This is a genomic window from Paracoccus chinensis (assembly GCF_900102885.1).
In the GTDB taxonomy this organism is placed as follows: Bacteria; Pseudomonadota; Alphaproteobacteria; order Rhodobacterales; family Rhodobacteraceae; genus Paracoccus; species Paracoccus chinensis.
Window position 1 is genome coordinate 1 of the sequence record NZ_FNGE01000008.1, and the last position, 110,462, is coordinate 110,462.

Here is a 110,462-nt window from a genome sequence, read left to right on the forward strand (position 1 = left end):
GACATCGGACTATCTCGGCTTCGATCTGGTCATGGCCGACAACCTGCCGGAGCCTTCCATCCTTGCTGGCCGATCGCGGCTACGATTCTGATGATGTTCGCAGGACCATGGAGGCGCGCGATGTGCTGCCGGTGATCCCCATGCGGAAAACCCGCAAGCTGAGGGTAGCCGTGGATCGCACCCTCTACCGGCTGCGCAACCTCGTTGAGCGCTGCTTCAACAAGCTGAAAAAACGCCCGCCGCATCGCCACCCGGCTCATGACAAGACCGCCGAAAGCTTCCTGGGCTTCATCGACATCACGTCGATCCGCCTCTGGCTGCGCCATTTGTCAACATGACCTAGGTCCTGCCTGACGGCCTGAGGGTCCGCAGGTATTGGCGCAGGAAGGCGAGCTTCAGCATGGCGCCGAAGTTGACGGCGAGCTTCTCATGCCGGGTCGCGATTGAGCGGCAGCCTTTGAGCTATCCGACGCGGCGCTCGATCGCATTGCGCCTGCGGTAGAGATCAGGATCGAACCGTCGCGGGCAGCCCTTGCCCATGCTGCCACGCTGGCGGGCTGAGATAACCGGCCGGATCCGGCGTCGGCGCAGGTAGGCGAAGACGGGCCGGTAGCTGTAGGCCTTGTCGCCCGCGAGATACTTGGGACGGGTGCGGGGGCGCCCTCGCAGGTCCGGGAGGCGGACGGCTTTCAGGGTTCGCTTAAGGCGGACATCTCGTGCCGCTGCCCCGGCGTGAGTGTGTAGGCGAGCGGCAGGCCGAACCCGCCGGTCACCAGGTGGATCTTGGTGCCGATGCCCCCTCGCGACAGACCGAGGGCATGGTGCTCCGGCTCCTCGGAATCCCCCTTTTAACCGCTCCTGCGGCCGGTCGGGTAGGAAGCACCCTGCCCGGACGGCATGTCCGTTTTTTTGCGCGCTGCCGATACTCTCGTCGAACGCAGCGAAGGTCAGCTTTCCGCCCTTTGCTGTCCGTCCTGCGTGGCATGTAGGGGGCCTACAGACGAACTGACAGGTTGAGCATGGCTGTTCAGTTGGTCAAACAAGACTGGGCCGAGTGAGGGGCTCGCCGCGTCATCTACCTTGGATCCTCGACGAAAGTTCGACTTCTGTTCCGTCTTCCTAGCTGCCGCTGATGTCGAACGAAGCAGGATTCTTCCTGAGTCTTCCAAACAGTTTCAACCACTTGCTAAGCTGTTCACCGAAGCTGCACAGGCAACAGGTCTAGAGAATATGTGCCAAGAGAGAACAGATCTCGCCTCTGCCGGGGCTGGGCTGGTGAACAGCTTCCCCGTCACATCGCCAGAGAATAACAAGAAAATCTAACCGAGGGGAGACTGAGAGAACGCTTTCGCGAAGGCAAGTGGCGGAGGCGGTGGGATTCGAACCCACGGTGGGCTGCCCCACGTCGGTTTTCAAGACCGGTGCATTAAACCACTCTGCCACGCCTCCCGCAGGGGGCCATAACGTCCAGAGCCTCCGGGATCAAGCTGGCGCTTGGCGAGGCGCAGAGACGCATATCACTCCCATGCGGGTTGATAGACGGGTTATGCGGGATCGCCTCCGATGAGGGCACGAGCATTGCAGACCAGACCAGACCATCAAGCCCCGGAACACTACGCCGGTCGTCAGGCAGAACGGCGCTGTCGCTGACAGCGTCTTCGAGTTGCAGCGCGGCACGCTCTGAGACAACCGTCACGGGACCGCGCCTCTTGTTCCTCTGGAACTACATGGAGCGGAAACAGACGACAGGGGGCGCGAACCGCGCGACCAAAAGGGCGTTGCGGCGCGTCATTGCGCTGCCGCCAAAGAACCCGGTGAGCCGTGCAAACCTCGCCCTCTATCACCATGAACAGGATTACCAGGACGAGGCGAAGCCGCTGATTGATCCCACACCTGCGCGGGGTGCGATCTTGGCGTGGCGTTGTTCCCTCTCTGGAACTGGAAGCCGCAAACGCTGGCCTCGCTGGCGATCGGCGCATACCAAGCCGGCCGCGCCATCGCTGCCGTGCAGTCCGCCAAGCGCCGCACCCTGCGATCATAGCGGCGACTTCGCCAACCCCGAGGCGGATCGGCCATGGTCCGCACGACCGAGGGTAAGATCAACGCTCCGGGGTTGAGTTTGGTTCGCACAAGGACCAAGGCAGTGCCGGGCAATCACAGGAACCGGGCAGGAGACCGATGGATCGCGTCCAGAAGATCGCCGCAGGCAGCATTGCCGTGGGCCTGTTGGTCCTCGGCCTCAAGTTCCTGGCCTGGCGGCTGACCGGCTCGATCGCGCTTTATTCGGACGCGCTGGAAAGCATTGTGAACGTCGTCACGGCGGTGGTCGCGCTGCTGGCGGTCCGCACCAGCGCCAAGCCCGCAGACGCCTCGCACCCCTACGGGCACGGCAAGGTCGAGTATTTCTCGGCCGTGATCGTGGGGGTGCTGATCGTCGTGGCCGCGCTTCTGATCCTGAACGAGGCCTGGCACGGCGTCCGCGACCCCAGGCCCCTGGACGCCTCGCCCGAAGGGCTGCTGGTGAACGGCTTGGCCAGCATCGTGAACGGTGCTTGGTGCTGGGTGCTGATCCACCGGGGCCGCCGGTTGCGGTCCCCTGCCCTTGTGGCGGACGGCCGTCACCTACTGACGGATGTCGTCTCGTCGGTCAGCGTTCTGCTGGGCGTTCTTCTGGCAACCGCGACAGGCTGGAACAGCCTCGACCCCGCGCTTGCCGCGCTCGTCGCGCTCAACGTCCTGTGGTCGGGCTGGCAGCTGATGCGGGACTCGGTCGGCGGGCTCATGGATTCCGCCGTGCCCGACGCCCTGCTGGGCCGCATCCGGACCCTGATCTCGGCCAACGCCGAGGGCGCGATCGAGGCTCATGACCTGCGCACCCGCCACGCCGGCCCGATGACCTTTGTCGAGTTCCATCTGGTGGTTCCGGGCGACATGACCGTCTCGACCGCGCATGACATCTGCGACCGGCTGGAGCGCTGCATTCGCAAGGAGGTGGAGCCCGCCCATATCACCATCCATGTCGAGCCCGAGGAAAAGGCCAAGCACTCGGGGATCATCGTTCTGTAAGGGCGGCGGCCGTGACGGTGCCTCTTGTTCTCAGGACTTCGGGTGCCAGCAAGTGGCCCGCGTCGGCAAGCGAATCCTTAGGTCCCGCCCCAGCGGTGCAAGGCTAGGGACGCTCCAGCCCTTAAGTGGCCAGCGCAAGGCCATCCACGACCGCGGTGAAGGCTTCCGAGCGGTGGAGGGCCGCAGCCGGGCATTGCGCCTGCGCGACCTCGGCCACCATCCGCATCAGACTGGAGCCGCCGACCAGGATCACGCTGCCGATCTGCCCGGCAGGCACCTGAGCGAGGGCCAGCGTCTCGGTGATCGCAAAGGACAGGTCGTCCCGGCAGCCCTGCAGCGCCGCCTGCAGCGAGGCGGCGGACAGGGGCGCGGACAGCCCCGGCTCGATGAAGCCCATGCCGATCCGGGCATCGCCGCCGCTGTTGGCGGCGATCTTGCCGTGCTCGACCGCGAAGGCCAGTTCATGGCCCAGTTCGTGTTCCAGCACTTCGACCAGCCGTGCCAGCCGCTCGGGCTCGACGGCCAGACGTACAAGCTGCGTCGCCTGGCGGCGCGTCGCGGCCGTGTAAAGGAACGGGATCCGGGCCCAGGTCGCCAGATCGACATAGATCGCATTGGGCACGGGCAGCCGCCCCGGCCCGGTTTCGCGGCGCAACTCGCCCCCGTGGCCTAGCAGGGGCATGGCATGGGCCATGGACAGCACATGGTCGAAGTCCGTCCCGCCCAGCCGGATGCCGTGGTTGGCGAGGATGCGCACCCTGCCCTCCTCGGCGCGGAACACCGAGAAGTCCGAGGTGCCCCCGCCGATGTCCACGACCAGCCCGGTCATGCCCGCCGCGCCGAGGTGATGGCAGGCCAGCACGGCAGCCTCGGGTTCGGGCAGGAAGTGCACCTCCTCGAAGCCGGCGGCCAGGTAGCAGTCGCGCAGGTCAGCCTCGGCCCGGGCATCTCGCACGGGGTCAGGATGGAAATGGACCGGCCGACCGGAAAGGGCGCGGGTGTGGCGGCGACCGGTCGCGGCTTCGGCCCGCTTGCGCAGCACAGACAGGAAGGCCGCGATGATCTGCGCCAGCGTCCGGCGCTGGCCGCCGACAAGCTGGGTTTCATGCAGCAGCGACGTGCCGAGCGCGCTTTTCAGCGCCCGCATGTAGCGGCCTTCCTCACCGCCGATCAGCGCCTCGCCCGCGGCCTCGCCGATCCGCATGGCGCCACCCCGCGGGGGAAAGAAGACGGCAGTTGGCAGGGTGTCCGCCCCGGCCTCGATCGGGATGCGGCGCGGACGGCCCGCGTCCAGCACCGCCGCGGCAGAGTTCGAGGTGCCGAAGTCGATGGCGAGGATGTCGGAGGGCATGGCGGGCGTCCTGCTGCGGAAAGCCGCCGGGCCTAGCGGGTTCTTGCAGGACGGGCAAGCCCGCAGGGGCCGCACGCGGGAAAGGGCTGCAGGGCCTCCCTTGACTTCGCTGCAGAAACGCCCATGTTGCCCCTGTCGTCACCCGCTGCCGCGTGAGCAGCCGCAGGACCTTTGTCCTTGCTAGGGCCGACGCCTCAGACTGGTTCCCCATGTCACGCAGGGTTGCCGGCGGGTTTCGTATCTGACCCGCGCCCCTCGCCTGCCGCCGGCATCCTGCCGGGGCCTTTCGCGCGTCCCGATACGGGGGACGGCGACCAAGGACATGAGATGACCGAAGACACCACGACGCGCGCTCCGCGCGCCCGCACCAGCCAGCCGCGCCGCGACGGCGAGTTCCAGAAGCCCCGTTCGGCCGGCTTCGATGCTCGCCGCGGTCCCGGCCGCGCCAAGAAGGCCCGCGCCGAAGCCGAACCCTTCATCCGCCGCGCGATCCCCGAGATCGACACCCCCTTCACCCGCATGGGCATCGACCCGCGCGTGGCGATCAACCTGACCGAGCTTGGGCTGAACGAACCCACCCCGATCCAGGCCGAGGCGATCCCCGCGCTGGTCGCAGGCCGTGATCTGCTGGGCCTCGCGCAGACCGGCACCGGCAAGACGGCGGCCTTCAGCCTGCCCATGCTGACCCGCCTCGTCGTCAAGGGCGAGCGCGCCGAGCCGTTCAGCTGCAAGGCGCTGATCCTGGCCCCCACGCGCGAACTCGCGACCCAGATCGCCCAGAACGTCGAGGGTTTCGCCCGCGGCACCGGCATCCGCAGCTTCCGCGTGGTCGGTGGCGCCTCGATCAACGTGCAGGTGGACCGCCTGTCGCGCGGCGTGGACGTGCTGATCGCGACGCCCGGCCGCCTGATCGACCTGATCGAGCGCAAGGCCGTCCGCTTCGACCAGACCCGCTATCTGGTGCTGGACGAGGCCGACCAGATGCTGGACATCGGCTTCATCCACGCGCTGCGCCGCATTGCCCGGCTGCTGCCGCGCGACCGCCAGACGATGCTCTTCTCGGCCACCATGCCGAAGCTGATGGAGGAGCTGGCCGAAAGCTACCTGACCGATCCGGTCCGCGTCGCGGTGAACCCGCCCGGCAAGGCCGCCGACAAGATCGAGCAGGGCGTGCATTTCGTGAACCAGGGCGACAAGGCCACGCTGCTGGCCGAGTACCTGTCCAGGCACCCGGGCGAGCTGGCCATCGTTTTCGGCCGCACCAAGCATGGCTCGGAAAAGCTGGCCACGCTGCTGCAGAAATGGGGCCACAAGGTCGCTGCCATCCACGGCAACAAGTCCCAGGGCCAGCGTGAGCGTGCCCTTGCCTCGTTCCGAGCGGGCGAGACGCAGGTGCTGGTGGCGACGGACGTGGCCGCGCGAGGGCTCGACATCCCCGAGGTCGCGCATGTCTACAACTACGACCTGCCGAACGTGCCGGAAAACTACGTCCACCGCATCGGCCGCACCGCCCGCGCGGGTCGTGACGGCCGCGCCGTGGCCTTCTGCGCCCCCGCCGAGGCGGGCGAGCTGCGGGCCATCGAGAAGGCCATGAAAGCCGCGATCCCCGTGATCGGCGGCGAGCCGCCCGCGGGTCCCGTGCCCGCCGCCCGCCCGCAGGGCCGCCCGGCCAGCGCCACCAAGCGCCCGCCGCGCCGCCCCTCGCGCGCGCCCCGCGCCCAGCAGCGGCAGGGCTGACCGTTCAGGCACCCGGCATGCCCGGGTGCCTTTCCTTGAAAAGCGTGCCGCAGGGAATCGAACGTTTCCTGCGGCACTCGTATTTCTTCTTCGTGCAAATATCCCGCGGGGGTTCCGGGGGCGCGAAGCCCCCGGTCCGACGTCACAACCCTGCGCCCCCTTGCATCCCCAAGCCCCGCTTGGCACTCGCCCCCGCATGGCCAAGCTCTATTTCCATTATTCCACCATGAACGCGGGCAAGAGCACGCTGCTCCTGCAGGCTTCCTACAACTACCGCGAACGCGGGATGACCACGCTGCTGCTGATCGCAGCACTGGACACCCGCGCCGGTCCGGGCCGGATCGGCAGCCGCATCGGTATCGCCGAGGATGCGCTGGCCTTCGCCCCCGACACCGACCTGTTCGAACTGATCCAGCGCGAAGGCGCGGGCACCGCCTGTGTCTTCGTGGACGAGGCGCAATTCCTGACCCCTGCCCAGGTCTGGCAACTCGCGCGCGTGGCCGACGACCTGGACCTGCCGGTCATGGCCTATGGCCTGCGTACCGATTTCAGGGGAGAGCTGTTCCCCGGCTCGGCCACGCTGCTGGCGCTGGCCGACGACCTGCGCGAGGTCCGCACCATCTGCCATTGCGGGCGCAAGGCGACCATGGTCGTCCGGCTCGGCCCCGACGGCACGCCCGTTCACGAGGGCGCCCAGATCCAGCTTGGCGGCAACGAAAGCTATGTCTCCCTCTGCCGCCGCCACTGGCGCGCGGCGATGAAAGGCTGACGTTCAGCGAATCTTTACCCGCTGATGCGAGGCTGCCGGGGCCGGGTCACGTTGCGGGTCGGGGCCGGGTCGGGTAACGCTGGTGCCAAACCACGGAAAGGAACATTCATGCGCGCGCTTCTGTCCCGTGTGCTTGCCGGCGCCGTCGTGGCCGCCCTTTTCAGCCCCCTTGCGGCCTTCGCCCAGTCCTTTGACACGACTGCCCGGGCCGCCTGGGTTTATGACGTTGCGACCGGCAGCGTGCTCATGGAAAAGAACGCGCATGAGCCGATGCCGCCCGCCTCCATGTCCAAGCTGATGACCCTCTACATGCTGTTCGAGGCGCTCGATCAGGGCCAGGTGACGCTTGAAACGACGTTCCCCGTTTCGAGCAAGGCCAAGCAGATGGGCGGCTCGACGATGTTCCTGGACGAACTCGACCGCCCTACGGTCGAAGAGCTGATCAAGGGCATCATCGTGCTGTCGGGCAACGACGCCTGCGTGGTCGTGGCCGAGGGGCTGGCCGGGACCGAGGAGGCCTTTGCCCGCAAGATGACCGCCCGGGCACATGAGCTCGGGCTGGAGGACACCCAGTTGGTCAACTCGTCGGGCTGGCCCGCGCCGGGACACGTCATGTCGGCCAGCGACCTCGGCAAGCTCGCGCAGCACCTGGTTGAGGATTTTCCTGAACATTACAAGTACTTCGCCCTCGACACCTTCGATTTCGACGGCCGGGCGCCCGCCAACACGCGCAACCGCAACCCGATCCTGGGTCTGGGCGTCGGGGCGGACGGGCTCAAGACCGGGCACACGCAGGAAGCGGGCTACGGCCTTGTCGGATCGGCGGTGCAGGACGGGCGGCGGGTGATCTTTGTCGTCAACGGCCTGCCGTCTGAGCGCGCGCGGTCCGAGGAATCCGAGCGCATCGTCAACTGGGCCTTCCGCCAGTTCACCATGAAGACCGTGATCCCCAAAGGGGAAACCGTCGCCTGGGCCCCCGTCTGGCTGGGCCAGTCCCGTCGCGTCGCCCTGACCACGCCCGAGGGCGTGAACGTCCTGATCCCCGCCGGTGCGGCCTCGGGCGTGACCGCCGAGGCCGTGTTCAACGGCCCCCTCGAGGCCCCCTTCGACGCCGGCCACCGCGTGGGCGATCTCGTCGTCTCGGTCCCCGGCTCGGTTGAATCGCGCCTGCCGCTGGTGACCGCGAACGGGGTGACGCGCGCCGGCTTTGTCGGCCGGCTGCAGAATGCCGCGATGCGCCTCGGCCAGCGCGCCGTCGCGGCCGTTGGCGGCTGAAGACGGCCACGCGAGTGTTCATCAGCTTCGAGGGGATCGACGGGTCGGGCAAGTCCACCCAGGCGCGCCTGTTGGCCGAAAGCCTGCGGGCGGAAGGCCGTGAGGTCGTGCTGACGCGCGAACCGGGCGGCTCGCCGGGCGCGGAACAGATCCGCCGCCTTCTGGTCGAGGGCCGCGCCGATCGCTGGTCCCCGGAAACCGAGCTTCTGCTGTTCACCGCCGCGCGCCGCGACCACCTGGAACGCACGATCCGACCCGCTCTGGATCGCGGCGCCTGGGTCGTGACCGACCGCTTCGCGGATTCGACCCGGGTGTATCAGGGCGTCGCCCGGGCCGAGCTGGCCGAGGCTGTCGAGGACCTGCACCGGCTGATGATCGGCACCGAGCCCGACCGGACCTTCGTCATCGACCTCGACCCGGCTCAGGCGCTGGCACGGGCGACCGGGCGCGCGTCCCCTGCCATTGGCGCCCCAACGACCTCGCACACCATTCCGCCGGAAAACGGGAATGCTGCACAGAGCCACAGGGAAGCCGTCACCCCTGCCCAGAAAGATGGGCGGCGTGGCCCTTCGACTGGCACCGATAAGGACATTTCCGCCGAGGACCGCTTCGAAGCCATGGGTCTCGGCTTCCAGCAGCGCCTGCGCGACGGCTTCCGCGCCCTGGCCCTCGCCCACCTGGACCGCGTCCGGCTGATCGACGGCAGCGGCCCGGCCGAGGCCGTCGCCGCCCGCGTCAGGGCCGCACTTTGAGCGACGATCCCGAAAGCCCGATCGAATCCGACCGCGTTCCCGGCGCCCCGCATCCGCGCGAAACGCGTCGGCTGGTCGGGCAGGATGCCGCCGTGGCCGCCTTCACCCGGGCCGCCGCTGCGGGCCGCTTGCATCACGGCTGGCTCATCACCGGCCCGCGGGGCACCGGCAAGGCGACGCTCGCCTGGGCCATCGCACGCTGGCTGCTGGCCGAGGCCAGCACCCCCGACCTGTCGGTCCCCGAGGATCATCCGGTCGCCCGCCGCCTGCGCGCCCTGTCCGAGCCGCGCCTCCACCTGGTCCGCCGCTCCCTCGACGACAAGGGCCGCCTGCGGTCGGAGATCGTGGTCGAGGACATCCGCAAGCTGCTCTCCTTCTTCCACATGAGCGCGGCCGAAGGTGGGCGCCGTGTCGCCATCATTGACGCCGCCGACGACATGAACATCGCCGCGGCCAATGCCGTGCTGAAGATGCTGGAGGAGCCGCCCGAGGGCGCGGTCCTTCTGCTGGTCGCGCATCAGCCCGCCCGGCTGCTGCCGACGATCCGCTCGCGCTGCCGCGAACTGCGGCTGATGCCCTTGTCGCCCGAGGATATGGCCGCCGCCCTTGCCCCCTTGGACGTGCCGGGCGACCCGGCGCGGCTGGCGGCGCTGGCGGGCGGCTCGGTTGGCGAGGCGCTGCGGCTGGCGGGACAGGACGGGCTCGACCACTACGCCGATCTCGTCCGGCTGTTCGCCACCTTGCCCGCGATGGACCGCCAGGCCGCTGCCGGTTTCGCGCAGGAGGCGGCAGGCCGTCCGGGCGCCGAGGGCGATCCCTTCGACCTGACCATGACGCTGCTCGACTGCTTCCTGTCGCGGGCCGCCCGCGCCGGGCTGATGGGGCCGCCCCTGCCCGAGGCCGCCGAGGGCGAAGGCGCGCTGCTGGCCCGCCTGTCGCCCGACGACCGTGCTGCGCGCCACTGGGCCGCGGCGCAGGCGGACCTGTCCGCGCGGGCCCGTGCGGGCCGGGCGGTCAACCTTGACCCTGCGGCGCTGGTGATGGATATGCTCCTGACCCTGGCGCATGGCCCCGGCGGGACCGACGCGGCGGGCCGAGGATGACATGATGACCCAAGCCCCCGAGACCCCGCCACAGCTGGTGGACAGCCACTGCCACCTGGACTTTCCCGACTTCGACGGCCAGCAGGCCGAGCTGGTCGCCCGCGCCCGGGCGGCGGGCGTGACCCGCATGGTCACGATCTGCACCCGGCTGCGGCTGGAGCCCCAGGTCCGCGCCATTGCCGACGCGCATGAGGGCGTCTTCTACGCCGCCGGAACCCACCCGATGCAGGCCGCCGAGGAGCCCTTGGCGACGGTCGAGGAACTGGTCGCCCTGTCCGCGCATCCGAAGTTCGTGGGCATCGGCGAGACGGGCCTCGACTATCACTACACCGCCGACAGTGCCGCCCTTCAGGCCGAAAGCCTTGCCATCCACATCGAGGCGGCGCGCCGCACCGGCCTGCCGCTGATCATCCATTCGCGCGATGCCGACGAGGACATGGCGGCGATCCTGACGCGCGAACACGCGGCGGGGCCGTTTTCCTGCGTGATGCACTGCTACACCTCAGGGCTGCAGCTGGCGCGCACGGCGCTAGACCTCGGCTTCTACCTCTCCATGTCGGGGATCGCCGCCTTCCCCCGATCGACCGAGATCCGCGAGATCTTCGCCGCAGCGCCGTGCGACCGGGTGCTTGTGGAAACCGACGCGCCCTTCCTCGCGCCCCCGCCCCATCGCGGCAAGCGCAACGAGCCCGCCTACGTCGCCCATACGGCAAAGGTCGGGGCCGAGCTTTACGGCAAGACCCTGGCCGAGTTCGCGGCGCTGACCAGCGCGAACTTCGACCGGCTGTTTCCGAAGGCCGCCGCATGATGCGGGCCACGATCCTGGGTTGCGGGTCGTCGGGCGGCGTCCCGCGCCTTGGCGGCCACTGGGGCGAGTGCAACCCGGAAAACCCCAGGAACCGCCGCCGCCGCTGCTCGCTGCTGCTGGAACGGACGAGCGCGCAGGGCACGACGCGGGTGCTGATCGACACGGGGCCGGACCTCGTGCCGCAGCTGCTGGACGCGGGCGTGGGTCTGCTGGACGGGGTGGTCTGGACGCATCCGCACGCCGATCACATCCATGGCCTCGACGACCTGCGCCAGATCGTCCACAACCGCCGATCGATCCTGCCGGGCTGGGCCGACCGGCCCACGGCGGCGGCGCTGCACAAACGCTTCGGCTATGCCTTCGAGACGCCGGACGGCTCGCCCTATCCTCCGATCCTGGAACTGCACCTGATCGGCGGCCCCTTTACCGTCCCCGGCAAGGGCGGCCCGATCCACATGACTCCCTTCACGGTCGACCACGGCATCCCTGCCCTGGGCTTCCGCATCGCCGAGGAAGCGGATGGCCCTGCGATGGTCTACCTGCCCGATGTGCTGGCGATCCCCGAGGACGCCTGGCCCGCGATCATGGAGCCCGAGATCTTCATCTGCGACGCGCTGCGACGCACACCCCATCCAAGCCACGCGCACCTCGCGCTGGCGCTGGAATGGATCGAGCGTTCGCGCGCCCGGCGCGGCGTCCTGACCAACATGCACATCGACCTCGATTATGACGCCGTCATGGCCGAGACGCCGGACCACGTCATCCCCGCTTATGACGGGATGACGATCGAGCTGTGAGCGCCCTTTTCGACGTCATCCTGCCGGTCTTCCTCGTGATCGGCTTCGGCTATCTGGTGGCTTGGCGGGGATGGTTCGGCCCTGCCGCGGTGGACGGTCTGCAACGCTATGCCCAGAACTTCGCGGTGCCGGTGCTGCTGTTCAGTTCCATGGCGGCGCTGGATCTGTCGGCCGAGTTCGACCTTTGGCTGCTGTTGTCCTTCTACGCGGGGGCGCTGACCTCGTTCCTGGTCGGCTGGATCATCGCGCGCCGGGTGATCGGCCGGACGCCCGAGGACGCCGTGGCCATCGGCTTCGCCTGCCTCTTCTCGAACTCGCTGCTGCTGGGCATCCCGATCATGGAGCGGGCCTATGGACCGCAGTCGCTCGCCGGCAATTTCACCATCATCGCGCTGCATTCGCCCCTGCTTTACACCTTGGGCCTCACGGTGATGGAGTTCACGCGCGCCCATGGCACCGGCGTCTCGCCGGGTCGAGTGGCGCTGCGGGCGCTGAACGGGGTGCTGCGGACGCCGCTCGTGATCGGCATCCTCTGCGGGCTGGCGATGAACCTGCTGAAGACGGCCGGGCTGGTCATGCCGGAAGGCTTCTGGGCTGCGGTCGAGATGATCGCGCGCTCGGCCCTGCCGGCGGCGCTGTTCGGCTTGGGCGGCGTGCTGCTGCGCTATCGCCCGCAGGGAGATGCGGCGTCGATCGCGCTGATCTGCGGCTGCTCGCTGATCCTGCATCCCAGCCTGACCTGGGGGCTGGGGACGGCCTTCGGCCTGGATACGGGCGCTCTGCGCTCGGCGGTGGTGACGTCGGCGATGGCGCCGGGGGTGAACGCCTATCTCTTCGCCAACCTCTACCAGTCGGCCATCCGCAGTGCGGCCTCGGCAGTGCTGATCGCGACGGCCCTGTCGATCCTGACGATCTGGGGCTGGCTGGCGATCCTGCCCTAGACCTGCACCTCGTAATAACCCAAGGCCGGGCCGATCTCGGCTTCCTCATAGTGGAAATGCGAGCGCACGGCGCGGTCCAGCGCCGCGAAGCCCTGCGCGCAGGCCTCGAACCGCGCGGGCGCCGGGTCCAGCGCAAGCTCGTCCGCCGCCTGGGCCAGCACCTCGATCAGGTGCTCGAGACCACGATGCTCCTGACGCAGCCGGGCCAGGACGGCGTTCAGGCCCTCGTTCCCCTGCACCTCGAGCTGCGGATAAAGGTGGAAATCCTCGATCTGATGGTGCGTCGTGATCGCCTGGCAGGAGGCCCCGCAGGCCGTGCCGAACAGCCGCAGGTTCTGCGCCATCGGCATCCCGCGCACGGCGGGCGCAAGCTCGCCCGGCTGTCTCAACCCCGCGCGGATGTCGCCCATCAGGGCGCCCACGGCGGACAGGTCGCGCAGGTACCAGCGGTGGATGGCCGCCAGTCCGCGCCCGTTCAGCTCCTGGAACGGCGACAGGGTGAAGGCGGGCGCCCGGGGGCGCGCTGCCTCGTCCTCGATCTCCTCGGGGGTCATGCCGGGGTCAGGCCGCGCAGCCGTTCGCCCCGGCGACGCAGCAGTTCCACGGTGGCCAGCAGCGCGATCGAGAAGATCACCAGCAGCGTGGCGACGGCGAGGATGGCGGGGCTGATCTGCTCGCGGATGCCGTTCCACATCTGGCGCGGGATGGTCTGCTGATCGGGGCCTGCGATGAACAGGGCCGCCACCACCTCGTCGAAGGAGGTGACAAAGGCGAACAGCGCGCCCGAAATCACACCCGGCAGGATCAGCGGCATTGTGACCTTGAAGAAGGTCGTGCGCGGGTTCGCCCCCAGCGAGGCCGCCGCCCGGTTCAGCGACTGGTCGAAGCCGATCAGCGTCGCCGTCACCGTGATGATGACGAAGGGGATCCCCAGCGTCGCATGGGCCAGGATCACGCCCAGGTAGGTGTTCGCCAGGCAGCCCGAGTTCGACAGAACCGGCGCCAGCAGCCGTCCGAAGGTCGAGGTCGTGTCCACGCAGGCCGAGGAATAGAAGAAGAACATCCCCGTCGCCGTGATGATGATCGGCACGATCATGGGCGAGATCAGGATCGCCATGATGATCCGGCGGAACGGCATTTCCGGTCGTGACAGCCCCAGCGCCGCCAGCGTGCCCAGCACCGTCGCCAGGATCGTCGAGAAGATGCCGATGATGATCGAGTTCTTGGCCGCGCCGATCCAGCGCGCATTGTTCCAGGCATCCGCCCACCAGCTGCCGGTGCGGGGCGCGTCGGGGTTCGCCATGCCGAAGGTCAGCAGCGTGTCGTACCAGCGCAGCGAATAGCCCTCGGGGTCGAAGGAGCGCATCTTCTCGGTAAAGGTGAAATAGGGCTCGGCGTTGAAGCTGAGCGGGATCACCACCACGATCGGCGCGATCAGGAAGAAGAAGATCGCCACGCAGATCGCGATATAGGCCCAGTGCCAGATCCGCTCCAGCGGCGAGGCGTAGGTCGGCAGCGCCATTCGGTCACCCCAGCTTGAGATTGTCGATCCCGACCAGCCGGTCGTAGATCCAGTAAAGGACAAGGACGCTCGCCAGCAGGATCGCGGCCAGGGCGGCGGCCATGGACCAGTTCAGCGTCTCGGTCATGTGCATGGCGATCATGTTGGAAATCAGCTGCCCCGACGAGCCGCCGACCAGCGCCGGCGTGATGTAGTAACCGACCGCCAGGATGAAGACGAGCAGCGCCCCTGCCCCAAGCCCCGGCAGCGTCTGCGGGAAGTAGACGCGGCGGAAGGCGGTCCAGCTGGACGCGCCGAGGCTGCGGGCCGCGCGCACATAGCTGGGATTGATCGTCCGCATCACCGAATAAAGCGGCAGGATCATGAAGGGCAGCAGGATATGCGTCATGGCGATGATCGTGCCGACCTGGTTGTAGATCAGCTTCAGCCGCCCGTCCTGCCCGACCACGCCAAGCCAGACCAGGATGTCGTTCACCACCCCCTGCTGCTGCAACAGGACCATCCAGGCGGTCGTGCGCACCAGAAGCGAGGTCCAGAAGGGCAGCAGCACCAGGATCATCAGCAGGTTCGACTTGCGCATCGGCAGGGTCGCCAGCAGATGCGCGATGGGGAAGCCCAGCAGGAAGGTCAGCCCGGTGATCACCAGCGACAGCCAGAAGGTGCGCTGGAACAGCATCACATAGACCTGCTGCCGCTCGGGCACCTGCACGATGCTGTTCTGGTCGTCCCGCGTGCGGTCCACGGCGGCCAGGTAGAAGTTCGCCGTGTAGGCGGTCGAGGCCGAACGCATCGCGCGCCACAGCGTCGGGTCACCCCAGTCCTCGTCGGCCTCGATCAGCGCCTCGCGGAAGGGCGGCTCGAACCCTGCGCGCGCCTTGCGGCCGGTCGAGGTGAACAGCGACCGCGTGCCCGGCACGTCATAGTTCATCCGGGTGCCAACGATGCCGATGGTGCGGATGTCGGCCGCGGTCTTCAGGTCTGCGGCCAGCGCGGCAAAGGCGGCCTCGTCCGGCTGGGTGCCGGACGGGTTCTCGGCGAACCAGGCCGAGATCTGCGGCATGTTGGCCGCGAAACCGTCGTTGTAGATCGAGCGGTGCAGCATCTGCCCGATCGGGATCACGAAGGTGACGACCACGAACAGCAGAAGCGGGGCCACCAGCAGGAAGGCCCGCCTGCGCGCCCGCGCCGAAGCGCGGGCCAGCGCGCGGGCAAGCGGCTGCCCGTCGGCGGTGGTCAGCCGCGGGCTCGCGCCGGAGGCTCCGGCAACCACGGCGGCATGGGGATCGAGAGCACTGGCCATGTCGGTCCTTTGGTCGTTGCGGCCTTGGGGGCCGTCTGTCACTCGCCGCCCAGCCACGCGGTGAAGCGGGCGCGCAGCTCGGTCTCGTGGTCGGCCCAGAAGGCCGGGTCCACGAACAGGGCATTGGTCATGTTCCGGGCCGCGGTCGGCAGGTGCGGGCCCATCGGGGTCGTGCCGTCGCCCGCGAAATTGCCGACCATCTCCTGCGCCGAGCGGCGCGGAGGGCCATAGGGCAGGATCTCGGCGGCATCGGCCAGCACCTCGGGCGAGGTCGAGAAGGCGACGAAGTCCCGCGCCGCATCGTGGTTCGGCGCGCCCTTCGGGATCACCCAGCCCTCGACCTCCATCATCTGCGCGTCCCACAGGATCGCCAGCGGCAGACCGTCCACCTGAGCGGCCTTGAAGACGCGGCCGTTGTAGGCATGGGTCATCGCGACCTCGCCATCGGCCAGCAGCTGGATCGGCTGGGCACCGGCCTCCCACCAGACGATCTGTTCGCTGATGCTGTCGAGCTTCGCCAGTGCGCGTTCCACGCCCTCGGGTGTCGCGAGGACGTCATAGACCTGGTCCAGAGGCACGCCATCTCCGACCAGCGCCAGTTCCATCGTGAACTGGGGCGTGCGGCCGAGGCCGCGGCGGCCGGGGAAGCGTTCGAGATCGAAGAAATCTGCGGCCGAGGTCGGCGCCTGAGCCACCTTCTCGGTGTCATAGGCGATCACGGTCGAGTAGATGTCGGTCGCGACGAAGCAGTCGGTCAGCGTGTGCGGCAGGAAATCCTGCGCGACCGCCCCGCCTCCGGGCGGCGGCACGAGGCTTGCCGGGTCGATCGGCAGGGCATCGCCTTCCTCGCACAGGCGCATCCCCGCGCCCTGCCCGACGCTGGCCAGGTCGGCGGTGACGTTGCCCGCCTCGACCTGCGTCTTGACCATGCCCGCCGGGTCGTCCGTATCGACGAAGCGCACGGGAATCCCGGCCTGTTCCGAGAACGGCCGCGCCATCGCCTGCTCCTGCATGGCCGCGAAGTCCCCGCCCCATGACAGGATCGTCAGCGGGCCCTGCTGCGCAAGCGCAGGCGTGGCAAGCAGCGTGGTGGCAAGGGTCAGCGTTCTGCGCATCGGTCCATCGCATCGAGGTGGCCGGGGCGCGGTATGGCGCCCCGGCGCAAGGGGTCAGCTTGCCAGCCAGGCGTTGAAGCGCTCGGTCAGCTCGGTCCCGTGGTCGGCCCAGAAGGCGGCGTCGTTGACCAGCGCCTTTTCCGCATTCTCGGGCGTGGTCGGCAGGTAGGGTGCCATCTGGGTGGTGCCGTCCTTGTAGGTCCCGACACTCGCCGCCGCCGATTTCCGCGGCGGGCCATAGGCGATGTATTTCGACAGATCCGCCTGCCGCGCCGGGTCCGAGGCGAAGGCGATGAACTGCATCGACTTCTCGACATCGGGCGCACCCTTGGGAATGACCCAGTAGTCCATGTCGAGGTTCGCGCCGTCCCAGACGAAGCCGAAGGGCTTGCCCTCGTCCACGATGGCGTCGAAGATCCGGCCGTTATAGGCCAGTGTCATCGACACTTCCTTGTCGGCCAGAAGCTGCGGCGCCTGCGCACCCGCCTCCCACCAGACCACCTGGTCCTTGATCGTGTCCAGCTTGGCGAACGCGCGCTCCACCCCCTCGTCGGTCGACAGGACGTCATAAACCTCGTCAGGGGCCACGCCGTCGCCCAGCAGCGCGAATTCCAGCGCGTATTTCGGGCGCTTGATGATGCCGCGCTTGCCGGGGAACTTGGCGGTGTCGAAGAAGTCGGCCACCGTCGCAGGCGCGCCGTTCGGGAAGGCCGAGGTGTCATAGGCGATCACCGTCGACCACACCATGATCGCGGTCGCGCAGTCATGCAGCGCCTGGTCTAGGTAGTCGTCGGCAGCCGGGGTCCCGTCCGCAGCGGCGGGCAGCGCCGCGGGGTCGATCGGCTCGATCAAGCCCTCGTCGCACAGGCGGATCACGTCGGACTGCTCGACGTCGTAAACGTCGCTGGTGACGTTGCCGGCCTCGACCTCGGCCTTCAGCTTGGCCGGGGGGTCCGAGTTGTCCACCATGTTGGCCTGGATGCCAGTGGCTTCCGTGAACGGCCGGGCATAGGCCTCGTTCACCGCCGCGGCAAAGGCGCCGCCATAGGTGGTGATGTTGATCGAGTCCTGCGCCTGCGCCGCGCCCGCGGCGATCAGCGCCAGCGCCGTGCCCGCGATCAGTCGTCTTGTCATGGTTCGCTCTTTCGCAACCTTTGAGAATGGCGGCGCCGCGCAAGGACGGCGCCGCCGAAACGTCAGCCCGCCAGCCAGGCGTTGAAACGCTCGCTCAGCTCGCCGTCATGATCGACCCAGAAGTCGAGGTTCGAGGCGATGCCCTGCTCGATGTTGCCCGGCGAGGTCGGCAGGTGCGGGCTCATCGGCACGTCCTTGCCCGCGACATTGCCGACCAGCGCGGCCGAGGATTTGCGCGGCGGGCCGTAGCTGATGTGCTCGGCGGCCTTGGCAAGCTGCTCGGGGCGGGTCGAGAACTCGATGTATTTCAGCGCGTTTTCCATGTTGGGCGCGCCCTTGGGGATGACCCAGCCTTCCATCTCGTAGATCTGGCCGTTCCAGATGATGTTGAACGGCTTGTTCTCGCCGATGGCGGCGTTGAAGATCCGGCCGTTGAAGGCATAGGCCATCGTGACCTCGCCATCCGCCAGAAGCTGAGGCGGCTGGGCACCCGCTTCCCACCAGATCACGTCGTTCTTGATCGTGTCGAGCTTGGCAAAGGCGCGGTCCACACCCTCGGGCGTCGACAGCACGTCATAGACCTCGGCCGGGGCCACGCCATCGGCCATCAGCGCCAGTTCCAGGTTGAACTTGGCGCCCTTGCGCATGGTGCGCTTGCCGGGGAACTTGGCGGTGTCGAAGAAGTCGGCGGGGCTTGCGGGCTTTGCCTCGGGGAACTTGCTGTCGTCATAGGCCAGGACCATCGAATAAACGTCGGTCGCCACGAAGCAGTCGGTGATCGCGCCCTCGATGAAGTCATCCGCCGCCGCAGTGCCATCGGCCGCCGCGCTCAGGACGGAAGGGTCGATCTGCTCAAGCGCGCCCTCGTCGCAGAGCCGCACCGCGTCCGCGTATTCGACCGAGGCCACGTCGGCGGTGACGTTGCCCGCCTCGACCATTGCCTTGATCGGCGTCGCCGGGTTGTCGGCGTCGGCCACGGTGATGCGGATGCCCGTCTCGGCCTCGAAGGGCGCGTTATAGGCGATGGCATGGGACTGGCCGTAGGCCCCGCCCCAGTCCAGCACGTTCAGAACGCCCCCGCTTTGCGCCGAGGCCGCCGTCGCCAGAGCGGCGAATGCAGTCGTGGCGATAAGTGGTTTTTTCATTATTTGGCCTCCCTTTGTTGTTGGTTGTTCAGACCGGATCGAGCGCCCGCGCATCCTGCGGGTTCCAGCCGATCCTGATGTGCTGTCCGGGTTCCAGCCGGGTCTGACCCAGCGTGTTGCGGAACTTCATGACGAAGTCGTCGCTGCCCGCGACCTTCATCCGCGCCCGCAGGATGTCGCCCATGTAGATGACATCGCGCACCTCGGCGTCGATGGTGTGGGTGCCGGTCGGCATCAGGTCGGGCTTGAACTCGACCCGTTCGGGGCGGATTGAGACAAGCGTCTGCTGCCCCACCTCGCGGATGTTGACGGCGGTGGCGTCGATCAGTTCGCCATTCGCCAGCCGGACCTCGGCGCGGGTGCCGTCCAGCTTCTCGATCCTGCCGGGCAGCTTGTTGTTTTCGCCGATGAAGCCTGCGACGAAGCTGTTTTCCGGCTTTTCATACAGGACCGCGGGCGGCGCGAGCTGCTGGATGCGCCCGTCGTTGAAGACGGCGATGCGGTCCGACATGGTGAGCGCCTCGCCCTGGTCATGGGTCACGTAAACGACCGTGATTCCAAGGTTGTCGTGCAACGACTTGATCTCGTACTGCATGTGCTCGCGCAGCTGCTTGTCCAGCGCGCCCAGCGGCTCGTCCATCAGCACCAGCTGCGGGTTGAAGACCAGCGCGCGGGCCAGCGCGATCCGCTGCTGCTGGCCGCCCGAAAGCTGTGCGGGCCGCCGGTTGCGGAAGCGGCCCATCTGCACCATGTCCAGTGCCCGCATGATGCGGGATTCGCGCTCGGCCTTGCTCATGCCGCGCACTTCAAGCGGGAAGGCCAGGTTCTCGCCCACGGTCATGTGCGGGAACAGCGCATAGTTCTGGAACACCATGCCGATGCCGCGCTTGTGCGGCGGCACGTCGTTGATGTTGCGCCCGGCCAGCCGGATCTCGCCATGGGTGGCGGTCTCGAAACCCGCCAGCATCATCAGGCAGGTGGTCTTGCCCGAACCCGAGGGCCCCAGCATCGTCAGGAACTCGCCCTTGCCAATCGAGAGGTTCAGATCCTTCACGACAAGAGTCTGACCATCATAGCTTTTCTGCACGTGGTCGAAGACGACGAATCCGTCGTTGCCGGTCGGGGTCAAGGCATCTGCTCCCTGTCTTCCTGTTCTTTGTTGCGTCACTCTATCCAGCGGAAACGCAAACCTGCAACGTCATATTGCGGCAGGTTCCCGGCGGCCGGCGAGGCTGGGCAAGAATCGGGCGGATGGGTCGGCAGGCTGCCGGAATGGCGCGCAGGGCCTGCGTCCATAAAAGAAAAAGGCGCCCCGAGGGGCGCCCTTGTCATTGGTGCGGTCGAAAAGACTCGAACTTTCACTCCGGTTAAGGAACAGCGACCTCAACGCTGCGCGTCTACCAATTCCGCCACGACCGCATTCCGTGGTGCGCGTGACATAGCCGTGCCCGCGACGTTTGAAAAGGGGTCATTCGGCGGCGATCACCCTGCCCGGCACATAATTCAGCACGGGGGCGAGCCAGCGCTCGGCCTCGGCCACGGTCATGCCCTTGCGGGCCGCGTAATCCGCGACCTGATCGGCCTCGACCTTGGCCACGCCGAAGTAATAGGCCTCGGGATGCGCAAGGTAGAGACCCGAGACTGACGATCCCGGCCACATTGCCATCGACTCGGTCAGTTCGACCCCCGTGGTGGCAGTGGCGTCCAGCAGGTCGAACAGCGTGCGCTTCTCGGTATGGTCGGGCTGTGCGGGATAGCCGGGCGCGGGGCGGATGCCGCGATAGGGTTCCGCGATCAGTTCCTCGGGCGAGAAACCCTCGTCCGGCGCATAGCCCCAGAAGTCGCGGCGCACCCGTTCGTGGACCATCTCGGCCAAGGCCTCGGCAAAGCGGTCGGCCAGCGCCTGCAGCAGGATGGCCGAGAAATCGTCATGCGCGTCCTTGAAGGTCTGCACGCGAGCGGACTCGTCCCCCGCCGTCACCACGAAGCCGCCGATCCAGTCGGGCTGGCCCTCGGGCGCCACGAAATCGGCCAGCGCCACGTTCGGGCGCCCGTCCCGCTTTGTCACCTGCTGGCGCAGCGTGTGGAAGGTCGCAAGCTGTGCCGCCCGGCCCTCGTCCGTGAACAGGCGGATGTCGTCGCCGCTGCGGTTCGCCGGCCAGAAGCCGACGACCGCCCTAGGCGACAGCCAGCCTTCCTCGATGATCTGCTTCAGCATCGCCTGAGCGTCGGCGAACAGGGCCCGAGCCGCCTCTCCCTGCGCGGGGTCGTCCAGCAGCTTCGGGTAAACGCCCTTCATCTCCCATGTCTGGAAGAAGGGCGTCCAGTCGATGTAGCGCGCGATCTCGGCCAAATCCCAGTCGGCCAGAACCTTCGTGCCGGTGAACTGCGGGCGTGGCGCCTGATAGGCCGACCAATCCAGCTTGACCGCATTGGCGCGCGCATCCTCGATCGACAGCCGGGCGCGGTCGGAATCGCCGCGATTGTAGCGGGCGGCGACCTCCTGATACTCGCGGCGGACCTCGTCGATATAGGTGACCTTGTCGTCGGACAGCAGGTTCGACACCACGCCGACCGCGCGGCTCGCGTCGGTGACATAGACCGTCTGGCCCTTGTGATATCGCGGGTTGATCTTGACCGCCGTATGCACTCGGCTGGTCGTCGCGCCGCCGATCATCAGGGGGATGTCGAAGCCTTCGCGCTCCATCTCGGACGCCACGTGGACCATCTCGTCCAAGCTGGGCGTGATGAGGCCGGACAGCCCGATGATGTCCACCTTCTCGGCCTTGGCGGTTTCGAGGATCTTCTGCGCCGGGACCATCACGCCGAGGTCGATGATCTCGTAGTTGTTGCAGGCGAGAACCACGCCGACGATGTTCTTGCCGATGTCATGGACGTCGCCCTTCACGGTCGCCATCAACACCTTGCCGGCAGAACTTGACGCGCCTTCGGACTTCTCGGCCTCCATCCAGGGCAGCAGGTGCGCCACGGCCTGCTTCATCACCCGGGCGGATTTCACCACCTGCGGCAGGAACATCTTGCCCGCGCCGAACAGGTCGCCGACGACGTTCATCCCAGCCATCAGCGGACCCTCGATGACATGCAGCGGACGGGCAGCGGCGAGCCGCGCCTCTTCGGTGTCCTGTTCGATGAACTCGGTGATGCCATTGACCAGCGCATGCTCCAGCCGCTTGTCCACCGGCCATTCGCGCCAGGACAGGTCCTTCTCGCGCGCCTTGGCCCCGCCCTCGCCCTTGTAGCGCTGGGCCAGGTCCAGCAGGCGCTCGGTCGCATTCGGGCGGCGGTTCAGGACCACGTCCTCGCAGGCCTCGCGCAGTTCCGGATCGATCTGGTCATAGACGGCAAGCTGGCCCGCGTTTACGATCCCCATGTCCATGCCGGCCTGGATCGCGTGATACAGGAAGACGGCGTGCATCGCCTCGCGCACCGGCTCGTTGCCGCGGAAGCTGAACGACAGGTTCGATACCCCGCCCGAGACATGGACATGCGGCAGTTGCTGCCGGATGCGGCGCGTGGCGTTGATGAAATCGACGCCGTAGTTGTCATGCTCTTCGATCCCCGTTGCCACGGCGAAGATGTTGGGGTCGAAGATGATGTCCTCGGGCGGGAAGCCGACCTCGTTCACTAGCAGGTCATAGGCGCGGCTGCAGATCTCGACCTTGCGGTTCTCGGTGTCGGCCTGCCCCGTCTCGTCGAAGGCCATGACGACCACCGCCGCGCCATAGCGGCGGCAAAGGCGGGCGTGGTGCAGGAAGGCTTCCTCGCCTTCCTTGAGGCTGATCGAGTTCACGATCGCCTTGCCTTGGGTGCATTTCAGCCCGGCCTCGATCACTTCCCACTTGGACGAGTCGATCATCAGCGGCACGCGGGCGATGTCGGGCTCGGCCGCGATGAGGTTCAGGAAGGCGGTCATGGCGGCGGCGGAATCGATCAGCCCCTCGTCCATGTTCACGTCGATGATCTGGGCGCCGTTCTCGACCTGGTCGCGCGCGACCTCGAGTGCAGCCGGATAGTCGCCCGCCGTGATCAGCTTGCGGAAACGGGCCGAGCCGGTGACGTTCGTCCGCTCGCCGACGTTCACGAAGGGGATCTCGTCCGTCTTCACGAAGGGCTCCAGCCCCGACAGCCGCAGCTGCGGCGTGATCTTGGGGATAGCGCGCGGGGCCTTGCACGCGACCGCCTCGGCGATCGCGGCGATATGCTCGGGCGTGGACCCGCAGCAGCCGCCGACGATATTGACCAGCCCCTCGTCCGCAAAGCCGCCGATCTGGGCGGCCATCAGGGCGGGCGTCTCGTCATAGGCGCCCATCTCGTTGGGCAGGCCCGCGTTGGGATAGGCGCAGATCAGCGTGTCCGCGACCTCGGACAGTTCCGCCAGGTGCGGGCGCATCGCATCCGCGCCCAGCGCACAGTTCAGCCCCACGGTCAGCGGCCGGGCATGGCGGATCGAGTGCCAGAAGGCGGTCGGCGTCTGCCCCGACAGCGTGCGACCCGACAGGTCCGTGATGGTGCCAGAGATCATCACGGGCAGGATCAGGCCGGTTTCCTCGAAAACCTCCTCGGCGGCGAAGATCGCGGCCTTGGCGTTCAGCGTGTCGAAGATCGTCTCGATCAGGATCAGGTCGGCGCCGCCCGCGATCAGCCCCCGGATCTGTTCGGCATAAGCCACGCGCAACTGGTCGAAGCTGACCGCGCGGAAGCCCGGGTTGTTGACGTCGGGGCTGAGCGAGGCCGTCCGGTTCGTCGGCCCCAGCGCCCCCGCGACCCACCGGGGGCGCCCGTCCTGTGCCGTCGCCCGATCCAGCGCCCGCCGCACCAGCCTGGCGCCGTCGCGGTTCAGGTCAAAGACGCGGCCCTCCATCCCGTAATCGGCCTGCGCGATGGTGGTCGAGGAAAAGGTGTTCGTCTCGACAATATCGGCGCCCGCCAGCGCATAGCGCAGGTGGATTTCCTCGATCGCCTCGGGCTGGGTGAGATTCAGAAGGTCGTTGTTGCCCTTCTGCGGATGGTCCGAGTGGATATGGCAGCCGCAGCCCGAGCCATGGCCGGTGAAGTCATCCTCGGACAGCCCAAGCTGCTGGATCTGCGTTCCCATCGCCCCGTCGAGGACCAGGATGCGCTGCCGGGCAGCGGCGCGGATGGCGTCGAAGACAGGGGAAAGCTTGAGCATGGCAGACCTCGGGCAATTATCCGGCTGCTATACCCCAAGGAACAAGGAAAGGAAAATTCATGTCATGCAGGCAGGACATGAATCCTGCTCATCATTGTCGCACGGAAGGCAGCAGGTCGAAGTCCGTATAGACGAAGCCGCTACGCTCCACTGTCTCCCCTTGGCGCAGGTTCAGCGGCGCGGCGAAGCCGGGGCCATTCGCCACCACCGTGTGGAACTCGCCACGCTCTCCGCAAGGATCAACGCCGGGCGGCAGCTGGTCGAGGAAGGCCCAGTCGTAACGGCTTCCGCACAGCTCTCGCGGCACAAGCCGGGGGTCCAGCGTCGCTATCCGCGCGTCGAGGCCGAGGTCCAGCATCTCCTGCGCCAGCAGCCGGGTGTCCGCGCCCCAAAGGGGGAAATGCCCGGACAGGCCCTGTGCCGCCAGATTTCCCTCGCGATACTGGCGGATGTCCTCAAGGAACAGGTCGCCGAAGATCCAGTCGCGGACACCCTGCTCCTTCAGCCGCAGCGACGCCGCGCCAATCCGCGCCTCGTAGTCCGCGTTCGAGCAGGGGGCGGGCAGATCGACCTCGATCAGCGGCAGGCCAAGCGCCCTTGCCTGCGCCCGCGCGACCGCGCGGCGCGTGCCGTGGATGGCGACGCGGCTTGCCGTCTCGTTGAAGGTCGACAGCAGCGCCACGACATCCAGCGCGCCCTCCTGCCGCGCGCGATGCAGCGCAAGGGTGCAGTCCTTGCCCGAACTCCAGGACATCACCGCCGGCCGGGTCATGCCAGCGCCGCGCAGATGGCGTCCAGCCCCTCGGTCAGTGCGGCGGGGCCGGGCTGCAGGATCAGCGAGGACTTGATCTCGACGATCCGGCCATTCCGCACGGCCGGAAGGGCGTCCCAGCCGGGCCGCGCCGCGATCTTCTCGGGGCGCACCTTCTTGCCGCACCAGGACGCAAGAATCACGTCCGGCGCCGCCGCGATCACCTGATCCGAGGTGAGTATCCGGTCTCGCGCCGACTTCATACCGGCGAGTTCGGGAAAGGCCTCGCGTCCGCCCGCGACCTCGATCAGCTCGGACACCCACTGAAGGCCCGAGATCATCGGCTCGTCCCATTCCTCGAAATAGACCTTGGGGCGCGGCCCGGTCGCGCGCGCGGCAATGCCGGCCAGCCGCGCCTCGTAGCCCGCCGCCAGCGCCTCGGCGCGCTCGGCCGCGCCCACGGTGGCGCCCAGATGGCGGATCATCGCCAGAATGCCCGCGATGTCGCGCTGGTTATAGGCCATGACGGTCACGCCCAGACGGATCAGTTCGGCCACGATAGGCGCCTGAAGGTCCGAGAAGGTCAGCACCAGATCCGGTTCCAGCGCGAGGATCTTCGGAATGTCAGCCGAGGTGAAGGCCGCAACCCGGGGCTTCTCGCGCCGCACCTGCGGCGGGCGCACGGCATAGCCCGAGACGCCAACGATCCGCTGGTCTTCGCCCAGAAGATAGAGCGTTTCGACCGTTTCCTCGGTCAGGCAGACGATGCGTTCAGGGGGAAAGCGGCGCATGGTCAATGCCTTTCAGGAGGAGAGTGAGGTTGCGCCTTGGCCTGGCGCATTGCGGGCCTCAGCGGTTCACCGCCATGTCGTCGCGGTGGACCAGCGCGGCGCGGACCTGCTCGCCCAGGATCGCCGCGATCTCGTCGCTGCGCTTGCCCGCGATCCGCACCGCGTCGGTGGAATCGTAGCGCACGAGACCCTGCGCCAGCGCCGCGCCGGACGGCCCCCGGATCACCACGGGATCGCCTCGGTGGAAGACTCCCGTGACCTGCCGCACGCCCGCAGGCAGCAGCGACCGCCCGTCGGCCAACGCGCGGGCCGCCCCCTCGTCCACGACCAGCTCGCCCCTTGGCTTCATCGCCGCGATCCAGCGCTTGCGCGAGGCCTGCGGGTCGCCCTCGGGCAGGAACCACGTCACGCGCGCGCCCTCGGCCACCGCCGACAGGGGCCGCATCACGGACCCTTCGGCAATCGCCATCGCGCAGCCGCCGGAAACGGCCGTGCGGGCAGCCATCAGCTTGGTCTTCATGCCGCCCTTGGACAGCCCCGAGACGGGATCGCCGCCCATCGCCTCGATCTCGGGCGTCAGCGCCTCGACCACCGGCAGGTGCCGGGCCGAGGGGTCGGTCTTGGGGTTGGCCGTGTAAAGCCCGTCCACGTCCGACAGCAGAGCCAACTGGTCCGCCCCGCAGGTCACGGCGATCTGCGCGGCCAGCCGGTCGTTGTCGCCATAGCGGATCTCGTCCGTCGCGACCGTGTCGTTCTCGTTGACGATCGGCACGACGCCCAAGGAAAGCAGCGTCTCCATCGTCGCGCGGCTGTTGAGATAACGGCGGCGGTTCTCGGTATCCTCCAGCGTCACGAGGATCTGCGCCGTGGTCACGCCATGCGGCGCCAACATCTCCTCATAGGCGCGGGCCAGGCGAATCTGGCCCACGGCGGCGGCGGCCTGCGACTGTTCCAGCGTCAGCGCGCCCGAGGGCAGGCCCAGCACCCGCCGGCCCAGCGCGATGGAGCCAGAGGACACCAGAACCACATCCGCCCCGCGCCCGCGCCACAGCGCCACGTCATCGCAGAGCCCCCGCAGCCAGTCGGCGCGCAGCCCCTCCTTGCTGACCAGCAGCGCGCTGCCGATCTTGACCACCAGCCGTCGCGCGCCGGCGATGTCCGGCGTCACGGCTGCCATGTGGAAGTCTTTTCCACCTTCGGCTTCCGCGTCGGCTCGATCTTCTGCCACAGCGCCCGCAGAACCTCGGTCAGCCCTTCGCGCGAAACGCCGGACATGGACAGGACCGGCCCGCCGACCTCCTCCTGCAAGGCAGCCAGACGCTCGGCGCGGGTGTCCTCGTCCAGGGCGTCGATCTTGTTCAGGACCGTGATGCGCGGCTTCTCGGCCAGCACGGGGGAATAGGCCTCAAGCTCGGTCAGGATGGTGCGGGCGTCCGCCGCCACGTCCTCGGAGGTGCCATCCACCAGGTGCAGCAGCACGTTCGAGCGTTCGACATGGCCCAGGAACTGGTCGCCCAGGCCCTTGCCCTCGCTCGCGCCCTCGATCAGCCCCGGAATGTCGGCCATCACGAACTCATGCCCGTCGATGCCGACAACGCCGAGGTTCGGGACCAGCGTGGTGAAGGGGTAATCCGCGATCTTGGGCCGGGCGTTCGACACGGCCGCCAGGAAGGTGGACTTGCCCGCATTCGGCAGACCGACCAGCCCCACGTCGGCGATCAGCTTCAGCCGCAGCCACAGGGTCCGCTCGATCCCCGGCTGGCCGGGATTGGCGTGACGCGGCGCGCGGTTGGTCGAGGTCTTGAAATGCAGGTTCCCGAAGCCGCCGTTGCCGCCACGGGCCAGCAGCACACGCTGCCCCGGCTCGGTCAGGTCGGCGATCACCGTCTCCTGGTCCTCGTCCAGGATCTCGGTCCCGACCGGCACGCGCAGGACGATGTCATCGCCGCTCGCGCCCGTGCGCTGCGCGCCCATGCCGTGCTGGCCGGACTTGGCGAAGAAATGCTGCTGGTAGCGGAAGTCGATCAGGGTGTTCAGCCCCTCGACCGCCTCGGCCCAGACATCGCCGCCCCGCCCGCCGTCACCGCCATCGGGGCCGCCGTATTCGATGAACTTCTCGCGCCGGAAGGACACGGCACCGGCCCCGCCGCCGCCCGAGCGGATATAGACCTTGGCAAGATCGAGAAACTTCATGGGCGTGGTCTCCGGCTGTTGCGCATGGGGATACGCGCCCCGTCCTCGCCACGCAAGGCAAAGGCCGCCGGGCTTCTTCTTCGCCAAGTATCCCGGGGTGAGGGCCGCAGGCCCGAGGGGCAGCGCCCCTCTCTTACAATCGTCGCGGCGCACACCCAAATCGACGGCATGACCCAGCCCATCGCCTTCGACAATTCCTATGCCCGCCTCGGCCCCGGCTTCTACACCCGGACGCCGCCCACCCCGGTCGCCCAGCCGGGCCTGATCGCCGTCAACGACGGCCTGGCCCAGCGGCTCGGGATAGACCCCGACTGGCTGCGCAGCCCCGAGGGGCTGGCGATGATCTCCGGGAACAAGCCCCCGGAAGGGGCCGAGCCTATCGCCCAGGCCTATGCAGGCCACCAGTTCGGCGGTCTTTCGCTCCAACTGGGCGACGGCCGCGCCGTGCTGCTGGGCGAGGTCGTGGCCCCCGACGGCGCGCGCTTCGACATCCAGCTCAAGGGATCGGGGCCCACGCCCTTCTCGCGCCGGGGCGACGGACGCGCCTGGCTGGGTCCGGTCCTGCGCGAATATGCCGTCAGCGAGTTCATGCACGCGGTGGGCGTCCCCACCACGCGGGCGCTGGCCGCCGCCACGACCGGCGAGGTCGTCTGGCGCGAATCTCCCCTGCCCGGCGCCGTCCTGACCCGCGTGGCTTCCAGCCACATCCGCGTCGGCACCTTCGAGTTCTTCGCCATCCGGGGCGACGTGGACCGCCTGCGGGCGCTGGCCGACCACGTCATCGCACGCCACTATCCCGACGCCACCTCCCCGATGGAACTGCTGGCCGGCGTCGTCGCGCGTCAGGCGGAAACCATCGCGCAATGGATGGCGCTGGGCTTCATCCACGGCGTGATGAACACCGACAACATGGCCGTCTCGGGCGAGACCATCGACTACGGCCCCTGCGCCTTCATGGACGCCTATCACCCGGACACGGTCTTCTCCTCGATCGACCGGCACGGGCGTTATGCCTGGTCGCAGCAGCCGCAGGTCGCCGTCTGGAACCTCGCGCAGCTCGCCTCGTGCCTCTTGCCGCTGATGCCTGATCCCGAGGGCGCGGTGCCCGAGGCCACCCGGATCGTCCATGGCTTTCCCGCGATCTACCAGGCCGCCTGGCTCAAGCGCTTCGGCGCCAAGCTGGGATTGCCCGAGGCAGGCGCCGGGGACCAACCGCTGATCGAGCGCCTGCTAACCATGATGGCCCAGCAGGAGGCAGATTTCACCCGGACCTTCCGTGGGCTCGTCACCGGAGAGGCCACAGCCGAGTTCGCCGACCCCGCGCCCTTCATGGAGTGGCAGCGGGACTGGCAGGCGCGCGGCCCCGACCTTGCGCTGGCGGCACGGGCGAACCCCGCGCGCATCCCGCGCAACCACCGCATCCAGCAGGCCATCGACGCGGGCGTGCAGGGCGATTTCGCGCCCTTCCAGCGGCTGGTCGAGGCGGTCACGCATCCCTTCGAGGACCGCGCCGACTGGGCGGACCTCGCGGCCTCGCCCGAGCAGGGCGAGGAAGTGCGCGTGACCTATTGCGGCACCTGACGGGCTGTTCGACAAGGCGGCACCCGCCCCCGCTCGGATCCCATGATGCGCCTGCGCCTCGCCAGCTATAACCTCCACAAGTGCCGCGGCACCTTCGGCCCCTACGCCCCCGAACAGAACCTCGCGGTCATCGCGGGCCTGGGCGCCGACATCGTGGCCCTGCAGGAGGTGGACTTCCGCATGGGCCTGCGTCCCGAGGCCCTGCCCCGCGACATGATCGAGGCGGCGACGGGACTGGTGCCGGTGGACCACCGCCGCACCTCGGGCCAGTCTCTGGGCTGGCACGGGCAGACCATCCTGCTGCGCCCGGACCTGGCCGCCATGGCCCGGTCGCTGCCCCTGGCGCTTCCGGGGGTGGAGCCGCGCGGCGCGGTCATGATGCATCTGCCGGGCCTGACGGTGATCGCCGTCCACCTCGGCCTGATGCGCTCGTCCCGCCGCGCGCAACTGGCGCGCCTTGCCGCCAAGGCGGGGCGCCGGGGCGGCGACGCGGTCGTGCTGACGGGCGATTTCAACGAATGGCGGGGCGAGCACGGGCTCGAGGCGCTGACCGACCTCGACGTGATCGCGCCGGGCCGAAGCTGGCCCGCGCTTTCGCCCCGGCTGCGCTATGACCGCATCGCCGTCACGCCCTCGATCAAGGTGCTGGATTGCGGCGTCTTCGACAGGCCGCTGGCGCGCAAGGCCTCGGACCACCTGCCGATCTGGGCCGACCTGCTGATCCGCGACACCGAATAGGGTCTGGTTGCGCAAACAGCGCGGCTGCGGCTTCCGCCGCGCGGATGCAGCCGCTAGAAGGCGGCCGAACCCTTCCATCACGAGGTCCGGCCCCATGACCGCCATCATCGACATCTTCGCGCGCGAAATCCTCGACAGCCGCGGCAACCCGACCGTCGAGGTCGATGTCACGCTCGAAGACGGCACGATGGGCCGCGCGGCGGTGCCCTCGGGGGCGTCCACCGGCGCGCACGAGGCGGTGGAAAAGCGCGACGGCGACAAGTCGCGCTATTTGGGCAAAGGCGTGCTGGAGGCCGTGGCCTCGGTCAACGGAGAGCTGTCCGAGGCCCTGATCGGCGAGGACGCGACCGAGCAGCGCGCCATCGACATGATGATGATCGAGTTGGACGGCACCTCCAACAAGGGCCGCCTGGGCGCGAACGCGATCCTGGGCGTGTCGCTGGCGGTGGCAAAGGCCGCGGCCGAGGCGACCTCGCAGCCGCTTTACCGCTATGTCGGCGGGACGGGCGCGCGCATCCTGCCTGTGCCGATGATGAACATCATCAACGGGGGCGAGCACGCCGACAACCCGATCGACATCCAAGAATTCATGATCATGCCGGTTTCGGCGGAGAATATCCGCGAAGCCGTCCGCATGGGCTCGGAAGTCTTCCACACGCTGAAGAAGGAACTGTCGGCCGCTGGTCTGGCCACCGGCGTGGGTGACGAGGGCGGCTTCGCACCGAACCTGTCGTCCACCCGCGACGCCCTCGACTTCGTCCTGCGCTCGATCGAGAAGGCCGGCTACAAGCCCGGCGACGACATCATGCTGGCGCTCGACTGCGCCTCGACCGAATACTTCAAGAACGGCCGTTACGAGATGGTCGGAGAAGGCAAGTCCTTCACCTCGGCCGAGAACGTGGACTACCTCGCAGCCCTCTGCGCCGACTATCCGATCCTGTCGATCGAGGACGGCTGTGCCGAGGACGACTGGGACGGGTGGCGCCTGCTGACGGAAAAGCTGGGCGCCTCGGTCCAGTTGGTCGGCGACGACCTCTTCGTGACGAACCCCGCGCGGCTGGCGGAAGGGATTGCCCAAGGCTGCGGCAACTCGCTGCTGGTGAAGGTGAACCAGATCGGCACGCTGTCGGAAACGCTGGACGCGGTGATGATGGCCGACCGCGCGGGCTACACCTCGGTCATGTCGCACCGCTCGGGCGAGACCGAGGACGCGACCATCGCCGACCTCGCCGTCGCCACCAACTGCGGCCAGATCAAGACCGGCAGCCTCGCACGCTCGGACCGGCTGGCGAAGTACAACCAGCTGATCCGCATCGAGGAGATGCTGGGCGCGACCGCCGAATACGCCGGCCGCTCGATCCTGCGCGGCTAAGGCCGTCCCTGCTCCGGGGGGCATCGTCCCCCGGAGCTTCCGGCCCTGCAGAAGGGCCGACCTGCCGCCCCACATTTGCAAGCCCAAAGTGGTGGCAGAGCCCGTGCGAAGCGCCTATCTTCCATGAAACGGAAGCAGGACAGGTTGATCGGCATGGCGCATCCGCAAGAGGCAAGGACCGCAGACCCCGAGCGGATGCTGGGCTTGGCAATGCGCCGCGGCGCGATGGGCCGCTGCCCGAACTGCGGCGAGGCGCGGCTGTTCACCGGATACCTCAAGGTCAAGGACCACTGCCCGAACTGCGGCGAGGCGCTGCATCACCAGCGCGCCGACGACGGCCCGGCCTATGTCACGATCCTTATCGTCTCGCATGTCGCCGCCGCCGTGATGCTGTCGGTCTATACGATCTATCGCCCCTCCTCCGAGGTGATGATCGCGATCTTCCTGGGGGGCTCGCTGCTGGCCTCGCTGATCCTGCTGCCGATCATCAAGGGCGCCTTCGTCGGGCTGCAATGGGCCAAGCGGATGCACGGCTTCGGCCACGGGGGCGAGGATCGCCCGAACGAGCCGTGACCACAGGCCCAGCGCCCGTGCCGGTCGACCGCCCCGTCCCTTCCGCCGATCGTATCCGCCATGCGGCAACGGTGATCCTGATCGACCGCGACCGGGCGGATGGCCCCTCGGTCCTGATGGGGATGCGCGGCGCGGGCGCGGCCTTCATGCCGTCGAAATACGTCTTTCCCGGCGGCGCCGTGGATGCCGAGGATGACGCGCCCTGCCCCGAGGCCCTGTCGGACGCCTGCCGCGCCCGGCTGTCCGCCGAGCCGCTGGCGGGCGCAACCGTCAGCCCCGATGCCCTTGCCCGCGCGGCCCTGCGCGAGATGGTCGAGGAAACCGGACTGACGCTGGCCCCCTCGGCCGACGACCCGCTGCTGTTCGTCTTCCGCGCGATCACGCCCCCGGGCCGACCGCGCCGTTTCGACGCGCGCTTCTTCCTGATCGACGCGCGCAACATCGTGGGCGACCGCGACGATTTCTCCGGCGCCTGCGACGAGCTGAGCCACCTGCACTGGGTGCCGCTGTCCGAGGCCCGCGCCCTGGACCTGCCCTTCATCACCGAGGTGGTGCTGGCCGAGATCGAGGCGCTGGTCCGCGCCGCCGGGTACGGCCCGCTGCACGCGCCCGAAACGGTGCCCTTCTTCGACAACCGGGGACCGGAGCCCCGCTTCGTTCAGCTTTCCTGATCGCGCATCAGCGCGTCAAGCCGCGCGCGTTCCTCGGCGGTCAGCGCCTCGGGCGCGGGCGCGGATTCGGGGCGGCGGCCGCGCAGGAACAGGAAGGCGGCCAGCGCCGCGACCAGCGCCATCAGCGGACCGGCCCAGTAGAGGATGAGGTTCCCGCCCTCGGCCCTCGGCTCGAACAGCACGAACTCGCCAAAGCGCTCGGTCACGGCATCGATCACCTGCGCATCGCTGTCGCCCGCGACCAGCCGCTCGCGCACGTAAAGGCGCAGATCGCGGCTGATGGGCGCGTTCGATTCGTCGATGTTCTCGCCCTGGCAGACGGGGCAGCGCAGCATCTGCCCGATCTCGCGCGCGCGGTGTTCCAGCGCAGGATCGGCCAGCACCTCGTCGGGCTGGACGGCCCAGGCGGCCTGTGCCGCCACCAGCGCCAGCATCGCGGCGGTTGCGCGCAGCCCCCTCATTCCGCGGCCACTGCGCGGGGTGCCGCTTTGCGCGCCGTCGCCGCCACCCGCCAGCGCCGGTCGGTCAGGCTGATGACGCCACCCAAGGCCATCAGACCGCAGCCCATCCAGATCCAGAAGGCGAAAGGCTTGATGTAGCTGCGGACGGCCCATCCCCCGCCCTGCTGCGGGTCGCCGATGACCAGGTAGATGTCGCCCCAGAACGAGGTGCGGATCGCGGCCTCGGTCGTGGGCATGGCCTGCACGGGATAGACCCGCTTTTCGGGATGCAGGACGGCGACTTCGCGCCCGTTCCGCTCGACCCGCATCGCGGCGGTGGTCGAGACATAGTTCGGCCCCTGCACCTCGGCCACATCCTGAAGCGTGATCCGGTAGCCCGCGACTTCGAAGGTTTCGCCCTCGCGGGCAACGCGGATGTCCTCGACCGACCAGGCCATCAGCAGGCTGATGCCGACAAAGGTGACGCCCAGACCCGCATGGGCCACGACCCGGCCCCAGTCGGCGCGCGGCAGCCGCGACAGGCGCCCGAACTGGCCCGCCGCCCGCTGCCAGATGTCCACCGCCGACCCGGCAATCAGCCAGGCACCCAGGGCGGCGCCCACGACCGCAAGACCCGAGCGTCCGGTCGAGACGGCATAGACCAGCGCCGCCACCGCGACCGTCAGGATCACGGCAGGCACCAGTGTCTTTGCCGCGCGGCCCAGATTGCCGCGCTTCCACGGCAGGATCGACCCGATCGGCAGCGCGATGGCCAGCACGATCATGAAGGGGGTGAAGGCCTTTTCGAAGAAGGGCGTGCCCACCGACAGGCGGCGGTCCCACAGCAGCTCGGCCACCAAGGGCCAGATCGTGCCGATGAAGACGACGAACCCCGCGACAGCCAGCAGCAGGTTGTTCAGCAACAGTGCCCCTTCGCGCGACACCGGTGAAAAGACGGCGCGCGAGGTCATGGCCCCGGCCCGTGCCGCGTAAAGCGTCAGCGCGCCGCCGATGAAGAAGGCCGTGATGCCGAGGATGAAGATCCCGCGGGCCGGGTCGCTGGCGAAGCTGTGGACCGAGGTGATCACGCCCGAGCGCACGATGAAGGTGCCGACCAGCGAGAAACCGAAGGCCAGGATCGCCAGAAGGATTGTCCAGCTTTTCAGCGTTTCGCGCTTTTCGACCACGATGGCGGAATGCAGCAACGCGGCGGCGATCAGCCAGGGCATGAACGAAGCGTTTTCCACCGGGTCCCAGAACCAGAAGCCGCCCCAGCCGAGCTCGTAGTAAGCCCACCACGACCCCAGCGCGATGCCGATGGTCAGGAACATCCAGGCAGCCAGCGTCCAGGGCCGCACCCAGCGCGCCCAGGCGGCATCCACGCGCCCCTCGATCAGGGCGGCGACGGCGAAGGAGAAGGACATCGAAAGGCCGACATAGCCGAGGTAGAGGAACGGCGGGTGGAAGGCCAACCCCGGGTCCTGCAGCAACGGATTCAGGTCGCGGCCGTCGAAGGCGGGCGGGCTCATCCGGGTGAAGGGGTTCGAGGTAAAGATGATGAAGGCCAGGAAGGCCACTCCGATCGCGCCCTGCACCGCCAGCACGCGGGCGCGCAGGCCCGGCGGCAGATGCTCGCCGAAGCTGGCGGCGGCCGCACCGAACAGCGCCAAGATCAGCACCCACATGAGCATCGAGCCCTCGTGGTTCCCCCAGACGCCCGTGACCTTGTAAAGCATGGGCTTGGCCGAGTGGCTGTTCTCATAGACCAGCGCCACGCTGAAATCCGAGGTGATGAAAGCCACCGTCAGCGCCGCAAAGGAAATGCCCAGCAGCCCGAACTGCGCCATTGCGGCGGGGCGGGCGCTTTCCATCCAGGCAGGCCAGCCGCGCGAGGCGCCGACCATCGGCACGACCGCCTGGAACAGCGCAATGCCAAAGGCGAGGATCAGCGCGTAATGTCCAAGCTCGGCAATCATGGAAAAACCCCCGGGGATATGGCCCGGGGGCAAGGTAAGCCTTCACGCGCCCCGCGACCAGACCCCGCGCCGCGCCGGGTTGTCACAGGGGTGTTAGGGCAAAGGCCTCAGCCCAGCGTCTGCGCCCAGTCCCTCAGCGCCGGGTTGTCAGCGAAATCATCGGCGGGGCGGCGGACGGGACTTGCCACGTCGGAGGGTGTCGCCTGCCCGGGCAGCCCGGGCAGCCCGGCATCGCCCACCGGCACCTGAGGCGCGCGCCAGCCGTCCTCGCCCACCACGGTCGCCTGGACCTTGGCGCGCGGCCAGACGCGGCGGCGGAAATAATGCGCCTCGCGCGCGCCGAAATAGAAGCTGACGATGGCCCCCATGAGCCACCAGAGGGGTTCGGGGACCAGCGCCAACCCCTCCATCCGCATCGAAAAGCCGGGCGGATCGATCATCGCATAGGCAAACAGCCCGATGGTCCCCAGCGTCAGCAGCGGACGCGGCAGGCGGTTCAGCCCGTTCATCAGGCTGTCCCACCAGGTATGCGGCGCGTGGGTGAACTCGGCCTGCGCCTGGGTGATGGCGCGGGCATAGGCCTCCTCGTCCAGTTCCATCCGGCGGGTGGCGTTGGGGGTGAAGATCTCGGCCACGTTGCCCGCGGCCTCGGCGGCGGCGGCGATCCCGCCCGAGCGGGTCAGGAAACGGTCGATCATGCCCATCGGGAGGTCCTTTCGCGGTGCTGCGCCTCGGTCAGGTGATAACGGGGCGAGATGAACTCCTCGGCCCGGGTGATCCAGCCACCCTTGCCGCCGTCCTGACGGCGCGCGAACTTGCGGCTGGCGGGGCGTGCGTCGGCCAATGCGTAATAGTAGTTGCGCCGGGCGATCCCGTAGGCGTCCGCCAGATGCGCGGGCGCGGCGGCAGTGGCGGCCTGGGCGGCGGCCTCGGTTTTCGGCCCCACCACGCCGTCGTCGGTGCAGGCAAAGCCCATGCGGGACACCAAGCGTTGCAGGATCTTCACCGCGTTGGCGCCCGCATTCACCTGCATGTCGAAGACGCTGGCCTGCACCGCCTGCGGCAGGCGGTCCAGGCGCGGACGGCGGAAGTAGTGATCCACATAGATGCGCGCGGCCTGCACAGGATCCAGCCGCCGCACGTCCGCCGCGTTCACCCGGCCGTTGCCATCGAGATCCAGCCCCAGGCCGCGCATCGTGCCGAGAGTGACCCCGTGGTTCGTGGCCCCGCCGGGGTCATCGGGGTCGTCCACGAACCCCCCTTCGCGCGCCACGATGGCAGCGGCGATCTGCTCGACTGTCTGCATCCCTGCCCCCAAGGTTGAGGCAGGCAGGGTCGCGCGGGGATGTTAACCTTGCGTTAACCCTCCGCGCGTTGCGGTCAGGAGGTCGGGCCCTTGTAGACGCCCTGCTCCTTCAGCGAATCCGAGACCTCGCGCGGCATGTAGTTCTCGTCGTGCTTGGCCAAAATCTCGTCCGCAACGAAGACGCCATCGACCATTGTCCCGGTGCCGATCATGCCCGCGTTCTCGGCAAACAGGTCCGGCAGCACCCCGCGGAAGGTCACGGGGACGACCTCTCCGCCGTCGGTGACCGAGAAACTCACCGTCTCGCCTTCGCCCCGCACCAGCGAGCCCTCCTCGACCAGCCCGCCAAGGCGGAAGACTTCGCCCGCGGGCGGCGGCGCTTCGGCCAGCTGCGTGGGTGAACGGTAGAGGTTGATCCCGTCGCGAAAACCGTAGCCGATCAGCACGGCCGCCACCACCAGCGCGACAGCGGCCGCGATCAGGACCTGGATGCGGCGTTTCTTCTTGAGCGATTTCATCGGATTGCCCTTGCTTTCTCAGGCCGCTTCAAAGCGGATCGGATGGCGCAGGAACTGCGTGGCCTTTGAGGTGACCCGCTCGGGGTCGCCGGTAGTCAGGAAACGCGATTGCGTGCCCGAGCCCAGGAACTCGGGCCGGCGCCGCAGGTAGTCTTCGAGGCTTTCGGCCACCAGCCCTGCCTGCGAATAGACGGCGACGCCCGACCCCAGCGCCTCGCGGAAGGCCTTTTCCATCAGCGGGTAATGGGTGCAGCCCAGGATCGCGGCCTCGGGATGCGGCATCCGACGCTTGAGGGCCTCGACATGGGACCGCACCAGCGCCTCGGCCAGCATCTCGTCCCCGTCCTCGATGGCGTCCACGACCCCACCGCAGGGCTGCGCCTCGACATCGACGCCGATGGCGCGGAAGGCCAGTTCCCGCTGAAAGGCGCGGCTGGCGACAGTGGCGGGGGTGGCGAACAGGGCCACGTGCTTTATGGCAACCTCGCGCGGGGGGCTGTTGTCGCCCCAGTGGCGCTCGGTCAGCGCCTCGATCAGCGGGACGAAGACGCCAAGGACGCGCTTGTTCTGGGGCAGCCAGGTTTCCTGCATCCGTTTCAGGGCGGCGGCGCTGGCCGTGTTGCAGGCGAGGATCACGAGATCGCAGCCTTCCTGCCACAGCCGCTCGACGCCCTTGCAGGTCAGGTCGAAGATGTCGTCATGGGTGCGGACGCCGTAGGGCGTATGGGCGTTGTCGCCCAGATAGACCAGCGGCAGGTCGGGCATCCGATTGGCGATGGCCTGGTGCACGGTCAACCCGCCCAGACCCGAATCGAAGACGCCGACAGCCATCCGAACCCTCCGTGAAGCTGGACCCCATCTAAGGGCGCAAGCGGGGGGAATCCATGACTCAAGTCAGATTGATACGCTGGGACCGGGGCTCTGCCCCGGACCCCGGGATACTTAAGCGAAGAAGAAACACGCGCCGTCTTGAGGGCTGCGTGCTTCCTTCTGGCTTAAATACCCTGCTAGAGGCAGGGGGAGACACGAGGTTCGGGCTTCACTCCGCCGCGATGCGCATCTCGGGCTGCGAGGGCCAGCCGCCTGCGCGGAAAGCGGCCAGCAGCTCGTCCCGCCGCGCCTGGGCTTTTTCGGCCGCCTCGTCCTTGATGAAGCCGTAGCCGCGGATCTGCTGTGGCAGGGCGGCAAGCTCGCGGGCGATGTCCATCGTCGCGGGCGTCACCTTGGGCAGCACCTCGGCCATGTCCTGCTCGTACTGCCGCGCCAGCGCACGCTCGCGGCGGCGTTCGCCCTGCCAGCCGAAGAGGTCCAGCGGCGTACCGCGCAGGCCCCGCATGGCGGACAGCGTGCGGAAGACCGGAAGCATCCACGCCCCGAACTCGCGCTTCTTCGGGCGGCCTTCCGCATCCTTGCCGCCCAGGAAGGGGGGCGCCATGTGGAACGTCAGCTTCGTGTCGCCCTCGAAGGTACGGGCGACGCCTTCGGTCGTGGTCAGGTGCAGCCGGGCAACCTCGTATTCGTCCTTTACCGCCAGCAGCCGATACCAGCTCTCGGCCACCGTTTCGCGCAGCTCGGCAGGCGCCAGGTCCACCAGCTTGAGGAAGCGGCGCTTGAGCTTGGGTCCCTGATAGCCGATCAGCCTGTCGGCGCGATAACCGACGGAATCGAAGCGTTCCACCTTGGCAGGCGCGGGGGCTGCCTGTTCAGGATAAAGGATCGCCCAGCGGCCGATCTGGAAGGCACGCTTGTTTTCCTCGGCCTTGGCGCCGTTCAGTTCGATGGCGCGCAGGATCGCCTCTTCGGAGAGCGGGATAAGCCCCTGCTGCCAGGCCGCGCCGGTGATCAGCATGTTCGAATAGATCGAGTCGCCTAGATAGCGCTCGGCCAGCTTCGAGGCGTCGAGGAAGCTGACGCGATCACCCAGACGCGCCTCAAGCGACATCTTCAGCCGGTCGGCCGGCACGCGGAAGTCGCGGACGCGGGTGAATTCGCCGGTGATGATCTCGTGCTCGTTGACGACGGCGCCGGTGCGGCCGCCGGTCATCAGGCCGATGGTCTTGGCGCCCGCCGTTACCACCAGATCGCCGCCGATGATGGCGTCGGCCTCACCCACGGCGACGCGGATGGCGCTGATGTCGGCGGGGTCGTTGGCCAGCCGCAGGTGGATATGGACCGCGCCACCCTTCTGGGCAAGGCCGGCCATCTCCATCATCCCCGCGCCCTTGCCGTCGAGCTGCGCGGCCTGTGCCAGCACCGCGCCGATGGTCACGACGCCGGTGCCGCCGACGCCTGTGATCACAAGGTTATGGGTGCCGTCGATCGCGGGCAGCGCAGGCGCGGGCAGGTCAGGCAGGTGCAGCGCCTCCGCGGCAGGCTTGCGCAGCTTGCCGCCCTGGACGCTGACGAAGCTAGGGCAGAAGCCTTTGACGCAGGAATAGTCCTTGTTGCAGGACGACTGGTCGATGGCGCGCTTGCGGCCAAGCTTGGTGTCGAAGGGCACGACCGAGACGCAGTTCGATTGGACCGAGCAGTCGCCGCAGGCCTCGCAGACCTCGGGGTTGATCCAGACGCGGCGGTCCGGGTCGGGAAACTTGCCCTTCTTGCGGCGGCGGCGCTTTTCGGCGGCGCAGGTCTGGACATAGACGATGGCCGTGACGCCGGGCACCTCGGCCAGTTCGCGCTGCACGGCCATGAGGTTCGCGCGCTCCTCGAAGCGCAGGCCCGCCGGGAACTGCTTGCGGTCGATCTCCTCCTTCTCGTCATGGACCAGCACCACCGGCACGTCGATCGCCTGCAGCTCGCGCACGATCTGAGGCGCGGTCAGTTCGCCCTCGTTCGGCTGGCCGCCGGTCATGGCAACAGCGTCGTTGAACAGGATCTTGTAGGTGATGTTGGTGCCCGCCGCCTTGGCCGCGCGGATCGCCAGAGAGCCCGAGTGATTGTAGGTTCCGTCGCCAAGGTTCTGGAAGACATGAGGCCGCTTGGAAAACGGCGCTTCGCCGATCCAGTTCGCGCCCTCGCCGCCCATCTGGGTGAAGCCGGTGGTTTCCCGGTCCATCCACTGCACCATGTAGTGGCAGCCGATCCCCGCATAGGCGCGGCTGCCCTCGGGCACCTTGGTCGAGCTGTTGTGCGGGCAGCCCGAGCAGAACCAGGGCGTCCGCGTGGCGACCTCGGGGGCATTGTCGTTGCGGCGCGTCTCGGCCAGCTTGCCCAGCGCGGATTCCAGCCGGTCGGTGCGGCGGCCTTCCTCGATCAGGATGTCGCCCAGACGTTGCGCGATCAGCACCGGGTCCAAGGCATAGCGGGTGGGGAACAGTTCCAGCCGCCGCCCGTGTTCCCAGGTGTCGCCCTTGTGCCAGCCATAGACGCGGCGGCCGCGGCGGTCGTCGAAGATCGCCTCCTTGACCTGCACCTCGATCAGCTTGCGTTTTTCCTCGACCACGATGATCAGGTCCAGGCCCTCGGCCCATTCGTGGAAGCTGACCATGTCCAGGGGCCAGGTCTGGCCAATCTTGTAGGTGGTGATGCCCAGCCGCTCGGCCTCTGTCTCGTCGATGCCCAGCAGCGACATGGCATGGACCACGTCCAGCCAGTTTTTCCCGGCGGCGCAGATGCCAATCTTCGCCCCCGGCTTGCCCCACATGCGGCGGTCGATGCGGTTCGCGCGGGCGAAGGCCTCGGCCGCGAAGCGCTTGTAGTCGATCATCCGCGCTTCCTGCGCGACCGGCGTGTCGCCCAGGCGGATGTTCAGCCCGCCTTCCGGCATGACGAAGTCGTCGGGCGTCACGAAGCTCATGCGGAAGGGGTCGCCGTCGACGACGCTGGTCGCCTCGACCGTGTCCTTCATGGTCTTGAGGCCGGTCCAGACGCCGGCGAAGCGGCTCAGCGCCCAGCCGTAAAGGCCGAAGTCCAGGATCTCCTGCACGCCCGCGGGCGACAGCACCGGGATATAGGCGTCCACCATCGCCCAGTCGGACTGGTGCAGCACGGTCGAGGATTCGCCTGTATGGTCGTCCCCCATTGCCATGACGACACCGCCATGCTTGGACGACCCCGCCATGTTGGCATGACGCATCACGTCACCCGTGCGGTCCACGCCGGGTCCCTTGCCGTACCACAGCGCGAAGACGCCGTCATATTTCCCCTCACCGCGCAGCTCGGCCTGCTGGCTGCCCCAGATGGCGGTCGCGGCCAGGTCTTCGTTCAGGCCGGGCTGGAACAGGACATTGGCGGGATCGAGCAGCTTCTTCGACCGCATCATCTGCAGGTCCACCCCACCAAGGGGAGAGCCGCGATAGCCCGTCACCAGCCCTGCCGTGTTCAGGCCCGCCGCCCGGTCGCGTGCCGACTGCATCAGCATCAGGCGAACCAGCGCCTGCGTGCCGTTCAGCAGCACATGGCGCTTGGTCAGGTCGAAGCGATCGGCAAGGGAAATGTCCTGAACGCTCATCTTGCTTCCTCCCAAAGCTGGACGGCCATGAGCCACAGTATAGGTCAGGTAAGCTGACCGATAAAGTCCTTTGTTCTTGTCCCGCTTCTCTCTATGTGTTGCGCAAAACGCATGGCAGGGATGCACCAAGGTATGAACGGGCTGGACTGGGACAAGCTGCGGATATTCCACGCGGTGGCAGAGGCGGGCAGCCTGACCCATGCGGGGGATGCGCTGCACCTGTCGCAGTCGGCGGTCAGCCGGCAGGTGCGCGCGCTGGAGGAGGGCCTTGGCACCACGCTGTTCCATCGCCATGCGCGCGGCCTGATCCTGACGGAACAGGGCGAGATGCTGTTCGACGCCACCAAGGCTATGAACCGCAAGCTCGACACCACCGCCGCCCGCATCCGCGACAGCGAGGAGCATGTCTTCGGCGAATTGAAAGTCACGACCACGACCGGCTTCGGGACGCTGTGGCTGGTCCCGCGGCTCGCCAAGCTTTACGAGCGCTATCCCGATCTCAAGATCGACCTGCTGTTGGAAGAGCGGGTGCTGGACCTGCCGATGCGCGAGGCCGACGTCGCCATCCGCATGAAGGAGCCGAGCCAGGCCGACCTGATCCGCCGCCGCCTGCTGAACATCCGGATGCGGCTTTACGCCTCGCCCGAATATGCAGAGCGCATCGGCCTGCCGCAGAAGGTCGAGGAACTGGCCGCCCATCGCCTGATCTGCCAGAATCCCACAACGCCGCAGGTGCAGGCGGGCGCGGTCCTGGCGCAGGCGCTGCTGACCCAGCAGTCGCCCTCCACCCTGCTGGTCAACAGCTACTTCGGCGTCCTGCAGGGCGTGCTCAGCCATGTCGGCATCGGCATTCTGCCCAACTACATGGAACACGAGATGCCGCAGCTTGTCCGCGTGCTGCCGGACGTCGAGTCGACCGAGGTCCCGGTCTTCCTGGCCTTTCCCGAAGAATTGCGCTCGTCCCGCCGCGTTGCAGCATTCCGGGATTTCGTGCTTGAGGAAATTCAGACGATGAAGCGCAACTCGGACGAGAACTGAGTTATTGCCTTCTACCAGTGCCATGCATGGTCCGCATGGCGGTCATGCATCAATAAAGTTAAGGCGCGCTTGAACTGCAAGCGAGGCGCCGCTTATTTGGGCATTGAAGGAACACGAGGAGACTCGCGTTGCTTCAACCTCCCTGTTGGACTTGGGCCGGGCCTTTGTGCCCGGCTTTTTTTTGCTGCATCGCAGCGCCGTCCTTCATCTTTCCCTTCCGCGCGGCTGGCCCTAGAAGGCTGGCAACCGCACCAAGGGGGACCCTCGCCATGCAGAACGAACCAGCGATCACCGAGGAACTGGTCGCCGCGCATGGGCTGAAGCCTGACGAATACCAGCGCATCCTGGACATCATCGGACGCGCGCCGACCTACACGGAACTCGGCATCTTCTCGGCGATGTGGAACGAGCATTGTTCCTACAAGTCGTCGAAGAAATGGCTGCGGACGCTGCACACGACCGGCCCGCAGGTGATCTGCGGCCCCGGCGAGAACGCGGGCGTCGTGGACATCGGCGACGGGCAGGTCGTGGTCTTCAAGATGGAGAGCCACAACCACCCCAGCTACATCGAGCCGCACCAGGGCGCCGCGACCGGCGTCGGCGGCATCCTGCGCGACGTCTTCACCATGGGCGCCCGCCCCATCGCTGCGATGGACGCGCTGAGCTTCGGGCGGCCGGAACACCCCCGCACCCCGCATCTGGTCAAGGGCGTGGTCGAAGGGATCGGCGCCTATGGCAACGCCTTCGGCGTCCCGAACGTTGGCGGAGAGGTCCGCTTCCACCGCGCCTATGACGGCAACTGCCTGGTCAACGCCTTCGCGGCGGGCCTGGCCGATGCCGACCGCATCTTCTATTCGGCGGCCTCGGGCGTGGGGATGCCGGTGGTCTACCTTGGCGCCAAGACCGGCCGTGACGGCGTGGGCGGGGCGACGATGGCTTCGGCCGAGTTCGACGACACCATCGAGGACAAGCGCCCCACCGTGCAGGCCGGCGACCCCTTTACAGAGAAGTGCCTGCTGGAAGCCTGCCTCGAACTGATGGCGACGGATGCGGTCATTTCCATCCAGGACATGGGCGCTGCGGGGCTGACCTGTTCCGCCGTCGAGATGGGCGACAAGGGCGGGCTCGGCATCAAGCTGGTGCTGGACCACGTGCCCCAGCGCGAAGCCGCGATGACGGCCTACGAGATGATGCTGTCGGAAAGCCAGGAGCGGATGCTCATGGTGCTGAAGCCCGAGAAAGAGGCAGAAGCGCGGGCGATCTTCGAGAAATGGGACCTCGACTTTGCCATCGTGGGCGAGACCATCGCCGAGGACCGCTTCCTGATCCTGCACGGCAACGAGGTCATGGCCGACCTGCCGCTGTCCAAGCTGTCGTCGAGCGCGCCGGAATACGACCGTCCCTGGGTAGAGACTCCTGCCCCCGAGCCCTTGGGCGACCTGCCCGAGATCGCGCCCATCGCGGCGCTGAAGGCGCTGATCGGCTCGCCCAACTACGCCCGCAAGGCATGGGTGTGGGAGCAGTATGACACCCAGGTCGGCGGCGACACGATCCGCAAGCCCGGACTCGGCGCGGGCGTCGTGCGCGTCCACGGCACGAACAAGGCGCTGGCCTTCACCAGCGACGTGACGCCGCGCTACGTGCGTGCGAACCCGGTCGAGGGCGGCAAGCAGGCCGTGGCGGAAGCTTGGCGCAATCTCGTCGCCTGCGGGGCGCAGCCGCTCGCCGCGACCGACAACCTGAACTTCGGCAACCCCGAGAAGCCCGAGATCATGGGCCAGTTCGTCGGCGCAATCAAAGGGATCGGCGAGGCCTGCCGGGCGCTCGACTTCCCCATCGTGTCGGGCAACGTGAGCCTTTACAACGAGACCGACGGTCAGGCGATCCTGCCCACCCCCACCATCGGCGCGGTCGGCCTTATCGAGACGCTGGACGAGCTGATCGCCGGGGTTCCCCACAAGGGCGACCTCGCGCTGGTGATCGGGGTCACGGGCGGCCACATGGGCCAGTCGGCGCTGGCCGCCGAGGCCTGGGGCATCGAGGCAGGCGACGCGCCTTCCGTTGATCTGGCGGCCGAGCGCGCGCATGGCGAGTTCCTGCTGGCCCATCGCAACCACATCCGCGCGGCGACCGACCTTGCCGATGGCGGCCTCGCGCTCGCCGCCTTCGAGATGGCCGAGGCGGCGGGCATGGGAGTGACGCTGGACGCCGCCGACATCCCGACGCTGTTCGGAGAGGACCAGGCCCGCTACCTGATCGCCGCGCCTGCGGCGGATGCGGGCAGCCTGCTCGACGCGGCCCGCGCTGCCGGCATCGAGATCGCCGAGGTCGGCCGCTTCGGCGGCGACCGGGTCACGCTGGGCGGCGACTCGGCTGCCTTGGCGGAACTGTCCGAGCTTTACCGCACGGCCTTCGCGGGTGCGATCCGGGGTGACGTGCCGGACCACGCCTGAGCCTTGCGTCAGCGCCAGACCGGGGGCTGTCTGCCCCCATCGTCGTATACGACGACCCCGAGGATATTCACGAAGAAGAAGCTCTTGGGCGCTCTCGCTGACGCCGCAAAGCCCTCGCCGGGTCACGCCCTTGCAAAGGCGCGGTGCAGGACAACTCCTGCAACATCTTCTGTCTTCAAATATCCCCGCCGGAGGCTCCGACAGGGACGCCAATACGCCGGTCAGCCCTGTGGCGCCCCGCTGCCCGCCGACGTCCATTCCGGCAGAATCACGGTGAAGCGGCTGCCCAGCCCTTTCGCGCTGTCGATCTTCAACCGCCCCCGGTGGCGGGCGACGATGTGCTTGACGATGGCAAGGCCCAGGCCGGTGCCGCCCTTCTCGCGCGAGCGGTGGGTGTCCACGCGATAGAAGCGTTCCGTAAGGCGCGGCAGGTGAACCTCGTCGATGCCCTCGCCATTGTCGGCGATCTCGATCGCCCAGCCGGGGCCGCGCAGGACGGGTTCGTGCGCGACATGGGACAGGGTGGCGCGGACCTCTCCACCGGTGCGACTGCCGTATTTGACCGCGTTCTCGATCAGGTTGTGCAACACCTGCTGGATCTGGTCGGCGTCGCCCATGACCGGAGCGGCCCTGTCGGTGCCGATCTGGCGCAGCGTGACATCCGCAGCCTGTGCAGTCGGACCCAGCGTGGCGCAGGCACTGCGGACCAGCGTGGCCAGGTCCACGCGATCAGAGGGGCGGCGGCGTTCTTCCTGCTCGACGCGGCTGAGAGACAGAAGGTCGCCGATCAGGCGGTTCATCCGGCCCGCCTCCCGGTCCATGATGGCCAGGAACCGCTCGCGCGCGGCGGCGTCGTCGCGGGCGGGGCCGCGCAGCGTCTCGATGAAGCCCATCAGCGCAGTCAGGGGCGTGCGCAGCTCGTGGCTGACATTGGCGACGAAATCGCGGCGCATCTGCTCGGCCTGCTCGACGCCGGTGGTGTCTTCCAGCACGACGGTTGCACCGCGGCGGCCTCGCACGGTCAGCGAAGACACGGTAACGACGCATCTCCGTTCCCGTCCCCGCGCGCGTATGCCGACCGACAGGCGCACGGGTGCGGGCGCCTGGACAGGTGCAAGGACCTGGTCCACGGCGCGGTTGACAAGCGGCTGGCGCAGGACGGTGACGAAGGGGCGGTCGGTCAGGCCGGGGCCCAGCATCTCGACGGCGGCGGTGTTCGCCATGACGACGCGGGCCTCGCGGTCCAGGACCAGCATCGCCGCCGGGACCGCATCGCCGATCTGCTGCAGGGCGACGCTGTCCATGGCGCGCGTCAGCCGACCGGGCGCAGGCCCGCGCGGAAGCGTGCGGCGTTGGCGCGATAGCGGGCGGCCGATTGGCGCAGCCCCGCGATCGCTGCCTCGTCAAGCTGGCGCACCACGCGTCCGGGCGCGCCCATGACCAGCGCGCCGGGCGGGATCTGCTTGCCCTCGGCCACCAGCGCGCCCGCGCCGATCAGCGCGCCCTCGCCGATGACGGCACCGTTCAGGATCGTCGCGCCCATGCCGATCAGCGCCCCGTCACCGACCGTGCAGCCATGCAGGATCGCCTTGTGGCCCACCGTCACATCCGCGCCGATCCGCAGCGGGAAGCCGGGATCGGTGTGAAAGACGCAGCCGTCCTGCACGTTCGATCCCCGGCCGATGCGGATCTCCTCGTTGTCGCCGCGCAGGACGGCGGCCCACCAGACGCTCGCTTCCTCCTCGAGCACGATGCGGCCGATCAGCTGCGCGTCGGGCGCCACCCAAGCATCGGGCGCGATTTCAGGGGCGATCCCGTCGAGTTCCCAGATCATGCAGCTTCCTCCATCAGTTTTCGTACGAAACCGCCCAGCGCCGGACGGCGGTCGCGGCGCAGGCGCTCGGCGGTCAGGATGGCGCGGAGGTCGGCCTCGGTCGCCTCGATGTCGTCATTGACCAGAACATAGTCGTATTCGGCCCAGTGGCTGATCTCGTCCCGGCTTTTCAGCATCCGCCGGGCGATCACGTCCTCGCTGTCCTGGTTGCGCGTCCGCAGCCGGCGCTCCAGTTCCGGCAGGCTCGGCGGCAGGATGAAGATCGACACGACCTGCGAGCCCAGCGTCGAGGCGCGGATCTGCTGGCCGCCCTGCCAGTCCACGTCGAAGAGCGTGTCGCGGCCCTCGGCCATCGCCAGTTCCACGGGGCCGCGCGGGGTGCCGTAGCAGTTGCCGAAGACCTCGGCATGTTCCAGCATCTCGCCTTCCGTCACCATGCGGTCGAAGGCGGGCTTGTCCATGAAATAGTAATGCTGCCCCTCGACCTCGCCCGGGCGCGGGCTGCGGGTGGTGGCCGAGACCGAGAACCGCAGCGTCGGGTCCCATTCCATCAGCCTGCGCGCGAGCGTGGACTTGCCCGCGCCCGAGGGCGACGAAATGATGATCAGCAATCCGCTGCGCTGCATGGTCCCTCTTCCGGCTGGGTCGGCGCGGACAGTTGCCCCACGCGGGCAGGCAAGGTCAAGGACAGGGCGGTTATGGACCTGGGCGCCCGGGCGCTATATCTGGCAGGCATGGACAAGAAGCCGCCCCTGATCCTTTATCTCGCCGCGCCGCGCGGATTCTGCGCGGGCGTGGACCGCGCCGTGCAGATCGTGGAACTCGCGCTGCAGAAATGGGGCGCGCCGGTCTATGTGCGTCACGAGATCGTGCACAACCGCTTCGTCGTGGACGGCTTGCGCGACAAGGGCGCGGTCTTCGTCGAGGAACTGGACGAGGTGCCGGGCGACCGTCCCGTGATCTTTTCGGCCCATGGCGTGCCGAAATCGGTCCCGGCCGAGGCGCGGCGGCGCGAGATGGTCTTCGTGGACGCGACCTGCCCCTTGGTCAGCAAGGTCCATATCGAGGCCGAGCGGCACCACGCCGAGGGCCTCCAGATGGTCATGATCGGCCATGCGGGCCACCCCGAGGTGCTGGGCACCATGGGCCAGCTTCCGCCCGGCGAGGTGATCCTGGTCGAGACGGTCGAGGACGTGGCGCAGGTCATGCCGCGCGATCCGGACAGGCTCGCCTGGATCACCCAGACGACGCTGTCGGTGGACGACACCGCGCAGATCGTGGCGGCGCTGCAGGCGCGGTTCCCCGCCATCGTTGGCCCTGCCAAGGACGACATCTGCTATGCGACGACGAACCGGCAGGCGGCGGTCAAGGCCATCGCGCCGAAGATCGACGCGCTGCTGGTGATTGGGGCGCCGAACAGTTCGAACTCGAAGCGGCTGGTCGAGGTCGGACGCTCGGCGGGCTGCGACTATGCGCAGCTCGTGATGCGGGCGGCGGATATCGACTGGCGGGCGCTGGAAGGCATCCGCTCGGTCGGCGTCACGGCCGGGGCGAGCGCGCCCGAGGTGCTGGTGGACGAGGTCATCGCTGCCTTTGCGGACCGGTATGACCTGACGGTGGAACTGGTCGAGACCGCGCAGGAGCGGGTCGAGTTCAAGGTGCCGCGCGTGTTGCGCGAGGCCTGAGCCCTTCGCCACCGACGCGCTGCCCGCACTTGGGCCTGCCGGCCCTTTCTCGCTGAAAACAGTCCATTGGACTGTTTTCCCGGCGCTCGGAAGCCGGGATATTTCCACGAAGACGAACAGCGGTCTTGCAGGGCGGGCGGGCAGTTGCCCGTTGCCTCCTGTCCCGGATAAGACCGGACCTGAAAGGATACGTTCAATGCCCGAACTTCACGCCTGGACCGATGGCGCCTGCAGCGGCAATCCCGGACCGGGGGGCTGGGGGGTGCTGATGCGCGCGCTGGACGGCGAGACGGTCGTGAAGGAGCGCGAGCTTTCGGGGGGAGAGCCTGCCACCACCAACAACCGGATGGAGCTGATGGCCGCCATCTCGGCGCTCGAGGCGCTGAGCCGCCCTACGACCATCACCATCACCACCGATTCGGCTTATGTGAAGAACGGCGTTACGAGCTGGATCCACGGCTGGAAGCGGAACGGCTGGAAGACCGCCGACCGCAAGCCCGTCAAGAACGCCGACCTGTGGCAGCGGCTGGACGAGGCGCGCAACCGCCACCAGGTCACCTGGGCCTGGATCAAGGGCCACGCCGGGCATCCGGAAAACGAGCGCGCGGATGAGCTGGCCCGCGCGGGCATGGCGCCGTTCAAATGACCGAGGGCATCCTGACCGGGGCGAACCTGCCCCTGCTGGTCTGGCTGCTCGACTATTCCTCGGCACTGGTCTTTGCGCTGACGGGGGCGCTGGTGGCCAGCCGCCTGCAGCTCGACCCCGTGGGCTTCATCTTCATGGCGACGATGACGGCCGTGGGCGGGGGCACGCTGCGCGACCTGATCCTGAACCGCGCGACTGTCTTCTGGGTGGACCGCCCCTCGCTGATCCTGCTGGCGGCGGGGGCGGCGATGCTGGTCTTCTGGACCGCGCATCTGGTCGAAAGCCGCCAGCAGTGGCTGCGCTGGCTGGACGCTTTCGCCTTGGCCGTCGCCGTCCCGGCAGGGGTCGGCGTCGCGCTGGCTGCCGGAGTTTCCCCGGTGATCGTGGTCCTGATGGGCGTCGTCACCGGCACCTTCGGCGGGCTGATGCGCGACGTGGTCGGCAACGAGCTGCCCCTGGTCCTGAAGCAGGGCGAGCTTTACATCACCGCCGCCTTCGGGGGCGCGCTGACGGCGGTGGTGCTGATCTGGCTCGGGCTGGACCGGTCCATCGCCGTGGTGCTGTGCGGTGCGGTCACGATGATCCTGCGGATCGGCAGTATGGTCCTGGGCTGGAGCCTGCCGGTCTATCGCCCCCGGCCCCCACGGAACCGCTAGAGCGGCTCGATATCGCCCTGCGCCCTTGTGGCGTGGAAGTCGGCGACCCAGGCGTCCAGCGTGCCGGCCGCGATGGCGTCGCGCATCCCCTGCATGATCTCCTGATAGTAATGCAGGTTGTGCCAGGTCAGCAGCATCCCCGAGATCATCTCTCCGGCGCGGAAGACATGGTGCAGGTAGGCGCGGGAATAACCCGTGCAGGCGGGGCAGGTGCAATGCTCGTCCAGCGGGCGCGGGTCATCGGCATGGCGGGCGTTCTTGATGTTGACCTGTCCGCGCCGCGTCCATGCCTGCCCCGTTCGGCCGGAACGCGAGGGCAGAACGCAGTCCATCATGTCCACGCCGCGCTGGACGGCGCCCACGATGTCATCGGGCTTGCCCACCCCCATCAGGTAGCGCGGCTGGTCGGCAGGCAGCAGGTCGGTCGCGTAGTCGAGCACGCCGAACATCGCCTCCTGCCCCTCGCCCACGGCCAGCCCGCCGATGGCATAGCCGTCGAAGCCGATCCGGCGCAGGGCCTCGGCCGATTCCTCGCGCAGGTCGCGCTCGACCCCGCCCTGCATGATCCCGAACAGCGCATGGCCGGGGCGGTCGCCGAAGGCGTCGCGCGACCGCTGCGCCCAGCGCATCGACAGCCGCATCGCCTCGGCCTGCCGTTCATGCGTGGCGGGCAGCGCGGGGCATTCGTCGAAGGCCATCACGATGTCGGACCCGAGCAGGCGCTGGATCTCCATGCTGGTTTCGGGCGACAGGAAGTAGCGCGAGCCGTCCACGTGGCTGGCGAAGGTCACGCCCTCCTCGGTCAGCTTGCGCAGTTCGGCAAGGCTCATCACCTGGAAGCCGCCCGAGTCGGTCAGGATCGGCCGGTCCCAGTTCATGAAGCGGTGCAGGCCGCCCAGCCGGGCGATGCGTTCCGCGCCGGGGCGCAGCATCAGGTGATAGGTGTTGCCCAGCAGGATGTCGGCGCCGGTCGCGCGGACGCTTTCGGGCAGCATCGCCTTGACGGTCGCGGCGGTGCCCACGGGCATGAAGGCCGGTGTGCGGATCTCGCCGCGCGGGGTCTGGATGGCGCCGGTGCGCGCACGCCCGTCCGTCGCGTTCAGGGTGAAGGAAAATCCGGTCATCGGACGCTTCTAGTCCTCGGCGGACCCACCGGCAACCGCGCGCAACCTCACGTCCTTCTTCCCGAACGAAACACCACCGGAGCCCCGGTCCAGCCCTCAACTAGCCCGCCAGTTGCCGCAGGGTGCGCGCGCGGGCGGGCGGGATCGACCTGACCTCGAGACCCGTGAAGACATGCATGGTGTTCAACTGGCGGTCCATGACCGCGTGGTCGCTGACCCAGCCGCCCATCATCAGGTAGCTGCGCAGCAGGGGCGGCATCCCGGCCATGGCCCGCCCGGCATCGGGATGGTCGGTGAGAGGGGCAAAGCGGACCACTTCGGGCGCCTTGACGCGGGGCCGCCAGCGCAGGGGCGCGAGGTGGCGTTCCCGCAGCATGGCAAAGGCATCCTCGTAGCCGGCGGCGTCGGTGCCAAGAAAGGACGAACAGCCGAAGAGCAGTTCCACCCCCGTCTGGTCCACATGGCGTGCCAGGAAGGCCCAGGCCACGCGCAGGATGTCGGGGTCGGAATGCGCCGGACGCACGCAGAAGCGCCCGACCTCGACCATGGGACCGGGGAAGTCGCGCAGCCCCTCCAGGTCGTAGTACTGTGCGGAATAGCTGCGGTCGATCTCGGCGCCAGAGGCGAGGTGCATCATGCGGAAGCAGGCGACCAGCCGGCCGCTGCGCGCATCCTCGATCAGGGCATGGTGGCAGAGGTCGTCCAGGGCGTCCGCGTCCAGTGCCTCGGCGTCCTCGCGGCCGGTCCGTTGCCCGATGAAGCACAGCCAGCGCAGGCGCTGGGCGGCGCGCAGATCGTCCTCGCCCTGGGCGACGCGCACGCTGTAGCGGCCCCTGCGCAACTCCGGCATGACGCCACCCGATCCCCGATGGCGGGTTTCCCCGCATGATTCAAACGCCCGCGCCCGGGCGCCGTTCCCCGCCGTCCTGCGCGCTTGTCCCGGCGCGATCCAGTCCTAAGTTGAGGGGGAACCGCAACGGAAAGGCCGCCCCTCATGGCTGACAAGATCACCCGCAGCGACGCGGAATGGCGCGAACTGCTGGACCCGGCAACCTACCACGTCACCCGCCAGGCAGGAACGGAGCGCCCCTTCTCTCACCCCGGCTTTCCCAAGGGTCCCGGCCACTATGTCTGCGCCTGCTGCGGGACAAAGGTCTTCGACGGTGACCAGAAGTTCGAAAGCCACTGCGGTTGGCCCAGCTTCTCGCGTGCGGCGGGCAACATCGAGGAACACCGCGACCTCAGCCACGGCATGATCCGCACCGAGGTCCGCTGCGAGCGCTGCGACGCGCATCTGGGCCACGTCTTCCCCGACGGCCCCCCGCCCACGGGCCTGCGCTACTGCATCAACGGCGTGGCGATCCGCTTCGTCCCCGAAGGCGCGCAGACCGCGGCGGCGGAGTAAGGGCGAATCAGTTCTCGCCACCCAGCAGCGAGCCCGCATCGACGCGGCCGACATTGCCCAGAAGCTGGCGCAGCAGGCCCGAGCCCTGGACGCCGTTGTCGGTCACGCGCCGCGACAGCGTCACGATGCGGCCACGCTCCAGCCCGAAGCGCTCGACGTTGGTGACGACGCCCGCCTCGTCGAAGCTGATGGCGACGACCTGGCGGTCAACCTCGCGCGGGGCGTTCATCGCGTAGTGCTCCCAGCGCGAGCCGACGTAATACCAGCTCGACCCGGTCAGCACCCCCTGCGATCCGGGCCGGCCGACCAGCATCTCGAGATCGTCGCGCCGCGTCTGGCCGACGACCACGGCGGCAAGCTCGTCATCGGTGGGGACATGGCCGTGGTTGCGGTACATCCGGGTGCAGCCGGCCGCTGCGACAAGAGGGGCCGCAAGGGCCAGGGCGATCGCCCGCCGCCGGGTCATGGACATCGGGATACCTTCCCCTCGTTCGGGCCTGCCCGTTCCCGGCACCGGCCTTTTGTTCTTAGCGGCCCCCTTCCCTGCCCGAAGGCCCGGTTGACGGCGCCGGACCCGCTTAGCAAACTCGCACCCGCCGCTCAAGAACATCGGGGCCAAGGTGCCCCGTCCCGCAAACGCGTCCCCCGGGATGCCTGCCCGACAAGGCAAGATCATGTCTTCTGCACCCTTCACCCATGCGCTGCGCCTGTCGCAGCTGAGCCCGCGTCGCCCCAACCCCGTGGACCTGTCGCCCGATGACGAGGCCCGTGCCCGGATCGCGGCTGCCCTTGACCTGACCGCCCCGCCCGAGGTTCGGCTGACCGGCACCATCACGGCCGCGCCGAACGATGCCTGGCTGCTGGAAGGCCGCCTGACCGCGCGGGTGCAGCAGGCCTGCGTCGTCACGCTCGCCCCCGTGCGCACCGACATCGACGAACCGGTGCGCCGCCTTTATTCGCCTTATGCCTCGCCTCCCGAGGGCGACGAGGTCGAGATGCCGGACGACGAGATCGAGCCCCTGGGCCCCACCATCGACGCGGGTGCCGTGCTGGTCGAGGCGCTTGCGCTGGCCCTGCCGCCCTATCCCCGCCGCGAGGATGCCGAGTTGCCCGAAGGCGCATCGGACCCTGATGACGAGGGCGACGATGCTGCGCGGCGGCCCTTCCAGGGGCTTGCGGATCTGCTGGGACGCAAGGACAATTAAGCCACAGCCTTGCGACGCGGGGGCCTTTGCCCTTGCGGATCGCGGGTTTGTGCCGTATCTGCGCGGTTCGATCCGAAACACGAACGGGTCGGGATGAGGATTCACCCGGCCCCCTGCCACCGAAGGTTGTCCCATGGCCGTCCCTCAGAACCGAGTTACCCGGTCCCGCCGCAACATGCGCCGTTCGCATGACGGGCTGGTCGCCGGTAACCCCAACGAATGCTCGAACTGCGGCGAACTGAAGCGCCCGCACCACGTCTGCCCTTCCTGCGGTCACTACGCCGACCGTGAAGTCGTCGCCCAGGCGAACGACATCGACCTGGACGACGACGCGGCCTGATCGCGCTGATCGCAGGGTGCGATGACGACCTCGCTTTCCAAGGCAGACCCGTCGCGCCCCGGCGTAACAGGCCCGGTGGTGATTTCGGTCGATGCGATGGGTGGCGACCGCGGCCCCGCCGCCGTCGTCGCGGGCATCGAGAAAAGCGCCGAAAAGAACCCTGACATCCGCTTCATCGTCCACGGCCCCGAGGATGAGCTGCGCCGCATGATCTCGCGGCGCAAGGGGCTGGCGGACCGCTGCGACATCCGCAACGCCACCGGCGTCGTGACGATGGACGACAAGCCCGCGCAGGTGATCCGGCAGGCGCAGGACACCTCGATGTGGTCGGCCATCGAATCCGTCCGCGCGGGCGAGGCGACCGTGGCCGTCAGCTGCGGCAATACCGGCGCGCTGATGGCACTGTCCACGCTGCGTCTGCGCAAGCTGCCCGGCGTGAACCGGCCGGCCATTGCGGTGCTGTGGCCTTCGCGGGGGCCGCAGGGCTTCAACGTGATTCTGGACGTGGGCGCCGACATCAAGGCGGATGCCACCGACCTGCTGCAATACGCGATGATGGGCGCCTCCTACGCCCGCAACGGCCTGGGCCTGCAGCGCCCGCGAATCGGCCTGCTGAATGTCGGGACCGAGGACCACAAGGGCCGCCCCGAGCTGAAGGAAGCCCACGCGCTAATCGCTGCAGCCGCCGACCGCGCGAATGCCGAATATGTCGGCTTTGTCGAGGGCGGCGACCTGATGAGCGCCCGCGTGGATGTGATCGTCACCGACGGCTTCACCGGGAATATCGCATTGAAGACCGGCGAGGGGACAGCCAAGCTGGTCGGCGACTTCCTCAAGGACGCCTTTGCCAATTCCATCATGTCAAAGTTCGCCGCCGTTCTCGCCATGACCTCGCTGAAGCGGCTGCAGAAGCGCATCGACCCCCGTCGCGTGAACGGGGGCGTGTTCCTCGGACTGAACGGCACGGTGGTCAAGTCGCACGGCTCGGCGGATGCCACGGGCGTGTCTGCCGCGATCAAGCTGGCCTTCAAGCTGGCGGAGTCGGGCTTCCAAGACCGCCTGGCCGCACGCGTGGCGCAGGCCAATGAACAGGCCGAGGTCGCGCACGGCGTTAAGCAGGCAGGTCTATGATGCGTCGTTCGGTGGTTCGGGGAACGGGGCATTACCTTCCCGAGCGCGTGGTCGAGAACAGCTATTTCGAGTCGATGCTGGACACCACGGACGAGTGGATCCGCTCGCGCACGGGGATCGAGCGGCGGCATTTCGCGGCCGAGGGCGAGTTCACCTCGGACCTGGCCATCGCCGCGGCGCGCCAGGCACTGGAACGCGCGGGCATGGTGGCCGAGGACCTGGACGCCATCGTCGTGGCGACCTCGACCCCCGACCTGACCTTTCCGGCCACCGCCACCATCGTGCAGGCGGGCCTGGGGATGCAGCGGGGCTTTGCCTATGACATCCAGGCGGTCTGCGCGGGCTTCGTCTTCGCGCTGTCCAATGCCGACGGGCTGATCAAGTCGGGCCAGGCCGACCGGGTGCTGGTGATCGGCGCCGAAACCTTCAGCCGCATCATGGACTGGACCGACCGCGGGACCTGCGTCCTGTTCGGCGATGGCGCGGGCGCTGTGATCCTGGAAGCCGTCGAGGGCGAGGGCACCAGCGACGACCGCGGCATCCTGGCGACCGACCTCAACAGCGACGGCAACCTGCGCGAGTTGCTGTACGTGGACGGCGGCGTCAGCCGCACCGGCACCGTGGGCTTCCTGCGGATGCAGGGGAACCTGGTGTTCCGCCACGCAGTGGAAAAGCTGGCCGCCACGGCCAAGCGGGTGCTGGACAAGGCGGGGCTGACGCCCGGCGACATTGACTGGCTGGTTCCGCATCAGGCGAACCTGCGGATCATCGTGGGCACCGCGCAGAAGATGCAGCTTCCGATGGACAAGGTGGTGCTGACGGTCGCGGACCACGGCAACACCTCCGCCGCCTCGATCCCGCTGGCGCTGTCGGTCGCGGACACGCAGGGCAAGTTCAAGCCGGGCGATGTCGTCGTGACCGAGGCCATCGGCGGCGGCATGAGCTGGGGCAGCGTCGTCCTGCGCTGGTAGGAACCGGGCGCAGCACCGGCCAATTCCTTGATCTTGGCTGGAACCTGACCTCCGGCACATGGTTCTTCCTGCTCATGCCATCTTGTCCTAGGCTGGTCCCATGCAGAACGAACCCGCCAGCCTGATCGCCTATTGCGGCGCGCCTCCGGTCCCTGCCACCCTTGCAGGGGCGTGGAACCTCGATCCCGTCCTTCTTGCGGCGCTGGCTCTCTGGGCCGGGCTGCTGTTGCGCCATCCGGGGCGCATCGCCGGATGGTCGGCATGGATGCTGGCGGTCCTGGTCTTCGTCTCGCCCCTTTGCAACCTGACCTCGGCGCTGTTCTCGGCACGGGTCGTCCACCACGTTCTGCTGACCGCTGCCATCGTGCCCTTGGCCCTTGCAGGATTGAGCGCCCGGTTGCGGGAACGGTTGCAGGTGCTCGGTCCCGGCGCGGCGGTCCTGCTGCACGCGGCGGCGATGTGGGCCTGGCACGCGCCCGGCCCCTATGCCTGGGCGCTGTCCACCGTGCCCGGATACTGGCTGATGCAGGCCACGCTTGCGGGCAGCGCCGCCGCCGTCTGGCTGTGCGTGCTGGGCGCAGAGCGTGGCGCGGCCACCATTGCCGCAGGGGGCACCTTCCTGCAGATGGGCTTTCTGGGCGCGATCATCCTTTTCGCGGGCCAGCCGCTCTACGCCCCGCATCTTCTGACCACCGCGCCCTGGGGCCTGAGCGCGCTGGCCGACCAGCAGCTTGCCGGGCTGGTGATGTGGGTTCTGGGCGCCCTGCCCTACATGGGTGCGCTGCTGTGGCAGGCGGCCAGGCTGGCCGAGGACCTGCCCGATCCGGCGGAAGCCGCCCGGTGATCGGGGCGCTGTTCGATCTCATCAGGGGCATCGTCACCTCCGAGGCCTTCCTTGCCGCCGTCAAGTTCCTTCATGTCGGCGCCATCGCACTCTGGGCGGGCGGCCTGATCGGCCTGCCCTGGCTGATGGCGCAGCGCGACGGGATCAGGCGGCGTGGCGGGAAGCACGCGCTCAAGCGGCTGCATGCCATGGCGCGGATGCTGCATATCAGGCTGGTCTCGCCCGCCGCCGTGCTGGCCATCGCATCGGGCACGGCGCTGATCTTCCTGCGCGAAACCTATGCGCCCTGGTTCACCGCCAAGCTGGGCTTTATCGTGCTGCTGGGGGCGGGCCATGTCCTTTGCGCGCGCACGATGGTCAAGCTGTTCGCCGACGACCCCATCGAGGAAGAGCCGGACAACGACCTCGACCCCCGCCGCCTGCGGCTGCGCCCCGGCCGGGCGATCCTGCTGAACGGCCTGATCGGCGTCGGCGCACTCGGCGTGCTGCTGGTGGTGCTGATGAAGCCGCCGCTGGACTTTTCCGGGATCGCGCCGGACCTGTTCCAGCCGGGCGCATTGGGCGACCGGCTCGGGCTTCAGTCGTCGGACGACACCATGAGGCCGATGCCGTGATCGAAGATCAGCTTGCCCCCGTGATAGCCCGCCACGCCGACGGTCAGCGCGCCCAGGAACGACAGGGCCAGCCCGTTCGGCAGGACAGGGTAGGTGCCGTCAAGCCTGAGGCCCCAGTTCGCCCCCACTACCGCCAGGAAGGTCAGGGCGGCAACCGCGTGGCTCCAGCTTGCGCTGCGCAGGCGGATGCCGGGGACAAGCAGGATCTCTCCGATCCCCACGAGGCTGGCGGCCACGCCCGACAGGAAGGCACCGCCCACCGCCCAGGTGGCGGCGCGGGCGAAGAAGGGGTCGCCGAACAGCCAGAAGAACACGTCGAAGCCCAGCACGAGGATCGACAGCGCGATCGGGAAATGCACCAGCATCGCGTGGACCGGATGGCCGATGAAGGCGATGGCCGAGCCGCTGTCCAGCTGCATCACCGGGGGCGAGGAGCTGTCCGTCGGCTTGCCCGCGCCGTTCCCGTTGCCCTTGTCCTGCGCCATGGTCTGTCCTTCCGTCCGTCTCGGGTCATGATGGCAGGCGCGGCCCTGCTTGTCACCGCCTGCGACCGGCCGCTGTCAGCGCTGAATCCGGCAGGTCCCGCCGCCTCGCAGATCGGCCACCTGGGCCGGGTGATGCTGGCCAGCCTCGGGCTCGTCTGGATCGGCATGGTCGTGCTGGTCCTTGCCGTCATGCTGCGGCCCCGTGCGTTTGCCCGCGTGGGGCTGAGGACATGGCTCATCGTGGGCGGGCTGGTCCTGCCCCTGTCGGCGCTGGTGCCGCTGTTCCTGTGGTCGGTCGTGCTGACGGGCCGCCTGATGCCGGGCGGGGCCGAGCCTACCCGCATCCAGGTCGAGGGCGCGATGTGGGCCTGGACCTTCACCTATCCCGACACGCTGGGCGCGCTCAGCCGGGGAACGCTGTTCCTGCCCGCGGGCGAGCCGGTGGTGCTTGAGATCACGGCCCGCGACGTGATCCATTCCTTCTGGGTGCCCCGCCTTGCCGGCAAGATGGACGCCATCCCCGGCCATGTGAACGAGCTGAAGGTCATGGCCGACGCCCCCGGCGTGATCGAGGGCCAGTGCTCAGAATTCTGCGGCCAGGGCCATGCGCTGATGCGCTTCGTTGTCGATGTCCGCACGCCCGAGGACCATGCCGCCGCCCTGGCCGCCTTGGCCGAAGGGCGCGCGCCCGAGCCCGCGCCCGAATGGGTGCCGCCACGCGCCGTCGGCGCCGCCGCCCCTGCGCCGCCCTCGCCCTCGTCGGACTCGGGCACGGCCACCGGTGGACCGCCCGGAACCGGTCCGCAGCCGGTCCCCATGCCGCCTGCGCCGTCGCAGGGCTCGGCCGCAGGCTCTGCCGACGTCCCCACCACGGTCCTGAGGGAGTCCTCGCCATGAGTTCGGCCAGTTCGGAGCCCCCGGCCCGTCACGCGTCCGGCAGACGCGCCACCGTTGAAGAGGCGATCGACGCTGCGCCCCCGATGCCTGCGCCCGATGACGGGCTGTCGCCCCTGGAACGGCACAAGGCGCTTGAGGCGCTGTGGAGCTCGGGGCGGGGCCTGCAGCGGTTGTCCTCGGTCAACCACACGGTTCTCGGCATCCGCATCATGCTGACGGCCAGCGTCTTCTTCGGCGTGGGCGGCCTGCTCGCCATGCTGATCCGGGCGCAGCTTGCCACGCCCGAGACGGCCTTCCTGGACGCGCCTGCCTATGCGCAGGTCTTCACCATGCACGGGACGCTGATGATGTTCCTGTTCGCGATCCCCATGCTGGAGGGGATCGCGATGTATCTGCTGCCCAAGATGATGGGCGGGCGCGACCATGCCTTTCCGCGCCTCGCGGCCTATGGCTACTGGTGCTACCTGTTCGGGGGCGTGACGCTGCTGACCGCCCTGGTGCTGGGGCTTGCCCCCGCCTCGGGCTGGTTCATGTACACGCCGCTGTCCTCGGACGTGTATTCGCCCGGCATCAACTCGGACATCTGGCTGCTGGGCATCACCTTTGTCGAGATCTCCTCGATCGCCGTCGGCATCGAGTTGTCGGTGACGATCCTGCGGATGCGCGCGCCGGGGATGTCGCTGGCGCGGATGCCGATCTTCGCCTGGTACATGCTGATCACGGCGCTGATGATCGTCGTGGGCTTTCCGCCGCTGGCCATGGGCTCGCTGCTGCTGGAAGCCGAGCGCGCCTTCGGGCTGCCCTTCTTCGATCCCACGCGTGGTGGCGACCCGCTGCTGTGGCAGCACCTGTTCTGGATCTTCGGCCACCCCGAGGTCTACATCATCTTCCTGCCCGCCGCCGGGATGCTGGCGACCTTGATCCCGACCTTCGCCCGCCGGCCGCTGGTGGCCTACAAGGCGGTGGTCGCGGCCATCATCGCCATGGGGATCATCAGCTTCCTGATCTGGGCGCACCACATGTTCACCGTGGGGATGCCCAAGCTGGCGGTGGATTTCTTCGCCGTCGCCTCAAGCGCCGTGGTGCTGCCGACCGCGGTGCAGTTGTTTGCGCTGATCGCCACCATGGCGGCGGGACGGATGATCCGCAGCGTGCCGATGCTTTACGCCTTCGGCTTCTTCGCGGTCTTCGTGAACGGAGGCCTGACGGGCGTCATGGTCGCCGTCGCGCCCTTCAACTTCCAGATCCACGACACCCATTTCGTCGTGGCGCACATGCATTACGTGCTGTTCGGCAGCCTCGTCTTCGGCGCGCTGGCCGGGCTTTACTACTGGCTGCCGCACCTGACCGGACGGCTGTCGATCCACCGGCTGTCGATCCCGGCCTTCTGGCTGATCTTCCTGGGCTTCAACGGAACCTTCCTGCTGATGCACCTGACCGGGCTGCTGGGGATGCCCCGCCGGGTCTATAGCTATGGCTGGGACGACGGCTGGGCCGCGCTGAACCTGGTGTCCTCGGTCGGAGGCTTCATCCAGACGATGGGCTTCGGGCTGGTGATCCTGGACGTGATCCTGACACGCCGCCACGGCCCGAGATTCCGCCGCAATCCCTGGGGCGCGCAGACGATGGAATGGGCCACCGCGACGCCGCCTCCGAACTACAACTTCGCGGCGCTGCCTCATGTCGACCGGCGCGGCGACAAGCTGGACCCGACGACGCTTGGCGGACAACTGGCCGCGGGGCGCGGCTATCTGGCAACGCCGCGTGGCTGGCAGGAAACGATGGTGGTCGAGGCCGTGTCAGGCCGGGCGGACCATTTCGCCATCCTGCCCCGGCGCACCTACCTGCCGCTGATCCAGGGGCTGGTGACCTGGGGCGCGATCCTGTGCATCCTGCTCAAGCTGTATCCGCTTGCCGCCGGGCTAACGGTCGTGCTGGCGGCGCTGTTCATCCTGGGCGCACAGGGCGCGGGTCTCGAACGCGACCACGGCCCCCTGCCCGTGGGCGGAGGTTTGGCGCTGCCGCCCCACCCCGAGGTCCGCAACTCGCTGCCCGTCTGGGGCATGACCTTCACGCTGCTGGCCAACGCGGCAATGTACGGGGCCTTGGGCTTTGGCGTCCTTTACCTGCGGCTGACCGCGCCCAACTGGCCGCCCCCTCCCGAGGCGATGGCCCTTCGCGGGCCCGGCGTGGCGCTGGCCGCGCTGGTGGCCGTCGGGCTGATCTTCGCGGCGGCAGCGGTGTCGCGCCTGACCATCCGCGCGAACGACCGCGACGAGGCCAAGGGCCGCTGGATCGTGGCAACCGCGCTGCCCTTGGCGGGTGCGACGCTGCTGGGCTTCTGGCTGCTCGCCAGCGGGCACCTGCCCGACCCGCGCGCCCATGCGCTGGGGGCCACGCTGAACGGGCTGGTGGCCTACGTGGCCGTTCATGCGGCGGTGGGGCTGGCCTTCCTTGCCTCGAACGCCCTGCGCTCGGCGGGCGGCTGGACAAGCCCGCGGCGCGGGACGGATTTCCTGCTGACGCGCATGTGGCTCGACTATACCGCCGCGACGGCGGCGATCAGCCTGGGGCTGGCGGCGCTGGTGGTCTGACGCGGCCCTTTCCCCGACCGCGCGCCCGCGCTATCAGGCGCCCATGCTGAAGACGCGCATCATCCCCTGCCTCGATGTGGCCGATGGCCGCGTGGTCAAGGGCGTCAACTTCGTGGACCTGATCGACGCGGGCGACCCCGTGCAGGCCGCCGCCGCCTATGACGCGGCGGGTGCAGACGAGCTCTGCTTCCTCGACATCCACGCCACGCATGAAAATCGCGGCACGATGTATGACCTCGTGACCCGCACGGCGGAACAGTGCTTCATCCCGCTGACCGTCGGCGGCGGCGTCCGCTCGCCCGAGGACGTGCGCGCCCTGCTGCTGGCGGGGGCTGACAAGGTGTCGTTCAACTCGGCCGCCGTCGCGGACCCCGACGTGATCGCGCGCTCCGCCGACCGCTTCGGCAGTCAGTGCATCGTCTGCGCCATCGACGCCAAGACGGTCGAGCCGGGCCGCTGGGAAATCTTCACCCATGGCGGCCGCCGCCCGACCGGGATCGACGCGGTCGAGTTCGCCCACACCGTCACGGGCAAGGGCGCGGGGGAAATCCTGCTGACCTCGATGGACCGCGACGGGACGCGGGCGGGCTTCAACATCCCGCTGACCCGCGCCATCGCCGATGCCGTGGACATCCCCGTGATCGCCTCGGGCGGGGTCGGCACGCTCGACCATCTCGTCGAAGGGGTGCGCGACGGTCACGCCAGCGCCGTTCTGGCGGCGTCGATCTTCCACTTTGGCACCTACACCATCGCCGAGGCCAAGGCCCACATGGCCGCGGCCGGTATCCCCGTGAGGCTGGAATGACCGCGCTGGAACGCCTTTCCGCCACGATCGAATCCCGTCGGGGCGCCGATCCGTCGTCCAGCTGGACAGCGCAGCTTCTGGCCAAGGGCCCGGAGAAATGCGCCGAGAAATTCGGCGAGGAAGCCGTCGAGGCGATCATCGAGGCCGTGCGCGGCGATCGCGCCCGGCTGACGGCGGAAGCGGCGGACGTGCTTTACCACCTACTGGTCATGCTCGCCGCGCGTGACGTGCCCCTGTCGGACGTGCTGGCGGAACTCGACCGGCGCGAAGGCCGCTCGGGCGTCGAGGAAAAGGCCGCGCGCGGGTCCTGAACCAGCGCCTCGGCTTTGGGGATCGCCGGGTCGTGCCTCATGGCAAGAAGATGGCAATCGCAAGCGCGGCCTCTCTTGTCAGCCTTCCCTTGTCAGGACGTCAGGAAACGGCCTTCGTTGTCGTCCTGCAAAACAACAGGCCCTTGCTGCGGAAAGCTGATATCCTGCTGGTGGTGCCATGATTGCCGAACCCCTTGCCCGGCCGGTCGGCCGGGGTAAGGGATCGGGTCCACCGGGAATTACTCGGCCGGGATCACCTTCACCGCGCCGTTCTGCGCCGAGAGGGCGATCTTGCCCTGCGCCAGCCGCAGCGCGTCGTTGCCGAAGACCTCGGCACGCCAGCCCGACAGCGCGGGCAGGTCACGGACCCCCGTCGCGATGGCGTCCAGTTCCGAGGACGAGGCGATCAGCTTCGGCGCCACCCCGGCTGCATCGGCCTTGGCCTGCAGCAGCACCCGCAGCAGCTGCGAGAGCGCGGCATTGCCCGGCCGGCCCGGCTCGTCGGGGACGACCTTGGGCAGGTCAGTCGTCTCGACCCCTGCCCGGACGGCCTCGAGGATGCCCTGTGCGATCTCGCCCTTGCGCGCTTCGCGCAGCAGCAGACGCGACTTGCCCAGATCTTCCTCGGTCAGCGGCTTGGTCGAGGCCAGCTCGATCAGCGCATCATCCTTGAACACGCGCGAGCGCGGAATGTCGCGGGTCTGGGCATAGGTCTCGCGGAACCGCGCGAGTTCCCGCACCACCGCCAGGAAGCGCGGCGAGCCGGACCGGGTCCGCACCCGCTCCCACGCTTCCTCAGGGCGGCTGATATAGGTCTCGGGCTCGACCAGCGCCTGTGCTTCCTCCGCCACCCAGGCCTCGCGGCCCGTCTTCTTCAGCTGCGTGGACAGGAATTCATAGATCGCACGCAGGTGGGTGACGTCAGCAAGCGCGTATTCCGCCTGCGCCTGCGTCAGCGGGCGGCGCGACCAGTCGGTGAAGCGCGAGGACTTGTCGAGCGGCTGCCGCGCGATGCGTTTGACCAGCGTCTCGTAGCCCGCCTGCTCGCCGAAGCCGCAGACCATGGCCGCGACCTGGGTGTCGAACAGGGGATCGGGAAACACCCCGGCGTCGTGGAAGAAGATCTCCAGGTCCTGCCGGGCGGCGTGGAAGACCTTGACCGTCGCGGTGTGGCGGAACAGGTCGTAAAGCGGTTCCAGCGACAGCCCCGGCGCCAGCGGATCGACCAGCGTGGCAGGCCCGCCCTCGGCCTTGGGGCCGGACGCGGGTGGCAGGGCCATCTGGATCAGGCAGAGCTTGGAATAATAGGTCCGCTCGCGCAGGAACTCGGTATCGAGTGTCACATAGGGCTGCGCCTTGGCGAGTTCGCAGAATGCCGCGAGTTCTTCGGTGGTGGTGATGATGCGCGGGTCTGCGGCCATCTTCGTCCTCTTTGGGGCGGGTCATCCGCCGGTTGCTGAGGGTCGCTTTATGCCTGTCGAAAAGGGAATGCGAGAGGAAACGGGCGGTTAGGTTGCCTTCCTGTTGACGCGGCGCGCAGGGGGCCTTTCATGGGCGCGCAGCCCTTCCGGCCCTGAGGTTTCCATGCTGACCATCCACGGTGTCACCCGCTCGCGCGCGTCGCGCATCATCTGGCTTTGCCACGAACTCGGCCTGCCCTTCCGGCAGGAGCCGGTGATCCAGGCCTACAAGCTGCCCTTCCCCGATGCGCCGGACGCGCCCGTGAACACGCGCTCGCCATCCTTCCTGGCGTTGTCGCCCGCCGGCGCGATTCCGGTGATCGAGGATGACGGGCTGGTGCTGTCGGAATCCCTCGCCTGCACGCTGCATCTTGCGAAGAAGCACGGCGGCGATCTGGCGCCCCGGGATGCGGCGGAAGAAGCGCTGATGCTGCAATGGTCCTTCTACGCGGCGACGGCCATCGAGCCCGACGCCCTGACGATCATGATGCTGCATGCCGGCCGCGAGCAGACGAGCGAGGACGCCACACTGATCGCCGACGCTGCGGAACGGCTGGTCCGCCCCATGAAGGTGCTTGAGGATCATCTGGCGACGCACGGCCATCTGGTGGGCGACCGCTTCACCGTTGCCGACCTGAATGTGGCGGAAATCGTTCGCTACGCCGAGGGTTATGGCGAGTTGATGGGCCAGTTTCCCGCTGTGCTGGCTTGGCTGGCCGGATGCCACGAACGGCCTGCTTTCCGGAAGATGTGGGACGCGCGGGCCACCAAGGAACATTGAAATACATACTGCAGTATCTATATTGGTGGCACCTGCTTGGGAGCCACCATCATGACCCGCCTGCTGACCAACCACATCGCCACGATGACCGAACTGCGCGAGCCGCATAAGGTGCTGGAACGGTCTGGCGGCAAGCCGGTGGCGATCCTGCGGAACTCGGCGCTGGTGGGGTATCTGGTGCCTGCCGAGGCGACCGAGAAGGTGTCCTATCGTTATGCCACGCGGGAAGAAGCGCTTGCCGCGTTGGAACGCACTCGTGAAAGGGCGCAGCCTGTCCTCGACTATCTGAAGGACAAGTGAGGCCCGGATGGAATACCTGCTGCCCTCGGCCGAACTGGTCGAGGAGATTCATGACATCGTCCTGAACCCGGGCGAGTTGCCCGGTCGTGCCCGCGACAAGTCGCTGGAAAGCGCACTTGCACGGGTCGAGAACCGCCTTGCTTACGGCATGATCGACGACGTGTATGCGCTGGCCGCCGCCTATGCGATGGCGGTCGCGCAGGGGCATTGCTTCAACGACGCCAACAAGCGCACCGCTTACCGGGTCATGCAGGTGGTTCTGGACTGGAATGGCGGCATCGAGCCCGACGTGCCGGAAGACATGATGGGCGACAAGATCATCGCCCTCGCCCAAGGGCATATCGACGACGGCCACTTGGCCGAGTGGCTGCGCGAGCGGGCGTGAGCCGCCGCTTCGGCCGGGGCAGGATTGCCCCGGACCGCCCCTTCGTGGCATGACGCCGCATCAGCAAGAGCAAGAATACCCATGTCCGACGACCTTCTTTCGGGCGCGCAAGCGGCCACCGACAGCTATTCCGCCGCCTCGATCGAGGTGCTGGAGGGGCTGGAACCCGTCCGCAAGCGCCCTGGCATGTATATCGGCGGCACCGACGAGCGCGCGCTGCATCACCTCGTGGCCGAGATCCTCGACAACGCGATGGACGAGGCCGTCGCCGGCCACGCCAGCCGCATCGAGGTCGAGTTGCGCGCCGACCAGTCGGTCGTCGTCCGTGACAACGGCCGCGGCATCCCAATTGATCCCCATCCTAAATTCCCCGGCAAGTCGGCGCTCGAGGTGATCCTCTGCACGCTGCACGCGGGCGGGAAGTTCAGCGAGGGCGCCTACCAGACCTCGGGCGGGTTGCACGGGGTCGGCGCCTCGGTCGTGAACGCGCTGTCGGACAGCATGGTGGTCGAGGTCGCCCGGAACCGCGAACTGTGGCGGCAGAGCTTCAGCCGCGGCATCCCGCAGGGTCCGGTCGAGAAGGTCGGCCCCGCCCCGAACCGCCGCGGCACCACCGTCACCTTCCATCCCGACGAGCAGATCTTCGGCCACCACCGGCTGAAGCCCGCGCGCATGATGCGGATGGTCAAGTCCAAGGCCTACCTGCATTCCGGCGTGGAAATCCGCTGGAAGACCGAGATCGACGACGGCGAGACCCCGCGCGAGGCGACCTTCCACTTCCCCGGCGGGCTGTCGGACTACCTGTCCGAACAGCTCGGCCCCGCCACGACCTATGCCGACCGCCCCTTCTCGGGCTTGGTCGAATTCCGCGAGCGTTTCGGCGTGCCCGGCAAGGTCGAGTGGGCGATCAACTGGACGCCCTCGCGCGACGGCTTCATCCAGTCCTACTGCAACACCGTGCCCACCCCCGAAGGCGGCACGCATGAGGCGGGCTTCTGGACGGCGATCCTCAAGGGCATCCGCGCCTATGGCGAGCTGACCAAGAACCGCAAGGCCGAGAACATCACCCGCGACGACCTGCTGACCGGCGGCTGCGCACTGGTGTCCTGCTTCATCGCCGAACCCGAGTTCGTCGGCCAGACCAAGGACCGCCTCGCCACGACCGAGGCCGCCCGGCTGGTCGAGGGCGCCGTGCGCGACCACTTCGACAACTGGCTGGCGGCGGATACCAAGTCGGCGGGCGCGATCCTGGATTTCCTCGTCCTGCGGGCCGAGGAACGGCTGCGCCGGCGGCAGGAAAAGGAAACCGCGCGGAAGTCGGCGACCAAGAAGCTTCGCCTGCCCGGCAAGCTGGTGGACTGCTCGGCGGGCGCGCGCGAGGGGACGGAACTGTTCATCGTCGAGGGCGACTCGGCGGGCGGCTCGGCCAAGTCGGCGCGGGAACGCCAGACGCAGGCGATCATGCCGATCCGGGGCAAGATCCTGAACGTGCTCGGCGCCTCCTCGTCCAAGCTGGGCCAAAACCAAGAGATCGCTGATCTCTGCCAGGCGCTGGGCGTGGGCATGGGGACCAAGTTCCGGGTGGATGACCTGCGCTATGACAAGGTCATCATCATGACCGACGCCGACGTGGACGGCGCGCATATCGCAAGCCTGCTGATGACGTTCTTCTTCACGCAGATGCGGCCGCTGATCGACAAGGGGCACCTCTATCTCGCCTGCCCGCCGCTGTACCGGCTGACGCAGGGCGCGGCCCGCGTCTATGTCGCGGATGATGCCGAGAAGGAGGCATGGTTGGCGAAAGGCCTTGGCGGCAAGGGCAAGATCGACGTCCAGCGCTTCAAGGGCTTGGGCGAGATGGACGCCAAGGACCTGAAGGACACAACCATGAACCCGGCCAGCCGCAAGCTGATCCGCGTCAGCATCGACGAGGAGGAAGGCGGCGAGACCGGCGACCTGGTCGAGCGCCTGATGGGCAAGAAGCCCGAGCTGCGCTTCCAGTACATCCAGGAAAACGCACAGTTCGTGGAAGACGAGGGGCTGGACGTCTAGCCTCTGCCCCGAAAGCCGGGCGGCCCATCCGCCGCCCGGACGGAACGGTCACTTCTGCAGCCGCTCGAGGTATTCCACCAGCCCGACGATTCGGGCGGGGGTCGGGGTCGGGTTGCCGTCGCCCGCGTCGTACATGATCCGCTCGCCATCCAGCAACTGGCCATAGACCGGCATGTGGCTTTCGCTGCGGCCCATCGTGTAGCCGGTGATCCAGCCCAGCACCTGCAGGCGCGGGAAGGTGCCGCCGTGGCGCGCGCTGATCGTCGTCAGGTCGGCGGGGCGCGGCGTCAGCCCTGTGGCCGCCGGTCCGTCGCCCCGGCCCGAGGCGCCGTGGCACGAGGCACAGTAAGTGGCGTAATCCTGCGCCGCCGTGCTCGCCCGCATCTCGGGCGCGCAGGCGACAAGCAGGGCCGCGCTGGCGGCCACCGCAACGGTCAGAATGGCGAGTTTCATCTCTGTCCCCTTGGTTTTCGGGGACTCTGCCCCCCACATGGGACGGAAGGCAAGCCTCGCGCAAAGCGGAAGCCCCGGCAGGGCGACGCTTTTTCGCGCGGTGCCGTCGGACCTTCGGACATGGCTTGCCTGCATTGCCGATGATATTTGCCGGGGAACGCCGCAGGGCGATGCCCGCGCCCATGAAATGGAAGACCGATGCCCCGCGATACGCAGAATGCCCCCACGCTCGCCCTCACCCCTGCCCATGTGGCCCGCGCCCACCGTGAGGTGGACGAGCCGCCCTACGACTCGCAGTGGACGCTGCTGACGGACGATGATCTGGATGCACTGGCGGACGAGCTGACGGCAGGCCGCCCGCGCCCGGTGCCGATCTTCTCCTACGGCTCGCTGATCTGGAACCCGGGCTTCGAGGTGGGCGGTATCCGCCGCGGCACCGCGCCGGGCTGGCACCGCAGCTTCTGCATCCACCTGGACCACTGGCGCGGCTCGCCCGACTGCCCCGGCCTCATGCTGGCGCTGGAGCCGGGCGGCAGCTGCACCGGCCTGATCATGGAGATCGCGCCGGGCACGGAAGGCGAGGCGCTGCGCGCCATCCTCAAGCGCGAACTGGTCGCGCGGGAACTGGCTGACAACGCCCGCTGGATCACCGTGGAAACCGAGCGCGGAATCGAGGAGGCGCTGACCTTCTATGCCGGCACCGTGGGCCAGACCTTGGTGCACCTGACCGTCGAGGAACAGGCACAACGGCTCGCCCATGCCTGTGGTCACGCGGGCTCGGGCGCCGAATACCTGCAGCGCACCGCCGCCGCGCTGGCCGCGCATGGGCTGGACGATCCCTATATGTGGCGGCTGCAGCAGCTTGTCGCCGCCGAGATCGACAGCTGGCCCCATCACGGCACGCCCATCGGTGACGTCTAGGAACGACTGCCCGCCCGTGACGTTCTCTCCCCAACGCCAAAGCGGGAGAGAACCCATGTCGTCCAGCGAGACCACCACCGACCACGACACGATCCGCGAGTGGATCGAAAAGCGCGGCGGCATCCCCACCGTCGTCAAGGGCACCGAGGGCGAGGATGGCGAGGGCATCCTGCGCGTCGACTTCGCCGAGCGCGACGAGAAGCTGGAGGAAATTTCGTGGGAGGAGTTCTTCGAGGTCTTCGAGGATCGCGGCCTTGCCTTCCTCTACCAGGAGGAGACCAAGGACGGGTCCGAAAGCCGCTTCTTCAAGTTTGTCCGGCGCGAGGGCTGAGGCGTAAGCCCTGCAAGGGGCGGATCACGCCCCTGCGGGCACGGTGCGGTCCAGCCGCACCACCCTGTCCATCCGGCCTGCCAGATCCAGGTTATGGGTGGCGATCAGCGCCGCCATCCCCGTCTCGCGCACCAGCGTCATCAGCACGTCGAAGACCCGGTCCGAGGTGGCCGGGTCGAGGTTCCCCGTGGGTTCATCCGCCAGCAACAGTGCGGGCGAGTTGGCCAGCGCCCGGCAAAAGGCCACGCGCTGCTGCTCGCCCCCCGACAGCGCGGCCGGGCGGTGATCGGCGCGGGCGGTCAGGCCCACGCGCCCCAGCAGGTCGCGCGCCCTCGCCTTGGCCGCGCCATCCGCCACGCCATTGGCCAACTGCGGCAGGACGATGTTCTCCAGCGCGGTGAACTCGGGCAGCAGGTGGTGGAACTGGTAGACGAAGCCGACCTCGCGCCGCCGCGCCTCGGTTCGGGCACGGTCCGGCAGCAGGGTCATGTCGCGGCCGTTCAGCACGACGCGGCCCGCATCGGGCGTGTCCAGCAGCCCCGCGACGTGCAGCAGCGTGGATTTCCCCGCGCCTGAAGGGGCGACCAGCGCCACGACCTCGCCCTGAGCCACGGACAGGTCCAGCCCGCGCAGCACCTCGACCGCGCCGGGCGTGCCGGGGTTGTAGGTCTTGGCGATGCCTTCCAGCTTCAGGACGTCATTCATAGCGCAGGGCCTCGACCGGGTTCATGCGGGCCGCGTGGCGGGCCGGGAAGATGGTGACGATGAAGGACAGCGTCAGCGACAGCCCGACCGCCTTGGCGATGTCGATGCCGCGCAGTTCGGCCGGCAGGCGATAGATGCCGCGCACCGCAGGGTCCCAGGCGCCGCCGCCCGAGAACCAGTTGATCCCCGCCATGATGCTGTCCACGTTCAGCGCCAGAAGAACGCCCAGGATCACCCCGGCGATGGTGCCGATGACGCCGGTGAAGGCGCCGCACAGGAAGAAGACACGCAGGACGGCGCCCTCGGTCAGCCCCATGGTCCGCAGGATGCCGATGTCGCGGCCCTTGTTCTTGACCAGCATGATGAGGCCGCTGGTAATGTTCATGGACGCGATCAGCACCAGCACCGAGAGGATCACGAACATCACGTCATCCTCGATGTCGAGCGCCGACAGGAAGGACCCCGAGGCATCGCGCCAGGTCCAGACGATCCCGCCCGGCAGCGCCTCCATCAGGGGCACGGTCAGGGCGTCCACGCCCTCGGGGTCAGAAACGAAGACCTGGATCTCGTCCACCATGCCCTCGCGGTTGAAGAAGGACTGCGCCTCGGCCAGCGGCATGTAGATGCGCGTGCGGTCGATGTCGTAGCGGCCGGCGCTGAAGACATAGACGACGGGATAGGTGGCGATCCTTGGCGTGGTGCCGAAGGCCGTCTGCGCCCCTTGCGGCGAGATCAGCTGAACCACGTCGCCCACGCCGACGCCCAGTTCCCGCGCCATGCCGACGCCGATGGCAATGCCGTTGTTGAAACTGGCAAGGTCGCCCTCGCCCGTCTCGGGATCGGCGACGCGGGGGATGGCCGCCAGGTCCTCGCCTGTCAGCCCGTAGACCTCGGCCACGTTCGAGCGGTCCGAGACACTCGCCATCACCTGCCCGCGCACGACGGGATCGGCGCGCAGGACGCCGGGCAGCGCCTCGATCCGTTCCACCACGGCCGGATAGTCGGAAATCGTGCCCGCGACGGTATAGACCTCGTCCGTCAGCTCGTTGGTGATCGAGCTTGGCGGCAGGTAGACGGTCGAATGGGCGTTCGCGCCAAGGATCGTGTCCACGAACTCGGCCCGGAAGCCGGAACGGACCGCCAGCGTGGCGATCAGCGCCATGACGCCTAGCGCGATGCCGATCAGGCTGATCCAGGTCATGACCGACACGCCGCCCTCGGCGCGCCGCGCGCGCAGATAGCGCCAGGCGATCATGAACTCGTAACGCGAAAACGGGGCCGGGTTCGCCATCAAGGGGCCTTCCTGAAAGGTCGGCGCAAACTGGCCGCAGCGCGTCCCCGATGCAAGGCGACAAGGGCGTGAGCGGTGCAGGAGGCCGCGCTCCATCTTCTGTCCTCAAGTATCCCGGGATGAATGGGGCGGGGGCCCCATTCATGGGCAGCGCCCCGCGTCTTGCCCCCTGCCCCGAACCTCTGCCACAAGCGGGCATGGCCAAACCTGTCACCTCCTTCACCTGCACCGCCTGCGGTGCCGCGCATCGCAAGTGGTCCGGCCGCTGCGAGGCCTGCGGCGAGTGGAACACCATCGTCGAGGAAGCGCCCCTCAGCCAGGGCCCCGGCCGGGGCCTCGGCGCCCAGCGGGGCCGCGCGATTCCCCTCAGCGGCCTGTCCACGACCGAGCCCCCGCCCGCCCGGGCGCCCTCGGGCATCGAGGAACTGGACCGCGTGCTGGGCGGCGGCCTAGTGCCCGGCAGCGCGATCCTGGTCGGCGGCGATCCGGGCATCGGCAAGTCCACGCTGATGCTGCAGGCCGCCGCGGCCTTCGCGCGGCGCGGCACTTCGGCCGTCTATATCAGCGGCGAGGAAGCGGGCGCGCAACTTCGGATGCGGGCGCAGCGGCTGGGTCTGTCCGACGCGCCCGTGCGGCTGGGCACGGAAACCGCCCTTCGCGACATCCTGACGACGCTGGACGCCGAACGCCCCGACGTGGCGGTGATCGACTCAATCCAAACGCTGTGGTCGGACACGGTGGATGCCGCCCCCGGCAGCGTGGGCCAGGTCCGCTCCGCCGCGCATGAACTTGTCACCTTCGCCAAGCGCAGTGGCGTCGCTGTGATCCTTGTCGGCCATGTCACCAAGGAGGGACAGATCGCCGGCCCCCGCGTGGTCGAGCACATGGTGGACACCGTGCTTTACTTCGAGGGCGAGCGCGGCCACCAGTTCCGCATCCTGCGCGCCGTCAAGAACCGCTTCGGCCCGTCGGGCGAAATCGGCGTCTTCGAGATGACGGGCGGCGGGCTGTCCGAAGTCACCAACCCTTCTGCCCTGTTCCTGTCCGAACGCGGCGAGCCCGTCCCCGGCAGTGCCGTCTTTGCCGGCATCGAGGGCACCCGCCCCGTCCTGACCGAGGTTCAGGCGCTGGTCGCGCCCTCGACCCTCGCGGCCCCCCGCCGCACGGTGGTGGGGCTCGACAGCGGCCGCGTCTCGACCATCCTCGCGGTGCTGGAGGCGCGCTGCGGTATTCCTTTTGCCGGGCTCGACGTTTTCCTGAACGTCGCGGGCGGAATGCGCGTCGCGGAACCGGCGGCCGACCTGGCCATCGCGGCGGCCCTTCTCAGCGCGCGCGAGGACCATGCCCTGCCCGCCGAAACGGTGTTTTTCGGCGAGGTCAGCCTGTCGGGGGCGCTACGCCCCGTCGCGCAGGCCGAAAACAGGTTGAAAGAGGCGCAGAAACTTGGTTTTTCCCGGGCCATCCTGCCCGAGGTCCAGAAGGTCGAGGGCGGCGGCGGCATGAGCCTTGCGCGGGTCGCCGATCTGACCAGTTTCACGGGCGAGACATTCGGAGCCGGATGACCGCCCCAGACATGCCGGGCACAGGCCCGCACAGAGGGCGGTAGAGATGGACGGATTCACCCTGATCGACGGCATCGTGGCCGCCGTCATCATCCTGTCGGCGATCCTGGCCTATTCGCGCGGCTTCGTGCGCGAATCGCTGGCGATCATGGGCTGGATCGGCGCCGCGGTGCTGGCCTTCGTCTTCGCGGCCACCATGCGGCCGCTGATCGCGCAGGTGCCCTATCTGGACAGCATCATCGCCGACAACTGCGAGCTTGGCATGATCGCGGGCTTCGCGGTCGTCTTCGCGCTGGCGCTGGTCGTCTTCTCGATCCTGACGCCGCTGTTTTCCTCGGTCGTGCAGCGCTCGGCACTGGGGGGCGTGGACCAGGGCATGGGGTTCCTGTTTGGCGTGGCGCGCGGCATCCTTCTGGTCGTGATCGCCTTCATTGTCTACGATCGCGTGATGACCACCCAGCGCGTCGCCATGGTGGACCAGTCGCGCTCAGCCCAGGTCTTTCAGCAGATGAGCGGCCGCCTGAACCAGCAGATCCCGCAGGACGCCCCCGGCTGGCTGGCCGCGCGGTTCGAGCAGCTGGTGCGCGATTGCACCCCGACGGGCGCTGCCGTCACCCCCTCGGCCCCGACTCCGGCCACCGCCACCAGCGGGACCTGACCTGCGACGCAAGGCAGAACTGCGCGGGGCGGGCGTGACTTTCCGCGCCCCGCCCCCTACATAACGCCCCAGCGGCGGCCCGAGTCGGGTCGCGCCTGCCCCCCGAGCGATTTCGTTTCCCTTCCCGACAGCCACAGGCCGACGCGATGCAGCCCTTTCTTGCGGACCCCTTCGACAGCGACCGGCTGCACGAGGAATGCGGCGTCTTCGGCGTCATCGGCATGGCCGAGGCGGCGAACTTCACGGCCCTCGGCCTGCACGCCCTGCAGCACCGCGGTCAGGAGGCCGGCGGCATCGTCGCATTCGACCCGGACAAGGGCTTCAACAGCGCCCATCGCTTCGGCTATGTCCGCGACAACTTCACCAAGGCGTCCCTGATGGAGACGCTGCCGGGCGAGCTGGCCATCGGCCATGTCCGCTATTCGACGGCAGGGGCCAAGGGCCCGGCGATCCGTGACGTTCAGCCCTTCTTCGGCGAATTTGCCATGGGCGGCTGCGCCATCGCCCATAACGGGAACATCACCAACGCGGCCGCCCTGCGGCGCGAGCTGATCGAGCGCGGCTCGATCTTCCAGTCCGGCTCGGACTCGGAATGCATCATCCACCTGATGGCGCGCTCGATCCAGCGCAACATCCCCGAACGGATGAAGGACGCGCTGCGCCGGGTCGAAGGCGCTTTCTCGGTCATCGCCATGACCCGCACGAAGCTGATCGGCGTGCGCGACCCCTTGGGCGTGCGCCCTCTGGTTCTGGGCAAACTGGCGGGCGACGGCTATGCGCTGGCATCCGAAACCTGCGCGCTGGACATCATCGGCGCCGAGTTCGTCCGCGAGATCGAGCCGGGCGAGATGGTGGTGATCTCGAAGGGCCAGGTCGAAAGCTCTCGTCCCTTCGGTCCCGCCACGGGGCGCTTCTGCATCTTCGAGCATGTCTATTTCAGCCGCCCCGATTCGATCATCGGCGGGCGGTCGGTCTATGAGACCCGCAGCCAGATCGGCGTGGAGCTCGCACGCGAGGCGCCGGTGGACGCAGACCTCGTCTGCCCCGTGCCCGACAGCGGCACCCCCGCCGCCATCGGCTATGCGCGCGAAAGCGGCATTCCCTTCGGCATGGGGATCATCCGCAACCAGTACATGGGCCGCACCTTCATCGAGCCGACCGAGCAGATCCGCAACATGGGCGTCCGGCTGAAGCTGAACGTCAACCGCGCGCTGGTGAAGGGCAAGCGGGTCGTGCTGGTGGACGACTCGGTCGTGCGCGGGACCACCAGCCGCAAGATCAAGGACATGATCCTTGATGCAGGCGCGGCCGAGGTGCATTTCCGCATCGCAAGCCCGCCCACCGCCTGGCCCTGCTTCTACGGCGTGGACACGCCCGACCGCGACAAGCTGCTGGCCGCGCGGATGAGCCCCGAAGAGATGCGGCAGTGGATCGGCGTGGACAGCCTGGCCTTCGTGTCGCTCGACGGCCTTTACCGCGCCGTGGGCGAGGCGCAGGGCCGCAACGCCGCCTGCCCGCAATATTGCGACGCCTGCTTCTCGGGCGACTACCCGGTCGCGCCCTTCGACCAGATGGAGCGCGGCTTCCGCATGAAGCCCGATCCCCTGTCGGGCGACGCCGAGGCGCAGGAGGACCAGACCGGCTACCAGCCCGTGGACCACACCCTGACGCCGAACAGCGCGACCCGCGCCGCCGAATAGATCTATAGCACAAGCGCCTCGATCAGCGCCGCATAGCGGCGCTCGGTCTCGGCCTGCGCGGCGGCGATCTCGGGGATGGACATCAGGCGCGTGTATTCCGCCCGCAGCGCCGCGCCGTGACGCGTGGCAAAGCCGTCGTCGTGGATACGGGCACCGGCAATGCGCTCGAAATACTGGTCCGTGTGGCGGGTGTTGCCCTGCCCCTTTGGCGCCGCGCCCCGGCCCCGGTCCTGCCGCAGCAGGAACGAGGCCAGCGATTTCACCGCGTAGTGGTTGTAATGGGCAAGGCCATAGCGGATCTCCTCGACAGGCACGTTCCGCAGCCGTGTCCACATCTTCTCGCCCGGCGGAATGAAGAAACTCGAACCATCGGCGCGCATCACCATCAGGTCGCCCGGCCCCGCATAACCTATGACCGAGTGGTTGTGGATGTGGCGGAACCGACCCAGTCCCCTTGCCAGCGTCTTGACCGGCCCGTTCGCCCGGTGCCGCTCGGGCAGGCGCCGGGTGAACTGCTCGGTGACTAGGCCGGGGCGCCACTCCTGCTCTTCCGCGGTCCCGAAGGTGCGGGCGTTCAGCATCAGGATGTCCACGTTCTCGCCCGCCGCGGCGGTCAGGTCCTGCACGCGGACTGTCCCGGCCGTGACATCCAGAAATTCGTCGGCATCCAGCACCATCAGCCAGTCGGCGCGGTTCAGCCCGTAGCGCTTCCGCATCCCGGCATAGGCCGCGTGCTGCGGCACCTCGCCGGGCTGGACGGTGCTGCGGAAGTGGGTGATCGCTCCCGCGCGGTCCAGCGCATCCAGCAGCAGGTCCGTGCCGTCGCGGCAGTCGTTCGAGGCAATGAAGATGCGGTCAAAGCCGATGGCCCGATGATGCGCCACGAATTCCAGCGCATAAGGGCCTTCGTCCCGCATGGACGAAACGAGGACATGGCCGAGCGGTCCCGCGCCGTGGTCCCGGTCCTTCGCCGCGTGTCCCGCCGGCGCCTGGTCCTGCATGATCGGTTGTGCCGCCTTCGCTGATCCACGGTCCCTGCCGGGCCGCCGATGTGCGCCCCGCCGGGCGCGAGGTCAAGGCTGGCGCGACCTCAGCCCCGCCCCAGCCGGTGGGCTGCGGCATTCTCGGGCGCACTGGTCGACAGACCGTCCTCGTCGCTGTCGGCCTGCTGGACGATCACCTCGTACAGCGCGGAGATTTCCTGGTCACTGAGATCGTCGATGGTCGCTCCGGGGGGAAGCAATGCCTCCACCGCCTGGCGCGTGGTCCTCGTCATGCGTTTCGCTTTCTAGAGGGGCTCCGCCAGGACCGTACGTGGCGCGTCAGGCGGCATGACGCATGCGGTTCCTGCTCTGGATAGCACAACAAGCGTCGATTCGATACACGCATGCCTTCCATAGGAAGGAAAGCGCCTATGGGGCCTGCAAGGCCGGCGCAGTGACACCGAGAGGTGTGCTGTCGGGACCTGCCTTGCAGGACGTGCCATCGGCTGCTTCCCCCTCGATGGATCACGGGGGGTGGTGCTTGCCACAGGCTCGCGCCAACATGCAGGCGCTTGCCAGCAACGAGGGGCTGAATGTCGCAGAAAACCATTCTGATCACGGGCGCCTCCAGTGGCCTGGGGGCGCATTTTGCGGCGGTTCTGGCGGGGGACGGGGCGCGGGTGATCCTGGCGGCGCGCAGCGCGGGGAAGATCGCGGACCGGGTCGAGGCGATCCGGGCGGCAGGCGGGGTGGCGCAGGCGCTGGCGATGGACGTGGCCGACCCGGCCTCGGTGGCAGAGGCCTTCGGGCAGATCGAGGGGCGCATCGACGTGGTGGTGAACAATGCCGGCATCACCCTGACCACGCCCGCCATCGACACCGACCCGGCCGAGTTCGCCTCGGTCCTGGACACCAACGTTGGGGGCGTCTTCCATGTGGCGCAGGCGGCGGCGCGGCGGATGCGCGACACGGGCGGGGGCGCCATCGTCAACGTGGCCTCGATCCTCGGCTTCCGGGTGACGGGCAATGTCGCGGCCTACACGGCGTCGAAGGCCGCGGTGGTGCAGCTGACGCAGGCCTTGGCGCTGGAATGGGCGCGCTACGGCATCCGCGTGAACGCGCTCTGCCCCGGCTATATCGAGACGCCGCTGAACCGCGACTTCTTCGCAACCGAAGCCGGGCAGGCACTGATCCGGCGCATCCCGCAGCGCAGGCTCGGGCAGCTTGCCGACCTCGACGCGCCCCTGCGGCTGCTCTGTTCCGACGAGGCCCGCTACATGACCGGCTCGTCCATCGTGGTCGATGGCGGCCACCTTTGTTCCAGCCTTTGAGGTTTCCGATGGCTTTCACCATTTCCCCGCGCATCGAGGATTTCCGCCGCCGCATCGCCCGCTTTGTCGAGGACGAGCTGCTGCCTCTCGAGGAAGACCGCGCGAACTTCGACGCGCACGAGAACATCCGCCTCGATGTCCTCGAGGTGATGCGGGACAAGGCGCGCGCCGAGGGGCTGTGGTGCCTGCAGCTGAAGAAGGAGACCGGCGGGCAGGAACTTGGCCGCATGGGCATGGCGGTCTGCTACGAGGAGATGAACCGCTCGCTCTTCGGGCCTGTCGTGTTCAACTCGGCCGCGCCGGATGACGGCAACATGATGGTGCTGGAGAAGGCGGGCACGCCCGAGCAGAAGGACCGCTGGCTCAAACCCATCGTGGAAGGCCGCGTCCGGTCGGCTTTCGTGATGACCGAACCCCATCCCGGCTCTGGCTCGGACCCCGGCGGCATGATGCTGACCACGGCGACGCGGCATGGCGACAGTTACCGCATCCGCGGCCGCAAGTGGTTCATCACCGGGGCCGAGGACGCGCAGCATTTCATCCTGATCGCACGGACCTCGGATGACCCGCGCAAGGGGCTCAGCGCCTTTCTCTTCGACCGCGACACGCCGGGCTGGCGGATTGAGCGGCGCATCCCCATCATGGGTCCCGAGGAACATGGCGGCCATTGCGAGCTGGTCTTCGAGGACATGGAGATCCCGGCCTCGGACCTGCTGCTGAACGAAGGCGACGGGCTGAAGCTGACTCAGATGCGGCTGGGGCCCGCGCGGCTGACGCATTGCATGAGGTGGCTGGGCCTGTCCAAGCGCTGCGTCGAGATCGCCACCACCTACGCCCACGAACGCTTCGCCTTCGGCGAGCGGCTGTCCAAGCGCGAGAGCATCCAGATCATGCTGGGCGACCTCGCCATGCAGATCGAGGTGGGACGCCTGCTGGTGATGAAGGCCGCCTGGGCGCTGGACCAGGGCAGCTATGCCCGCAAGGAGGTGTCCATGGCCAAGGTCCATGTCGCCAACTTGCTGCACAAGGCCGCCGATACCGCGATCCAGATCAACGGCGCGCGCGGCTATTCCAAGGACACGCCGCTGGAATGGATCTACCGCTATGCCCGCCAGGCCCGGCTGGTCGACGGCGCCGACGAGGTCCACAAGATGGTGCTGAGCCGCAACCTCGATGCCGAGGGGCGGGGGTTCTGGTCCTGGCCGGTCGAGGGAGAACAGGCATGAACGAGGTCACGCCCGAAGGTCTCAACCCCTTCCTGGCGGAACATTTCGGTCCCGGCGAGACGCGGCTGACGCGCATCGGCGGCGGGCAGTCGAACCCGACCTTCATCGTCGATCACGGCACCCGCCGCATGGTCCTGCGCAAGCAGCCCGCGGGCGAGATCCTCAAGGGCGCCCATGCCATCGACCGCGAGTTCCGGGTGATGCAGGCCTTGCAGGATACAGATGTCCCGGTGCCCCGCGCGTTGCTGTTCCACCAGGACCCCGCGCTGCTGGGCACGCCCTTCTACCTGATGGACTTCGTCGAGGGACGTGTCTTCTCCGACTGCCGCCTGCCCGACCTCTCCCCGCCCGATCGGCGCGGGATCTACCTGTCGATGGTCCAGACGCTCGCCCGGATGCACGGGGTGCGCCCGGACGAGATCGGCCTGTCGGACTTCGGCCGCCCCGGCGACTACTTCGCCCGTCAGATCCACCGCTGGACCAGCCAGCTCAAGGCGTCGAGCTTTGCGGGTGACAAGCTGCTGCTTGCGCTGTCCGAGCGGCTGGCCGCGCTGCAGCCCCCCGACGACGGTCTGTCCTCGATCGCGCATGGCGACTTCCGCTTGGGCAACATGCTGATCCACCCGACCGAGCCGCGGGTGATCGCAGTCCTCGACTGGGAGCTGTCCACCATCGGCCATCCGCTCGCGGACCTCGGCTTCGCCGCCATGCCCTTCCACACCAGCCCGGACGAATACGGCGGCATCCTCGGCGCGGAAACCGAGGGCATCCCCACCGAGGCCGAGTTCTTCGCCGCCTACCGCGAGACCTACCCCGAGGTCCCCCCGCCCCGTCCCTTCCACATCGCCTTCGCGCTGTTCCGCTTTGCCGTGATCTTCGTGGGCATCGCCGACCGCGCCGCCCAAGGCACCGCCGCCGACCCCGACGCCGCCCGCTACGCCCCCCTCGCAAACCGCTTCGCACAAAGGGCGTGGGAGGTGCTGGGAGAAAGGCCGCCGGGGTAACCGCCTAACCCCCCGCAAGGCCGCCGCGTCAGCAACCTGCGGGCTGGCGCGAAAGTTGAATTGCCCGGCGCCAACTGGCAGATTGCCCCGACGCTGACGCCAGGGATCGCCGTTGTCCGCCGAGATCGCCCCCTCTCCTCTTGTCGCCATGCCGGCCCGGGCGCCGTCTGGGCCAGGGCTGCGGAAACGGCAGTGGCTGCTGCTTGCGCTGCTGCCCCTGCTGGGGCTGGCGCTCTGGGCGGCCGACCGCATCGCCGTGCGGCACTACCTGTCCGCCGGGCAGGCGCGCGCCGAGGCGGCGCTGCGGCTGACCGCCAACGGGCTTGAGGCCGATCTCGCCCGGTATGAGGTCGTCCCGCAACTGCTGGCCGAACTGGAGTTGGTGCGGCGGCTCGTCTCGCATCCAGGGAGCGCCGAACTGCGGCAGGCGACAAGCGTGTGGCTCGCGACTGAGAACGCGGCGCTGCGGGCGGCGGACATCTACCTGATCCAGCCGGACGGGGAAACGATCGCGGCCTCGAACCACCTCGATGGCTCGAACAGCTTCGTCGGGCGCAACTTCAGCTATCGCCCTTATTTCACCGAGGCGATGCAGGGCGGCGCGGGCCGCTTCTACGGGATCGGCACGGCCTCGGGCATCCGGGGCTATTTCTTCTCGGCCCCCGTCTTCGACTTCGCCGGGCGCATCGCGGGCGTGATCGCGGTCAAGGTGGGGGTGGACCGGATCGAGCAATCCTGGCGCGGCGGCGACTTCCGCACCTTTGTCACCGACCCCGAGGGACGCGTCTTCCTGTCCTCGGAACCCCGTTGGCTTTACGCCAGCTTCGAGGCGCCGACCCCGCAGCGGGTGGACCGCACGCTGGCCACGCGCCGCTATGCCGACGCGCCATTGGCCGACCTGCCGGTGGAACGGCGCAACGACCATGGCCGGGTCCTGCTGCGGATCACGACCGACGGCAAGGCGCAGGACTATCTTGCGGCCGCCCAGCAGATGCCCCGCGCGGGCTGGACCGTGCATGTCCTTCTGGACAGCGCCGCCCTGCGGGCCGAGGCGCGGCTGGCAGTCTTCACGGTCATGCTGCTTCTGGGCGCGAGTGCGCTTGGCGCGCTGATCCTGCTGCAGCGCCGCGCCCGCGCGGCCGAGCGCATCGCCATGCAGCAGCAGGCCAATGCCGAACTGGAACGCAGGGTGCAGGAACGCACCGCCGAGCTTGCGCTGCTGAACCGCCAGCTCGGGCAGGAGGTGGCCGAACGCCGCGCGACCGAGGCGGAGCTGAGGGCGGCGCAGGACAGCCTCGTGCAGGTCGGCAAGCTGGCAGCGCTGGGACAGATGTCGGCCTCGCTGTCGCACGAGATCAACCAGCCGCTGGCCGCTGCGCGCAACTATGCCGACAGCGCCGCGATCCTGATCGAGCGCGGCGACTACGCCGAAGCGCGCGAGAACATCCAGGCGATCCTGGCCTTGGTGGACCGCATGGCGGCGATCGGCAAGCACCTGCGGAATGCCGCCCGCCAGCCCGAGGACCAGCTGGGAGCGGTCGATCTGGCCGCGCTGATGCCCGAGACCCAGACCATCGTCGCGGCCCGCCTCGCCAGCAGCGGCGCGGTGCTGGAACTGGACCTGCCCCCCGGCCTGCCGCCGCTGAGGGCCAACCCCACGCGGCTGCAGCAGGTGCTTGTGAACCTGATCACCAACGCCGCCGACGCGGCCGAAGCCGCGGCCGACCGCCGCATCACCCTGTCGGTGCGGTCCGAGGGCGACCGGGTCGTCCTCCGCCTGCGCGACCGGGGACCGGGTGTTCCGCCTGCCATCGCCGACCGCATCTTCGATCCCTTCTTCACCACAAAGGGCATGGGCGCGGGTTTGGGCCTCGGCCTGTCGATCTCGGCCAACATCGTGCGCGACTTCGGCGGCACCATCGCCTGCCGCGACGCCGCCCCCGGCGCCGAGTTCTGCGTCCGCCTGCCCATTGAGGGGGCCACATGACCGCGCGCGTGCTGTTCGTGGATGACGACGCGCAGATGCGCCATTCGACGGCACAGGCCCTGCGGCTCGCGGGCTTCCAGGTCGAGGCCCTGACAGGTGGCGAGGAGGCGCTGGCATTGGCAGGGCCCGGCTTTGCGGGCGTCGTGGTCAGCGACATCCGCATGCCCGGCATGGACGGCATGACGCTGCTGGACCGGCTGCACGAGGTCGATCCCGAGATCCCCGTGATCCTTGTCACCGGCCATGCCGAGGTGCCGCTGGCGGTCGAGGCGATCCGCAAGGGCGCCTATGACTTCATCGAAAAGCCCTTTGTCATGCAGGAGCTGGCGACGGTCATCCGCCGCGCCATCGACCACCGTGCGCTGGTGCTGGAAAACCGCCAGTTGCGCGCGGTGGCGGGCAAGCGCGACGATGTCGAGGCCCGCCTGCCCGGCCGCACGCAGGTCATGGTGGACCTGCGCTATCGCCTGCGCGCGATCGGCGCGTCCGATGCCGACGCGTTGATCATCGGCCCCACGGGTGCCGGAAAAGAGGTCGTGGCGCGGACCCTGCACGACATCTCGGCCCGCGCACTCCTGCCCTTCATCGCCATCAACTGCGCGGCCCTGCCCCAGGCGCTGATCGAAAGCGAGTTGTTCGGCCACGAGGCGGGCGCATTCCCCGGCGCGCTGCGCCCCCGCTATGGCAAGTTCGAACATGCCCGCGGCGGCACGGTGCTGCTGGACGAGATCGGCTCGATGCCGCCGGACCTGCAGGCCAAGCTGCTGCGCGTGCTGCAGGAACGTGTCATCACGCGGCTTGGGTCGAACGATCCGGTGCCGCTGGACGTGCGCTTCATCGCCACGAGCAAGGTGGACCTGGCCGAACTGGTCGCAAGCGGGCAGTTCCGCGAGGACCTGTTCTGGCGCCTCAATGTCGCCGTCCTGCGCGTGCCGCCCCTGTCCGCCCGCCGTGAGGATATCCCCCTGCTGTTCCTGCAGCTGATGCGGGAGGCGGCCGCCCGCCACAGCCTGCCCGAACGCGAGGTTCCGCCCGCCTTCCTGGCCGGTCTTGCCGCCCGCGACTGGCCCGGCAACGTGCGCGAGCTGCGCAATCTGGCCGAACGGACCGTCCTTGGGCTTGAGGATACCGATCCCGACACGGACCCCGACGGCACCGAAACCGGCCGCCTGCCCGACCGCGTGGCGGCTTTTGAACGCAGCCTGATCGCGGGCGCCATTGCCGCGCATGGGGGGCGGCTGCGGGCGGTCTACGAATCCCTCGGGATCTCTCGGAAGACGCTTTACGAGAAGATGCAGAAATATGGCCTGGATCGCCGCCTGATTGTCGAGGCGGCCGAGGACCACGACGCCTGATCCCGGCGATGGGTGGATTTCCACCCATCGTCGCGGGCACCATGTCCCCATCTCCACCCATCCTTGTCCTCGCGCTGCCATAAACTCGGGCAGTCCGGCGGATTTGCTTGCTCGCAAGGCCTCGCCTGCGCGAATGTTTCCGGCAGGCGCGGCGCTATGGAGAAGACGCCGCTCTCGTCGCATCTGGGAGGATAGATGTCTGTTTCCAAACTGTTCGGCGCGCTTTGCGCCGTCACGATCATGGCTGCGCCCGGTTTCGCGCAGGATTATCCCGCACGCACGATGACGATGGTCATCCCCTTCTCGGCGGGCGGCCCCACCGACACCGTGGCGCGGCTTCTGGCCGAGCGCATGTCGGCCGACCTGGGCCAGCAGATCATCGTGGAAAACGTGACCGGCGCCGGCGGCACCCTGGGCGCGGACCGCGTCGCCAAGGCCGAGCCCGACGGCTATACCATGCTGCTGCACCACATGGGCATGGCGACCTCGGCCACGCTGTACCGCACCCTGCCCTACGACCCGCTGAACGACTTCGACTATGTGGGCGAGGTCGTGGACGTGCCGATGATGATCACGGCGCGCAAGGACTTCGAGCCCACCGACATGGCGGGCTTCATCGACTATGTGAAGGCCAATGCCGGGAACCTGACCCTGGCCAATGCCGGGATCGGCGCGGTCAGCCAGCTTTGCGGGATGCTGCTGATGCACTCGCTGGACGCGCAGCTGACCACCGTTCCCTACAAGGGCACGGGTCCGGCGATGACCGATCTTCTGGGCGGGCAGGTGGACATCCTCTGCGACCAGACCACCAACACCACCCAGCAGGTGCAGGCCGGCACGATCAAGGCCTATGCCGTGACCACGCCCGAGCGTCTGGACCTGTTCCCCGACCTGCCGACCGCCGTCGAAAGCGGCCTGCCGGACATGGAGCTGTCCGTCTGGCATGGCGTCTATACCCCCAAGGGGACGCCGGCCGAGATCAACGAGCGTCTGGCCAAGGCGATGCAGGTCGCGCTGGCGGATGAAGGCGTGATCAAGCAGCTGGCCGAGCTCGGCTCGACCCCCGTCGCCGCGGACAAGGTCACGCCCGAGGCGCTGAAGACCAAGCTGGAATCGGAAATCGCCCGCTGGAAGCCGATCATCGAGGCTGCCGGGGTTTACGCGGACTGATCCGCACCGCCTGACCTGAAACGCCCGCCGCCCTTCGTCGGGGCGGCGTGCTCAATCCAAGAGACCGGAGGGAAACGCGTGTCCACACGACAAAAAGACGACACCGACCTGATCGCCGGCATCGGCCTGATGGCCGCCGCGGCCTTTTTCGGCTGGCAGACGATCGGACTGGAAATCGGCACGTCGCTGCGCATGGGGCCGGGCTATTTCCCGATGATCCTGTCGGGGCTGCTGTTCATCCTGGGACTGCTGGTCACCATCAAGTCCTTCGGCCGCGAGGGCGAGCCGGGCACCCCCATCGCCTGGCGGGGCATCCTGTTCATCCTGCCCGCGCCGATCTTCTTCGGCCTGACTGTGCGCGGCCTGGGCTTCGTTCCGGCGCTGTTCTTCACCACGCTGATCGCCTCGCAGGCCTCGGTGAAGATGCGGCCGATGTATGCGCTGGTTCTGGCGGTGGCGGTCACGGTGATGTCCACGCTGATCTTCAGCTATGGCCTGGGGCTGCCCTTCCGGCGCTTCGGTCCCTGGCTTCCGTTCTGAGGGCCTGCCAATGGATCTTCTCTCCAACCTCGCCATGGGCTTCTCGGTCGCCTCGTCGATCGCGAACCTGGGCTTCTGCCTGATCGGCGTCATCCTCGGCACGCTGATCGGCGTCCTGCCTGGCATCGGCGCCACGGCGACCATCGCCATGCTGCTGCCGATCACCTTCCAGCTGGAACCGGTCAGCTCGCTGATCATGCTGGCGGGCATCTACTACGGTGCGCAATACGGCGGCTCGACCACCGCCATCCTGATCAACATGCCGGGCGAAAGCTCGTCGGCCGTCACCGCCATCGACGGCTACCAGATGGCCCGCAAGGGCCGCGCGGGGACGGCACTGGCCACCGCCGCGATCGGGTCCTTCTTCGCGGGCAGCGTGGCAACCTTCCTCGTCGCGCTGTTTGCCCCGCCGCTGACCGCCGTCGCCCTGCAGTTCGGTGCGGCCGAGTATTTCAGCCTGATGGTGCTGGGTCTCGTCATGTCGGTGGCGCTGGCGCATGGCTCGGTCCTCAAGGCGCTGGCGATGGTTGTGCTGGGGCTTCTCCTGGGGATCGTCGGCACCGACATCTACACCGGCACCCCCCGCTTCACGATGGGGATCACCCAGTTCGCGGACGGCCTGAACTTCGTCGCGGTGGCCATCGGCGTCTTCGGCTTCGCCGAGATCCTGCGCAACCTCGAGGACGAGCATGAACGCGAGGTGATGACCCGCAACATCAACCGCCTGTTCCCCTCGCGTCAAGAATTCCGCGAGATGGCCGGCCCGATCCTGCGCGGCACGGGCATCGGCTCGGTTCTGGGCATCCTGCCGGGCGGCGGCGCGATCCTGGCGTCCTTCGCCTCCTACACGATGGAAAAGAAGCTGTCGAAGACGCCCGAGGAATTCGGGAAGGGCGCGCTGGCCGGCGTCGCCGGTCCAGAAAGCGCCAACAACGCGGGCGCGCAGACCTCGTTCATCCCGCTGCTGACCCTCGGCATCCCGGCCAACCCGGTGATGGCTCTGATGATCGGCGCGATGATCATCCAGGGCATCGTCCCCGGCCCCAGCGTCGTCACCGACCAGCCGCAGCTCTTCTGGGGCATCATCGCCTCGATGTGGATCGGCAACCTGATGCTGGTGGTGCTGAACCTGCCGCTGATCGGGCTGTGGGTGAAGCTGCTGACCGTGCCCTATTACGTGCTGTTCCCGATCATCATGGCGATGTCCGCGATCGGGGTCTATTCGGTCAACGGCAACCCCTACGACCTGTTCGCCGTCGCCTTCTTCGGCCTGCTCGGCTACATCATGTCCAAGCTGCGGTTCGAGCCGGCGCCCCTGCTGCTGGGTTTCGTCCTTGGCCCGCTGCTGGAAGAAAACCTGCGCCGCGCCATGATCCTGTCGCGCGGCGACCCCACGACCTTCGTGACCCGTCCCATCAGCGCCGGGCTTCTGGTCGTGTCGCTGATCGTGCTGGTGCTGGTCTTCCTGCCGCAGATCCGCAAGCAGCGCGACGAGGTCTTCACCGAAAGCGAAGGCTGATCCCTGGTCCGGGGCGCGCAGCCCTGCGCCCCGGCTTTCGCATACCCCTGCAAGTTCCAACGGGAGAATGACATGATCCTGACCCTGACCCGCCGCGCCCTGATGGGCACGGCCTTGGCCTTCGGGCTGGCGGGCGCCGCCGCGGCGCAAGACTTCCCCGACCGCGCGATCACGCTGGTGATCCCCTTTGCCGCGGGCGGCTCGACCGACGTGGTGGGCCGCATCGTCGCCGACCGCATGAGCCAGGAACTCGGCCAGCAGATCGTCGTGCAGAACGTCGGCGGAGCGGGCGGCTCGCTGGGCGCCCAGCAGGTCGCCAAGGCGGATGCCGACGGCTACACCATCCTGATGGGGACCGTGGCCACCCACGCGCTGAACCCGCTGATCCTCAAGCAGAAGCCCTACGACCCGGTCGCGGACTTCGCGCCCGTGTCGCTGCTGGTGCTGGTGCCGAACGTGCTGGCCGTGAACCCCGCGCTGCCGGTCAACACCGTGCAGGAACTGATCGACCTCGCGAAGAAAGAGCCGCTGGCCTATGCCTCGTCGGGCAACGGCACGCCGCTGCACCTGTCGGGCGAGCTGTTCAAGACCATGGCCGGCGTGGACATCACCCATATCCCCTACAAGGGCTCGGGCCCCGCGCTGACGGACGTGCTGGGCAACCAGGTGCCGGTGATCTTTGACAACCTGCCCTCGGCGTCCAGCCACATTTCCAGCGGCAAGCTCAAGGCGCTGGGCGTGACGACGGCCGAGCGCGCGCCCTCCTTCCCGGACGTTCCCGCCATTGCGGAAACGCTGCCGGGCTACGAAACCTACAGCTGGAACGCGCTCTTTGCCCCGGCCGGTACCCCGCCCGAGGTGGTCGAAACCCTGGCCAGCGCCGCCAAGACCGCGATGGCCGACCCGGCCGTGGTCGCGCGCATGGCCGAGTTCTCGGCCGAGATCGTGGCCTCGGGTCCCGAGGAACTGGCCGAGCACGTCAAGGCCGAGATGACCAAGTGGGAACCGGTCGTGGTCGAGGCCAACGTCAGCCTCGACTGATCCCGGCCCATCCCTGCACAGCGCCGGGGCCATCGCGGCCCCGGCGTTTTCATGTGCCCTTCCGCCGCGGCGGAAGGGCGCGGGACCGCATCTTCTTAGAAGTTGACTGGTTCTCTCGGATAAATTACCGAAGCTCGCGTAGTCCTCCCAGAGTCGAGGTCGCCGTGCTTGCTCCGTTTCTCATCATGCTGCGCGAAGGGATGGAGGCGGCGCTGATCGTCGGCATCATCGCCACCTATCTTCAGCGCACGGGACGCGGCGCCTGGATGCCCGCCGTCTGGACCGGCGTCCTGCTGGCCGTGGCGCTGTCGCTGTTCGTGGGCGCGGGCCTGCAGGTCCTGCAGGCGGGCTTTCCCCAGAAGACGCAGGAAGCCTTCGAGGCCGCCGTGGCGCTGGTCGCCGTGGGCGTGCTGCTGGGCATGGTGACCTGGATGCGGAACTCGGCCCGCTCCATCAGGGGCGCGCTGCAGGGCTCGGTGGACGCGGCCTTCACCCGGCCGCAGGGCGCCGCCTGGGCCTTGGTCGGGGCGGCCTTCCTTGCCGTGGCGCGCGAGGGGCTGGAATCGGTCTTCTTCCTGCTCGCGATCTTTCAGCAGAGCCCCGGCCTCGGGGCGCCCCTGGGCGCGCTGCTGGGGGTGGCCCTGTCGGTCGCCTTGGGGATCGCGGTCTATCGCGGGGGCGTCCGGCTGGACCTGCGGCAGTTCTTCACCTGGACCGGCATCTTCATCGTCTTTGTGGCGGCGGGGCTGTTTTCCAGCGCGCTGCGCAGCCTGCACGAGGCCGGGCTGTGGAACCACCTGCAACAGCCGCTGTACGACTTGACGCGAGTGCTGCCGGTGTCCTCGGTACCCGGCACGATCCTGTCCGGCCTTCTGGGCTATCACGACCGCCCCACCGTCGGTGAGGGCCTGGGCTGGGCGCTGGTGGCCTTCGGCGGGCTGTGGTTCTTCCTGCGCCCGGCCCCCGCGCCGCGGCTGCGCGTGCAGGGGTAAGGCGATGACGGACTCGCATGCCCCCCGCAGCATGACGCCGATGCTGGTCGGCGCGGGCGCGCTGGCCGTGGCGGGACTGGTGGCCTTCGCCTGGGCCGCCCGCACCAACGCGCCCCAGCCGGTGGACGGCGCGCTGCAGGTCGCCGTCACGGAAACCGCCTGCGCGCCCATGGCGCTGACCGTGCCCGCGGGCCCGGCCAGCTTCGTGATCCGCAACGACTCCTCTCGTCCGCTGGAATGGGAGATCCTCGACGGCGTCATGGTCGTGGCCGAGCGCGAGAACATCGCCCCCGGCTTCACCGCCACGCTGACGGAACGGCTGAAGCCCGGCACCTACCAGATCACCTGCGGCCTGCTGTCGAACCCGCGCGGCACGCTGACCGTGACCGCCACCGCCGCGTCCGAGGCCGCGCGCACCGCCCCCCCGCTGGCCGAGTTCATCGGGCCGCTGTCGGAAATGCAGGTCCGGCTGATCCAGGCCGGCGCCGCGCTGGAACGCGACGCCAAGGGGCTGGCGGATGCGATCGCGGCGGGCGACCTGGGGGCGGCGCGTACTGCCTATGCCACGGCCCGCGCCGACTGGGCACGGCTGGGGACAGCCACGGCACGGGCGAGCGACCTCGTCAACCGGATGTCGCCCACGGCGGCCATGCTTGCGGGGCGCGAGGGCGACCCGGGCTTCACAGGCTTCCACCGCATCGAATACGGGCTCTGGTCGCAGGGTTCGACCGAGGGGCTGGAGCCTGTGGCCCGCAGCCTCGCCGAGGACGCGGGCGCCCTGCGCACTCGGCTGCGCGAGATCACGCTGGCCCCCGCCGACATCGCAGGCGACGCGGCACGGCTGGCCCGCCACCTGGCCGAGGGGCAGGTGCGGCAAGGCGTCAACCTGTATTCCGGCCAGGACGCGGCCGAGTTCGCCGCCGCGCTGGACGGCTTGGCGGGGGCCGCGCAGGTGCTGTCGCCCCTGGTCACCGCCGCCGCGCCCGAGGCTGCCGCCCGGGTGCAGGCCGAGATCGACCGTACCCGCACGGCAATCGACGCGATGACCGCCGACCCCTCGCCCGCCGCGCGCGACCGCGTGGCCCATGGCTTCACCGCACTGGCCGGGGCGCTGGACGCGCTGAACCCGGCCCTGGGACTCGAGACCTGAGATGAGCCGACCTCTCGACCACACCCGCCGCAGGCTGCTGGGCGCCTTGGGCGCCGCGGCCATGACCTGTCCCTTCGCGCTGGCCGCGCGGGCGCAGGACGCGGCCACGCCCCGCCCCCGCGTGACCGAGGCGCCGCAGGCCAACAAGGCCCGCGCCGGCGACCATGTCCCGCCCTTCGGCCGCAACCAGGCGGGCATCGTCACGCCCCGCCCCGCGCATGGCATGGTCGCCAGCTTCCACGTGCTGGCCGACACCCCCCAAGACCTGGAGCGCCTGTTCCGCCGCCTGACCGAGCGCATCGTCTTCCTGACGCGGGGCGGCGAGGTGCCGCGTCTCGACCCCAGGCTGCCGCCCGCCGATTCCGGGCTGCTCGGCCCCGTGATCGAGCCGCAGGCGCTGACGATCACCGTGGCGCTGGGGGCGGACCTGTTCGACCGGCGCGACTGGCTGGCCCCGCATCGCCCGGCGCAACTGGTGCGGATGCCCAAGTTCCCGAACGACGCGCCCGACGCCTCGATCCTGCATGGCGAGCTTGCGCTGCAGATCTGCGCCAACACGCAGGACGCGACGATCCACGCGCTGCGCGACATCATCAAGTTGATCCCCGACCAGCTTCTGCTGGCCTGGAAGCAGGAAGGCAGCGTCCCCGTCATCCCGCCCCATCCCGAGGGCGTGGTCGAGAACGCCCGCAACTTCCTGGGCTTTCGCGACGGCTCGGCCAACCCGGACGCCGCCGACGCAGGCCTGATGGAGCGCGTGGTCTGGGTCGGCCCCGACGATCCCGCCGAACCGGGCTGGAGCCACGGCGGCAGCTACATGGCCGTCCGCATCATCCGCAACTTCGTCGAACGATGGGACCGCGCGCCTCTGGCCGAACAGGAACGCATCTTCGGCCGCGCCAAGGACAGCGGCGCGCCCCTGGACCGCCCGCACGGCACTGAAATGGACGTGCCCGACTTTGCCGCCGACCCCGAGGGAAACAGGACGGCGCTGGATTCCCATATCCGCATGGCCAATCCCCGCACGCCCGGGTCCGAGCGGAACCTGATCCTGCGGCGCCCTTTCAACTATTCCAACGGCGTCACGAAATCGGGCCAGCTGGACCAGGGACTTCTGTTCATCGCCTGGCAAGCCGATCTGGAGCGCGGCTTTGTCGCCGTCCAGAACCGCCTGAACGGCGAGCCGCTTGAAGAATACATCAAGCCCGTGGGTGGGGGCTATTTCTTCGCCCTGCCCGGCTTCTCGGACGCACCCGACGATTACCTCGGCCGCCAACTGATCGGCGCGCTTGGCCGGACCCCCACGCCCGCCTGACCGGCGCTGAACAAAGGACCGACGATGAAGACCTCCCTTGCCCTGATCGCGCTTCTGCTGCCGGGCGCCGCGCTGGCACAGGACGCGCAGCTCGACCCTGTCGCGCCCATGGCCGAATACAAGCTGTATGTGGCCGAGCACACGCAGGAACTGGTGGCCGATACCCGCGCCTTCACCGAGGCCGTGAAAGCGGGCGACATCGACAAGGCCAAGTCCCTGTTCGCTCCCACCCGCCTGCATTACGAGATGATCGAGCCGGTGGCCGAACTGTTCAGCGACCTCGACGTGTCGATCGACAGCCGCGCCGACGACCACGAGGGAGCCGAGCAGGACCCGGGCTTCACCGGCTTCCACCGCATCGAATACGCATTGTGGGAAAAGAACTCGACCGAGGGGATGGCCCCCGTCGCCGACAAGCTGATGGCCGATGTCGAAGATCTGGCCGGGCGGATCGAGGGGCTGACCTTCCCGCCGCAGGTCGTCGTCGGCGGCGCGGCCGTGCTGATGGAGGAGGTCGCGGCCACCAAGATCTCGGGCGAGGAGGACCGCTACAGTCACACCGACCTGTGGGACTTCCGCGGCAACTTCGACGGCGCGCGGAAGATCGTCGAGCTGTTCCGCCCCCATGTGGAGGATCAGGATTTCCTGGCCACGGTGGACACCAACTTCGCCCGCGTGGACGAAACGCTGGAGAAATACCGCGAGGGCGAGGGCTACCAGACCTACGACAAGCTGACGGACGAGGACCGCCGCGTTCTGGCCGCCGCCGTCAACACGCTGGCCGAGGACCTGGCGACCCTGCGGGGCCGCGTCGGGCTGGACTGAGCCCTAAGGGGGAAGGCGCCCCGGCTGCTGGCGCCTCCCCTTGACCCTTACCCGGCCAGCACCTCGTCCAGCACGCGGGTGAAGCGTCCCACGGTGCCGTCCACGTCCTTGAGCTTGTCGAGGCCGAAGAGACCCAGCCGGAAGGTCGAGAACTCCGCCCCCTCGCCCACCTGCAGGGGCACGCCCGCCGCGATCTGCATCCCCTTTTCCGCAAACTTGCGGCCGTTGCGGATGTCGGGATCGTCCGTGTAGCTGACGACCACCCCCGGCGCGGCAAAGCCGTCCGCCGCGACCGAGCGGAAGCCGCGCTCGGCCAGCGCCGCGCGGATCCTGCGGCCGAGGTCCCACTGCGCCGCACGCGCCGCCTCGAACCCCATCTCGCGCGTTTCCACCATGGCGTCGCGCAGCGTGACCAGGGCGTCGGTCGGCATGGTGGCATGATAGGCGTGGCCGCCGTCCTCGTAGGCCTTCATGATCGAGCGCCACTTCTTCAGGTCCAGCGCGAAGCTGTCGCTGGTCGTCTGCTCCAGCCGTTCCAGCCCGCGGGCCGAGAACATCACCAGTCCGGCGGCGGGCGAGGCGCTCCACCCCTTCTGCGGAGCCGAGATCAGGACGTCCACGCCCAGCGCCTTCATGTCCACCCAGATCGCCCCTGAGGCGATGCAGTCCAGCACCATCAGCCCGCCGACCTCGTGCACCGCCTGTGCCAGCGCGGCGATGTAGTCGTCTGGCAGGATCAGCCCGGCCGAGGTTTCCACATGGGGCGCGAAAACCACGCCGGGACGCGCGCGGGCGATCTCGGCCACCACGTCCTCGATCGGCGGGGGCGCATAGGCGGGACGCGGGGCATTGCCCTCGGGGCGGGCGGGCTGCACCTCGGCGGCCGCCTCGAACTGCGCCGCGTCGTGGATCTGGGTCCAGCGGAAGCTGAACCAGCCGTTGCGCACGATCAGCGCGTCGGCATCGCGGGCGAACTGGCGGGCCACCGACTCCATCGCATAGGTGCCGCCGCCGGGGACCAGCGCCACGCCCTCGGCCCCGTAGACCTCGCGGGCCATGTCCGAGATGTCGCGCATGACCGCCTGGAACTTCTTCGACATGTGGTTGAGGCTGCGGTCGGTGAAGACGACCGAGAACTCCATCAACCCGTCGGGATCGACCGCGCTGCGTCCATCTGGGCCAAGTCCTGTCATCGCCATCCCTTTCCTGATGCAATCAGGGGCACCCTAGCCAAGCGCGCCGTTCGCTTCCAGCACGACTGTCGTGTGAGGCAACGCGGGGACGGGCGTGGCGTTCCGGCCCCCTTGCGGCCGCCCCGCCCCCGCGCCTACCTTGGCCCCACCACCACCTGCGAGAGTTCCGATGCGCATCGGCATCCTGAAATGCGGCCAGTCGCCCGACGTCACGCGCGCCGAGCACGGCGATTACGACGACATGTTCGAGCGGCTTCTGGCCGGCCGCGGCTTCACCTTCGACCGCTACCATGTCGAGGCGATGGAGTTTCCCGAAAGCGTCCACGCCGCCGACGGCTGGCTGATCACCGGATCGCGCCACGGCGTCTACGAGGATCACGCCTTCATTCCCCCGCTGGAAGACTTCATCCGCGCGGCCTTCGCCGCCGAGGTGCCGATGGTCGGCGTCTGCTTCGGCCACCAGATCATCGCCCAGGCCATGGGCGGGCGCGTGGTCAAGCATCCCGAAGGCTGGCGCGTCGGCGCGCATGACTATGTGATCGGCGGCAAGTCCATGGTGTTGAACGCCTGGCACCAGGATCAGGTGGTGGACCTGCCCCCCGGCGCGGCCATCGCCGGCACCAACGAGTTCTGCCAGGCCGCGGCGCTGGTCTATGACCACCGTGCCTTCACCGTGCAGCCCCACCCCGAGTTCCGCGACGGCTTCATCGACGGCCTGATCGAGCATCGCGGCGGCGCGGTCCCGGACGAGCTGCTGGACCAGGCGCGCGCCCGGCGCGGCAGCGCAGAATCCTCGGCCCTGGCCGACAGGATCGAGGCCTTCTTCAAGGACCCCAGGGGAACGGCCGAAGCCGTTCTCTGACCCAGGCGGCAGCCGGTCCGACCGGCGCCCGAAACAGAGAAAGCCGGAAGCCCCGGCGGAAAGTTTCCATGTCAGACTGGCTGACGAAAATCCCGCAATCCGCCCGCAACTACATCGAGGGCCGCCGCCTGGACGAGGTCGAGTGCATCGTCCCCGACATGGCGGGCGTCGCGCGCGGCAAGGCCATGCCCGCGTCCAAGTTCGCGCGGCAGGAAAGCTTCTACCTGCCGAACTCGATCTTCCTGCAGACGATCACGGGGGAATGGGCCGACAACCCGGCCGGCGCCTTCACCGAGCCGGACATGATCCTGGCCCCCGACTTCTCGACGGTTTCGGCCGCGCCCTGGACGGCCGATGTGACCTTGCAGGTGATCCACGACGTCTTCGACCAGCAGGGACGCCCCGTGCCGGTCGCGCCGCGCAACGTCCTGAAGCACATCGTCGGGCTTTACGCGGAACGCGGCTGGCGCCCCATCGTCGCGCCCGAGATGGAGTTCTTCCTGGTCGCGCGCAACATCGACCCGAACCAGCCGATCCAGCCGCCGATGGGTCGCTCGGGTCGCCGCGCGGCCGCCAAGCAGGCCTATTCCATGTCGGCGGTGGACGAATACGGCAAGGTGATCGACGACATCTACGACTTCGCCGAGGCGCAGGGATTCGAGATCGACGGCATCCTGCAGGAAGGCGGGGCGGGCCAAGTGGAAATCAACCTTGCCCACGGCGACCCGGTGCGGCTGGCCGACGAGATCTTCTTCTTCAAGCGCCTGATCCGCGAGGCCGCGCTGCGCCACGACTGTTTCGCCACCTTCATGGCCAAGCCCATCGAGGGCGAGCCGGGATCGGCCATGCACATCCACCACTCGGTCGTGGACGCGCAGACGGGCCGCAACATCTTTTCGGACGAGAAGGGCCGCGAGACGCCCGAGTTCCTGCAGTTCATCGCCGGCATGCAGAACCACCTGCCCGCCGCGGTGGCGCTGCTGGCGCCCTACGTCAACAGCTACCGCCGCTATGTCCCGGACTTCGCCGCGCCCATCAACCTGGAATGGGGCCGTGACAACCGCACGACCGGGCTGCGCGTGCCGATCTCGGGACCGGACGGTCGGCGGGTGGAAAACCGGCTGGCGGGGATGGACTGCAACCCCTACCTGGGGATCGCGGCCTCGCTGGCGACGGGCTACCTGGGCCTGGTGCAGGGGGCGAACCCGCGCGCGGAGTGCCTGGGCGACGCCTACATGTCCGAGGACGAGCTGCCCACGAACTTGGGCGACGCGCTGGACGAGATGGTCGCCTCGCAGCCCATGCGCGAGGTGCTGGGGTCCGAGTTCGTCGCCGTCTACGAGGCTGTCAAGCGCAACGAATACAAGGAGTTCCTGCAGGTGATCTCGCCTTGGGAGCGCGAGCACCTGCTGCTGAACGTGTAAGGCGGGCCTGCGTCCATTCACCGCTTGCGGCGGGGCGCAGGCGGTGGCAAGGGGCTGGGCATGAGCGACAGAGACCAGAAACTTGCCATCGTGACCGGCGCCTCCCGCGGCCTCGGCGCGGCCCTTGCCGAACGCCTGGGTGCGCGCGGCTACCACGTCGTCGCGGTCGCCCGGACGACCGGCGCGCTGGAGGAGCTGGACGACCGCATCCGCGCGGTCGGCGGCGCGGCCACGCTGGCGCCGATGGACGTCACGCAACCCGCCGCGATGATCCAGCTTGTCCAGGCGGTGCTGGACCGCTGGGGCGGCTGCGACCTGTGGGCCCATGCGGCGATTCACGCGGCGCCGCTGGCGCCCGCGCCCCATGTCGATCCCAAGGACATGGACCGCTCGGTTGCGCTGAACATCACCGCGACCCACGGCCTTTCGGCGCTGTTCGATCCGCTGCTGCGCGCCCGGAACGGAACCGCGCTGTTCTTCGACGATCCGCGCGCGGGCCAGCCGTTCTTCGGCGCCTACGGGGCCACCAAGGCCGCGCAGATCGCCTTCGCCCGCAGTTGGCAGGCGGAAAACCAGCGGCTCGGGCCGCGCGTGGTCATTGCCACGCCGAACCCCATGCCCACCTCCGTCCGCGCCCGCTTCTTCCCCGGCGAGGACCGCAGCACCCTGAGCCCCTGCCGGGCCGAGGCCGACCGCATCCTGGCCGAACTGGCGATCTGACGGGCCTTACAGCCCGTAGATCCCGTTAAACTTCTCTTCCAGGTAGGCCAGCAGCGGCTCGGGCGTGACCGGGCCGCCGGTCGCGCGTTCGACCAGGTCGCGGGGCTCGTAAAGGCCGCCGTGGCGCTGCAGGTTCTCGCGCAGCCATTCGGTGGCGGGGGTGGCGTCCCCATTCTGAAGGCTGTCGTCGAGGTCCGGCACCGCCTCCCGCAGCGCCGCGTTCAAGGCGCCCGCATAGACGTTGCCCAAGGCATAGGTCGGGAAATATCCGAACAGCCCGACCGACCAGTGCACGTCCTGAAGAACACCATTCGAAGGCCGGTCCACCGCCACGCCGAAGTCGCGCAGGAAGCGGGTGTTCCAGGCTTCCTCCAGGTCGTCGGTGGACAGCCGCCCCGCGATGAGGTCACGTTCGAGGTCGAAGCGCATCATGATGTGCAGGTTGTACTGCACCTCGTCAGACTCGGTGCGGATGAAGCCGGGTGTCACACGGTTCACGGTGCGGTAGAAGGCCTCGGCATCCGGCACGGACAGCCCGCCCGTCATGTCGGTCATGCGCCCGAACAGCCAGCCGGTAAAGGCGCGGCTGCGGCCCAGCTGGTTTTCGTAGATGCGGCTCTGGCTTTCGTGGACGCCCATGGACACGCCCCGTCCCAGCGGCGTGAAGGCGTGGTCGGGGTCGATCCCCAACTCGTAGCTGGAATGGCCGACCTCGTGGATGGTCGAGTAGATGCAGTTGAACGGGTCCGCTTCCACGACACGCGTGGTGATGCGGCTGTCCTGCCAGCGCCCGCTGGAAAAGGGATGGACAGCGATGTCGATCCGCCCACGCGACCAGTCATAGCCGAAGGCCGTGGCGCAGGCGCGGGCCAGACGCATCTGGGTTTCCTGCGCGAAGCGCCCTTCCAGGGCGGCGGGCTGGTGGGGGGCGCCGAGGATGTCCTCGCGCAGTTGCACCAGCCGGGGGCGCATGGTGTCGAACAGCGCCGCGATGTCTGCCTGGGTGGTGCCGGGCTCGTAATCCTCGAGCAGCGCGTCATAGGGGTCGCTGCCGAAACCCGCACGCACCAGCGCGTGGCCCTGGTCCTGCTTCAGCACGAGGATCTGGTCCAGCGTCGGCAGGAAATCCTCGGGCGCCTCATTGGCGCGGGCGGCGGCCCAGATGCCCTGCCCGAGGCTCGTCTGCCGCGCGATCTCGGTTGCAAGCTCGGCGGGGATGGCATTCGCGCGGCCGAAGTCGCGCGAGATCAGGGCGACGATCCGCTCTTCGCTTTCCGTCTGCGGGACGGCCAGTTCAAGCCATTCGCCGATGCGGGGGTCGGTGCGGCGCTCGTGCAGGACGGCCTCGATCGCGGCCATCTCCTCGGACCGCTGCTCGACCGCGCCGCGCGGCATGACGGTTTCCTGGTCCCAGGACAGCCGCTCGGCGATCGAGGACAGGGCTTCGGTCTGACGCTGGAAAGCCAGCAGCTCGTTCATGGCCGCATTTTCCGAGATCATCGGATCGTCCCCCGCACGCTGGTTTCATAAGGATAGCGCGCGTGGTGGCGCGCCCGGATGATCAGGACGAACAGCGCCACGGCGCCGATCTGGTGGGCCAGCGCCTCGGGCAGGGGCGCGCCATGCATGACGGTGACGATGCCCAGCACGATCTGGAAGGCCACGGCGGCGATCATCACCGTGAAGGCCCCGCGCGTGACCGGATGGGGCGAGCGGCGCGCCCGCAGCCAGACCACGACGGCGAAGATCGCCAGCAGGTAGGCCACCATCCTGTGCGTGAACTGCACCGTGGCCGCGTTCTCGAAGAAATTGCGCCAGCCAAGCGCGGGAGCCCAGATGGCGTCGGGGATCCACTCGCCACCCATCGTCGGCCAGCCGGTATACTGCCGCCCGGCGTCGATCCCCGCGACCAGCGCGCCGATCAGGATCTGCACGAAGGACAGGTGCATCAGGCCCGTGGTCATCGAGAACAGCTTGGGCTCGCCCGCGCGGCGCGCCCGTATCAGCTGCGCCTCGGGGCGGCCGAGGTGGAACACATACCAGGCGATCAGCCCGAGAATGGCGAAGGCCAACCCCAGATGCGTCGCAAGGCGATAGGAGGCGACCGAGGTCATCCCCTCGACCAGCCCCGAGGCGACCATCCACCAGCCGATGGCGCCCTGCAGTGCGCCCAGGGCGCCAAGCGTCAGCAGCCGCGGCGTCCAGCCCGGCGGGATGCGCTTCGTCAGCCAGAAGAACAGGAAGCCCACGGCCCAGACGAGGCCCACCGCGCGGCCCAGCTGCCGGTGGCTCCATTCCCACCAGTAGATGCGCTTGAACCCGGAAAGGTCCATCGTCGGGTTTTCCTCGCGGAACTGCGGGATCTGCTGGTATTTCGCGAACTCCGCCTCCCATGCCGCCTGGCTGCTGGGGGGTAGCGCGCCGGTCACGGGCTTCCATTCGGTGATTGACAGGCCCGAGCCGGTCAGCCGCGTGGCCCCGCCCAGCGCGATCATCGCCATGACCATGACAAACAGGACGACCAGCCAGACCCGGATCGCGCCGCGCGCCCCCTTGGGCGCGGTGTCGATCAGATTGACAACGGGTCGGGCGGCAGGCGTCGCGGTGGACACCTCCTCGAAAATCGGGCGCTTGGCCATGTCGGGCCCCTTCGGTGTTCGCTTGCAGTCGCTTGCGGGACGCGGCCCGGACATTGGCCGTCCGGCCCGCAAAGGTCAATCGGCGCGGGTCTTCCAGGTCAGCTGCCGCAGCATCCCGTGCAGGATCTGCACGTCGGCGCGGGTCAGCGGCAGGCGCGACCACAGGTTCCGCAGCGTCAGCCGCATGGGCGCGGCCTTCTCGGGCGGAAAGAAGAACCGCGCCTCGGTCAGCTTCTCCTCCCAATGGTCGGCGAGCTTCTCGATTTCCAGCCGCGTGGCGGGCACCTCGCCCGGCGGGCGCTTGGCGGCGGGCGCGGGCTGTGCGGGCAGCGCGTCGCGGCCCCATTCGTAGCCCATGAGCAGCACGGCCTGCGCGAGGTTCAGCGAGGGGAAATCCGGGTTCACCGGCACCGTCACGATGGCATTGGCCCGCGCGATGTCGTCGTTTTCCAGCCCCGCCCGTTCCGGCCCGAAGATCAGGCCGACGCGATGCCCCTCGGCCGCCAGCCCGCGCGCCTCGGCCATTGCGGTGGCGGGCGTATGCACGGGCTTGGTCAACTCGCGCCCCCGGGCGGTGGTGGCATAGGCGTGATCGACGTCGAACATCGCCTCGGCCAGCGTCGGGAAGACGCGGGCGCGGTCCAGCACCTGCCCCGCCGCGCCCGAGGCCATTGCCACGGCGCGCGGGTTGGGCCAGCCGTCGCGCGGATCGACCAGCCGCATCTCGGTCAGGCCGAAGTTCAGCATCGCGCGGGCGGCGGCCCCGATGTTCTCGCCCATCTGCGGGCGCACGAGGATGACGACGGGTTGCAGCACAGAGGTCTCGGTCATGCGCCGCCCCTAACGCGCAGCGGCGCCACGGGCAAGCGGGCGGGCAGGCGGACGTGTTCCTCTTCTTCGTGGAAATATCCCGGGCTGGCGAACGCCCGGAAAACAGTCCGGTCGGCTGTTTTCAGTGAGCCAGGGGCAGAGCCCCGGTCCGACGCCCCCCTTCCCCGCGCGGCGTCCCTGCGGTATCCCGATCCACTGCCACGAAAGGGATCATGCCATGACCGAGGACGCGCCGCAGCTTTACCTGATCGCCCCCGCGCTGATCCCGGCGTCCGAACTCGGGCCGCGGCTTTCGGCGGTGCTGGACGCTCATCCCGTTGCCTGCCTGCGCCTGCCGGGCGCGGGGGACGAGACGGAACTGGGCCGCATTGCCGACCTTGCCCGCGACATCGCGCACGCCCGAGACGTGGCGGTGGTGATCGAGGATCATGTGGCGCTGGCCCTGCGCCATGGCCTCGATGGCGTCCACCTAACCAGCGGCGCCCGCGCCGTGCGGCACGCGCGCAAGGAACTGGGCGCGGATGCCATCGTCGGCGCCTTCTGCGGCGGCTCGCGGCACGAGGGGATGAACGCGGGCGAGGCGGGGGCAGACTACGTCTCCTTCGGTCCCTGCGGTCCGACCGCCCTGGGCTTGGGCGAGCCTGCCGACCTCGACCTCTTCCAGTGGTGGTCCGAGATGATCGAGGTGCCCGTCGTGGCCGAGGGCGCGCTGGACGCAGCCCTTGTCCGCCAGCTCTGGACCGTCGCCGACTTCATTGCCATCGGCCCCGAGATCTGGTCGGCCGAGGACCCCGCCGCCGCCCTGTCGGCGCTGTGGGGCGCTTAACCCGGCGTCCCTGGCGGCGCAGTCTTGCCGAGAACCGCGCGCCGCCCTAAAGCGCGGGCATGACCCAGCACCAGCGCCTGCTCATCATCGACTTCGGCTCTCAGGTCACGCAGCTCATCGCGCGTCGGCTTCGCGAGCTCAACGTGTTCTGCGAAATCCGCCCCTATCAGGCGGTGACCGATGCCGAACTGCGCGCCGACCCGCCGCAGGCCGTGATCCTGTCGGGCGGCCCCGACAGCGTCACGCGCGAGGGCAGCCCCCGTGCCCCGCAGGCGCTGTTCGACCTCGGTATCCCTGTCTTCGGCATCTGCTACGGCCAGCAGACAATGATGCAGCAGCTGGGCGGCCGTGTCGAAGCCGGGCACCATGCCGAATACGGCCGCGCCTTCATCGCCCCTGCGCCGGGCCATACCGGCGACGGCATCTTCGCGGGCCTGTTCGCTGACGGGCGCGAGGAAGTCTGGATGAGCCACGGCGACCGCGTCACCGCGCTGGCGCCCGGCTTCGAGGTCATCGGCACCTCGCCCAACGCGCCCTTCGCCATGATCGCGGATGAGTCGCGCCGCTTCTATGCCGTGCAGTTCCACCCCGAGGTGCACCACACCCCGAACGGCCGCACCATGCTGGAGAACTTCCTGCGCCTTGCGGGTTTCACCGGCGACTGGACCATGGCCGGCTATCGCGCCGAGGCCGTGCGCCGCATCCGCGAGCAGGTGGGCGATGCCAAGGTGATCTGCGGCCTTTCGGGCGGCGTGGATTCCTCGGTCGCGGCCGTCCTGATCCACGAGGCGATCGGCGACCAGCTGACCTGCGTCTTCGTGGACCACGGCCTTCTGCGGCTGGGCGAGGCCGAAGAGGTCGTGACCATGTTCCGCGACCACTACAACATCCCGCTGATCCACGCGGACAAATCCGAGCTGTTCCTGGGCGAACTGGAGGGCGTCAGCGATCCCGAGGTCAAGCGCAAGACCATCGGCCGCCTGTTCATCGACGTGTTCCAGAAGCACGCGGCCGAGATCGGCGGGGCCGAGTTCCTGGCGCAGGGGACGCTTTATCCCGACGTGATCGAATCGGTCAGCTTCTCCGGCGGCCCCTCGGTCACGATCAAGTCGCACCACAACGTGGGCGGGTTGCCCGAGAAGATGGGCCTCAAGCTGGTCGAGCCCTTGCGCGAACTGTTCAAGGACGAGGTCCGCGCCCTCGGCCGCGAACTCGGCCTGCCCGACCGCTTCATCGGCCGCCACCCCTTCCCCGGCCCCGGCCTTGCCATCCGCTGCCCCGGCGAGATCACGCGCGAGAAGCTGGACATCCTGCGCAAGGCCGACGCGGTCTACATCGACCAGATTCGCCGCCACGGCCTTTACGACGAGATCTGGCAGGCCTTCGTCGCGATCCTGCCGGTCCGCACCGTGGGCGTCATGGGCGACGGACGCACCTATGACTTCGCCTGTGCGCTGCGGGCCGTGACCTCGGTCGATGGGATGACGGCGGACTACTATCCCTTCACGCACGAATTCCTGGGCGAGACCGCCACGCGGATCATCAACGAGGTCAAGGGCATAAACCGGGTGACTTACGACATTACGTCAAAGCCGCCGGGCACGATCGAGTGGGAGTGACCGCGTACTGACGCGGACAAGCGGACATGGCCGGGATCTGTCCAACATTCCTTGGCGGATGATTGGCAAACACCCGTTCTTGTGCATGATCCGAGGGAACAAGTGTTCCATCGAGAACCGATCATGCGCAGATTGCAAGTCCTTCTTTTCGCCTTGAGCCTGCCTTTTTCGGCAGTTCCTGCCCATGCCGCCGAGGCCCTGTGCGAGATCACGGCCAAGGGGGAACGCGTGGACGGCCCCTGTCGATTCTCGGCCCGCCGCGGCGGCAGCTTCGACATCGCCATGATGGATGAGCGCATGATGGGCGGCGCGACCTCGCTGTCGCTGGATGTCGTCGGCCCCGGCATGGGCGAGGTGCGCGGCCTGACGCCCTTCGGCGTTCGGTCCCGCTGGGGCGAGGCGCGGCGAATGGCTCAGGACCGGGCCTGCTGGCGCGGCGCGGATTTCACCATCTGCGTCCGTGCCCTGGACAACGCCACCTCCGACGCCGGAAACAAGGGCGGCGTGTTCGTCGGCCGCTGCCACATGGAAGGCTGCACCTGGCTCAGCCAGTCCCCTGCCCGCGAGATCGGACAGGGCAGCGCGGCTGTCCCCGGCCGGCGCGTCGAATCCACCGTGACCGTGGCGCAAAGTGAACATTCCGGCGGCCTTTACCCGACCTCCGCTCCTGATGGGCTGGCCTGGTCCAGGCCCCACAACGTCCAGTTCTTCTGCTCGCCCGCGCGCCCTGCATTCCAGACTGACGACGGAAGCTGGCTGGTCCTGCCCCTGCCCGAGGTCTACGGCGCGACGGAAAGCGTTACGCGGCAATACCTGCGCGCCTGCCATCCCGGCGCCGGGACGGGCGACCCTTACGAGAGTCCGAAGGCCCTTGGCTATTCCGCCGGCATGCCGCAGCAGGACAGCTATCCCGATTTCGATGCCCTGATCCGGGGCTGATCGCCACGAAGGAGAATGCCCGTGTCAGCCTGCGCCTGCGGCCACCACCACGCCCACCATGACTGCGGCCGCCCCGACCCGGTCGGAGCCCAGGTCGCGCTGTCGGGAGAGATCACCTGCGCCGACATGGGCCAGCTCATGGCCCTTCTGACGCATGTCGAGGCCCATGTCGCCGCCAGCCGCGCCGAGCCGGGATGCCTTTTCTTCGAGATCGCGCAGACGGACGACCCGCTGGTCTGGCGCGTCGAGGAACTGTTCCGCGACGCGGCCGCGCTGGAAGCCCATCGCGCCCGCACCAAGGCAAGCTCCTGGGCCGCCGCGACCTCCGGCATTCCCCGGCAGATCCGCGAGATCATGGCCGAGAATGACGTGGTGCCCGCTGGCTGAGGCCTGACAGGCATATGCCCTGTAAGGCGGGCGCGCAGCACGCGCGCCTCGCCGCCGTCGGATCAGGCGATGGTTCCGCCCTCGGCCGTGCCGGGAAGGCGCAGGCGGACGCGCTTGATCCGCCGGGCGTCCGCGTCCACCACCTCGAACTGGACGCCGCTGTCGTCGGTCACGACCTCTCCCCTGACGGGCACATGACCCGCCAGCATGAAGATCAGGCCGCCCAGCGTGTCGATCTCTTCCTCGTAGACGCCGCTGATCAGCTTGACGCCGATCTCGGCCTCCACCCGGTCGATGGGCGCGCGGGCCAGGACAAGCCACTGGCCAGGGCGTTCCTGCACCCACAGCCCGTCCTCGCTTTCGTCATGCTCGTCGTCGATCTCGCCGATGACCTGCTCGATCAGGTCCTCGATCGTGACCAGCCCGTCCACCCCGCCGTATTCGTCGATCACCAGCGCCATGTGGATGCGCTTCTGCTGCATCTGCTGCAGCAGCGCGCCGATGGGCATCGAGCCCGGAACGTAAAGCAGCGGCCGCAGCAGGGGACGCAGCGCGAAACGTGGCGCGCCCTTGGGGGCGAAGCCGTGCTTGAGCGCCAGATCCTTCAGATGGATCAACCCCAGCGGCTGGTCCAGGTTGCCGCGATAGACCGGGACGCGGGAGTAACCATGCTCGCGGAAGACCTCGACCAGTTCGGGCAGGCCGACGGTCACCGGGACCGCCACGATGTCGGTCTTGGTCACGGCCACGTCGTCCACGGACATGCGGCGCAGGTTGAGGATGCTGGGCGCCTCGGCCGAGGTCGCGGCCTCCATCATGCTGTCCGGGGCGTCCTCGGGCTCGGAGGCCAGCGGTCCCAGCGTCCTGAGGATGCGGCCTAGGAAGCCACGGGCGGGTGGATCGGGGGTCTCAGGAGGCGGGGCTTCCCACTCTGCAAGAGGATGGGAATGGAGGGTCCTGTTCGGACTGGGAGGTTCGGCGTCGCCTGAAGCTTCGCCGGGACTCTGGGGATCGTTCATGGGACTCAGTGCTCTCGGTAAGGGTCCGGAATGCCGAGGCTGGCGAGAATCGAACGCTCGGCATCCTCCATGGTTTCCGCGTCGGCATCCGCCTCGTGGTCGTAGCCGGCCAGGTGCAGGATCGCGTGGACCAGAAGATGGGTGACGTGGTCGGCGAAGGGCTTTCCCTGCGCCTCGGCCTCGGCCTTGCAGGTGTCGAAGCTGATGGCGATGTCGCCCAGCTCGTCCGTGTCGGGCGGCACCGGCACCTCGCCAGGCGCGCGGGGCGCGGGCTCGACCGAGGGCCAGCTGAGCACGTTGGTGGGCTTGGCCTTGCCCCGGAAATGGTCGTTCAACGCGGCGATGCGAGTATCGTCGCAGCCCATTACCACGATCTCGACCGTGTCGATGCCCAGATGGCGGGTCGCAGCCGCCGCTGCCCGCTCGGCCATGCCCTGCAGGTCGACGTCCAGCCAGCGCTCGTCCTCGATGACGATATCGACGGGGTCGGGCTCGGGCAGGGTGTCAGGGTTGGACAGGTCAGACATCGCGCGACCCCTCAGGGCCGCGGCGCCAGTCGCGGCGGGGGGGATAGCTGCCATAGCCCTGTGCAGGGCGGTCATCGCTGCCGCTGGCCTCGTCGTCCGCGTCATAGGCCTGGATGATGCGCGCGACCAGCGGGTGACGCACCACGTCCGAAGCGGTGAAGTAGCTGAACGAAATCCCCGGCACGCCCGCGAGGATGCGTTCCGCGTCGCGCAGGCCCGACTGGACGCCGCGCGGCAGGTCCACCTGGGTGCGGTCGCCGGTGATGACCATGCGCGAGCCCTCGCCCAGACGAGTCAGGAACATCTTCATCTGCATGGTGGTCGCGTTCTGCGCCTCGTCCAGCACCACGAAGGCATTCGCCAGCGTCCGGCCCCGCATGAAGGCGAGCGGCGCGATCTCGATCCGCTTTTCCTCCATCAGCTTCTGCATCTGGCGCGCGGGCAGGAAGTCGTTCAGCGCGTCATACAGCGGCTGCATGTAGGGATCGACCTTCTCCTTCATGTCGCCGGGCAGGAAGCCCAGCCGTTCGCCCGCTTCGACGGCGGGGCGCGACAGGATGATGCGGTCCACATGGCCGTCGATCAGCATGGTGACGCCGACGGCGACGGCCAGATAGGTCTTGCCCGTGCCCGCCGGTCCAATCCCGAAGGCAAGTTCGTTGGCAAAGAGCGAGCGGACATAATCGCGCTGCGCCTCGGTGCGCGGCTCGACGATCTTCTTGCGGGTCCGCAGCTCGACCTTGCCCTGGCCGAACATCTCGAGCTGCTGGGCGGGCGTGGCGGCAGGGCCATCACCGTCGGTGCCCATGCGCAGGGCCGATTCGACCTCGGTCAGTTCGACCGCGCGGCCCTGCTCCAGGCGCGCGTAAAGGCCGCGCAGGATCTGCGCCGCCTCGGCCTGCGCCTCGGCCGGGCCCACGACGGACAGCTGGTTGCCGCGCCGCAGGACATGGACCCCCAGCGCCTGTTCGATCCGGGCCAGGTGGCGGTCATGGGGGCCGCACAGGTCCATGAGCAGGCGGTTGTCGGGAAACTCAAGCAGGGTCTCGCCCGCTGCGGCGGAAGGGTTTGTCGGGGTCAGACCCACTGCGTCCTCGTCTGTGGCTTGCATTCATGTTGCAGGCGGGGGTGGGCGAAGGCAAGCCTCGGGCCACAAATGTGCGGAGGCTCGGTAACGCTCATCCTCGCGGCCCGGTTGCGGCGCGCGGACCCCAGTCCAGCGGCTCGCCCTGCACAAAGGCGCGCAGCACCGGATCGTCGGCCTTGTCCATCTGCGCGACGGGTCCCTGCCAGCGCAGCCGGCCATGATCCAGCAGTGCCACGCGGTCGGCGATGGTCCGCACGCTGGTCATGTCATGAGTGATGGTCACGGCGGTCGCGCCCGTCTCGGTCACGATGTCGCGGATCAGGCGGTTGATCGCGGCGGCCCGCTGGGGGTCCAGGCCGGTGGTCGGCTCGTCGAAGAAGATCACCTTGGGGTCGGCGGCGATGGCGCGGGCCAGACCCACGCGCTTGCGCATCCCCCCTGACAGGTCGGCGGGCATCCGGTCCGCGACCTCGGGGCCGAGACCCACGCGGGCCAGCCGCTCGACCGCGCGGGTGCGAGCCTGGACAGCGGGCATTGCCCGCAGCAGGCGGAAGGCCACGTTGCGCCAGACGGGCAGACTGTCGAACAGCGCGGCATTCTGGAACAGCATCCCGAAGTCGCGCATGAACCGCGCGCGCACGGCGGCCGAGGCAGGCTCGCCGTCCAGCAGGACTTCGCCCGCGTCGGCGCTTTCCAGCCCCAGGATCGTGCGCAGCAGTACCGACTTGCCGGTGCCCGAGCCGCCGATCACGACAAGGCTCTCGCCCCGCGCGACGGTCAGGTCCACGCCGTCCAGCACCTTCTGAGGCCCGAAGGACTTGCAAAGGCCGCGCGTCTCGATCACCGGCGCGCTCATGTGAAGAACAATCCCGTCAGGACGAAGTTCGCGGCCAGGATGCCGACCGAGGCCGCCACGACCGCGTTCGTCGTGGCCCGTCCGACGCCGGCCGCACCGCGGCCCGCCTTCATGCCGAACCAGCAGCCCGCCAGCGCCACGATGAAGCCGAAGGCCGCGCCCTTCAGCAGCCCCGAGAGCACGTCCCAGGTTTCGAGATAGGCCCAGGAGTTCGCCAGATAAGCCTGCGAGGTGAAGCCCAGCGTCGTTGTCCCGATCAGCCAGCCACCCATGATGCCGATGGTGTCGCCCACGCCCACGAGGACCGGCACCGACAGGATCGCCGCCCAGAGGCGCGGCGTCACCAGCCAGCCCATCGGGTCGGTGGACAGCGTCACCAGCGCGTCGACCTGTTCCGTCACGCGCATCGAGCCGATCTCGGCCGCAATCGACGAGGCGACCCGCGCCGCCACCATCAGCCCGCCCAGGACGGGCCCGAGTTCCCGCACCATGCCGATCGCCACAATGGCGGGCACCACGTCACCCGCCTGGAACCGCTCGCCCCCCGCGTTGATCTGCAGGGCCAGCGCCGCGCCGGTGAACAGCGCCGTCAGCCCGACAACCGGCAGCGACAGCCAGCCGATGCGCAGCAGTTGCTCAGCCAGCAGCCGTGGCGAGAACCCCGGCGCGGCCAGCCCCCGCGCGGCGAAGATGGCAACTGCGCCGATCCCGCGCAGCAGCGCCAGCGTGGCGCGGCCGACTGCGCGGATGGGGTCAGGCCGGAAGGGGTTGGGCGCGGCTCGGGTCAAGGGGCAGCTCGATCCGCAGGCGGCGGGAGAGTTCGGCCGGATCCGAGGAGGAGTTGGACAGCTTGAAGCCCTCGCTCAGCAGATGCTTCACATACATCTTGTTGTAGATGAAGGCGAAGACCAGTTGCGCGAAGCCCAGAGTGATCCAGCCGATCAGGAAGATGATCAGCGCCCCGGTCCAGTGCCCCCGGAACAGCGCCGGAAAGAAGCCGAAGAACAGCGTCGTCCAGGAAAACCCGACCGGCGCCTGCTTCAGCGCCCCGGTCTGCGGGTGGTGAAAGTCGATCGTCGCGTAAGCCATGCCGAATCCTCCTGGGGCGATGAGACAGGAGATTGGGTAGCATGGGGTCCCTAACCGACAGTTAAGCCGGCCGGTAATCGCGCGGATAGCGCGAACCCAGCGAGGTCAGGATCTCATAACCTATGGTCCCGGCCAGGCGCGCGAGATCCTCGATGCCCTGCCGGGCGTTCAGGATCTCGAGCCTGTCCGGCACGTCGGGCAGATCGCTCACATCGACCGTGATGAGGTCCATAGAGACGCGGCCCACAACCGGCGCGCTGCGGCCCCCGGCCCAGAGCACCAGCCCCTTGCCCGACAGGGCGCGCGGCAGTCCGTCCGCATAGCCCGCCGACACCGTGGCGATCCGGCTGGCACGCGGCGCGGTCCAGGTGCAGCCGTAGCCCACGGCCTCGCCCGCCGCGACGCTGCGGGTCTGGATCACCTCAAGCGCAAGGGTGACGACAGAACGCGCGTCGAGGAACGGCTCGCCACCGTAAAGGCCGATGCCGGGGCGCGTAACGTCGAAGTGATAGTCGGGACCCAGCAGGATGCCGCCCGTCGCCGCCAGCGAGCGGGGCGCCGTCACGCCCTCGGTCATCTCGCGGAAGGCACGAAGCTGGGCAGCGTTGGCCGGATGACCCGGCTCGTCGGCGCACATCAGGTGCGACATGACCAGCGCCGGACCGGTGCCCTCGTCCGTGCGCGCCGACAGCGCCTCGGACCGGACCGAGGCCCATTCGGCGGGCTCGAACCCCAATCGGTTCATGCCGGTGTCAAGCTGGATCGCAAACGGCGCGCGGGGCCGCAGGGCACGGTCGCGGAAGAACTGCTCGGGGCTGTTCAGCACCGGTATCAGCCCGGCCGGGTCCTGCCCCGGCATGTGCCCGGACAGCACGAAGATGCGGGCATCCGGCGCAAGCAGGGGGCGAAGCGCCCTGCCCTCGGAGGCCTGTGCCACGAAGAAATCGCGCGCGCCCGCCGCGTAAAGCGCAGGCGCCACCTGCCCCGCGCCAAGGCCATAGGCGTCCGCCTTGACCACCGCGCCGGGGCGCGCGCCCGTTGCGCGGTCCGCCAGCGCCTTCCAGTTCGCCACAAGGGCGCCGAGGTCTATCGTCAATCCCATGATCCACGGCATGACGGCGGCCACGGGTCGCGTCAAGGCCCCGCATCCGCCGGTGTTTGCCATTTTGCGGCAATTGGCCGCCGTTAACAGCTCGGTTTGCAAACTTTCCCCTTTCCGCTTTGCGTCACCACCGGCTTTCCCTATTGTCCCGCCAGACATGGACGGAGGGGCGGCATGAAGGACATCGTCGAACAGCTGGAAGACCGGCGGCAGCAGGCCCGCATGGGCGGCGGCCAGCGCCGCATCGACGCGCAGCACGCGCGCGGCAAGCTGACGGCGCGCGAGCGGCTGGACATCCTTCTGGACGAAGGCTCGTTCGAGGAATTCGACATGTTCGTCCGCCACCGCTCCACCGACTTCGGGATGGAGGACGACCGCCCCTACGGCGACGGCGTCGTGACCGGCTGGGGCACGATCAACGGCCGCATGGTCTATGTCTTCAGCCAGGACTTCACCGTCTTCGGCGGCTCGCTGTCGGAAACCCACGCCCAGAAGATCTGCAAGATCATGGATATGGCGATGCAGAACGGCGCGCCGGTGATCGGGCTGAACGACTCGGGCGGCGCGCGCATCCAGGAAGGCGTGGCGTCGCTGGCGGGCTACGCCGACGTGTTCCAGCGCAACGTCATGGCCAGTGGCGTGATCCCGCAGATCAGCGTCATCATGGGGCCCTGCGCGGGCGGCGCGGTCTATTCGCCGGCCATGACGGATTTCATCTTCATGGTGAAGGACACCTCCTACATGTTCGTGACGGGCCCGGATGTGGTGAAGACCGTCACCAACGAGGTCGTCACGGCCGAGCAGCTGGGCGGGGCCTCGACCCACACCAAGAAATCTTCGGTCGCCGATGGCGCCTTCGAGGATGACGTCGAGGCTCTGTCGGAAATCCGCCGCCTGTTCGACTTCCTGCCGCTGTCGAACCGCGAGAAGGCGCCGACCCGGCCTTTCTTCGACGACCCCGCGCGGCTCGAGCAGTCGCTCGACACGCTGATCCCCGACAACCCCAACCAGCCCTATGACATGAAGGAGCTGATCGTGAAGATCGCCGACGAGGGCGATTTCTACGAGATCCAGCGCGACTTCGCGGGCAACATCATCACCGGCTTCATCCGCATCGAGGGCCAGACGGTCGGCGTCGTCGCCAACCAGCCGATGGTGCTGGCGGGGGTGCTGGATATCGATTCCAGCCGCAAGGCCGCGCGTTTCGTGCGCTTCTGCGACGCTTTCAACATCCCGATCCTGACGCTGGTGGACGTGCCGGGCTTCCTGCCGGGGACCGCCCAGGAATACGGCGGCGTCATCAAGCACGGGGCGAAGCTGCTGTTCGCCTATGGCGAGGCGACGGTGCCGAAGGTCACGGTCATCACCCGCAAGGCCTATGGCGGGGCCTACGACGTCATGTCGTCCAAGCACCTGCGGGGCGATTTCAACTATGCCTGGCCCACGGCCGAGATCGCGGTGATGGGTGCAAAGGGCGCGGTCGAGATCCTGTATCGCAGCGAGCTGGGCCAGGCCGACAAGATCGCCGCGCGGACCAGGGACTACGAGGACCGCTTCGCCAACCCCTTCGTGGCGGCGGAAAAGGGCTTCATCGACGAGGTGATCCAGCCCCATTCGACCCGCAAGCGGGTGGCGCGGGCCTTCGCCTCGCTGCGCAGCAAGCAGCTGTCCAATCCCTGGAAGAAGCACGACAACATCCCGCTGTGACGCCATTGTCCGCCGCTCTTTTCCTTGCCTCGACCGCAGCCGGAATGGCCGCGAACGGCGCGCAGCCGCTGATCCCGGTGCCCTCGGGCGCCGAGGTCTGGCTGCAGGAAGAGCTGACGGACCGCGTACCGGGTCTGGGGCTGGTGCAGCGCTATCGCTTCGTCATGCCCTCGCTGGCAACCCTGGTCCCG

Annotated in this window: 104 protein-coding genes, 2 tRNA genes and 2 pseudogenes (1 of these 108 running past the window's edge); 62 read left to right on the forward strand and 46 right to left on the reverse strand. The window is 68.5% G+C overall.

All coding sequences use genetic code 11. From position 1 onward, the window contains the following. Nucleotides 1–338: transposase (locus BLQ03_RS09525; RefSeq protein WP_425415727.1), on the forward strand; the 338-nt coding region annotated here is incomplete at its 5' end. 1,023 nt (nucleotides 339–1,361) lie between these two features. On the opposite strand, the gene BLQ03_RS09530 is transcribed toward BLQ03_RS09525, so the two are convergent. Further along, nucleotides 1,362–1,449 (reverse strand) — tRNA-Ser (locus BLQ03_RS09530). A 729-nt stretch (nucleotides 1,450–2,178) separates the two neighbouring features. Between BLQ03_RS09530 and BLQ03_RS09535 the strand changes: the two genes are divergently transcribed. Next, nucleotides 2,179–3,066 carry a cation diffusion facilitator family transporter gene (locus tag BLQ03_RS09535; RefSeq protein ID WP_090755257.1) on the forward strand — a complete coding sequence of 296 codons (888 nt, stop codon included), beginning with the start codon at nucleotides 2,179–2,181 and terminating at the stop codon, nucleotides 3,064–3,066. Nucleotides 3,067–3,187: 121 nt separating this feature from the next. Here BLQ03_RS09535 and BLQ03_RS09540 read toward each other — a convergent pair whose 3' ends face one another. Further along, complete coding sequence (locus BLQ03_RS09540) at nucleotides 3,188–4,417, reverse strand: Hsp70 family protein (protein ID WP_090755259.1); 1,230 nt, start codon at nucleotides 4,415–4,417, stop codon at nucleotides 3,188–3,190. A gap of 327 nt (nucleotides 4,418–4,744) precedes the next feature. On the opposite strand from BLQ03_RS09540, the gene BLQ03_RS09545 reads away from it, so the two are divergent. From BLQ03_RS09545 to BLQ03_RS09580, 8 genes and pseudogenes are all read left to right on the forward strand, one after another. Then, nucleotides 4,745–6,154 (forward strand): DEAD/DEAH box helicase, encoded by a 1,410-nt coding sequence (locus tag BLQ03_RS09545; RefSeq protein WP_090755261.1) that lies wholly within the window; start codon nucleotides 4,745–4,747, stop codon nucleotides 6,152–6,154. Between the two features lie 196 nt (nucleotides 6,155–6,350). Then, nucleotides 6,351–6,923 (forward strand): thymidine kinase, encoded by a 573-nt coding sequence (locus tag BLQ03_RS09550; RefSeq protein WP_090755263.1) that lies wholly within the window; start codon nucleotides 6,351–6,353, stop codon nucleotides 6,921–6,923. A gap of 108 nt (nucleotides 6,924–7,031) precedes the next feature. Next, nucleotides 7,032–8,198 carry a D-alanyl-D-alanine carboxypeptidase family protein gene (locus BLQ03_RS09555; protein WP_090755265.1) on the forward strand — a complete coding sequence of 389 codons (1,167 nt, stop codon included), beginning with the start codon at nucleotides 7,032–7,034 and terminating at the stop codon, nucleotides 8,196–8,198. A 14-nt stretch (nucleotides 8,199–8,212) separates the two neighbouring features. After that, a pseudogene (gene tmk, locus BLQ03_RS09560) lies at nucleotides 8,213–8,650 on the forward strand (dTMP kinase); the annotation flags it as partial. A 296-nt stretch (nucleotides 8,651–8,946) separates the two neighbouring features. After that, nucleotides 8,947–10,053, forward strand: coding sequence for a DNA polymerase III subunit delta' (locus BLQ03_RS09565; protein WP_090755267.1), 1,107 nt, complete (start codon nucleotides 8,947–8,949; stop codon nucleotides 10,051–10,053). Nucleotides 10,054–10,057: 4 nt separating this feature from the next. Continuing rightward, the gene (locus tag BLQ03_RS09570) at nucleotides 10,058–10,861 is read left to right on the forward strand and encodes a TatD family hydrolase (protein ID WP_090755673.1); all 804 of its coding nucleotides are present in this window, start codon (nucleotides 10,058–10,060) and stop codon (nucleotides 10,859–10,861) included. Then, the gene (locus BLQ03_RS09575) at nucleotides 10,858–11,658 is read left to right on the forward strand and encodes an MBL fold metallo-hydrolase (protein WP_090755269.1); all 801 of its coding nucleotides are present in this window, start codon (nucleotides 10,858–10,860) and stop codon (nucleotides 11,656–11,658) included. Before BLQ03_RS09570 ends, BLQ03_RS09575 begins: the two co-directional genes overlap by 4 nt. Then, nucleotides 11,655–12,599, forward strand: a complete 945-nt coding sequence (locus BLQ03_RS09580; protein WP_090755271.1) for an AEC family transporter — start codon at nucleotides 11,655–11,657, stop codon at nucleotides 12,597–12,599. Before BLQ03_RS09575 ends, BLQ03_RS09580 begins: the two co-directional genes overlap by 4 nt. Here the strand turns inward: BLQ03_RS09580 and BLQ03_RS09585 are convergent. The 13 genes from BLQ03_RS09585 to obgE all read right to left on the reverse strand — a co-directional run bounded on the left by BLQ03_RS09585 (nucleotide 12,596) and on the right by obgE (nucleotide 27,741). After that, the gene (locus tag BLQ03_RS09585; RefSeq protein ID WP_090755273.1) at nucleotides 12,596–13,153 is read right to left on the reverse strand and encodes a hemerythrin domain-containing protein; all 558 of its coding nucleotides are present in this window, start codon (nucleotides 13,151–13,153) and stop codon (nucleotides 12,596–12,598) included. The two genes, BLQ03_RS09580 and BLQ03_RS09585, sit on opposite strands and share 4 nt — an antisense overlap. Next, on the reverse strand, nucleotides 13,150–14,121 hold the full coding sequence (locus tag BLQ03_RS09590; protein WP_090755275.1) for an ABC transporter permease: 972 nt from the start codon (nucleotides 14,119–14,121) through the stop codon (nucleotides 13,150–13,152). The genes BLQ03_RS09585 and BLQ03_RS09590 overlap by 4 nt, the downstream gene beginning before the upstream one ends. 4 nt (nucleotides 14,122–14,125) lie before the next feature. Further along, a complete protein-coding gene (locus tag BLQ03_RS09595; protein ID WP_090755277.1) occupies nucleotides 14,126–15,421 on the reverse strand; it encodes an ABC transporter permease in 1,296 nt (431 codons plus the stop codon). A gap of 38 nt (nucleotides 15,422–15,459) precedes the next feature. Further along, nucleotides 15,460–16,536 (reverse strand): polyamine ABC transporter substrate-binding protein, encoded by a 1,077-nt coding sequence (locus BLQ03_RS09600; RefSeq protein ID WP_090755279.1) that lies wholly within the window; start codon nucleotides 16,534–16,536, stop codon nucleotides 15,460–15,462. A 54-nt stretch (nucleotides 16,537–16,590) separates the two neighbouring features. Then, a complete protein-coding gene (locus BLQ03_RS09605; protein ID WP_090755281.1) occupies nucleotides 16,591–17,670 on the reverse strand; it encodes an ABC transporter substrate-binding protein in 1,080 nt (359 codons plus the stop codon). A 62-nt stretch (nucleotides 17,671–17,732) separates the two neighbouring features. Then, nucleotides 17,733–18,815 carry an ABC transporter substrate-binding protein gene (locus BLQ03_RS09610; protein ID WP_090755283.1) on the reverse strand — a complete coding sequence of 361 codons (1,083 nt, stop codon included), beginning with the start codon at nucleotides 18,813–18,815 and terminating at the stop codon, nucleotides 17,733–17,735. A gap of 28 nt (nucleotides 18,816–18,843) precedes the next feature. Further along, entirely contained in the window at nucleotides 18,844–19,944 is a 1,101-nt protein-coding gene (locus tag BLQ03_RS09615) for an ABC transporter ATP-binding protein (RefSeq protein WP_090755285.1), read from the reverse strand. 203 nt (nucleotides 19,945–20,147) lie between these two features. Then, a tRNA-Leu gene (locus tag BLQ03_RS09620) sits at nucleotides 20,148–20,234 on the reverse strand. A 49-nt stretch (nucleotides 20,235–20,283) separates the two neighbouring features. Continuing rightward, on the reverse strand, nucleotides 20,284–24,006 hold the full coding sequence (gene metH, locus BLQ03_RS09625) for a methionine synthase (RefSeq protein WP_090755287.1): 3,723 nt from the start codon (nucleotides 24,004–24,006) through the stop codon (nucleotides 20,284–20,286). 91 nt (nucleotides 24,007–24,097) lie between these two features. Further along, nucleotides 24,098–24,778: a Dph6-related ATP pyrophosphatase gene (locus tag BLQ03_RS09630; protein WP_175558828.1), complete on the reverse strand. Its 681-nt coding sequence runs from the start codon at nucleotides 24,776–24,778 to the stop codon at nucleotides 24,098–24,100. After that, nucleotides 24,775–25,548: a cobalamin-binding protein gene (locus BLQ03_RS09635; protein ID WP_090755291.1), complete on the reverse strand. Its 774-nt coding sequence runs from the start codon at nucleotides 25,546–25,548 to the stop codon at nucleotides 24,775–24,777. Before BLQ03_RS09635 ends, BLQ03_RS09630 begins: the two co-directional genes overlap by 4 nt. Nucleotides 25,549–25,606: 58 nt before the next feature. Further along, on the reverse strand, nucleotides 25,607–26,725 hold the full coding sequence (proB, locus tag BLQ03_RS09640) for a glutamate 5-kinase (protein ID WP_090755293.1): 1,119 nt from the start codon (nucleotides 26,723–26,725) through the stop codon (nucleotides 25,607–25,609). Further along, entirely contained in the window at nucleotides 26,713–27,741 is a 1,029-nt protein-coding gene (obgE, locus tag BLQ03_RS09645; RefSeq protein WP_090755295.1) for a GTPase ObgE, read from the reverse strand. Before obgE ends, proB begins: the two co-directional genes overlap by 13 nt. 168 nt (nucleotides 27,742–27,909) lie before the next feature. Here obgE and BLQ03_RS09650 point away from each other — a divergent pair, with 168 nt between their 5' ends. The 5 genes from BLQ03_RS09650 (at nucleotide 27,910) to BLQ03_RS09670 (ending at nucleotide 32,676) form a co-directional block, all read left to right on the forward strand. Beyond that, nucleotides 27,910–29,322, forward strand: coding sequence for a protein adenylyltransferase SelO (locus tag BLQ03_RS09650; RefSeq protein ID WP_090755297.1), 1,413 nt, complete (start codon nucleotides 27,910–27,912; stop codon nucleotides 29,320–29,322). A 42-nt stretch (nucleotides 29,323–29,364) separates the two neighbouring features. Continuing rightward, on the forward strand, nucleotides 29,365–30,060 hold the full coding sequence (locus BLQ03_RS09655; protein ID WP_090755299.1) for an endonuclease/exonuclease/phosphatase family protein: 696 nt from the start codon (nucleotides 29,365–29,367) through the stop codon (nucleotides 30,058–30,060). Nucleotides 30,061–30,154: 94 nt separating this feature from the next. Then, entirely contained in the window at nucleotides 30,155–31,432 is a 1,278-nt protein-coding gene (gene eno, locus BLQ03_RS09660; RefSeq protein WP_090755301.1) for a phosphopyruvate hydratase, read from the forward strand. 123 nt (nucleotides 31,433–31,555) lie between these two features. Further along, a complete protein-coding gene (locus tag BLQ03_RS09665; protein ID WP_245688799.1) occupies nucleotides 31,556–32,005 on the forward strand; it encodes a DUF983 domain-containing protein in 450 nt (149 codons plus the stop codon). A gap of 17 nt (nucleotides 32,006–32,022) precedes the next feature. Beyond that, nucleotides 32,023–32,676: an NUDIX hydrolase gene (locus BLQ03_RS09670; RefSeq protein WP_090755304.1), complete on the forward strand. Its 654-nt coding sequence runs from the start codon at nucleotides 32,023–32,025 to the stop codon at nucleotides 32,674–32,676. Here the strand turns inward: BLQ03_RS09670 and BLQ03_RS09675 are convergent. From BLQ03_RS09675 to BLQ03_RS09705, 7 genes are all read right to left on the reverse strand, one after another. Beyond that, on the reverse strand, nucleotides 32,664–33,128 hold the full coding sequence (locus BLQ03_RS09675; RefSeq protein WP_425415731.1) for a cytochrome c-type biogenesis protein: 465 nt from the start codon (nucleotides 33,126–33,128) through the stop codon (nucleotides 32,664–32,666). The two genes, BLQ03_RS09670 and BLQ03_RS09675, sit on opposite strands and share 13 nt — an antisense overlap. Before the next feature lie 5 nt (nucleotides 33,129–33,133). Then, complete coding sequence (locus BLQ03_RS09680; RefSeq protein WP_090755309.1) at nucleotides 33,134–35,092, reverse strand: heme lyase CcmF/NrfE family subunit; 1,959 nt, start codon at nucleotides 35,090–35,092, stop codon at nucleotides 33,134–33,136. Between the two features lie 107 nt (nucleotides 35,093–35,199). Continuing rightward, nucleotides 35,200–35,790, reverse strand: coding sequence for a holin family protein (locus BLQ03_RS09685; RefSeq protein WP_245688801.1), 591 nt, complete (start codon nucleotides 35,788–35,790; stop codon nucleotides 35,200–35,202). Beyond that, nucleotides 35,787–36,398: a holin-associated N-acetylmuramidase gene (locus tag BLQ03_RS09690; RefSeq protein ID WP_090755314.1), complete on the reverse strand. Its 612-nt coding sequence runs from the start codon at nucleotides 36,396–36,398 to the stop codon at nucleotides 35,787–35,789. The genes BLQ03_RS09685 and BLQ03_RS09690 overlap by 4 nt, the downstream gene beginning before the upstream one ends. Nucleotides 36,399–36,472: 74 nt before the next feature. Then, entirely contained in the window at nucleotides 36,473–36,916 is a 444-nt protein-coding gene (gene ccmE, locus BLQ03_RS09695) for a cytochrome c maturation protein CcmE (protein WP_090755316.1), read from the reverse strand. 18 nt (nucleotides 36,917–36,934) lie between these two features. Next, nucleotides 36,935–37,747, reverse strand: a complete 813-nt coding sequence (locus BLQ03_RS09700; protein ID WP_090755318.1) for a glutamate racemase — start codon at nucleotides 37,745–37,747, stop codon at nucleotides 36,935–36,937. 208 nt (nucleotides 37,748–37,955) lie between these two features. Beyond that, a complete protein-coding gene (locus BLQ03_RS09705; protein ID WP_090755320.1) occupies nucleotides 37,956–41,369 on the reverse strand; it encodes an indolepyruvate ferredoxin oxidoreductase family protein in 3,414 nt (1,137 codons plus the stop codon). Between the two features lie 141 nt (nucleotides 41,370–41,510). Here BLQ03_RS09705 and BLQ03_RS09710 point away from each other — a divergent pair, with 141 nt between their 5' ends. Beyond that, on the forward strand, nucleotides 41,511–42,407 hold the full coding sequence (locus BLQ03_RS09710) for a LysR family transcriptional regulator (protein WP_090755675.1): 897 nt from the start codon (nucleotides 41,511–41,513) through the stop codon (nucleotides 42,405–42,407). 269 nt (nucleotides 42,408–42,676) lie between these two features. Next, nucleotides 42,677–44,860: a phosphoribosylformylglycinamidine synthase subunit PurL gene (purL, locus tag BLQ03_RS09715; protein WP_090755323.1), complete on the forward strand. Its 2,184-nt coding sequence runs from the start codon at nucleotides 42,677–42,679 to the stop codon at nucleotides 44,858–44,860. A gap of 221 nt (nucleotides 44,861–45,081) precedes the next feature. Here purL and BLQ03_RS09720 read toward each other — a convergent pair whose 3' ends face one another. The 3 genes from BLQ03_RS09720 to gmk are packed head-to-tail and all read right to left on the reverse strand — an operon-like array spanning nucleotide 45,082 to nucleotide 47,320. After that, nucleotides 45,082–46,164, reverse strand: coding sequence for a sensor histidine kinase (locus BLQ03_RS09720; RefSeq protein ID WP_090755325.1), 1,083 nt, complete (start codon nucleotides 46,162–46,164; stop codon nucleotides 45,082–45,084). A gap of 8 nt (nucleotides 46,165–46,172) precedes the next feature. Next, nucleotides 46,173–46,694 carry a gamma carbonic anhydrase family protein gene (locus BLQ03_RS09725; protein ID WP_090755328.1) on the reverse strand — a complete coding sequence of 174 codons (522 nt, stop codon included), beginning with the start codon at nucleotides 46,692–46,694 and terminating at the stop codon, nucleotides 46,173–46,175. Beyond that, nucleotides 46,691–47,320, reverse strand: coding sequence for a guanylate kinase (gmk, locus tag BLQ03_RS09730; RefSeq protein WP_090755330.1), 630 nt, complete (start codon nucleotides 47,318–47,320; stop codon nucleotides 46,691–46,693). Before gmk ends, BLQ03_RS09725 begins: the two co-directional genes overlap by 4 nt. Before the next feature lie 108 nt (nucleotides 47,321–47,428). Between gmk and ispH the strand changes: the two genes are divergently transcribed. The 3 genes from ispH (at nucleotide 47,429) to BLQ03_RS09745 (ending at nucleotide 49,681) form a co-directional block, all read left to right on the forward strand. Further along, on the forward strand, nucleotides 47,429–48,379 hold the full coding sequence (gene ispH, locus BLQ03_RS09735; RefSeq protein ID WP_090755678.1) for a 4-hydroxy-3-methylbut-2-enyl diphosphate reductase: 951 nt from the start codon (nucleotides 47,429–47,431) through the stop codon (nucleotides 48,377–48,379). Between the two features lie 196 nt (nucleotides 48,380–48,575). Next, nucleotides 48,576–49,025, forward strand: coding sequence for a ribonuclease HI (gene rnhA, locus BLQ03_RS09740; RefSeq protein ID WP_090755332.1), 450 nt, complete (start codon nucleotides 48,576–48,578; stop codon nucleotides 49,023–49,025). After that, nucleotides 49,022–49,681: a trimeric intracellular cation channel family protein gene (locus tag BLQ03_RS09745; protein WP_090755335.1), complete on the forward strand. Its 660-nt coding sequence runs from the start codon at nucleotides 49,022–49,024 to the stop codon at nucleotides 49,679–49,681. The genes rnhA and BLQ03_RS09745 overlap by 4 nt, the downstream gene beginning before the upstream one ends. Here BLQ03_RS09745 and tgt read toward each other — a convergent pair. Then, nucleotides 49,678–50,805, reverse strand: coding sequence for a tRNA guanosine(34) transglycosylase Tgt (gene tgt, locus BLQ03_RS09750; protein WP_090755338.1), 1,128 nt, complete (start codon nucleotides 50,803–50,805; stop codon nucleotides 49,678–49,680). The two genes, BLQ03_RS09745 and tgt, sit on opposite strands and share 4 nt — an antisense overlap. A gap of 100 nt (nucleotides 50,806–50,905) precedes the next feature. After that, nucleotides 50,906–51,655, reverse strand: a complete 750-nt coding sequence (locus BLQ03_RS09755) for a GNAT family N-acetyltransferase (protein ID WP_090755341.1) — start codon at nucleotides 51,653–51,655, stop codon at nucleotides 50,906–50,908. 144 nt (nucleotides 51,656–51,799) lie between these two features. Here BLQ03_RS09755 and msrB point away from each other — a divergent pair, with 144 nt between their 5' ends. Continuing rightward, nucleotides 51,800–52,210 carry a peptide-methionine (R)-S-oxide reductase MsrB gene (msrB, locus tag BLQ03_RS09760; protein WP_090755343.1) on the forward strand — a complete coding sequence of 137 codons (411 nt, stop codon included), beginning with the start codon at nucleotides 51,800–51,802 and terminating at the stop codon, nucleotides 52,208–52,210. Nucleotides 52,211–52,217: 7 nt separating this feature from the next. Here msrB and BLQ03_RS09765 read toward each other — a convergent pair whose 3' ends face one another. After that, a complete protein-coding gene (locus BLQ03_RS09765; protein ID WP_090755346.1) occupies nucleotides 52,218–52,682 on the reverse strand; it encodes an outer membrane protein assembly factor BamE in 465 nt (154 codons plus the stop codon). Between the two features lie 202 nt (nucleotides 52,683–52,884). On the opposite strand from BLQ03_RS09765, the gene BLQ03_RS09770 reads away from it, so the two are divergent. The 6 genes from BLQ03_RS09770 (at nucleotide 52,885) to BLQ03_RS09795 (ending at nucleotide 57,315) form a co-directional block, all read left to right on the forward strand. Further along, nucleotides 52,885–53,415, forward strand: coding sequence for a YceD family protein (locus tag BLQ03_RS09770; RefSeq protein WP_090755349.1), 531 nt, complete (start codon nucleotides 52,885–52,887; stop codon nucleotides 53,413–53,415). A gap of 133 nt (nucleotides 53,416–53,548) precedes the next feature. After that, nucleotides 53,549–53,755, forward strand: a complete 207-nt coding sequence (rpmF, locus tag BLQ03_RS09775) for a 50S ribosomal protein L32 (RefSeq protein WP_090755351.1) — start codon at nucleotides 53,549–53,551, stop codon at nucleotides 53,753–53,755. 21 nt (nucleotides 53,756–53,776) lie between these two features. Continuing rightward, the gene (gene plsX, locus BLQ03_RS09780; protein ID WP_090755354.1) at nucleotides 53,777–54,886 is read left to right on the forward strand and encodes a phosphate acyltransferase PlsX; all 1,110 of its coding nucleotides are present in this window, start codon (nucleotides 53,777–53,779) and stop codon (nucleotides 54,884–54,886) included. After that, on the forward strand, nucleotides 54,883–55,857 hold the full coding sequence (locus tag BLQ03_RS09785) for a beta-ketoacyl-ACP synthase III (protein WP_175558829.1): 975 nt from the start codon (nucleotides 54,883–54,885) through the stop codon (nucleotides 55,855–55,857). Before plsX ends, BLQ03_RS09785 begins: the two co-directional genes overlap by 4 nt. Before the next feature lie 100 nt (nucleotides 55,858–55,957). Continuing rightward, nucleotides 55,958–56,701, forward strand: coding sequence for a cytochrome c oxidase assembly protein (locus tag BLQ03_RS09790; protein ID WP_090755357.1), 744 nt, complete (start codon nucleotides 55,958–55,960; stop codon nucleotides 56,699–56,701). Continuing rightward, nucleotides 56,698–57,315: a CopD family protein gene (locus BLQ03_RS09795; RefSeq protein ID WP_175558830.1), complete on the forward strand. Its 618-nt coding sequence runs from the start codon at nucleotides 56,698–56,700 to the stop codon at nucleotides 57,313–57,315. Before BLQ03_RS09790 ends, BLQ03_RS09795 begins: the two co-directional genes overlap by 4 nt. Here the strand turns inward: BLQ03_RS09795 and BLQ03_RS09800 are convergent. Beyond that, nucleotides 57,279–57,800 carry a DUF2231 domain-containing protein gene (locus BLQ03_RS09800; RefSeq protein WP_175558831.1) on the reverse strand — a complete coding sequence of 174 codons (522 nt, stop codon included), beginning with the start codon at nucleotides 57,798–57,800 and terminating at the stop codon, nucleotides 57,279–57,281. The genes BLQ03_RS09795 and BLQ03_RS09800 overlap by 37 nt on opposite strands. A 27-nt stretch (nucleotides 57,801–57,827) precedes the next feature. Between BLQ03_RS09800 and BLQ03_RS09805 the strand changes: the two genes are divergently transcribed. From BLQ03_RS09805 to BLQ03_RS09820, 4 genes are read left to right on the forward strand one after another with little or no spacing between them, the layout of a single operon-like run. Next, nucleotides 57,828–58,697, forward strand: a complete 870-nt coding sequence (locus BLQ03_RS09805) for a cytochrome c oxidase subunit II (protein WP_175558832.1) — start codon at nucleotides 57,828–57,830, stop codon at nucleotides 58,695–58,697. Beyond that, a complete protein-coding gene (locus tag BLQ03_RS09810; protein ID WP_245688803.1) occupies nucleotides 58,694–61,291 on the forward strand; it encodes a cytochrome c oxidase subunit I in 2,598 nt (865 codons plus the stop codon). Before BLQ03_RS09805 ends, BLQ03_RS09810 begins: the two co-directional genes overlap by 4 nt. Nucleotides 61,292–61,334: 43 nt before the next feature. Next, entirely contained in the window at nucleotides 61,335–62,096 is a 762-nt protein-coding gene (gene hisF / locus BLQ03_RS09815; protein ID WP_090755367.1) for an imidazole glycerol phosphate synthase subunit HisF, read from the forward strand. Further along, nucleotides 62,093–62,407, forward strand: coding sequence for a phosphoribosyl-ATP diphosphatase (locus BLQ03_RS09820; protein ID WP_090755369.1), 315 nt, complete (start codon nucleotides 62,093–62,095; stop codon nucleotides 62,405–62,407). The genes hisF and BLQ03_RS09820 overlap by 4 nt, the downstream gene beginning before the upstream one ends. Nucleotides 62,408–62,646: 239 nt before the next feature. On the opposite strand, the gene rnd is transcribed toward BLQ03_RS09820, so the two are convergent. Next, nucleotides 62,647–63,828, reverse strand: coding sequence for a ribonuclease D (gene rnd, locus BLQ03_RS09825; protein ID WP_090755371.1), 1,182 nt, complete (start codon nucleotides 63,826–63,828; stop codon nucleotides 62,647–62,649). Nucleotides 63,829–63,991: 163 nt separating this feature from the next. Between rnd and BLQ03_RS09830 the strand changes: the two genes are divergently transcribed. The 4 genes from BLQ03_RS09830 to parE all read left to right on the forward strand — a co-directional run bounded on the left by BLQ03_RS09830 (nucleotide 63,992) and on the right by parE (nucleotide 67,385). After that, complete coding sequence (locus tag BLQ03_RS09830) at nucleotides 63,992–64,648, forward strand: glutathione S-transferase family protein (protein ID WP_090755374.1); 657 nt, start codon at nucleotides 63,992–63,994, stop codon at nucleotides 64,646–64,648. Between the two features lie 51 nt (nucleotides 64,649–64,699). Then, nucleotides 64,700–64,948, forward strand: a complete 249-nt coding sequence (locus tag BLQ03_RS09835; protein ID WP_090755377.1) for a type II toxin-antitoxin system Phd/YefM family antitoxin — start codon at nucleotides 64,700–64,702, stop codon at nucleotides 64,946–64,948. Between the two features lie 7 nt (nucleotides 64,949–64,955). After that, nucleotides 64,956–65,333, forward strand: a complete 378-nt coding sequence (locus tag BLQ03_RS09840; RefSeq protein WP_090755379.1) for a type II toxin-antitoxin system death-on-curing family toxin — start codon at nucleotides 64,956–64,958, stop codon at nucleotides 65,331–65,333. Between the two features lie 81 nt (nucleotides 65,334–65,414). Then, nucleotides 65,415–67,385 (forward strand): DNA topoisomerase IV subunit B, encoded by a 1,971-nt coding sequence (parE, locus tag BLQ03_RS09845; RefSeq protein WP_090755382.1) that lies wholly within the window; start codon nucleotides 65,415–65,417, stop codon nucleotides 67,383–67,385. A gap of 48 nt (nucleotides 67,386–67,433) precedes the next feature. On the opposite strand, the gene BLQ03_RS09850 is transcribed toward parE, so the two are convergent. Beyond that, the gene (locus BLQ03_RS09850; protein WP_090755384.1) at nucleotides 67,434–67,838 is read right to left on the reverse strand and encodes a c-type cytochrome; all 405 of its coding nucleotides are present in this window, start codon (nucleotides 67,836–67,838) and stop codon (nucleotides 67,434–67,436) included. Nucleotides 67,839–68,036: 198 nt separating this feature from the next. Between BLQ03_RS09850 and BLQ03_RS09855 the strand changes: the two genes are divergently transcribed. Both BLQ03_RS09855 and BLQ03_RS09860 read left to right on the forward strand, forming a co-directional pair. Then, nucleotides 68,037–68,759, forward strand: coding sequence for a gamma-glutamylcyclotransferase (locus BLQ03_RS09855; protein WP_090755387.1), 723 nt, complete (start codon nucleotides 68,037–68,039; stop codon nucleotides 68,757–68,759). A gap of 55 nt (nucleotides 68,760–68,814) precedes the next feature. After that, nucleotides 68,815–69,090 carry a hypothetical protein gene (locus BLQ03_RS09860; protein ID WP_090755390.1) on the forward strand — a complete coding sequence of 92 codons (276 nt, stop codon included), beginning with the start codon at nucleotides 68,815–68,817 and terminating at the stop codon, nucleotides 69,088–69,090. 24 nt (nucleotides 69,091–69,114) lie between these two features. Here the strand turns inward: BLQ03_RS09860 and BLQ03_RS09865 are convergent, their stop codons facing one another. Both BLQ03_RS09865 and BLQ03_RS09870 read right to left on the reverse strand, forming a co-directional pair. After that, a complete protein-coding gene (locus BLQ03_RS09865; RefSeq protein WP_090755392.1) occupies nucleotides 69,115–69,795 on the reverse strand; it encodes an ABC transporter ATP-binding protein in 681 nt (226 codons plus the stop codon). Beyond that, a complete protein-coding gene (locus BLQ03_RS09870; RefSeq protein ID WP_090755395.1) occupies nucleotides 69,788–71,086 on the reverse strand; it encodes a lipoprotein-releasing ABC transporter permease subunit in 1,299 nt (432 codons plus the stop codon). Before BLQ03_RS09870 ends, BLQ03_RS09865 begins: the two co-directional genes overlap by 8 nt. 197 nt (nucleotides 71,087–71,283) lie before the next feature. Here BLQ03_RS09870 and radA point away from each other — a divergent pair, with 197 nt between their 5' ends. The 3 genes and pseudogenes from radA to purF form a co-directional block, all read left to right on the forward strand. Further along, a complete protein-coding gene (gene radA, locus BLQ03_RS09875; RefSeq protein ID WP_090755398.1) occupies nucleotides 71,284–72,648 on the forward strand; it encodes a DNA repair protein RadA in 1,365 nt (454 codons plus the stop codon). A 46-nt stretch (nucleotides 72,649–72,694) separates the two neighbouring features. Next, nucleotides 72,695–73,306, forward strand: coding sequence for a CvpA family protein (locus BLQ03_RS09880; RefSeq protein WP_090755400.1), 612 nt, complete (start codon nucleotides 72,695–72,697; stop codon nucleotides 73,304–73,306). 146 nt (nucleotides 73,307–73,452) lie between these two features. Beyond that, nucleotides 73,453–74,901: pseudogene (gene purF / locus BLQ03_RS09885) on the forward strand (amidophosphoribosyltransferase); the annotation flags it as partial. Nucleotides 74,902–75,008: 107 nt separating this feature from the next. Here purF and BLQ03_RS09890 read toward each other — a convergent pair. Both BLQ03_RS09890 and BLQ03_RS09895 read right to left on the reverse strand, forming a co-directional pair. Continuing rightward, nucleotides 75,009–76,007, reverse strand: a complete 999-nt coding sequence (locus tag BLQ03_RS09890; protein WP_090755403.1) for a glycosyltransferase family 2 protein — start codon at nucleotides 76,005–76,007, stop codon at nucleotides 75,009–75,011. Nucleotides 76,008–76,096: 89 nt separating this feature from the next. Beyond that, nucleotides 76,097–76,282, reverse strand: a complete 186-nt coding sequence (locus BLQ03_RS09895; RefSeq protein ID WP_090755406.1) for a hypothetical protein — start codon at nucleotides 76,280–76,282, stop codon at nucleotides 76,097–76,099. A 300-nt stretch (nucleotides 76,283–76,582) separates the two neighbouring features. Between BLQ03_RS09895 and BLQ03_RS09900 the strand changes: the two genes are divergently transcribed. The 13 genes from BLQ03_RS09900 to efeO (BLQ03_RS09960) all read left to right on the forward strand — a co-directional run bounded on the left by BLQ03_RS09900 (nucleotide 76,583) and on the right by efeO (BLQ03_RS09960) (nucleotide 91,444). Then, nucleotides 76,583–77,320, forward strand: coding sequence for an SDR family NAD(P)-dependent oxidoreductase (locus BLQ03_RS09900; protein WP_090755408.1), 738 nt, complete (start codon nucleotides 76,583–76,585; stop codon nucleotides 77,318–77,320). A gap of 8 nt (nucleotides 77,321–77,328) precedes the next feature. Next, nucleotides 77,329–78,546, forward strand: a complete 1,218-nt coding sequence (locus BLQ03_RS09905; protein ID WP_090755411.1) for an acyl-CoA dehydrogenase family protein — start codon at nucleotides 77,329–77,331, stop codon at nucleotides 78,544–78,546. Further along, nucleotides 78,543–79,550, forward strand: a complete 1,008-nt coding sequence (locus BLQ03_RS09910) for a phosphotransferase family protein (RefSeq protein WP_090755413.1) — start codon at nucleotides 78,543–78,545, stop codon at nucleotides 79,548–79,550. Before BLQ03_RS09905 ends, BLQ03_RS09910 begins: the two co-directional genes overlap by 4 nt. A 112-nt stretch (nucleotides 79,551–79,662) precedes the next feature. Next, entirely contained in the window at nucleotides 79,663–81,537 is a 1,875-nt protein-coding gene (locus BLQ03_RS09915; protein WP_245688807.1) for a sensor histidine kinase, read from the forward strand. Further along, nucleotides 81,534–82,892, forward strand: coding sequence for a sigma-54-dependent transcriptional regulator (locus BLQ03_RS09920; protein ID WP_090755416.1), 1,359 nt, complete (start codon nucleotides 81,534–81,536; stop codon nucleotides 82,890–82,892). Before BLQ03_RS09915 ends, BLQ03_RS09920 begins: the two co-directional genes overlap by 4 nt. A gap of 195 nt (nucleotides 82,893–83,087) precedes the next feature. After that, nucleotides 83,088–84,062, forward strand: coding sequence for a tripartite tricarboxylate transporter substrate-binding protein (locus BLQ03_RS09925; RefSeq protein WP_090755419.1), 975 nt, complete (start codon nucleotides 83,088–83,090; stop codon nucleotides 84,060–84,062). Between the two features lie 78 nt (nucleotides 84,063–84,140). Beyond that, a complete protein-coding gene (locus BLQ03_RS09930; RefSeq protein ID WP_090755422.1) occupies nucleotides 84,141–84,602 on the forward strand; it encodes a tripartite tricarboxylate transporter TctB family protein in 462 nt (153 codons plus the stop codon). Nucleotides 84,603–84,612: 10 nt separating this feature from the next. Beyond that, nucleotides 84,613–86,121, forward strand: a complete 1,509-nt coding sequence (locus BLQ03_RS09935; protein WP_090755424.1) for a tripartite tricarboxylate transporter permease — start codon at nucleotides 84,613–84,615, stop codon at nucleotides 86,119–86,121. Between the two features lie 72 nt (nucleotides 86,122–86,193). After that, the gene (locus BLQ03_RS09940; protein ID WP_090755426.1) at nucleotides 86,194–87,162 is read left to right on the forward strand and encodes a Bug family tripartite tricarboxylate transporter substrate binding protein; all 969 of its coding nucleotides are present in this window, start codon (nucleotides 86,194–86,196) and stop codon (nucleotides 87,160–87,162) included. A 164-nt stretch (nucleotides 87,163–87,326) separates the two neighbouring features. Next, nucleotides 87,327–88,154, forward strand: a complete 828-nt coding sequence (gene efeU, locus BLQ03_RS09945; RefSeq protein WP_090755428.1) for an iron uptake transporter permease EfeU — start codon at nucleotides 87,327–87,329, stop codon at nucleotides 88,152–88,154. Between the two features lie 4 nt (nucleotides 88,155–88,158). Then, complete coding sequence (efeO, locus tag BLQ03_RS09950; protein WP_090755431.1) at nucleotides 88,159–89,304, forward strand: iron uptake system protein EfeO; 1,146 nt, start codon at nucleotides 88,159–88,161, stop codon at nucleotides 89,302–89,304. A gap of 1 nt (nucleotide 89,305) precedes the next feature. After that, nucleotides 89,306–90,619 (forward strand): Dyp-type peroxidase, encoded by a 1,314-nt coding sequence (locus BLQ03_RS09955; RefSeq protein WP_090755434.1) that lies wholly within the window; start codon nucleotides 89,306–89,308, stop codon nucleotides 90,617–90,619. Between the two features lie 24 nt (nucleotides 90,620–90,643). Further along, nucleotides 90,644–91,444, forward strand: coding sequence for an iron uptake system protein EfeO (gene efeO / locus BLQ03_RS09960; RefSeq protein ID WP_090755436.1), 801 nt, complete (start codon nucleotides 90,644–90,646; stop codon nucleotides 91,442–91,444). Between the two features lie 47 nt (nucleotides 91,445–91,491). Here the strand turns inward: efeO (BLQ03_RS09960) and BLQ03_RS09965 are convergent, their stop codons facing one another. Beyond that, nucleotides 91,492–92,637, reverse strand: a complete 1,146-nt coding sequence (locus tag BLQ03_RS09965) for an aminotransferase class V-fold PLP-dependent enzyme (RefSeq protein WP_090755689.1) — start codon at nucleotides 92,635–92,637, stop codon at nucleotides 91,492–91,494. Nucleotides 92,638–92,806: 169 nt separating this feature from the next. On the opposite strand from BLQ03_RS09965, the gene BLQ03_RS09970 reads away from it, so the two are divergent. The 3 genes from BLQ03_RS09970 to BLQ03_RS09980 all read left to right on the forward strand — a co-directional run bounded on the left by BLQ03_RS09970 (nucleotide 92,807) and on the right by BLQ03_RS09980 (nucleotide 95,643). Then, on the forward strand, nucleotides 92,807–93,499 hold the full coding sequence (locus BLQ03_RS09970) for a type 1 glutamine amidotransferase (protein ID WP_090755438.1): 693 nt from the start codon (nucleotides 92,807–92,809) through the stop codon (nucleotides 93,497–93,499). A gap of 68 nt (nucleotides 93,500–93,567) precedes the next feature. After that, nucleotides 93,568–94,923 (forward strand): glutamine synthetase family protein, encoded by a 1,356-nt coding sequence (locus tag BLQ03_RS09975; protein WP_090755440.1) that lies wholly within the window; start codon nucleotides 93,568–93,570, stop codon nucleotides 94,921–94,923. Nucleotides 94,924–94,983: 60 nt separating this feature from the next. After that, entirely contained in the window at nucleotides 94,984–95,643 is a 660-nt protein-coding gene (locus BLQ03_RS09980) for an SDR family NAD(P)-dependent oxidoreductase (protein ID WP_090755444.1), read from the forward strand. 6 nt (nucleotides 95,644–95,649) lie between these two features. Here BLQ03_RS09980 and BLQ03_RS09985 read toward each other — a convergent pair whose 3' ends face one another. The 3 genes from BLQ03_RS09985 to BLQ03_RS09995 form a co-directional block, all read right to left on the reverse strand. Further along, on the reverse strand, nucleotides 95,650–97,143 hold the full coding sequence (locus tag BLQ03_RS09985) for a carboxypeptidase M32 (RefSeq protein WP_090755446.1): 1,494 nt from the start codon (nucleotides 97,141–97,143) through the stop codon (nucleotides 95,650–95,652). Then, nucleotides 97,140–98,282, reverse strand: a complete 1,143-nt coding sequence (ctaA, locus tag BLQ03_RS09990; protein WP_090755449.1) for a heme A synthase — start codon at nucleotides 98,280–98,282, stop codon at nucleotides 97,140–97,142. The genes BLQ03_RS09985 and ctaA overlap by 4 nt, the downstream gene beginning before the upstream one ends. 75 nt (nucleotides 98,283–98,357) lie before the next feature. After that, on the reverse strand, nucleotides 98,358–99,113 hold the full coding sequence (locus tag BLQ03_RS09995; RefSeq protein ID WP_090755452.1) for an RNA methyltransferase: 756 nt from the start codon (nucleotides 99,111–99,113) through the stop codon (nucleotides 98,358–98,360). 217 nt (nucleotides 99,114–99,330) lie between these two features. On the opposite strand from BLQ03_RS09995, the gene BLQ03_RS10000 reads away from it, so the two are divergent. The 4 genes from BLQ03_RS10000 to BLQ03_RS10015 all read left to right on the forward strand — a co-directional run bounded on the left by BLQ03_RS10000 (nucleotide 99,331) and on the right by BLQ03_RS10015 (nucleotide 102,884). Further along, nucleotides 99,331–99,939, forward strand: a complete 609-nt coding sequence (locus tag BLQ03_RS10000; protein ID WP_090755457.1) for a thiamine phosphate synthase — start codon at nucleotides 99,331–99,333, stop codon at nucleotides 99,937–99,939. 59 nt (nucleotides 99,940–99,998) lie between these two features. Beyond that, entirely contained in the window at nucleotides 99,999–101,558 is a 1,560-nt protein-coding gene (gene guaA / locus BLQ03_RS10005; RefSeq protein ID WP_090755460.1) for a glutamine-hydrolyzing GMP synthase, read from the forward strand. Nucleotides 101,559–101,711: 153 nt separating this feature from the next. Beyond that, entirely contained in the window at nucleotides 101,712–102,497 is a 786-nt protein-coding gene (locus BLQ03_RS10010) for a hypothetical protein (protein WP_139166685.1), read from the forward strand. Between the two features lie 21 nt (nucleotides 102,498–102,518). Next, nucleotides 102,519–102,884: a putative quinol monooxygenase gene (locus BLQ03_RS10015; protein ID WP_217629695.1), complete on the forward strand. Its 366-nt coding sequence runs from the start codon at nucleotides 102,519–102,521 to the stop codon at nucleotides 102,882–102,884. A 62-nt stretch (nucleotides 102,885–102,946) separates the two neighbouring features. On the opposite strand, the gene BLQ03_RS10020 is transcribed toward BLQ03_RS10015, so the two are convergent. From BLQ03_RS10020 to alr, 7 genes are all read right to left on the reverse strand, one after another. Continuing rightward, nucleotides 102,947–103,702, reverse strand: a complete 756-nt coding sequence (locus tag BLQ03_RS10020) for a transporter associated domain-containing protein (RefSeq protein WP_425415728.1) — start codon at nucleotides 103,700–103,702, stop codon at nucleotides 102,947–102,949. 206 nt (nucleotides 103,703–103,908) lie between these two features. Continuing rightward, on the reverse strand, nucleotides 103,909–104,430 hold the full coding sequence (ybeY, locus tag BLQ03_RS10025; RefSeq protein WP_090755470.1) for an rRNA maturation RNase YbeY: 522 nt from the start codon (nucleotides 104,428–104,430) through the stop codon (nucleotides 103,909–103,911). Then, entirely contained in the window at nucleotides 104,423–105,541 is a 1,119-nt protein-coding gene (locus BLQ03_RS10030) for a PhoH family protein (RefSeq protein ID WP_090755471.1), read from the reverse strand. Before BLQ03_RS10030 ends, ybeY begins: the two co-directional genes overlap by 8 nt. Nucleotides 105,542–105,608: 67 nt before the next feature. Further along, on the reverse strand, nucleotides 105,609–106,373 hold the full coding sequence (locus BLQ03_RS10035; RefSeq protein ID WP_175558833.1) for an ABC transporter ATP-binding protein: 765 nt from the start codon (nucleotides 106,371–106,373) through the stop codon (nucleotides 105,609–105,611). Beyond that, complete coding sequence (locus tag BLQ03_RS10040) at nucleotides 106,370–107,161, reverse strand: MlaE family ABC transporter permease (RefSeq protein ID WP_090755473.1); 792 nt, start codon at nucleotides 107,159–107,161, stop codon at nucleotides 106,370–106,372. Before BLQ03_RS10040 ends, BLQ03_RS10035 begins: the two co-directional genes overlap by 4 nt. Then, entirely contained in the window at nucleotides 107,127–107,462 is a 336-nt protein-coding gene (locus BLQ03_RS10045) for a hypothetical protein (RefSeq protein ID WP_090755476.1), read from the reverse strand. The genes BLQ03_RS10040 and BLQ03_RS10045 overlap by 35 nt, the downstream gene beginning before the upstream one ends. A gap of 61 nt (nucleotides 107,463–107,523) precedes the next feature. Further along, on the reverse strand, nucleotides 107,524–108,723 hold the full coding sequence (alr, locus tag BLQ03_RS10050) for an alanine racemase (protein WP_425415732.1): 1,200 nt from the start codon (nucleotides 108,721–108,723) through the stop codon (nucleotides 107,524–107,526). Between the two features lie 15 nt (nucleotides 108,724–108,738). Between alr and BLQ03_RS10055 the strand changes: the two genes are divergently transcribed. Both BLQ03_RS10055 and BLQ03_RS10060 read left to right on the forward strand, forming a co-directional pair. After that, nucleotides 108,739–110,271 (forward strand): acyl-CoA carboxylase subunit beta, encoded by a 1,533-nt coding sequence (locus tag BLQ03_RS10055; RefSeq protein ID WP_090755482.1) that lies wholly within the window; start codon nucleotides 108,739–108,741, stop codon nucleotides 110,269–110,271. Between the two features lie 44 nt (nucleotides 110,272–110,315). Continuing rightward, on the forward strand, nucleotides 110,316–110,462 hold the 5' end (the start) of the coding sequence (locus BLQ03_RS10060) for a DUF6497 family protein (RefSeq protein ID WP_090755485.1). Its footprint extends 558 nt past the window's final position; the window shows 147 of its 705 coding nt (coding positions 1–147); the start codon lies at nucleotides 110,316–110,318; its stop codon lies beyond the right edge, outside the window.

What these genes read in the sequence shown, in the direction of transcription:
- BLQ03_RS09535 (WP_090755257.1), top strand. Translation starts at nt 2,179, where the DNA reads ATGGATCGCGTCCAGAAGATCGCCGCAGGCAGCATTGCCGTGGGCCTG.
- BLQ03_RS09540 (WP_090755259.1), bottom strand. Translation starts at nt 4,417, where the DNA reads ATGCCCTCCGACATCCTCGCCATCGACTTCGGCACCTCGAACTCTGCC.
- BLQ03_RS09545 (WP_090755261.1), top strand. Translation starts at nt 4,745, where the DNA reads ATGACCGAAGACACCACGACGCGCGCTCCGCGCGCCCGCACCAGCCAG.
- BLQ03_RS09550 (WP_090755263.1), top strand. Translation starts at nt 6,351, where the DNA reads ATGGCCAAGCTCTATTTCCATTATTCCACCATGAACGCGGGCAAGAGC.
- BLQ03_RS09555 (WP_090755265.1), top strand. Translation starts at nt 7,032, where the DNA reads ATGCGCGCGCTTCTGTCCCGTGTGCTTGCCGGCGCCGTCGTGGCCGCC.
- BLQ03_RS09570 (WP_090755673.1), top strand. Translation starts at nt 10,058, where the DNA reads ATGACCCAAGCCCCCGAGACCCCGCCACAGCTGGTGGACAGCCACTGC.
- BLQ03_RS09575 (WP_090755269.1), top strand. Translation starts at nt 10,858, where the DNA reads ATGATGCGGGCCACGATCCTGGGTTGCGGGTCGTCGGGCGGCGTCCCG.
- BLQ03_RS09585 (WP_090755273.1), bottom strand. Translation starts at nt 13,153, where the DNA reads ATGACCCCCGAGGAGATCGAGGACGAGGCAGCGCGCCCCCGGGCGCCC.
- BLQ03_RS09590 (WP_090755275.1), bottom strand. Translation starts at nt 14,121, where the DNA reads ATGGCGCTGCCGACCTACGCCTCGCCGCTGGAGCGGATCTGGCACTGG.
- BLQ03_RS09595 (WP_090755277.1), bottom strand. Translation starts at nt 15,421, where the DNA reads ATGGCCAGTGCTCTCGATCCCCATGCCGCCGTGGTTGCCGGAGCCTCC.
- BLQ03_RS09600 (WP_090755279.1), bottom strand. Translation starts at nt 16,536, where the DNA reads ATGCGCAGAACGCTGACCCTTGCCACCACGCTGCTTGCCACGCCTGCG.
- BLQ03_RS09605 (WP_090755281.1), bottom strand. Translation starts at nt 17,670, where the DNA reads ATGACAAGACGACTGATCGCGGGCACGGCGCTGGCGCTGATCGCCGCG.
- BLQ03_RS09610 (WP_090755283.1), bottom strand. Translation starts at nt 18,815, where the DNA reads ATGAAAAAACCACTTATCGCCACGACTGCATTCGCCGCTCTGGCGACG.
- metH (WP_090755287.1), bottom strand. Translation starts at nt 24,006, where the DNA reads ATGCTCAAGCTTTCCCCTGTCTTCGACGCCATCCGCGCCGCTGCCCGG.
- BLQ03_RS09630 (WP_175558828.1), bottom strand. Translation starts at nt 24,778, where the DNA reads ATGACCCGGCCGGCGGTGATGTCCTGGAGTTCGGGCAAGGACTGCACC.
- BLQ03_RS09635 (WP_090755291.1), bottom strand. Translation starts at nt 25,548, where the DNA reads ATGCGCCGCTTTCCCCCTGAACGCATCGTCTGCCTGACCGAGGAAACG.
- proB (WP_090755293.1), bottom strand. Translation starts at nt 26,725, where the DNA reads ATGGCAGCCGTGACGCCGGACATCGCCGGCGCGCGACGGCTGGTGGTC.
- obgE (WP_090755295.1), bottom strand. Translation starts at nt 27,741, where the DNA reads ATGAAGTTTCTCGATCTTGCCAAGGTCTATATCCGCTCGGGCGGCGGC.
- BLQ03_RS09650 (WP_090755297.1), top strand. Translation starts at nt 27,910, where the DNA reads ATGACCCAGCCCATCGCCTTCGACAATTCCTATGCCCGCCTCGGCCCC.
- BLQ03_RS09655 (WP_090755299.1), top strand. Translation starts at nt 29,365, where the DNA reads ATGATGCGCCTGCGCCTCGCCAGCTATAACCTCCACAAGTGCCGCGGC.
- eno (WP_090755301.1), top strand. Translation starts at nt 30,155, where the DNA reads ATGACCGCCATCATCGACATCTTCGCGCGCGAAATCCTCGACAGCCGC.
- BLQ03_RS09665 (WP_245688799.1), top strand. Translation starts at nt 31,556, where the DNA reads ATGAAACGGAAGCAGGACAGGTTGATCGGCATGGCGCATCCGCAAGAG.
- BLQ03_RS09680 (WP_090755309.1), bottom strand. Translation starts at nt 35,092, where the DNA reads ATGATTGCCGAGCTTGGACATTACGCGCTGATCCTCGCCTTTGGCATT.
- BLQ03_RS09685 (WP_245688801.1), bottom strand. Translation starts at nt 35,790, where the DNA reads ATGATCGACCGTTTCCTGACCCGCTCGGGCGGGATCGCCGCCGCCGCC.
- BLQ03_RS09690 (WP_090755314.1), bottom strand. Translation starts at nt 36,398, where the DNA reads ATGCAGACAGTCGAGCAGATCGCCGCTGCCATCGTGGCGCGCGAAGGG.
- ccmE (WP_090755316.1), bottom strand. Translation starts at nt 36,916, where the DNA reads ATGAAATCGCTCAAGAAGAAACGCCGCATCCAGGTCCTGATCGCGGCC.
- BLQ03_RS09700 (WP_090755318.1), bottom strand. Translation starts at nt 37,747, where the DNA reads ATGGCTGTCGGCGTCTTCGATTCGGGTCTGGGCGGGTTGACCGTGCAC.
- BLQ03_RS09705 (WP_090755320.1), bottom strand. Translation starts at nt 41,369, where the DNA reads ATGAGCGTTCAGGACATTTCCCTTGCCGATCGCTTCGACCTGACCAAG.
- purL (WP_090755323.1), top strand. Translation starts at nt 42,677, where the DNA reads ATGCAGAACGAACCAGCGATCACCGAGGAACTGGTCGCCGCGCATGGG.
- BLQ03_RS09720 (WP_090755325.1), bottom strand. Translation starts at nt 46,164, where the DNA reads ATGGACAGCGTCGCCCTGCAGCAGATCGGCGATGCGGTCCCGGCGGCG.
- BLQ03_RS09725 (WP_090755328.1), bottom strand. Translation starts at nt 46,694, where the DNA reads ATGATCTGGGAACTCGACGGGATCGCCCCTGAAATCGCGCCCGATGCT.
- gmk (WP_090755330.1), bottom strand. Translation starts at nt 47,320, where the DNA reads ATGCAGCGCAGCGGATTGCTGATCATCATTTCGTCGCCCTCGGGCGCG.
- ispH (WP_090755678.1), top strand. Translation starts at nt 47,429, where the DNA reads ATGGACAAGAAGCCGCCCCTGATCCTTTATCTCGCCGCGCCGCGCGGA.
- rnhA (WP_090755332.1), top strand. Translation starts at nt 48,576, where the DNA reads ATGCCCGAACTTCACGCCTGGACCGATGGCGCCTGCAGCGGCAATCCC.
- BLQ03_RS09745 (WP_090755335.1), top strand. Translation starts at nt 49,022, where the DNA reads ATGACCGAGGGCATCCTGACCGGGGCGAACCTGCCCCTGCTGGTCTGG.
- tgt (WP_090755338.1), bottom strand. Translation starts at nt 50,805, where the DNA reads ATGACCGGATTTTCCTTCACCCTGAACGCGACGGACGGGCGTGCGCGC.
- BLQ03_RS09755 (WP_090755341.1), bottom strand. Translation starts at nt 51,655, where the DNA reads ATGCCGGAGTTGCGCAGGGGCCGCTACAGCGTGCGCGTCGCCCAGGGC.
- msrB (WP_090755343.1), top strand. Translation starts at nt 51,800, where the DNA reads ATGGCTGACAAGATCACCCGCAGCGACGCGGAATGGCGCGAACTGCTG.
- BLQ03_RS09765 (WP_090755346.1), bottom strand. Translation starts at nt 52,682, where the DNA reads ATGTCCATGACCCGGCGGCGGGCGATCGCCCTGGCCCTTGCGGCCCCT.
- BLQ03_RS09770 (WP_090755349.1), top strand. Translation starts at nt 52,885, where the DNA reads ATGTCTTCTGCACCCTTCACCCATGCGCTGCGCCTGTCGCAGCTGAGC.
- rpmF (WP_090755351.1), top strand. Translation starts at nt 53,549, where the DNA reads ATGGCCGTCCCTCAGAACCGAGTTACCCGGTCCCGCCGCAACATGCGC.
- plsX (WP_090755354.1), top strand. Translation starts at nt 53,777, where the DNA reads ATGACGACCTCGCTTTCCAAGGCAGACCCGTCGCGCCCCGGCGTAACA.
- BLQ03_RS09785 (WP_175558829.1), top strand. Translation starts at nt 54,883, where the DNA reads ATGATGCGTCGTTCGGTGGTTCGGGGAACGGGGCATTACCTTCCCGAG.
- BLQ03_RS09790 (WP_090755357.1), top strand. Translation starts at nt 55,958, where the DNA reads ATGCAGAACGAACCCGCCAGCCTGATCGCCTATTGCGGCGCGCCTCCG.
- BLQ03_RS09800 (WP_175558831.1), bottom strand. Translation starts at nt 57,800, where the DNA reads ATGGCGCAGGACAAGGGCAACGGGAACGGCGCGGGCAAGCCGACGGAC.
- BLQ03_RS09805 (WP_175558832.1), top strand. Translation starts at nt 57,828, where the DNA reads ATGATGGCAGGCGCGGCCCTGCTTGTCACCGCCTGCGACCGGCCGCTG.
- BLQ03_RS09810 (WP_245688803.1), top strand. Translation starts at nt 58,694, where the DNA reads ATGAGTTCGGCCAGTTCGGAGCCCCCGGCCCGTCACGCGTCCGGCAGA.
- hisF (WP_090755367.1), top strand. Translation starts at nt 61,335, where the DNA reads ATGCTGAAGACGCGCATCATCCCCTGCCTCGATGTGGCCGATGGCCGC.
- BLQ03_RS09820 (WP_090755369.1), top strand. Translation starts at nt 62,093, where the DNA reads ATGACCGCGCTGGAACGCCTTTCCGCCACGATCGAATCCCGTCGGGGC.
- rnd (WP_090755371.1), bottom strand. Translation starts at nt 63,828, where the DNA reads ATGGCCGCAGACCCGCGCATCATCACCACCACCGAAGAACTCGCGGCA.
- BLQ03_RS09830 (WP_090755374.1), top strand. Translation starts at nt 63,992, where the DNA reads ATGCTGACCATCCACGGTGTCACCCGCTCGCGCGCGTCGCGCATCATC.
- BLQ03_RS09835 (WP_090755377.1), top strand. Translation starts at nt 64,700, where the DNA reads ATGACCCGCCTGCTGACCAACCACATCGCCACGATGACCGAACTGCGC.
- BLQ03_RS09840 (WP_090755379.1), top strand. Translation starts at nt 64,956, where the DNA reads ATGGAATACCTGCTGCCCTCGGCCGAACTGGTCGAGGAGATTCATGAC.
- parE (WP_090755382.1), top strand. Translation starts at nt 65,415, where the DNA reads ATGTCCGACGACCTTCTTTCGGGCGCGCAAGCGGCCACCGACAGCTAT.
- BLQ03_RS09850 (WP_090755384.1), bottom strand. Translation starts at nt 67,838, where the DNA reads ATGAAACTCGCCATTCTGACCGTTGCGGTGGCCGCCAGCGCGGCCCTG.
- BLQ03_RS09855 (WP_090755387.1), top strand. Translation starts at nt 68,037, where the DNA reads ATGCCCCGCGATACGCAGAATGCCCCCACGCTCGCCCTCACCCCTGCC.
- BLQ03_RS09860 (WP_090755390.1), top strand. Translation starts at nt 68,815, where the DNA reads ATGTCGTCCAGCGAGACCACCACCGACCACGACACGATCCGCGAGTGG.
- BLQ03_RS09865 (WP_090755392.1), bottom strand. Translation starts at nt 69,795, where the DNA reads ATGAATGACGTCCTGAAGCTGGAAGGCATCGCCAAGACCTACAACCCC.
- BLQ03_RS09870 (WP_090755395.1), bottom strand. Translation starts at nt 71,086, where the DNA reads ATGGCGAACCCGGCCCCGTTTTCGCGTTACGAGTTCATGATCGCCTGG.
- radA (WP_090755398.1), top strand. Translation starts at nt 71,284, where the DNA reads ATGGCCAAACCTGTCACCTCCTTCACCTGCACCGCCTGCGGTGCCGCG.
- BLQ03_RS09880 (WP_090755400.1), top strand. Translation starts at nt 72,695, where the DNA reads ATGGACGGATTCACCCTGATCGACGGCATCGTGGCCGCCGTCATCATC.
- BLQ03_RS09890 (WP_090755403.1), bottom strand. Translation starts at nt 76,007, where the DNA reads ATGCAGGACCAGGCGCCGGCGGGACACGCGGCGAAGGACCGGGACCAC.
- BLQ03_RS09895 (WP_090755406.1), bottom strand. Translation starts at nt 76,282, where the DNA reads ATGACGAGGACCACGCGCCAGGCGGTGGAGGCATTGCTTCCCCCCGGA.
- BLQ03_RS09900 (WP_090755408.1), top strand. Translation starts at nt 76,583, where the DNA reads ATGTCGCAGAAAACCATTCTGATCACGGGCGCCTCCAGTGGCCTGGGG.
- BLQ03_RS09905 (WP_090755411.1), top strand. Translation starts at nt 77,329, where the DNA reads ATGGCTTTCACCATTTCCCCGCGCATCGAGGATTTCCGCCGCCGCATC.
- BLQ03_RS09910 (WP_090755413.1), top strand. Translation starts at nt 78,543, where the DNA reads ATGAACGAGGTCACGCCCGAAGGTCTCAACCCCTTCCTGGCGGAACAT.
- BLQ03_RS09920 (WP_090755416.1), top strand. Translation starts at nt 81,534, where the DNA reads ATGACCGCGCGCGTGCTGTTCGTGGATGACGACGCGCAGATGCGCCAT.
- BLQ03_RS09925 (WP_090755419.1), top strand. Translation starts at nt 83,088, where the DNA reads ATGTCTGTTTCCAAACTGTTCGGCGCGCTTTGCGCCGTCACGATCATG.
- BLQ03_RS09935 (WP_090755424.1), top strand. Translation starts at nt 84,613, where the DNA reads ATGGATCTTCTCTCCAACCTCGCCATGGGCTTCTCGGTCGCCTCGTCG.
- BLQ03_RS09940 (WP_090755426.1), top strand. Translation starts at nt 86,194, where the DNA reads ATGATCCTGACCCTGACCCGCCGCGCCCTGATGGGCACGGCCTTGGCC.
- efeO (WP_090755431.1), top strand. Translation starts at nt 88,159, where the DNA reads ATGACGGACTCGCATGCCCCCCGCAGCATGACGCCGATGCTGGTCGGC.
- BLQ03_RS09955 (WP_090755434.1), top strand. Translation starts at nt 89,306, where the DNA reads ATGAGCCGACCTCTCGACCACACCCGCCGCAGGCTGCTGGGCGCCTTG.
- efeO (WP_090755436.1), top strand. Translation starts at nt 90,644, where the DNA reads ATGAAGACCTCCCTTGCCCTGATCGCGCTTCTGCTGCCGGGCGCCGCG.
- BLQ03_RS09965 (WP_090755689.1), bottom strand. Translation starts at nt 92,637, where the DNA reads ATGACAGGACTTGGCCCAGATGGACGCAGCGCGGTCGATCCCGACGGG.
- BLQ03_RS09970 (WP_090755438.1), top strand. Translation starts at nt 92,807, where the DNA reads ATGCGCATCGGCATCCTGAAATGCGGCCAGTCGCCCGACGTCACGCGC.
- BLQ03_RS09975 (WP_090755440.1), top strand. Translation starts at nt 93,568, where the DNA reads ATGTCAGACTGGCTGACGAAAATCCCGCAATCCGCCCGCAACTACATC.
- BLQ03_RS09980 (WP_090755444.1), top strand. Translation starts at nt 94,984, where the DNA reads ATGAGCGACAGAGACCAGAAACTTGCCATCGTGACCGGCGCCTCCCGC.
- BLQ03_RS09985 (WP_090755446.1), bottom strand. Translation starts at nt 97,143, where the DNA reads ATGATCTCGGAAAATGCGGCCATGAACGAGCTGCTGGCTTTCCAGCGT.
- ctaA (WP_090755449.1), bottom strand. Translation starts at nt 98,282, where the DNA reads ATGGCCAAGCGCCCGATTTTCGAGGAGGTGTCCACCGCGACGCCTGCC.
- BLQ03_RS09995 (WP_090755452.1), bottom strand. Translation starts at nt 99,113, where the DNA reads ATGACCGAGACCTCTGTGCTGCAACCCGTCGTCATCCTCGTGCGCCCG.
- BLQ03_RS10000 (WP_090755457.1), top strand. Translation starts at nt 99,331, where the DNA reads ATGACCGAGGACGCGCCGCAGCTTTACCTGATCGCCCCCGCGCTGATC.
- guaA (WP_090755460.1), top strand. Translation starts at nt 99,999, where the DNA reads ATGACCCAGCACCAGCGCCTGCTCATCATCGACTTCGGCTCTCAGGTC.
- BLQ03_RS10020 (WP_425415728.1), bottom strand. Translation starts at nt 103,702, where the DNA reads ATGATGGAGGCCGCGACCTCGGCCGAGGCGCCCAGCATCCTCAACCTG.
- ybeY (WP_090755470.1), bottom strand. Translation starts at nt 104,430, where the DNA reads ATGTCTGACCTGTCCAACCCTGACACCCTGCCCGAGCCCGACCCCGTC.
- BLQ03_RS10030 (WP_090755471.1), bottom strand. Translation starts at nt 105,541, where the DNA reads ATGCAAGCCACAGACGAGGACGCAGTGGGTCTGACCCCGACAAACCCT.
- BLQ03_RS10035 (WP_175558833.1), bottom strand. Translation starts at nt 106,373, where the DNA reads ATGAGCGCGCCGGTGATCGAGACGCGCGGCCTTTGCAAGTCCTTCGGG.
- BLQ03_RS10045 (WP_090755476.1), bottom strand. Translation starts at nt 107,462, where the DNA reads ATGGCTTACGCGACGATCGACTTTCACCACCCGCAGACCGGGGCGCTG.
- alr (WP_425415732.1), bottom strand. Translation starts at nt 108,723, where the DNA reads ATGTCTGGCGGGACAATAGGGAAAGCCGGTGGTGACGCAAAGCGGAAA.
- BLQ03_RS10055 (WP_090755482.1), top strand. Translation starts at nt 108,739, where the DNA reads ATGAAGGACATCGTCGAACAGCTGGAAGACCGGCGGCAGCAGGCCCGC.